Genomic DNA, 114627 nt, shown 5'->3' on the forward strand with positions numbered 1-114627 from the left:
AGCGGCTCGTGGAACTGGCCCTGGGCGAGCCCGCCGGACGCGTCCCCGACCTGGCCGGGCCCACGGTCTACCCGATCGGCGTGCTCGTGCGCGGCTACCTGCGGGCGAGCGGCAAGCGCCGCGCGACGATGCCCGTCCGCATCCCCGGAAAGGCCGGGCGCGCCTACCGCGCGGGCGACAACCTCTCCATCGAAGGGGCCGACCGGGGCGAGCGCACTTGGGAGGACTTCCTGGACGAGCGACTCGGGCGCCCCGCCCCCGTCGAGGCGACGGTCGGCTGACCCGGGGTCACGGCCCCTCGCCGGAGGCCAGGCGCCGCATGCGGGCGTCGTTCTCGGCCATCGGCGGCAGCCCGACCTCGGCGCGCCGTTCGTCGACGCGGTCCGGGTCCTCGATCGGCCGGGGCCCGAAGCCGGTCTCGGTCGTGTAGTACTGCGTCCCGTACAGCTGGGGGCGCCCGGCGTTGACCCGGACGCGGTCCTCCAGGTAGGCGAGGTCCTTGCGGTCGGCGTCCCCGGCCTCGACCGCCTCGCGCATCGCCTTCAGGAACCGGCGCTGGTGCCTCGGCCGCCAGTCGGCGTGCTGGGCGAGCAGCCAGGCCGCGTGCGCCCCCTCCGTGCCGACAGCCGCGACGCCGGGCCACCCGTGCCGGCGGACGGTCCGGGCCAGCCATCCGGTGTTCCGCAGGTCGGTCCAGAGGAAGCGCAGCCCCTGCACGATCGTCAACTGTCCCCCGCGCGCGGTCGCCGCCTCCCGGACCCGCTGGTCGCGCTCGGCGCGCCGTAACAACTCGTCCCGCAGCATGCCCCCACTATCGCCCAACTCGGTGTAAGGAACCAGAAAGCGGCCTTCGTCATCTAAAGAAGGGACGACGCGGGGGCGATCGAACGGGGCGGTAAATGGTTCGGGGGACGAAGTTAGGAAATGACAGGGGCACCAGCGCGCTGGAATACGGCGCGCTTCTGGCGGTCGCCTCGGTGATCATCGGAGTGCTGGTCACCGCCGTGCCCGATGTGGCCGAGCCGAAGATCCGCGACGCTGTCTGCCGGATCTTCGGCGGTGAGTGCGACTCCGGGAAGCCGGGGAAACCCGGTGAGCCCGGACATGGGCAGGACGGCGACGACCCCAAGCCCGCGGCCGCGCAGCAGCCCTGCGTGACGTCGACCGTGGAGCGCAACACCGTGCGCCAGACCCTCCTCGGGCTCGACACCGAGATCGACGGGGAGACGCGCAGTGTGCAGATCTTCTCCAACGGCGCGGCGGTCCTCAAGGAGGGCACGGTCCACGGCGAGGGCACGTCGATCGGCTTCGGTTTCGACCTGCCGAAAGGGGTGAGCGGCTCGGTCCAGTTGACCTCGAACGACATCGTCGAGCAGGGCGAGATCCTTTACTTCGCCACCCAGGAGGACCGCGAGCTGTACTTGGCGTATTTCAAGGCGAACGGCGAGCTCAACATGGGCATCCTCACCGGGGATGTGAAGTCGCCCGACGAACTGCTGGCGAAGAAGGCGATGCTGAGCAAGCTCCGGCAGAGCATGGTGCAGTCGCAGTACACCAAGGTCGGCAAGGAGGGCACGGCGAAGATCGCGGCCTCGTTGTTCGGCGCGAGCGCCGGCGCCGAGATGGGGCTCGGCACGTCGTCGGTCGTCCAGCGCGACAACCGGACCGGCGACGTCACGACGACGTTCCAGGTGGACGCGAAGGCCCTCGGCCAGCTCGGCATCCTCGTGGCCGGGGAAGGGCACGCCCAGGTCGACGGGCAGGTCAGCCTGGCGGTCACCACCGACCGGAACGGGACCCCGAAGAACGTGCAGATCAGTGGCCAGATGGGCTTCCAGGGCCAGATCAACGGCCTGAACGGCGACCTCGGGGGCGCGATGGACTACGCGCCCACCGACAGGATGGGACGGCTCGGCGGCCTCATCGACTCGGCGGCGACGAGCGTCGGCGTCACCCACACCACCGACCCGCGCGGGATGCTGCAGGTCAACCTCGGCCTCGACCTCACCGACCCGCAGAACCGGCAGGCGTTCGAGGCCTTCCTCGGGAACCCGGCCCAGCCGGGCGCGCTCCTGGACCGGCTTAACGCCAAGGGAACCCTCGACATCCAGACCTACGAGGGCCAGTCGCACAAGGAGGGCGCCGAGCTGGGCATCCAGGCGATCTTCGGGATCGGCGCCAAGGGCGAGGAGACCACGACCACGATGGACCTCACCGACGCCTACACGATCGACGCGCAGGGCCTGCACCACCGCACCGACTGCCTGAAGTGACCGGGCCGCACTCATCGCGCACGCCCGCCGCCCGCCGCCCGCCGCCGGGGAAGGACGGCCGGCCGCGTCAGGGGCGGGTCGCGCGGAGGGCGAAGTCGACCAAGGCGTCGACCTCCTCCCGGGCTGCGGGCCGGTGGCGGGTGAGGGGGGTGAGGATGAGCGGGCTCGCCAGGATGTTCAGCACCCTTTCCGGGGTGCAGCCCGGGTGGACCTCGCCGCGGGCGATGCCGCGGGCGACGACGGCGCGCCAGGACTCCTGGATCGGCTCGAAGTGCTCGAAGATGAGCGCGCTCAGCTCGGGCGTGCCGCGCGCCGCGATGATCGCGTTGGTGCTGACCTCGACCGGGCTCGCGAAGAACAGCGCCAGGCGGTGCGCCAGTTCGCGGAGGTCCCGCTCCCACGAGCCCGTGTCGGGCACCTCGACGGTGCTCGAATGGGCGTCGAGCCCCTCGCGGACCAGGTCGGCGAACGTGGGCCACCAGCGGTAGATGGTCTTGCGGTTGAGGCCCGCGCGGGCGGCGACCTCGCTGGGGCCGAAGTCGACGACGCGCTCGGCGAGCAGGTCGAGGACGGCCTGCGCGACGGCCTGGCGGACCCGTTCGCTGCGGCCGCCGGTGCGCACGCGCCCGCGCGGCGGGTCGGCGGGGCCGGCCGGCGCGGCGGCGTCGGCGGTCGGCGCCGTGCGCTCTGGGCGGGAGGGCCGGGGGTCCGGCCGGGTGGTGCCGTCGCTCATCCTCATCCCCTAAAAGGGTCACGCTGTTGACTTTACTGTGGTCGCGGACCCATCATGGACCATGCCCCGCGGGTCGGGCTCAAGGAGCCTGAACCCGTGGACCGTTCCAGCGGTTCCCGCCGCTCCGGTGCGCCGCGGACGCCGTCCGCCGGCACCGGTCCTCGTCCCCCAGCGGTCCTGCCACCGGCGACTCGCCGGCTCCCCGCGCATGCCCTTTCCACGGAGGTGCACATGAAGGTCGCCGCCCTACGACGAGCGGGCGAATGCCGCGGGCGTCACCGTCGTCACCGGGTGCGGTTCCGCGCCCGGCATCACCAACCTCATGGCGCGCTGGGCGTGCGACGGGCTCGACCGCGCGTGCGTTGACCCGCAGCCGTTCCTCCGCGAGGTGCTGGCGCAACTCGGCGTCGACCTGCACCACACCGCCTCCCAGACCCGCCGCGTGTTCTGAGCCCGGAAGAAGGCATCCCCATGCGATCCACCGAATTCGACGTCGCCGTGGTCGGCGCCGGTCCCATCGGCGCCGCCACCGCCCGGCACCTCGCCGACCGGGGCGCGCGCGTCCTCATCGTCGGCCCCGACGAACCCGCCGACCACAAGGGCCATGACGGGGTGTGGTCCGGCCACTACGACCAGGGCCGGCTCGGGCACGTCCTCGAGGTCCCGCTCGTCGCCTCGCTGCTCGCCGCCCGCTCGATACGGCGGTTCGGCGAGCTGGCGGAGCGCACCGGTGTGGAGTTCACCCGGCCGGTCCATTCGCTGGCCGTCATGCCCGCCGCTCCCGAAGGCCACGAGCCGTCCGAATGGTTCGACCTCGGCAGGCTGATGCGGAACGCCCAGGACGTCGGGTACTCCGCCGAACACCTCTCGGAGAGCCGGCTCCGGGAGCGGTACCCGCACCTGGCGTTCGAGCCGGGCCACGAATGCGTGGTGCAGCGGGACGCTCTGATCGTCAACCCGCGCGACCTGGCCGCCGCCGAGCTGGCCGCAGCCACGGCCGCCGGCGCCGTGCTCGTCCGCGACGAGATCACCGAGATCGGGCCCCCGGGCCGCCGCCGCGGGCTGACCGCCGGTTCGGGCGCGTCGTGGACCGCGGACGCGGTGGTCCTCGCCACGGGAGCGTCGACCAACGCGGGCGGCCTGCTGCCCCGCAGGCTCGCCATGGACGTCTTCGGCGCCACCGTCGTCCTGGTCGAGGTCCCCGGCCCCGAGGCGGTCGACCTGCCCGGGATCATGTACTACAAGCAGCGCGGCGGGGAGCTCCTGTTCGGCGGGATCGTCATGTCGCCGCTGCGCTACCCCGACGGTCGCTGGTACGTCAAGTGCTCCGGCGCCGGGCTGCTCGACAACCCCCTCGGCACGCGCGAGGAGATCGCCGCGTGGGTCCGCACCGGCGGCTCCGCGGCCGACATCGAACCGGCGCTCGCCGTCCTGCGGGAACTGCTCCCCGCGGAGGCGGCCGCGTCGCTCGGCCCCGCCCGGGTGCGGCCGTGCCTGGTCTCCCGCAACCGCAACGGGCACCCGTACGTCGACCACGCGGACGAGAACCTAGTGGTCGTGGTGGAAGGCGAACGCGGCGTCATGGCCGCCGACGAGCTCGGCCGCCTCACCGCGTCCCTCGCCGCGACCGGCCGCTGGACCGACGGCATCCCGCACCGGCTCTTCCAGGCGGAATGGACGTAGGGACCGAGCACGAGCGCGGCGGCCGGACGCGCGGGACGCGCGTCCGGCCGCCGCGCCGGAGCCTGCCGTCGATGCCCGTCCGCATGCCGCGGTCGGGCACGCGGGTCAGGACACCGTGTCCTCCACCTGCCTGCGCAGCACCTTCCCGGTCGCGTTCCGGGGGAGCGGGTCGGACGTGACGTGCCAGCGGGTCGGGACCTTGAAGTAGGCGAGCCGCTCCTTCGCGAAGGCCGTCAGCTCCTCGGCCGAGGGCGCGTCCCCGGCGAAGACGACGACCGCCGCGACCTCCTGGCCGAGGTCGGGGTGCGGGACGCCGATGACGATGCACTCCGACATCCCCGGGTACTCGGCGAGGACGTTCTCGATCTCGATCGGATAGACGTTCTCGCCGCCGCGGATGATCAGGTCGGAGCGGCGGGTGGTGAGCCGCAGCCGGCCGTTCTCGAGCACGCCGATGTCGCCGGTGTGCAGCCAGCGGTCCGCGCCGACGGCGGCGGCGGTGGCCTCCGGGTCCCGCCAGTAGCCGATCATGTTGTAGGCGCTGCGGGCGCACACCTCGCCCTCGGTGCCGTCCGGGACCGGCTTGCCCTCGGCGTCGCGGATCTCCAACTGGACGCCGAGGTTCGGAGCGCCAAGCGTGCCCGGCGCCTCGGCGATGTCCATGGGCGTGGCGACGGAGATGGCGGTGCAGGACTCGGTCAGGCCGTAGCTGTCGACCAGGGCGCCGCGCGCGGGCGGGAACACGGACTGGAGCCGCTCCTTGAACGCGGGCGACGACGGCGCCGAGGCCAGCGCGAAGGCGGTGAGCGACGACAGGTCGTACTTGGACAGGTCGCCGTGCTCCATCATGCGGTGCGCCATCGTGGGGACGGCGCCCCAGTTCGTGACCTTCTCCCTCTCGACCAGGCTCAGCACCTCGTCGACGTCGAAGGCGCCCAGGTGCATGACCACGGTGGTGCCGGTGGCGAGCCGCGGGACGGCCAGGTTGTGCAGGGACGCGATGTGGAACAGCGGCAGCGCGAGCAGGTAGCGGCGGGACGAGGGGTCGATGCCGAACGCGCCCATCACGGCGTCGTTGAACCGGTGGTACTCGATCACCGAGGCGAGGTTGCGGTGCGAGTGGACGGCGCCCTTCGGGCGGCCCGACGTGCCGCTCGTGTAGAGGATGACCGCGGGGTCGTCCTCGGCGACGTCCGGCACGTCCAGCTCGGCGGCGGGGTAGCGCCCCATCAGCGACGGGACGTCCTTCTCGATCGTCAGCACGTCCTCGGAGATCAGCGCGGCCCGCTTCTCGTCGGCGATGACGACCTTCGGGTCGGTGTGGCCGAGCGCGTACTCGATCTCGCGCGGCGCCCACCAGGCGTTGTAGCCGACCGGGACGGCGCCGGCGGCGATCGCCGCCCAGAACGAGACGATCCATTCGGGGCTGTTCGCGGCGTTGATCGCGATCCGGTCGCCGGGCCGCACCCCGAGGTCGTCCCGCAGGGCCTTCGCCATGGAGGCGACGGCGGCGGCGTGCTCGGCGAACGTCAGCCGGCGGGACGCGGTCACGAGGTAGTCCCGATCGCCGTAGGACGCCGACCGGGTGAGCACCTCGCCGAGACTGCGGGCGCGGTGGGCGAACACGGGCAGCCGCGTTCCCAGCACCTCTTCCTCGCGGAGCTCGAACTCGCCGCCGGGACCCGTCAGCTTCGCGATGCTCTCCATCGCACCCCCTCCTGCTCGCCGGAATCGCCATTGTGAGCCGCCGCACATGGGCTTCACCAGGGCATTCCGCTCACCGGGACGGCCGCGGACGGCCCTTCTTCGAGAGGGTTCCCTGTGCGCGGCGAGGTCGCGGTCCGAGCCCCTCCCCGACCACCGTCCGGTCGCCGTCCGGTGATCAGGGAGAGCGGAGGCCTAGTAGGTGATGCACGCCTTGGGCGGGCGGTACTTGTCCGTGGTCGGGTGGAAGATCGTGGCGATCACCGGCATCGGGGTGACGGCGCACCACTTCTGCTTGCCCTTGCGGTTGGACTTGTAGAGGACGACGTCGCACCAGCTCTTACCGCCGCACATCCGCTGCTTGCCGCCGAGCGCCCCGCCGTTCTTCGTGCCGCTGACGTAGACGGTCATCGTGGTCCGCCGGGTGCACTCGACGTAGCCGCGGAGCTTGATCTTCGACCCCGAACTGACGCTGGCGTAGGTCCGGCACTTCGTCTTCGGGATCATGGTGTTGTTGAGCCGGAACCACGCGCTCCACGCCTGGCTGCCGGCCTTGACGGTCACCCGGCCGTCCTGGGGTGACGCGTTGACCGGGGCGGGTTTCGCCGACACGCCGGCCGGTGCGTCGGCCGACGCGGCGGGTGCGATCGCGACTGAAGCGGCCACGGCGAGTGAGGCCATGGCCAGTTTCCGGACGGTAGATGGCAACGGACTGCTCCTTTCAGCGAGCGATGAAAGGGAGCCAAACAGCGGTGCGTCTCCGCTGAGTCTCCGCGCCGTCTCCGCGGTACCTCCGAGCCGTCTCCGTCCCGGTTCACGTCGCCTCGGTCTCCGCGCGGCCCGCGGTGGGCGGCGAACCGAACGCCGGGCCGCCCGTCGCGGCCGCCCCACCTCGGGCTCCACCAGGGCATTCCGCTCACCGGGACGGCCGCGGGCGCCCCCTGACACGGTCGTTCCCGCTGAGCGGGACCGGGCCCTTAACGTGCGCCGCGTCACATCACCATGACCGCACCAGGACTGATCGGACCGGGCTGACCAGGCAGAAGCCGGCGGACCGGACCGGGCGCGCACGCAGGACTGAGCGGGAGAGCCAATGGGAAGTCTCAGCGACAAGATCGCGATTGTGACCGGAGCGGGGCAGGGCGTGGGGCAGGGCATCGCGCTCGCCCTGGCGTCCGAGGGCGCGGCGATCGCCGTGCTCGGCCGTACGGCGGCCAAACTCGAAGCGACCTGCGAACTGATCCGCGAGCGGGGCGCCGCGGCGGAGCCGTTCGTGTGCGACATCGCGGAGACCGAGGCGATCCCCGGCGTGGTGGAGCGGGTCGCCGAGACGTTCGGCGGCATCGACGTCCTCGTCAACAACGCCTACTCCGGCGCCTACGGGCCGCTCCTGGAGATGAGCGACGCGAAGTTCCGCAAGGGCTTCACCACCGGCCCGTTCGCGGCCTTCGCGTTCATGAAGGCGTGCCATCCGCACATGAAGGCGCGCGGCGGCGGCAGCATCGTCAACCTCGTCACCTCCGCGATGGTCCGCTGGGATCCGGCCACGTACGGCGCCTACGCGGCGGCCAAGCAGGCGCTCCGCTCGCTGACCAGGACGGCCGCGGCCGAGTGGGGGCCGGACGGCATCCGCGCGAACAACATCGCCCCGCACGCCCTGTCGCCGGGCCTGAAGTGGTGGGCGGAGAACAACCCGGAGAAGGCCGAGGAGTTCCGCAGGACGATCCCGCTCGGCTACATCGGCGACTGCGAGGACGACATCGGCCGGGCCGTGGTGGCGCTCGTCCAGCCGGCGATGCGCTACCTCACCGGCGCGACGATCCCGCTGGACGGCGGCCAGGCCAACTTCGGCTGAGCCTCTCCGTCCCGGCCGGGACCGTCCCGGCTCCCGTCACCGGGCCTGCCCGGCCCGTTCGGCCTACCTGACCCGTTCGGCCTGCCTGGCCCGTTCGGCCTGCCCGGCCTGTCATCGAGCGCACCAGAGGGGCGCGCGAACCATTCGCATCCAGAGTCCCGTCCCCCGCCTGCCCGAAAACACCACTTGCCGCCCCGGCGGCCGGTGAAAGGAGTACGACCGATGAAGGTCGACAAGATCGGACGCCTCGCAGCGGGCGCCCTCGCGGTCGCGCTCGTGACCGCGTCCTGTTCGAGCGAGCGGTCGGGCACGGACGGCGTGTCCGAGGGCAAGGGCTCGGGCGGCGCCGCCGCGTCGAGCAAGACGTTCGGCACGCTGCCGTCGCCGTGCGGCCCCGGCGACGCCAAGGGCAGGACCGACCAGGGGATCACCGATGACACGATCACCATCGGCTTCGGCGACGACCGCGGCTTCACCGCCGCGCCCGGGCTGTCCAAGGAGATGGGCGACGCCGTCAGCGCAATGATCGACTGGTGCAACCAGCAGGGCGGCATCAACGGACGCAAGATCAAGGGCAACCAGTACGACGCCGCCTACATGCAGTCCGCGAAGGTGGTGCAGGAGTCCTGCAAGCAGGACTTCATGCTCGTGGGCCAGGGCTTCGCGATGGACGAGGCCGCCGAGCAGTACCGGGTCGGCTGCAAGCTGCCGACGGTCGCCGGCTTCACCGTCGGCCCGAACGCGTCGATGGGCCCGATGAAGTACGAGGCCGTCCCGTACCCGGTGGACATGCTGAACATCGGCGGGCTCCGCCTCGCGGAGAAGCTGTTCCCCGACTTCAAGGACAAGACGGACCTGCTGCTGTCGACGTCCCCGGCCGTCAGCACCGGCAACAACAAGATCGCCAGCGCGATGAAGGGCATCGGCATCAAGCCGCTGGAGTGCGGCGTCCGGCTGAACGACAAGGGCGAGAGCAGCTACATGCCGTTCGCCGAGAAGATCAAGAAGTGCGGGGCCGGCTACCTGTGGTCGTCGGACTCGCCCGACCCCGGCCAGTTCAGCCTGCTGGAGTCGATCGAGCGGGTCGGCGCCGAGCCGACCTACGTGTTCGAGTCGACCTGGTACAGCACGCTCGTCGCCAAGTGGAACACCTCGGGCGCGGGCGACCGGCTGCACGTCGGCATGATCTTCCAGCCCCTGGAGAACGCGGACAAGGTCCCGGCGGTCAAGCAGTACGTCGACCTCGTCGAGGCGAAGAAGGGGAAGGTCGCGATGCTCGGCCTCCAGGCCACCTCGTCCTTCCTGCTGTGGGCGCAGTCCGCGCAGAAGTGCGGCTCCGACCTGACCCGGCAGTGCGTGATCAACGAGTTGTCGAAGGTGCACGACTGGACGGGCGGCGGCCTGCACGCCCCGACCGACCCGGGCGACAACAAGCCCGCGTCCTGCTCGCTGATGGTGAAGCTCGACAAGACCAGGTACGAGCAGGTCCTGCCGAAGAACGCCGGTGAGTTCGAGTGCGGCCCCGAGTTCGTCGTCAAGACCGACCCCAGGACCTGGGGCGCGAAGCTCAACGACGACCGGATCTCGACGAAGTTCCTGACCGGCGACGTCATCAAGCCCCAGTCCTCCTGACCTGACCCGCCGGAGGCGGCGACCACATGGCTGTGAATCAATGACGACGTTCCTGACCTACACGATCCTGGGCCTCGTCCTGGGGTCGGTGTACTCCATCGCGGCCTCGGGGCTCGTACTGACGTACAACACCTCGGGAATCTTCAACTTCGCGCACGGCGCTCAGGCGATGTTCGGCACGTTCCTGTACTGGCACCTCACCGAGCGGTGGGGCTGGCCGGTGTGGCTCGCGCTGATCATCGTGATCGGGCTCGCCGGCCCTGCGATGGGCGCCGGGCTGCACGCGGTGATCATGAAGGGCCTGCGCGGCACCGCCGACGTCACGAAGATCATCGTGACGGTGGCGGTGCTGCTCGGCACCGTGTACCTGGCGCAGTGGGTCTGGAATCCGGACGAGGCCCACACCGTGGACATGTTCTTCGGTGCGGGCGCGAAGATCACGCTGGCCGGCGTGGTCATCCGGTACCACGAGATCGTCTGCCTGGTCGCCGCCGTGGCGATCGCCGCCGGGCTGCGGGTGCTGTTCACCCGCAGCCGGACGGGCGTCGTGATGCGCGGCTCGGTCGACGACCCCGACCTGCTGCGCCTCAACGGCCACGACCCCGAGCGCGCCGCGATGCTGTCGTGGGCGCTCGGCTCCACGCTCGCCGTCCTCGCCGGGGTGCTGATCGTGCCCATCAGCGGCGGCGGGCTGGACGCGACCGCGCTGACGCTCCTGGTGATCGACGCCTTCGCGGCGGCGATGTTCGGCCGGCTGCGCAGCATCCCCCGCACCTTCGCCGGGGCGATGGTGCTCGGCCTCGCCGCGAACTACGTGCTCGCCTACCTGCCGTCGGCGGGCACGTTCGCGGGCAACCTGCGCGTCTCGCTGCCGATGATCATCCTGTTCGTCGTGCTGGTGGTGCTGCCCCAGGACCGGCTTCGCGGGGCCGCGATCCGGACCCGCGAGCGGTACCGGCCGCCCACCGTCCGGTCGGCGGCCGTGTGGGGCCTCGTGCTCGTCGCGGTCGTGTACCTCTACAGCCTGCTGCTGTCGGACGGCGCGATCACCACGTTCGCGCTCGGCATGACGTTCGCGATAGTCGCGCTCTCGCTGACCGTCCTGACCGGCTACGCGGGCGAGTTGAACCTCGCGCCGCTGGCGTTCGGCGCGGTCGCGACGGTCGTGGCGTTCCATTTCGGGGTGGAGGGCACCGGCCTCGCGGCCCGGACGAACGTCCAGGGGGTGCTGCTGGCCGTGGCCGCGGCCGCGCTGGTCGGCGGGCTCGTCGCGCTGCCGGCACTGCGCCTGCGGGGCCTCTACCTCGCCCTCGCCACGATGGCGTTCGGCGAGTTCCTGTCGAACATGGTGCTGCGCGACACCACCGAGCACGAGCTGTTCGGGATGCGGTTCACGCTCTTCCCGGACGGGTCGCTGGTCGTCCCGCCGCTCAAGGCCGGCCCGTTCGACCTCCGGGACGGGACGACGTCGCTGATGACCGCGACCGTGCTGTTCGCGCTGATCGCGGTCGGGCTCGCCGCGCTGCGCGGCAGCGGGTACGGGCGCAGGCTCGCGGCGATGAAGGACAGTCCGGCGGCGTCGGCGATGCTCGGGCAGAACCTGGTCCGGCTGAAGCTGAGCGTCTTCATGATCTCCGCGGCGATCGCGGGGCTCGGCGGCGTGCTGATGTCCGCCGCGACGGGCACGGTCGCGCAGGAGAACTTCTCCTTCCTCGGCAGCCTCGGCCTGCTGATGCTCGTCGTGGTCGCGGGCATCGGCTACCTCAGCGGCGCCCTGCTCGGCGGGCTGATGGCGGGCGTCGGCTCGGCCGTCATCGTCTCGACCCTCGGCGACCTGGCATTGGAGAACGAGGGCATGGCGACGGTCTACGGCGTCCTCGGCCACCTCGTCCTCGTCGGGACGGCGCTCGTCGGGATGACCGTCGGCAGGCATCCGAGCGGCTTCGTCCACGACATCGTCGAGGGCTACCGGGCGACGCGGAACGCCAAGCCCGTCCTGTACGGGGCGGCGGCGCTGGGCGTCGTCCTCTACCTGCTCGCGCTGACCGGCGTGATCGGGACGTGGACGTTCGCGCTCGTCGCCATGTGCGCGGTCATGCTGCTGCCCGTCTTCGGCCGCATGTACCTGGACGAGGGGCGGCGCGACCGCCCGGCACCGCTGGAACTCGTCGGCGTGGACGAGCCCTACACCGACGAACTGCGCGCGCGCCTCGACCGCGAACTCGGCCTGCCCGCCGTCCTGAAGAAGGGAGGTTCTCGTGTCACTGCCTGAGACTCCGCTGCTGGAGACGCGGGGCATCACCGTCCGTTTCGGCGGCAACACCGCCGTCGACGATGTCGGCCTCACCATGGCCGAAGGCCAGATCACCGGGCTCATCGGCCCGAACGGCGCCGGCAAGACGACGATGTTCAACACCATCACCGGCTTGCAGAAGCCCGCGTCCGGCCAGGTGCTTCTGGACGGCGACGACATCACCAAGCTGTCCCCGGCCAAGCGCGCGCGGCGCGGCATGGCGCGCACGTTTCAGCGGCTGGAGTTGTTCCTGTCGCTGTCGGTGCGCGACAACGTCCGCGTCGCCGGCGACATCCTGCGAGGCAACTCCCGCAGGCGCTTCGACCTGGACGAGCGGACCGACAAGGTCCTCGAACGGACCGGGCTGACCGACATCGCCGACCGCGACGTGTCCGACATCCCGATCGGGCGCGCCCGTGTCGTGGAGGTGGCGCGCGCGCTGATGACCTCACCGCGCGTCCTGCTCCTGGACGAGCCCGCGTCCGGCCAGACCGAACCCGAGACGGAGGCGTTCGCGGAGATGCTGACCGGCCTGGCCGGCGAGGGCCTCGCGATCTGCCTCGTCGAACACGACCTGCCGCTCGTCATGAAGCTGTGCTCCACCGTCCACGTCCTCGACTACGGCGCCCTGATCGCGTCCGGCGCGCCGGCGGAGATCAAGGAGTCGCCCGAGGTCATCGCCGCCTACATCGGCACGGAGGAGGCGTCGCATGCCTGAACCGAAGGCCGTCCCGGAGCCGCGCGCGGCGGCCGACGGGCCCTCGCCGGAGACCGAGCCGCTGCTCGAACTCGTGGACGTCCGCGCGGGCTACGGCGCGATCGAGGTCCTGCACGGCGTGGACCTGGCACTGAAGCCGGGGTCGCTGCTGGCGCTGCTCGGCCCGAACGGCGGCGGGAAGTCGACCACGATGCGCGTGTGCGCGGGCCTGCACCCCCCGACCGGCGGGGAGCTGCGGTTCGCCGGACGCAAGGTGAACGGCGTCTCGGCGCAGGACGCGGCCCGGCTCGGCGTGTGCTCGATCCCCGAGGGCCGCGGGATCTTCCCGAACCTGACGGTGCGGGAGAACCTGTGGGCCGCCACCGGAACCGGCGCGAAGCTGGAGGAACTGGAGGAGAAGGCCTATGCCCGCTTCCCGCGCCTCGGCGAGCGCCGCCACCAGCTCGCCGGATCCATGTCCGGCGGCGAGCAGCAGATGCTCGCGCTGTCCCGGGCGCTCGGCACCGATCCGGCGGTGTTGCTGCTCGACGAGCTGTCCATGGGCCTCGCGCCCATGATCGTCACCCGGATGTACGAGACGGTCGCCGAGCTGGTCGAGGGCGGCCTGTCGGTGCTGGTCGCGGAGCAGTTCGCCCGCGCCGTCCTGCCGATCGCCGACACCGCCGCGCTGATGCTGCACGGGCGCGTGGTGGCGGTCGGCCCGCCCGCCGAGATCGAAGACCGGCTGTCCAGCGACTACCTGGGAGGTTGACCCACCATGCTCACCGAGGAACGACGCCAGCGGTTCAAGGACGACGTCGCGCGGCAGCGCCTCAGGACCGACACGTCCCGCTTCGACGGGGCGGCCCGGATCGCCGGGCTCCTGGCCATGGTCGCCGGCATCGCCGGGACGTTCGTCGCCTACAACGTCTCGCTCGCCAAGGACGACATGCGGGACGTGGGCTCGCTGCAGACGCTCGCCGTCGGGTTCCTGGCGGTGACCGTCCTCGGCGCGGCCCTCTACCTGGCCGCCGCCGTCACCCGCGTCCTGCGCCTGTGGCTGCTGCGCCAGCTCGTCGAGCAGCAGTCGCAGGCCGACCAGATCGCCGCCGCGCTGCGCGAGAACCCCTAGCGGCGGCGGGCGGCCCGATTGCTCCCGGTCAGCGGGATGTCCGGAGTGCCCGGACATCCCGCTGATTAACGTCTAGTCCGGATGGAGGACTTCCAATGAACGACCCGACCCGCCTGCTGGGGGGCGACCCCCCGCACCCCCCGGCAACCGCCGCGAAGCCCGACGTGTTCGCTCCAGCAAAGCTGGGGCCGATCACGCTGCGGAACCGCACGATCAAGGCGGCGACGTACGAGGGGCTGACCAAGGACGGCCAGGTCACCGACGCGCTGATCGACTTCCACGTCCGGCACGCGCGCGGCGGCGTCGGAATGACGACCGTCGCGTACTGCGCGGTCGCGCCGGAGGGCCGCACCGACCGACGGCAGATCCACTGGCGGGACGAGGCGATGCCCGGCCTGCGCAGGCTGACCGACGCCGTGCACGCGGAGGGAGCGGCCGTCCAGGCGCAGATCGGGCACGCCGGCCCGGTCGCCAACCCGAAGAGCAACCGGCTCCCCGCGCTCGCGCCCAGCCGCCACTTCCACATGACCACGCAGACCGTGGCGAGGGCCGCCACGCGCGCGGACCTGGAGCGCGTCGTCGAGGCGCACGGCCGCGCGGGCCGGATGGCGATCGGGGCGGGGTTCGACTCCATCGAGATCCACATGGGGCACAACTACCTGACCAGCTCGTTCCTCAGCCCCAAGGTCAACCACCGCAAGGACGAGTACGGCGGGTCGCTGGAGAACCGCGCCCGGCTGGCGCGCGACATCGGCCGCGCCGTCCGCGACGCCGTCGGCGACCGCATCGCGATCACCGCGAAGCTCAACATGGACGACGGCGTGCCCGGCGGGTTCTGGATCGACGAGGCCATCCAGGTGGCGCGGTGGCTGGAGGCCGACGGCACGGTCGACGCCCTCCAGATGACCGCCGGCAGCTCCCTGCTCAACCCCATGTACCTGTTCAGGGGCGAGGCGCCGCTGCACGAGTTCGCCTCCGTCATGAAGCAGCCGACCAAGCTCGGGATCAAGCTGATCGGCAAGCACTTCCTGAAGTCCTACCCGTACGAGGACCTCTACCTGCTCAGGGACGCCCGGCAGATCCGCGCCGCGGTGAAGCTGCCGATGATCCTGCTGGGCGGCGTCACCGACAAGGCGGGCATGGACACCGCGATGGCGGAGGGCTTCCAGTTCGTCGCGATGGCCCGCGCCCTGCTGCGCGAACTCGACCTGATCAACAGGATCAAGGACGAGCCCGAGACCGGGTCGCTGTGCATCCACTGCAACAAGTGCATGACCGCGATCTACGGCGGCACCCACTGCGTCCTGTCCACCGAGCCGGCCTGGGGTGCCGCGAGTGCGTGACGAGACGATCGCGGCGATGCTGCTGGCCCGGCTGGGCGACGCCCGGCCCGGCCTGCGCAGCCGCGAGCGGACGTGGACCTGGGACGAGGTGGTCCGCGAGAGCGCGGCCCGCGCGTCCCTGGCCCGCGACCTGCGCTCGGACGGGCCTGTCTCTTGTGGGGGGGCGACCCCCCACTCCCCCCGGAACGGCCCTTTCCACATCGGCGTACTCCTGGAGAACGTCCCCGAGTACGTCCTGTGGCTGGGCGCGGCGGCGCTGGGCGGCGCGACGATCGTCGGCATCAACTCCACCCGGACCGGCGCCTACCTGGAGCAGGAGGTCCGGCACACCGACCTCCAGCTCGTCGTCACCGACCAGGCCGGGCTGAAGCTGCTGGACGGACTCGACATCGGCGTCCCGCGCGACCGCTTCCTGCTGATCGACGACGACGGCTACCCGGAGCTGGTCGCCGCCCACGCCTGCGAGCCGGAAGCGGACGAGTCGGTCACCCCCGAGACGCAGCTCCTGCTGCTGTTCACCTCCGGGACGACCGGCGCCTCCAAGGCGGCGCGCTGCTCGCAGGGGCGGCTCGCCGAGCTCGGCCGCAACAACAGCGCGAAGTACGACGTCAAGCGCGAGGACGTCAGCTACTGCTCGATGCCGCTGTTCCACGGCAACGCGCTGATAGCGCTCTGGGCGCCGTCGCTGGCAGTCGGGGCGACCGTCGTCCTGGCGAGGAAGTTCTCCGCGTCCGGGTTCCTGCCGGACGTCCGCCACTACGGCGCGACGTTCTTCACCTACGTCGGCAAGGCGATCGGCTACGTCCTCGCCACCCCCGAGCGACCGGACGACGCCGACAACACGCTCACCCACGGGTTCGGGACGGAGGCGTCCCCGGAGGACAAGGCCGAGTTCCTGCGCCGCTTCGGCGCGCGGCTGGTCGAGGGCTACGGGTCCAGCGAGAGCGCGGGCATGATCAAGCGGGATCCGCAGGCGCCGCCGACCGCGCTCGGCCGCCCCGCCCACGACGGCGTCCGCGTCGTCAATCCCGAGACGCGCGAGACCTGCGCTCCCGCCGTCCTGGACGGGCACGGCCGCGTCACCAACGCCGAGGCCGCGGTCGGCGAGATCGTCGACGTGCACGGCGCGGCCAGGTTCGAGGGCTACTACAGGAACCTGGAGGCCGACGCCGAGCGGGTCAGGCACGGCTGGTACTGGACGGGCGACCTCGGCTACGTCGACGGCGACGGGTTCCTGTACTTCGGCGGCCGGTCCGGCGACTGGATCCGGGTGGACTCGGAGAACATCTCCGCGCTGCTCACCCAGAACGTCGTCCGCCGCCACCCGAGGATCGTCGACGCGGTCGCGTTCGGCGTGCCCGACCCGCGCTCCGGCGACCAGGTGATGGCGGCGATCGAGATCCCCGAGGGCGTCGAGTTCGAGGACCTGGACCTGCCCGCGTTCCTGGCCCACCAGGACGACCTCGGCACCAAGGGCGCGCCGCGCTTCGTGCGCGTCTCGCACGCGCTGCCGACGACCGGGTCGGGAAAGCTCAAGAAGAAGGAGCTGCAGCTCGACGGCTGGCGCACGGCCGACCCCGTGTACCGGTGGGCGGGCCGGGGCTCTCCGGAGTACGTCCTGATGACCGAGGCGGACAAGGCCGCGCTCCGCGCGGAGTTCACCGCCGCGGGCCGCGGGCGCTTCCTCCCCTGACCGACCGCCCCCCTGACCGAGAAAGGGCCTGTATGGATCTGCGTGAGTCCGAGGCGCATCGCGAGTTGCGCGCGGAACTGAGGGCGTACTTCGCGGGCCTGCTGCCCGCGGACGTGCGCCGCCGCGCCGGCGAGCAGGGCGTGGGCGGCGAGCGGTTCCGCGAGATCGTCAAGATGCTCGGCAACGACGGCTGGCTCGGCTACGGCTGGCCGGAGGAGTACGGCGGGCAGGGCAGGTCGATCGCCGAGCAGTACGTGTTCTTCGACGAGGTGCAGCGCGCCGGGCTGCCGTTCCCGTTCGTCACCGTGAACACGGTCGGGCCGACGCTGATGCGCTTCGGCACCGAGGAGCAGAAGCGGACGTACCTGCCCGGGATCCTGTCGGGCGACCTCGTGTTCGCGATCGGCTACACCGAGCCCGAGGCCGGGACCGACCTCGCGTCGCTGCGCACCCGGGCCGTCCGGGACGGCGACCGGTTCGTCGTCGACGGCAGCAAGGTCTTCACCAGCGGCGCCAACACCGCCGACCACATCTGGCTCGCGGCGCGGACGAACCCGGACGCGCCGAAGCACAAGGGCATCTCGATCCTGATCGTCCCGACCGACGCCGACGGGTTCTCCTGGAGCCCGATCCAGACGGTCGGCGGGATGGTCGTGACGGCGACGTACTACAACGGCGTCACGGTGCCCGCGTCGTCGGTCGTCGGCGACGTCGACGGCGGCTGGAACCTGATCACCACGCAGCTCAACCACGAGCGCATCGGGCTCGCCGCGCTCGGCGGCCGGATGATCCGGCTGTGGGAGGACGTCCGCGACTGGGCGCGCGAGAACGGCGTGATCGACCTGCCCTGGGTGCGGGCCGACCTCGCGCGCACGCACGCCAGGCTGGAGGCGATGCGGCTGATGAACTGGAAGATGACGATGGCGGTGGAGGCCGGGACGCTGACCGGCGCGCAGGCCGGCGCCGCCAAGTCCTACGGGACCGAGACGCACATCGACGTCCAGCGGACGCTGACCGGGATCCTCGGCGCCGCCGGGCGGATCCGCCCCGAGTCGCCGGGCGCCGTGCTGCACGGCCAGATCGAGCAGCTGTCGCGGCAGGGCATCGTCAACACCTTCGGCGGCGGCGTCAACGAGGTGCTGCGCGACATGGTCGCCGTCCAGGGGCTGGGTCTGCCGAGGTCGAGGCGGTCATGAGCGGCGGTGAGGAGTACGAGGCGCGGCTCCAGGCGTGGGCCGGACGGCCCTACGGCGAGCGGCGGACCGGGCAGGACCCGGTGAACGTCCCCATGATCCGGCACTGGGTCGAGGCGATGGAGGACGGCAACCCCGTCTACCTGGACGAGGACGCCGCGAAGGCGACCGGCCGCGACGGCGTCGTGGCGCCCGCGTCGATGATGCAGGCGTGGACGATGCGCGGGTACGCGGCGTCCGTCCGCGACGACCCCGCCGGGCCGGACGAGCTGACCGAGCTGCTGGCCGAGGGCGGCTACACCTCCGTCGTCGCCACCGACTCGGAGTTCGAGTTCCACCGGGAGCTGGTGCCGGGCGACCGCGTCAGCGTCGAGGAGACCGTCGAGTCGATCTCACCGGAGAAGAGGACCGCGCTCGGCGCGGGGCGCTTCGTCAGCACGGTCAAGACGTACCGGGACGCGGCCGGCGAGGTCGTCGCCACGCAGCGGTGGCGCCTCCTGCGGTTCCGCCCGCCCGAGAAGCCCGCCGAGAAGCCCGCCGAGAAGCCCGCCGAGAAGCCCGCCGAGAAGCCGGCGGAGGGGGCGGCCGAGCCGAAGGCGCTGCGGCCGCGACCGCCGAACAACCTGGACAACGCGTTCTGGTTCGAGGCGGCGAAGGAGCACCGGCTCGTCATCCAGCGCTGCGCCGACTGCAAGTCGCTGCGGCACCCGCCGGGCCCGTGCTGCCCGCAGTGCGGCTCGTTCGAGTGGGACACCGTCCAGGCGTCGGGCGAGGGCCACGTCCACAGCTACGTCGTCAACCACCACCCGCGCCACCCCGCGTTCGAGTACCCGCTGGTCGTCGCCGTGATCGAGCTGGCCGAGGGGACGCGGCTGATCGCGAACATGACCGGGGTCGCGCCGGCGGACGTGGAGGTCGGCATGCCCGTCGTCCTCGACTGGATCGACCCGGACCCCGACCTCTCCCTGCCGGCGTTCCGCCCGGCCGGACCGCCTCGCAACCCCGAGGAGCGCTGATGGACTTCACGCTTGGCGAAGAGCTGGAGGCGGTCAGGGACCTGGCCCGGCAGATCTTCACCGACCGCGCCACGCAGGCGCGGATCAGGGACGCCGAAGGGACCGAGCACGGCTACGACGAGGGCCTGTGGGGCGAGCTGGGCGAGACGGGCCTGCTCGGCGTCGCGCTGCCCGAGTCGGCGGGCGGTGCGGGCCTCGGCGCCGGCGGCCTGGCCGTCCTGCTGGAGGAGCAGGGGCGCGCCGTCGCCCCCGTCCCGGTCTGGCCGGCCGTCGTCGCCGCCCTCACGCTCGCCGCGCACGGCGAGGACGTCCCCGCCGGCTTCGTGGACGGGACGTCGCGGCCGACCCTCGCGCTGGAGGAGTTCGCCCCCGCCGACCCCGCGGCGCCGCGGTGCGCCGCCGCCCAGGACGGCGCGAACTGGCTGCTGACCGGCACGAAGGCCGCCGTCCCGACGCCGTTCGGCGCGAGCCACGTCCTCGTCTCGGCCGCGTCGCCGGAGGGACCGGGCCTGTTCCTGCTGGAGGCCTCCGCCCCAGGGGTCTCCTGGGAGCGCGCCGAGACCACCAGCCGCGACGTCGCCGGGCACCTGACCCTCGACGGCGCCCCCGCGCGGGCTCTGCCGGACGGCGCGCTGGCCACGGCGCTGCGGCTGGCCCGCGTCTCCCTCGCCGCCGTCCAGGTCGGCGTCGCGGAGGGCGCGCTGCGGATGGCCGCCGACTACCTCGCGGGCCGCGAGCAGTTCGGCCGCCCGCTCGCCACCTTCCAGGCCGCGCAGCACCAGCTCGCCGACTGCTTCATCGAGATCGACGCGCTCCGCGTCTGCCTCTGGCACGCCGTCTCGCTGATCGCCGCCGGGGAGGACGCCGAGACGGCCGTGCTCGTCGCCAAGTGGTGGTCGGACGAGGGCGGGCTGAACGTCGTCCACCGCGTCCAGCACCTGCACGGCGGCATCGGCGTGGACGTCGACTACCCGGTGCACCGCCACTTCCTGTGGGGCAAGCAGATCTCCGGGACGCTCGGCGGCGCCTCCTTCGACCTGGAGCTGCTGGGGGCGGCCCTGTGACCGGAGGAGCCGTGACCGGAGGAGCCGTGACCAGGAACTACGAGGACGTGGCGGTGGGGGAGGAGCTTCCCGAGCTGCGTATCCCGCTGACCCGCACGATGATCGTCGCGACCGCGCTGGCGAGCCGCGACTACCAGGACGTCCACCACGACCCGTCGCTCGCCGTCGAGCGCGGCTCCAAGGACGTCTTCATGAACATCCTGACGACCAACGGGCTCGTCGACCGGTACGTGACGGGCTGGGCTGGGCCGGCCGCCGTCGTGAAGGCCATCAGGATCAGGCTGGGCGCGCCGAACTACCCGGGCGACACGATGGTCCTCACCGGCACCGTCCAGGCCAAGGACGGCGCCGGCCGCCGGGTGGAGATCGCCGTGCGCGGCGTCAACGCGATCGGCCCGCACGTCACCGGCACCGTCGTGGTCGAGCTGCCCGCCGCCGGAGCACAGGGCGTCCGGGCACGGACCGTCGAAGCACAGGGGAGCGGCGCATGAGCGTCCTGCCAGGGGCGGCCGCGGTCGCCGGGATCGGCGCCACCGAGTTCTCCAAGGAGTCCGGCCGCAGCGAGCTGCGGCTCGCCTGCGAGGCGGTGCTCGCCGCCATCGTGGACGCGGGGCTCCAGCCGTCCGACGTGGACGGCATGGTGACCTTCACCGCCGACACCAGCTCCGAGATCCACATCGCGCGCAACCTCGGCATCGGCGAGCTGAAGTTCTTCTCCCGCATCGGGCACGGCGGCGGCGCGGCCTGCGGCACCGTCCAGCAGGCCGCGATGGCCGTCGCGACCGGCGTCGCCGACGTGGTCGTCTGCTACCGCGCGTTCAACGAGCGGTCCGGCACCCGCTACGGCCTCGGGCAGGCCGACCGCCCGATGGACGTCAGCGCCGACAGCGCCGCGTACGCGTGGATGAACCCGTTCGGGCTCTCGACCCCCGCCCAGTGGGTGGCGATGTTCGCCCGCCGCTACATGCACGAGTACGGCGCGACCAGCGAGGACTTCGGCCGCATCGCCGTGGTCGACCGGCGGCACGCCGCCGCGAACCCGGCCGCCTGGTTCTACGGGCGGCCGATCACGCTGGAGGACCACCAGGCGTCCCGCTGGATCGCCGAGCCGCTCCGCCTCCTGGACTGCTGCCAGGAGAGCGACGGCGGCCAGGCCCTCGTCGTCGTCTCCGCCGAGCGCGCCCGCGACCTCCCGCACCGGCCCGCCGTGATCTGGGGCGCCGCGCAGGGCTCCGGCAACGACCAGCACATGATGACCAGCTACTACCGCTCCGAGATCACCGGCATCCCCGAGATGGGCCTCGTCGGGCGGCAGCTCTACGCCCAGTCGCGCCTCACCCCGGCCGACGTCCAGGCCGCGATCCTGTACGACCACTTCACGCCGCTCGTCCTCCCGCAGCTGGAGGAGCTGGGCTTCTGCGCGAAGGGTGAGGGCAAGGACTTCGTGGCCGACGGCAACCTGGAGCTCGGCGGACGGCTCCCGGTCAACACCCACGGCGGCCAGCTCGGCGAGGCCTACATCCACGGGATGAACGGTATCGCCGAGGGCGTCCGCCTCGTCCGCGGCACCTCGGTGAACCAGCCGGGCGACGTCCACAACGTCCTCGTCACCGCGGGGACCGGCGTGCCCACGAGCGGTCTGATCCTGGGGGCGGACGAATGAGCCATGAATGGCACGGGCGGGCGCTCGGTACGCGCACGGTCACCTATGACGAGACGCGGCCCATCCTCTACGCCCTGGCGGTGGGCGCGGGCGCCTCGGACCTCGACCTGGTCTTCGAGGAGAGGCTCCGGGTCCTGCCCACGTTCGGGCTGACCCTCGCCCAGTGGGCGCCGGACGTCCTGGGCTCGGCGGGCGCGTTCGACGTGCGGACGGCCGTGCACGGGACACAGCGCCTCCGCGTCCGGAAGCCGCTGCCGCGTTCCGGCTCGGTGGAGATGAGCGCCTCCGTCACCGCCGTGTGGGACAAGGGTTCCGCGGCCGTCTTCGACGTGGCGGTCGAGAGCGAGTACTTCGAGGCGACCTGGTCGCTGTTCGCGCCGGGGTGCGGCGGTTTCGGCGGCGAGCGCGGCCCGTCCTCCCGCCGCCGACCCGAGGCCGACCCGGACGGAGTGCTGACCGCCTCCACGGCGTCCGACCAGGCGGCGCTCTACCGGCTGCTCGGCGACCGCCACCACCTGCACATCGACCCCGAGGCCGCGAAGGCGGCCGGGATGCCGCGCCCCATCATGCACGGCCTGTGCACGCTCGCGGCGGTCACCCTCCCGCTCGCCGAGTCCCTCGGCGCCCACCCGGCCGACCTGGCCGAACTCGAAGGCCGCTTCGCCGCGCCCGTCTTCCCCGGCGACGCCCTCCAGGTGAGCACCTGGAGGGACGACGCCGGTCCTGACGGCGGCGCGGTGCTCTTCGAAGCGGCCGTGGACGGGACGACGGTCATCTCGGGCGGCCGGGCCCGCTTCGGCGCGGCGGGATAGGCGGAGGCGCCATGGCCGAGCCGTCGAGCGTCGTCGTGACCGGCGGCAACCGGGGCGTGGGACGCGCGGTCGCCGCCGAGGCCGTCCGGCGGGGCCACCGGGTGACGATCGTGGCGCGGCGCCCCGACGCGGGCGCCGCCGCCGCGCGGGAGGTCGGCGCCGACCTGGTCGTGGGCGACCTGTCGTCCGTCCGGACGGTCCGGGAACTGGCCGGGGCGCTCGCCGAGGCCGTCCCCGGGCCGAGCGTGCTCGTCCACAACGCGGCGCTCTGGCCGAACCGGCGCGAACTCAACGAGGACGGCTTCGAGCAGGCGTTCTTCACCAACCACCTCGCGCCGTTCCTGCTGAACCGCCTGCTGGAGGAGCGGTTGCGCCGGGTCGTTCAGGTCAGCGCGGCCCTCTACGCCGCAGGCCGGGTCGACCCCGACCGGACGCCCGAGGGCCGCGACTTCCATCCCGTGCGGACCTACGCCGGCACCAAGCTGGCGAACCTGCTGATGGTCCCGCTGTTCGCCGAGCGCTGGCAGGGCACCGGGGTGACGATCGACGCGGTGCACCCGGGCGTGCTGCGGACGGACCTCACCACCCGGGGCGGTGCCTTCGGCCTGCTCATGAGGGCGGTCAAACCGGCGCTGAAACCGGTCGGCAGGGCCGCGCGGCCCGTCGTGGACCTCGTGGACTCCGGCGGCACCGGACGGTACTTCCACGTCGCCAAGGAGAGTCCGCTGAAGCCCAGGGCCCGCGACGGCGCCCTCGCCCGCCGCCTCTGGGACGACGCCGAAAGCGTCCTCGCGACCGTGTAGTGCCGAGCGCCTGCGCCGGATCCGCGTCGACCGGAGGAACGGTCGCCGCCGGAAGTGGCGCCTGGTGGCCGAGTGATAATTGTGGGTACCGGGTCGTGGTGGGCGCCCCGAGGTATTGGCCGAACCTTTCTTCGGAGCTGCACGGCACGGAAAGAGCGTGCGAGCATCGCGTGATGTGCCGGCATAAAGCCCGATACTCTCGGAATTGATAGCCGCCCGGCGCGGCTTCGTGTTTCACCGGTAGTGGTACCGAACCGTTCGGTGCTGATACCTCGGGAACGGCGAAGTCGACGATCTGAGGCCGAAAGTGGCCAGCGGCGTTCGCGGATCTCTCCTGGTGGGGAAGGCCGCGGTGCCGACTTCCCCGGAACCGCCGCCGGCGGAACGGCCGCGGTACCCGTTTTACCGCCCGCTCGACATGATCTCGCCGGTGACAATCATGATGCGGGCAATTGCGGTGGGTGATCACGCAGGGTGCGGATGGTGCCAGGATATTGAACGACCGTTTCCATGTCTTGACTTGCCAGTACTCTCCGGGTTAGACAAGGTATCAAGGCGACCAATGGCATACGGGGTTGCAGTTCTTGCCATTGGCTGGGGCCAGCGGGGTGTGCGTTCCGTGGCGCGACCTGATCTCTCGGTCGCGGCCCCTGCTTCTCGCCGTGCCAGGCAGCAGATACGAGGAGACGGGGGAACACTCCATGCTGCATGTCCATTTCACCGGTAACGATCTCGCCAGAACGAGGATCTCCGGAGCGCACCCGCTCTGGGAGACCGTCCTGAGCGTGCGGGCGCTTCCGACCCGGTCGGGCCGCAGGGCGCTCGACGGGTGGCGTTCGCGTACCCGGGTCCGCCTGCCGCGATCGAGCCGGATCCTGCTGGCGCTGTGCCCGCACGAGGGGCCGTTCGCGGAATTCCTCATGCGCGGGGAGGAGGGGCAGAACTGGGACGAGAGCATCGAGGCGGTCGTCTCGGTGCCGAAGGAGCGGCTGGTCCGGGAGCTCGCCGCGCTCTCCCAGCTTCCGGCGTACGCCGAGCCCCTCGCGGCCGGAGATCCGCGGGCGCTCCGTGAACTCGGCGGAGCGCTGCGGGACTACCGGCGTGCCGCCATCGCCCCTTACTGGGACCGGATCCAGAGCAGGATCGACGTGGAGCGCAGCTTCCGTCTCCGGACGGTCGCCGAAGGCGGCGTCGAGCTGCTGCTGTCGACCCTGTCGACCGACGCCCGGTGGGACGCCGGCGTGCTGGAGGTGCGATCTCCGGAGACGCGGACGGTCAGGCTGGAGGGGCGCGGCCTGGTGCTGGCACCGTCGGTGTTCTGCGGCCGCAGGCCCTTCTTCCTGGAGGACCGGGAGGGCCGGGGCCCGGCGGTGCTGTTCTTTCCCACGTCCACCGAGTTCGGGGCGGAACTGCACGACCACGGCCCGGGCGGCGGGCGGTCCGAGGCGCTGTCGGCGCTGCTGGGCGCGACCCGCGCGGCGGTGCTCCGCGGTGCGGTGGGCGGGACGACCACCACGGAACTGGCCAGGCTGCTGGGCGTCACCCCCTCGACGGCCAGCGAGCACGCGAAGGTCCTGCGCGAGGCCGGCCTGATCGTCACCGGGCGGACGGGCCGCAAGGCGGTGCACGCCATCACGCCGCTGGGCGTCGCCCTGTCCCGCCTTCCCTCGCTCGGTCCGCCGGAGCCGGTGCGGCCAGGTCTCTGAGGAGGTCGAGGGAGCGGACCGGCTCCGCCCGGCGGACCCGGCCCGACTCGACGAGCACGGCGAACGGCGTCCCCGGGACCCGGTAGGCGGACATGAGCTCCCGCTCCCCGGAGTGCACGGGGATGAGCCCGTCGCTCACGGGGAGCGGGTCGCCGGAGAAGACGGCCCGCATCGGGAGGCTCGCCGGGTCGGCCGCCAGTGCCTCGGCCTCCTCCAGGACGGCGGGGCAGCCGCCGCAGCCGGAGCTGAGGAACAGCAGCAGCGTCGGCCCGGTCGGCGCGACCCCGAGCCGGTCGAGTCCGGGCGCCTTCGCTCCCGCGGGCAGGCCCGGCTCGGGGACGCGCGCCTCGACGGCGCGCAGCCGCCGGTTCATCCGCACGAGTGCGAGGGCGAGCAGGACCATGGCCGTCCAGCAGGCCAGCCCGGCGGTCGTCTCGAACGTCATGTCCCCGTGCTCCTTTCCTGGGTGCGTTCAGGTCCTCACCGGGTCGGCCCGGCGACGGGGGACCGCAGCGCGGGAAGCTCCCACAGCAGGATCGCGAACACGGCGCCGGCCAGGGCCGCGACGCCCGCCCGGGCGCCGGCCGCGGCGACGGCCGGACCGGGGACGGCCGCCGCGCAGCCCGCCGCGCCGGCCAGCGCGGCGGCCCGGGCGACCACCCACCCGTTCATCGGCGTTCCCGCGGCCGAGCAGCCGCACGGGACGTCCGGCCGGGTGCGCGCGACCACGAGACCGTAGGCGGCGTAACCGCAGGCCAGGACGGCGCCGAGGATCATCCCGACGCGCAGCTGGCCGGACCGGCCGGCGAGCAGGGCGTGCGCGGCCAGCAGGGCGGGCACCGCCTCCGCCGCCGGCACGGCCGCCGCCAGCGGCCCGATCAGCCGCGGCGGGACGGTTCCGTGCGCCCGGAGCGCCCCGGTCAGGACGGCGGGCCGCAGCACGTGCCCCGCGGCCCCGTTGATCAGGACGAGCACCGTCAGCGACGCCGCCGTGGCGCCGATCATCATGGCCATCGAATCACCTCGTCGCGTGGCGTCCGGCCGGAAAGTCCACCGGCGCCCCGGCCCTTCGGACTATAACCACGCGGGCGCCCGGCTGGAAATATCGAAGAACGCGGATCAGTGCCCGCCGGAGTCGCGTGCAGATGCCGCCCCCGCCGTTGACCGGCACGTTTGGTCCAGCGCCGAAGAGTGGTCCACGGACGTTTCGGAGATTGCCGAAGTGAGTGGCCGACCGATCGGCACGCGGCTCAGTATGGCGTCGACGCCGGGGAAGCCCGGGTGCTGATTGGAGTCATGCATGGATCTTCGGTATCACACCTACGGAATGGTGGATCCGGTCTTCTACGACGCGCCTTCCACGGAGGTCCCCGGCGAAGAGGACGACTACTCCGCAGGTCAGCACCTCTCGGACGGCTGGACGCGCCAGCCGAGGGGCGTGTGGACGATGCAGGGGCGGACCGACGGGTCGATCCCCGACCAGGGCTGGAAGATCCATGTCTCGGCCGGGCTGAACAATGCCGAAGAGATCCTCGACATCGTCGCGAAATACTGCGTCGAGCACGAAGTGTTCTTCAAACACCTGCGCAGCCGCCGGGTGCTGCTCGCGCGCAACAGCAAGTACGCCGAGCGCGGCGGCAGCGGAAAATTCATCACGATTTATCCCGCCGACGAGCGGGTTCTCGAACGGACGCTGCGCGAACTCGGCGGAATGCTGGAAGGGCAGCGCGGCCCGTACATTCTGAGCGATCTCCGCTGGGGCGCCGGGCCGCTGTTCGTCCGCTACGGCGGATTCCGCGAAAGGCTGTGCCGGTCGGAGTACGGCGAGATGGTGCCGGGCATCGAGACGCCGGACGGGCGGCTCGTCCCGGACCACCGCGACCCGGTCTTCCGCGTGCCGGATTGGGTCACCGTTCCCGAGTGCCTCAAGGCGGCGATGGCCGAGCGCGACGCGGGCGCGCTGGACGACTTCCCGTACGAGATCCACAAGGCCCTGCACTTCTCCAACGGCGGGGGGCTCTACCGCGCCACCGACACCCGCACCGGCGGGGAGGTCCTGGTGAAGGAGGCCCGGCCGCTGGCCGGGCTGGACCGGAACGAGGACGACGCGGTCGTGCGCCTCGACCGGGAGCGCCGGTTCCTCGAACGCATGGCCGACCTCGACGTCATACCGAACATCGTGGACCACCGCGTCTGCTGGGAGCACCACTTCCTGGTCCGCGAGTTCGTGGCCGGTGAGACGCTCTCGCACCACATGGTGCGGCGCAATCCGATGCTGCACTTCGGCGCCACGGCCGAGGAGATCGCCGGCTACACCGCCTGGGCGCTGGACATCCTGGACCAGGTCGAGCGGGCGCTGGGGGAGCTGCACCGCCGCGGCGTCGTCTTCGGCGACCTGCACCCCGGCAACATCATCGTGCGCGACGACGACACGATCGCGTTCGTCGACTTCGAACTGGTCGCCGACGCCGCCGAGGCGGCGCGCCCCGCGCTGGGCGCGCCCGGCTACCAGGCTCCGCACGGCTACACCGGCCTCCCGATCGACCGGTACGCGCTCGGATGCATCCGGCTCGCCGTCTTCATGTCGCTGACCGCCGTGCTGCGCTGGGACGACGGCAAGATCGAGCAGTTCATCGAGTTCATCACCGGGCGGTTTCCGGTGCCCGCCGACTACGCCGACAGGGTCCGCGCCGACCTCTACGCCGGCGCACCGTCCGGCCCGGCCGATCCGTCCCGCGCGCCGGCGTTGTGGCCGGAGCCGGAGCCGGCGACCTGGGAAGGGCTCCGCGACTCGATCGCGGACGCGATCCTGTCGACGGCCACCCCGCACCGGTCCGACCGCCTGTTCCCCGGCGACATCGAGCAGTTCGCCGCGCCCACCGGCGGCATCGGGTTCGGGCACGGCGCCGCGGGCGTGCTGTGGGCGCTGGCGGAGACCGGTGTCGGGCGGTTCCCCGAGCACGAGTCCTGGCTGGTGAAGGCCGTCGGCTCCGTGCCGCAGCCGCCGCCCGGGTTCTTCGACGGCGTCGCGGGGGTCGCGTACGCGCTGGACCGGCTCGGCAGGCGCGCCGAGGCGCTGGAGATCATGGAGTACGCGCCCGGGCCGGCCGCGTCGACCGACCTCAGCCTGTTCCGCGGGCTCGCCGGGATCGGGCTCAACCAGCTCCACTTCGCGCGGAGCACCGGCGACGCGTCCTACGCGGAGGCGGCGCGGAGGACCGCCGAGCGGCTCGTCCACGAGCTGGACCGTCCGCAGGACGAGCGGTACCGGGCCGGGCTGATGCACGGCTCGTCCGGTCCGGCCCTGTTCCTGATCAGGCTGTACGAGACGACCGGCGACCGGAGCCTGCTCGACCACGCCGATCGGGCGCTGCGCCGGGAACTCGACGCCTGCAAGTGGACGCAGAAGGACCGCACCCTGCAGGTGGACGAGGGGTGGCGGGTCCTTCCCTACGTCGCCACGGGCAGCGCGGGCATCGGCATCGTCCTGCACGAGTACCTGCGCCACCGCGCGGAGCCGGAGTTCCAGGAGGCGCAGGAGGGCATCCGCCGCGCCGCGGAACCGCACTACTTCGTGCAGAGCGGCCTGTTCAACGGCCGCGCCGGGATCCTGGCCTACCTCCTGCACACCGGCGCGGGGCCCGACGACCCGGCGGTGCGGCGCCATCTGCGCAACATCGGCTGGCACGCCGTCCCGTTCCACGGCCGGGAGAGCGATCGGGCCGCGGCTCCCGACCGCCCCGACGGCGCGTGGCGGGGGCCGGAGAGGACCGCCTTCATCGGAGACCAGCTCCTGCGGCTGTCCATGGACCTGGCCACCGGGTCGGCCGGGGTCCTGCTCACCCTGGGCGCCGCGCTGAGCGGCCGCCCCCTCGAACTCCCCTTCCTCAGTCCCTGGGGAGAGGGGACCGATGACGACCCTCGACCTCGAGGAGGGAGGTGAACACCGACATGGCCTCGATCCTCGAACTGCAGAACCTGGACGTCGAGCGCGCCGACTCCGCGAACGCCGCCGACAGCAACGGCAGCGTGTGGGAGTGCTGCAGCACCGGAAGCTGGGTGCCCTTCACGTGCGGCTGCTGATCGCGCACCCGCGTCCCACCGACCCGGACCCCCCAGGGTCCCGACGTGACCGGAAAGAGGTGAACGAGATGACGAAGATCCTCGAACTGCAGAACCTCCAGGTCGAGCACGCCCGCGACGCGCGGAGCGACTGGAGCCTGTGGGAGTGCTGCAGCCACGGCAGCCTGTTCAACTGCTGCTGAGCGGCTGAGCCGGGCTGACGGCGGTCCGTCCGGGACGGCGCGGTGCGCCGTCCCGGACGGACCCGGACATGAGAGCCGGATGTATGGATGAGCGTCGGGTGCGCGGCCGCGGCGGCCGGTTGGCGCTGCTGGTGGCGGCCAGCCTCGCCAACGTGGGCTGCGTCGTGGCCCTGCCGACCGTCCTGGGCGCGGCCACGGAGGCGGCACTGGATGGCGGGGACGCCGTGGCGCCGCTTTCGGCGCTGGCCGCGCTGGCGGCCATGGCGGTGGCGGCGGCGTATGCGGTCAAGGTGGCGGAGGTGGCGTGCACGTCCGCCGAGACCGTCCGGCTCCGGTCGCGGATGATGGAGCACGTGCTCGCCCTGGGGGTGCCCGGCGAGCGCATGTTCGCGTCGGGCGACCTGACCGGCCGCGTGGTCACCGGAGCGTCCATGGCCGCGGGCGCCGGGCCCGTGCTGGTCCAGCTCACCGCGGGGACGGCGACCGCGCTCGGCGGCGCCGCCGCGCTGTGGCTCATCGACTGGCGGCTGGTGGCGACCGTCGCCTGCGCCGTCCCGGCCGGGCTGGCGATGATGCGGTTCTTCGTGCGCCATGCGTCCGGCCTGGTGACGCGCTACCAGGAGCTGCAGGGCGAGATCTCCAACCGGATGCTCGACGCCCTGGCGGGGATCCGCACCGTCCGCGGCGCGGGCACCTGGCGGCGGGAGGCCGACCGGATCCTCGCGCCGCTGCCCGAACTGGCCGGTTCGGGACGGGACCTCTGGCGCGCCTACGGCCGGATCCAGGGGCAGGGGACGCTGCTGATCCCGCTGGCGGGGCTGGCCGCGCTGGCCGTGGCCGGGCAGGGCGTGATGGCGGGGCGGATCTCGCCGGGGCAGATGCTCGCGGTCGCCGGCTACGCGCCGATGGCGCTCGGGATCCTCGGGCAGGTGTCGCTGCTGCTGGCGCTGGCGAGGCTGCGCGCGGGCGAGCGGCGGATCGGTGAGGTGCTGTCCGTACCGGTGCGGGAGCGCGGCCGGCGCGCGCTGCCGGACGGTCCGGGCGAGCTGCGCCTGTGCGGGGTGACGGTGCGCGGTGCGGACGGCCCGCTGCTGGAGGCCGTCGACCTGGTCGTCCCGGCCGGGCGGTCCGTCGCGATCGTGGGCCGGTCGGGTGCCGGGAAGAGCACGCTCGCGCTGGCCGCGGGCGGGCTGGTCGAACCGGACGAGGGGCGGGTGCTGCTCGACGGCGTCCCCCTGGCGGAGGTCGCCCCGGCCTCGCTGCGGCGCGAGGTGGCGTACGCCTTCGAGCGCCCGCGGCTGCGGGGCGCCTCGGTCGCCGACGCGATCGGCTACGGGTGCGGGGAGCCGTCCCCCGAACGGGTCGAGCGGGCGGCCGCGCTGGCGGGCGCGGACCGGTTCGTCCGGCTGCTTCCCGACGGGTACGCGACGGCGCTGCGGGAGGCTCCGATGTCGGGCGGCGAAGAGCAGCGGCTCGGCCTGGCGCGGGCGTTCGTCCGGCCCGCCCGGCTGCTCGTCCTGGACGACGCCACCTCCAGCCTCGACTCGGTGACCGAGGCGCAGGTGGGCGCCGCGCTCGCGCGGGCCGCGGCGGGACGCACCCGGCTGCTCGTCGCGCACCGGGCGGGCACGGCCGCGCGCGCCGACCTCGTGGTGTGGCTGGACGGCGGCCGGGTCCGGGCCGTCGGGCCGCACCGCGCCCTGTGGCGGCACCGCGCCTACCGCGAACTCTTCGAGCCCCCCGCCCCGGTGGCCAGTGCCGGCGGCGCCGTGTCCGAGCGGAACGGGGAGGCCCCGTGACCGCGCCGGACGACCCGGCGGACGCGGCTGCCGGGCTCGGACGCCGGGTGTGGCGGCGGCCGCTCGCGGAGCTGCTGCGCGAGCGCCGCGGGGTGGCCGCCACCCTGCTGTGGTCGCTCGCCGCGACCCTGCCCGCGCTCCTGTCGGGCCATCTGGTCGCGCGGGCGCTGGACCGCGGCTTCCTGCGGGACGACCTCGCCGCCGGCCTCGGCTGGCTGGCCGTGCTCGGCGCGGCCATGGTCGCGGCCGCCGTGAGCGCGCGCCGCGTCCCGCCCGCGCTGGGACGGGTCGTCGAGCCGCTCCGGGACCGGCTGGTGCGCCGGGTCGTGACGGGGACGCTGCGGCGCGCGGTCGGCGCGGCCCCCGGACGCCCCGACCTGTCGGTCATCACCCGCATGTCCGAGCACACCGAGACGGTCCGCGACACGACCGCGGGCCTCCTGCTGGGATTGCAGCAGGTCGGGCTCACGGTGACGGCGGCCGCGGTCGGCCTGGCGCTGCTGGCGCCCGTCGTCGCCCTGCTGGTGGTCCCGCCGGTGGCGGTGACGCTGCTGCTGCTCGTCCTGCTGCTGCCTTCGCTGGCGGCCCGCGAGCGCGCGTCGCTGCTGGCCGAGGAGCGGGTGGCCGACACGGTCGGCGGCATCGTGTCGGACGTGCGCGACGTGGTCGCGTGCGGCGCCGAACCCGAGGCGGCCGGTGAGGCCGGCGACGCCTTCCGCGTCCAGGCCGCCGCGGAGCGGGCGGCCGCCCGGGCGGGCGCCCTGCGGACCGCGCTCGGGACCGCCGGCGGGCAGCTCGCCCTCGTCGCGGTGCTGGCCGCCGGGCCGTGGCTGCTGCACAGCGGCCGGCTCAGCACGGGAGAGCTGCTCGGAGCGCTCACCTACATCACCGCGAACCTGCAGCCCGCACTGCGGGCGGCGGTGCAGACGACCGGAGGATCCGCCGTCCGACTCGGGGTCGCCCTGCACCGGCTGGAGTCGTGCGCCGGTCCGGAACCGGAGCCCGCCCCGAGCCCGGCGCCCCGCGCCAAGGTTCCGAGCGATTTCGAGCTGCGCGTGGACGGGCTCACGTTCTCTTACGGCGCCGGAGCGGAGCCGGTACTGCGCGACGTGACGTTCACGGTGCCGTACGGATCGCATCTGGCCGTCGTCGGCCCCAGCGGGATCGGCAAGTCGACGCTGGCGGATTTGCTGACCGGTGTCGCGGAGCCGCAGCAAGGCACGGTGTCGATCGGCGGGCTGCCGCTCGCGTCCCTGGACCCGCACTGGTTGCGGCGGACCGTCGCGATCATCCCCCAGGAGGCGTACGTCTTCGCCGGATCCCTGCGCGAGAACCTCACCTACCTGGACCCCGCCGCGTCCGCCGCCGACATCGAGGACGCCGTCACGACCCTCGGCCTTGGGCCGCTGCGTGACCGGCTCGGCGGGAACGACGCGGCCGTCGGATCGCGTTCGGGGCTCACGCCGGGGGAGCGGCAGATGATCGCCCTCGCGCGGGTCTGGCTCTCGCCCGCGCGGATCGTGCTGCTCGACGAGGCGACCTGCCACCTCGACCCGGTCGCGGAGGCGCGGATGGAGGAGGCGTTCCGGGCCCGTCCCGGCACCCTCGTCGTCATCGCGCACCGGCTGAGCTCGGCCCGGCGCGCCGACCGCATCCTCGTCATGGACGGGGAGCGCACGCTGCTCGGCGGCCACGACGAGCTGCTGCGGCGCTCCGGCCTCTACGCCGACCTCGTCGGAGCCTGGCAGACCGGACGCCAGGAGGAGGGCCGCCCGGACCGCCGCTACGCGGCCTCCTGAGGCGCCCTTCACTGCGGACCGGAGAAGCACCGGGCGCCCTGCCGCGCTCCGGGAAGGGCTGCGCAATGCCCTGAGCCGGGGGTTCAAGAGTTCTTCATCCGCCGTTACGGGAGTGGCATCGGCGGTGTCGTCGCAGCTCAGCGGGCTCTGCATGGCGATATACGTCACCTTCCGACCAAGGACGGAGTCGCGCGTGGGCAAAGCGTGACATTTATTCGAATTTGCCGAAAATGTCACCGTCGCAGTGCCGTCGTTCCCGCTCCCCCTCGGGGCCCCCGCCCTGGCCGGGAACGGCGCGGAAAGGCTCCCGATGCGACGACTTCTCCTGTTCGCACTCCCCGCCGCCCTGAGTGCGGCGCTGGTCGGCGCCATGGGCGCGCCCGCGTCCGCGACACCGCCGAACATCCCGTCCGCCTCCACGGCCGCGAGCCGTCTCGCCGCCCTCACCGTGGGCGCCGAATCGCACCAGAGCACCTACGACCGCAGCCTGTTCCCGCACTGGATCACCATCTCGGGGACGTGCAACACCCGGGAGACCGTCCTGAAGCGGGACGGCACGAACGTCACCACCGACTCCTCGTGCGCCGCGACGTCCGGCACGTGGTACTCGCCCTACGACGGCGCGACCTGGACGCAGGCCTCGGACCTGGACATCGACCACATGGTGCCGCTCGCCGAGGCGTGGGCGTCCGGTGCCTGGTCCTGGACGACCTCCCGCCGCCAGGCCTACGCCAATGACCTCGGCGGCCCGGAGTTGTGGGCCGTCACCGACAACGTCAACCAGGCGAAGGGCGACAAGGACCCGGCCGAGTGGCAGCCCTCGGTCGGCTCCTTCCGCTGCACCTACGCCCGCGCCTGGATCCAGGTGAAGTGGTACTACGGCCTGAGCGTGGACAGCGCGGAGAAGAGCGCCCTCAACACGATGCTCGGCACCTGCTGAGCCTCGTCCCGCCGCCGCGCCGGCGCCCGCGGACCCCGCGGGCGCCGGCGCGGCGCTGTTCAGCCCGCCCTGTGGTCGATCAAGGTGGTGGCTATGGCGACCTGGGCGGGGTCGAGGGCGGTCTCGCCGTCCTCGACGTCCCACAGCGCGTTCTGCAGGACGCGGCCGAGCGTCCAGCCGGTCGCCCGCCGCCGGTCGAGGCCGAGGGCCTCGGTCAGGTGGTCGAAGCGCCGCAGCACCTGACGGGCCACGTCACCGGTCGCCACGACCTCGTCCCACCGGTTGTCCAGCGCCGGCAGCAGGTCGAAGCCGGGGTCGCCGGCGAGGGGCTTGGGATCGATGGCCAGCCACGGCTCCCGCCGTCCGCCGAGGACGTTGTCGTAGTGCAGGTCCCAGTGCAGCAGGCGGTCGCCGGGCTCGCCGACCAGTTCGGCCACGGCGGACGCGCACGTCCGCACCAGCCGCCGGTCGGCCGGGTCGCGCAGCGCGGGCACGGCGCGGGGGACCTCGTCGAGCATGGCCGCGGCGATGCCGGCCAGGTGCCGCAGGCCCTCCGGCGCGGGCACCGCGACCAGGCGCGCGAGCAGCCCGGCCAGGACCTCCACGGCGGTGTCGTCGTCGGGCACCGAGGACAGCGGCCGGGCCGCGTCCAGGCGCTCCAGCAGCATCGTGCCGGTGCCCGGGTCGTGGTCGAGCAGGCGTACCGTCCCGTCGCCGTCCCACACGCGCAGCCCGACCGGCTCGGTGGCGTGCTCGTCGGTGACCGGCTGGAGCTTGAGCGCGGCGGGCGCGCCGTCCGCGCGGGTCACCGGGAGCACGAGCGAGGCCATGCCGTGCAGTCCCGGGCCGTCCAGGCGCAGGGACCAGCGGTCCAGGAAGGCCGCGGCCAGGCCGGGCAGCGCGGCGATCCAGGCGCGCCCGGACGCGCCGCCGTACTTGCCGTGCGAGGCGGCCAGCGCCTCGGGAACGTCGATGCGGATCGACGTGCTCATGGTCAACGTCTCCTTCGTCGTGGGCTCCTGATCAGGTCGCGTGTCACGAAGAGACGTCGGCGGTGCCCGGCTCCCGGGCAGGGGTCAACGCATGCCGCGAAGGCTACCGGCCGAGGCGAGCGGGCCGCCGCGAGTGACCCGGCGACCCGGCACGCCGCCGGTATCGCGCCCCTACGGTCTAGAGTCTTTTTCTAGAATAGGACTCGTCACGGAGGTGCCTGATGGCGGTGGACCCGACCGGTGCTGGGCTGAAGCGGTTCCTCGCGGAGGATCCCGGCGGCCCGGTGGTGATGCTCAACCTGCTGCGCTTCCGCGAGGGCGGCGAGAAGAGCTACGCCCGCTACTCGAAGGCGCTCGGCGGGGACATCCTCGCCCGTTACGGCGCCGAGGTCCTCTACTACGGAAAGGGGTCGACCGCGCTGGTCGCCGAGGACGGGCAGTCCTGGGACGCCGTGCTCCTCGTCCGCTACCCGTCCCGCGAGGTGTTCTCCCGCATGGTCGCCGACCCCGACTTCCAGGCCGTCGCCCACTTCCGGAGCGAAGCGCTGAGCGAGGCCGTCCTGCAGGCCACCATCCAGGTAGGCGCCTGACCCGGGGTTCGCGGGCCGGGCTGCGGCCGGTGCGGAGCGGCCCCACGGTTTCGCCGCGGCGAGGACGGCCCGCATGTCGTGGCGGGCCGCCACTCGCCTTCACCGCCCACCGGCGGCGGGGTTCACCAGGTCTCGGCGGCGCGCCACATGCGCAGGTAGGTCTCCGCGCCGTTCGCCATGTCGTCGATGAGCTCCTGGCCGCCGACGGCGCGCATGTCGGCGATCCAGTCGGGGACGAGGCCGTAGTTCGCGACGCCGTCGGTGTTGAGGTCCCAGGTGCGCTGCCCCTCGGTGAGCCGGTCGAGCTTCACCGACGGGTCGATCGGCGAGGTGAAGGGGTAGCTCAGCGGGCCCGCGCCGCCGCCCGTGCGGGGCTCGGGCAGCGCGCCCATGCCGTTCGCGTCGAGCCCGTAGCCGTAGCCGAACGGGCGGGCGGGGTCGCGCTGGGCCTTGTTGCGCCGCCACTCGGAGGTGAACCGGTCGGCCGCGTTGCCGTAGCCGGTGACCATGCCGCCGAGCCGGTAGAGGCGGGGCAGGTAGGTCGCGTCCATCCAGCTGTGGGACGAGATGACGCCCGGGTACCGCGCCTCCTCCAGGATGCCGAGGGTCTGGTCGGCGGCCTTCGCGCTCATGTGGTCGACTTCGACGATCATGTGCCGCTTCATCATCCCGCGCACCGCGTACGCGCCGAGGTCGCTGAGGCCCCGGACGTTGCAGTGCGGGGCGCTCGGATAGATCGGCAGCGTGATCCCCGCCAGCCCGAGCAGCTTCAGGATCGGTTCGAGGGCGTCGCCGACCTCGCCCGCCGGGGCGATCGTGTTGTCGTGGGCGGGGCCGGTGCACGTCTCGGCCTGCCAGAACCGTCCGGTGCCGATGAAGTTGGCGAGGTTGACGAACGCGCCGGCCGTGCCGCCGTCGAACCGCACGCCGCAGAGCGCGTTGTCGTACTTGTGGCACACGAACATCGAGGCCACGCCGAGGCCGCGCGCCTCGTCCAGCCCCCGGTCGATGTCGGCGCGGGTGCAGGCCGGGGCGCCGTTGACGAGCCGGCAGCCGAACGGCTCGGAGGTCTCGATGCCGAGGACGACGGCGAGCTTGCCGTCCTCGATGACGCGGCGGGCGTCCGCCGAGTCGCGCACGATGCGGAACCAGCCCTTGCCCGGGCCGCCGCTCCGCTCGTCGATGTAGCTCTCCATCTCGTGCATCCGCTGCGCCTGGAGCCGGATCGTCGCCGTCTCGTCGCACGGGTTGCCCTTGAGCGGGTAGATGTCGCAGAGCTGGCGGTTCGCCACCAGGTGGTTGACGAGGATCCGCTGCCCGGCCCGCCACGACCGCTCCAGCCAGGTGTAGTAGACCTGCTGGTGGGTGCGGGAGTCGTAGGCGGGCCAGTCCTTGAACGTCGGCCAGCCCGTGGGGTCGTGGGTGCCGAACGGCGTGCCGTACCGGGTGAAGTTCTCCCACCAGGCGAGCACGCCGTTGCCGGCGTGGTCGGGGCAGTCGCGCAGCGCCTCCTGGATGCCGTCGGGGTCGAACGGCTTGCCGCACATCAGCTTGCCGCCGAACGCTTCGTACGACATCAGGTGGCTGTGGGCGTCGATGTAGCCGCGCACCTCGCGCGGCTCGCCCTCCGCGTGCGCGCGGGGGACGGTGAGGAGGGCGAGCAGGAGGGTGAGGAGGATCGGAACGCAGGCGGCACGTCGGACGGGCATGGGGCACCTCGGCCGGGGGGAGACGTCCAGTGGCTCTCAGCCGAGTGAAACACCGATCCGGGCAAATGTGAATAGTCCTCATATCGCCGCCGGTCAGCCCGGGTGCGCGGTCCCGGGGCCCGTGCGGTCAGGGGGACTGGGCGGTCCCGGGGTCCGTGCGGTCAGGGGGACTGGGCGGTCCCGGGGTCCGTGCGGTCAGGGGGACTGGACGGCGAGGCGGTTGCTGAACCGGGCGAGCATGCCGCTCTGGGACGTCTCCGGGATCAGCCGGCCGATCAGCGGCGGGATGCGCCAGTTCGCCGGGTTGCGCCGGGCCATGCGGGAGACGAGGGAGATCTGCGGGTAGCGGGCCCGCTCGTAGGCGCGCAGCCGGGCCGCCGGGTCGCCGTCCTTCCCGTCCAGTTCGCGGCCGAGCACCCAGGCGTCCTCGAGGGTCTGGTTGGCGCCCTGCCCGAGGGTGGGCGGCATGGTGTGGGCGGCGTCGCCGACAAGGGTGACGCGCCCCTCGCCCCAGACCTTGCGCACCTTGTTCCAGTGGTGGCCGAAGAACTCGATGTCGTCGTCGGTGGCGGCGGCGAGCACCTCGGGGACGGGGGACGCCCAGTGCCCGAAGCGCCGCCTCAGCTCGTCCAGCGGTGACGCGGGCCGCGGCTCGCCGGGCGTCCAGCGCATGTCGAACCACCACTGGAGCAGGCCGCCGCCCGCGGGCATGAGGCCGCAGGCGCCCTCCTTCCCAGTGATCATGAGGTGCCGGTGGGTGCCGGTGATCTCGATGCCGATCGGGCTGAGCCCCTGCCAGGTGCCGAACGTCGCGGCCCGGATGCCGCTCTCGCCCCACAGGTGCCGCCGCACCGCCGAGTGGTGCCCGTCCGCCCCGATGAGCAGGTCCCCGGTGTCCGCCGTCCCGTCGTCGAAGGTCGCCGTGACCCGGTCGCCGTGCTGGGTCAGGCCCGTGCAGGTCATGCCGTAGCGGACGAGGTCGCCGGGCAGGCCGCCGGCGAGCCGTCCGAGCAGGTCCCGGCGGGCGATCGCCTTGGTCTCGAAGCCGTAGCGGGCCGCGGCGTGCGCGATGTCCTGGCCGGTGCGCAGCCGCCCCGACGAGGTCAGGGCGTCGATCCGGTCGATGCGGTTGCCGACGCCCTCCAGAGTGATGCCGAGGTCGTCCAGGACGGCGTTGCCGTTGCTCCAGATGAGCACCGCCTTGCCGCCCGTCCGCGGCCCCGGCGCCTGCTCGTGGACCCGTACCTCGTGGCCCGCCGCGAGCAGCACGCGCGCTACGGCCAGCCCGCCCACCCCGGCGCCGATGACGAGGATCTCCATTTCCCCTCCAAAGTGAAGTATCTCCGATATGAAGATACATCGCTTCGGAGTATCCTCTGCGGGTGGGTGCCGAACAAGAGGGAGAGGACGTCTTCCGCGGATTCCTGATCGCCGTCCTCCTGCACATCGAGGCGGCCGCCGACCGGCTCGGCCTGCGGCCCATCGACGTCGCCGCGGTGATCCTGCTGGAGATGCGCGGGCCGCTCCCGGTCGGCGCGATCTCCGAGGAGCTCCGCCTGCCGTCCGCCTCGGCGACCCGGGTGGTCGACCGGCTGGAGAAGGCCGGGTACGTGCGGCGCGTCCGCGGCGAGCACGACCGGCGCACGGTCACCGTGGAACTGGTGGAGGACGGCCTGGCCGACTACTACGCCGTCAGCGCGGGAGCACGGCGCCACCTGGACGAGGTCGGCGCTCGCTACGGCCCGGAGCAGGCGCCCTTGCTGATTGGCCTCTTGGACGGCATCGCCGACGCCTACCGCACCGCCACCAACGAACTCCGCGCCGACACGTCCCCCGGCTGACGCCCCCGATCCGGACCGCGCCTACACCTTCTCGCCGTGCGGACGAAACGGATATACCGGTGACCGGGACGCCGAAGGCCGGGCGAGGGCCGGGCCGGGATGATGAGGGTTCATGAACGAGCTGACGATTCCGCAATTGGTGGCGCGGGCGGCGAACGAGTACCCCGAGACCGAGGCGGTCGTGGACGGCGACGTCCGGGTCACCTACGCCGAGCTCCGGGAGCGGGTCCGCGAGGCGACGGGTGCGTTCGTCGGGGCGGGGATCGAGCCGGGCGACCGCATCGCCATCTGGGCGCCGAACGGCCTGCGCTGGATCGTCACCGTGCTCGGAGCGCTCGGCGCCGGCGCGACGCTCGTCCCGCTGAACACCCGCTACAAGGGCGACGAGGCCCGGTGGCCGCTCTCCAAGGCCGAGGCGAAGGTCCTGTTCGTGGAGGACGGGTTCCTCGGCATCGACTATCCCGCCATGCTCGGCGTGGACGGATCCGGCGCCCCCGGGCTGCCCGCACTGCGGACGGTCGTCACGTTCAACGGCCCCGCGCGCCCGGGGGTGACCGCCTGGGACGACTTCGTCGCCAAGGCCGCCTCCCCGGACGAGGCCGACGCGCGGACGGCGGCCGTCCGTCCGGAGACCGTCGCCGACATCCTGTTCACGTCCGGGACGACCGGCAGGCCCAAGGGCGCCGTGGTCACGCACGAGCAGAACGTCCTCACCTACCGGGCGTGGACGGACCGCACCGGCGTGCGGGCCGGCGACCGCTACCTCATCGTCAACCCGATGTTCCACTCGTTCGGCTACAAGGCGGGCGTGCTGGCCTGCGTGATGCGGGGCGCCACGATGGTGCTCCAGCGCACGTTCGACGTCCCGGAGACGCTGCGGCTGATCGAGCAGGAGAAGATCACCGTGCTGCCGGGGCCGCCGACCATCTACACCGCGCTCCTGCACGCCCCCGGCCGGGAGGAGCACGACCTGTCGACCCTCCGGCTGGCCGTGACGGGCGCGGGAGACGTGCCCGTCGCGCTGGTGCGGCGCATCAAGGACGAGCTGTTCCCGCAGGTCGTGACCGCCTACGGGCTGACCGAGTCGTCCGGGACGGTCACCGCCTGCTCGGTGGACGACGATGACGAGACCATCGCCACCACGTCCGGCCGGGCCATCCCCGACGTCGAGGTCGCGATCGTCGACGCGAACGGCAAGCGCCTCCCGGCCGGGACCGACGGCAGGATCCTCGTGCGCGGCTACAACGTCATGCAGGGCTACCTGGACGACCCGGAGGCGACCGCGGAGGCGGTCCGCGACGGCTGGCTCGACACCGGCGACTGCGGGCGCCTCGACGAGCGCGGCAACCTCACCATCACGGGGCGCACCAAGGAGATGTTCGTCGTCGGCGGGTTCAACGTGTACCCGGCGGAGGTCGAGAACGTCCTGGCCCGGCACGACGCCGTCGCCGAGTCGGGCGTCATCGGCGTCCCGGACGAGCGGATGGGCGAGGTGGGACGCGCCTACGTCAAGCTCCGCCCCGGCGCCACGGCCACGGAGGACGAGCTGGTCGAGCACTGCCGGGAGCGGCTCGCGAACTTCAAGGTCCCCCGGGAGGTCGTCTTCGTGGACGACCTCCCGAAGACCGCGTCCGGCAAGATCTGGCGCGTGAAGCTCAAGGAGCGGGCCTGACCCGCGCCGGGGGCGCGTCGCTCAGAGAGCGGCGATGACCCGCGCCCTGTGCTCGGCCACGGTGCCCCACGCCGAGTACAGGGCCCGCGCCTTGCGGATCCACAGCGACGGGTCGTACTCGTCGGTGTAGCCGATCGCGCCGTGCACCTGGAGTGCGGTCTTGGCCATCCCGTAGGACGCCTCCGACGCGGCGACCTTCGCGGCGGAGACGTCCCGCGCGAAGTCCGGCGTCCCGTACGACAGCGCCGCCCCGTACACGAGCGGGCGGGCGAACTCCAGCTCGACCATCGCGCTCGCGAGATGGTGCTTGATCGCCTGGTACTCGCCGATCGGGCGCCCGAACTGCTGCCGCGTCTTGGCGTACTCGACGGACACCTCCAGCAGCGCCTGCCCGAGCCCCACCTGCTGCGCCGCGCACAGCAGCACGCCGAGGTCGGTGAACCCCCCGCCCTCGGGGACGCGGAACAGCCGCCGCGTCGGGTCGAGCGACGCGACGGCCTCCCCGGCCGCCTTCCGCTCGACGCCGTCGACGGTGAGCACCAGGTCGGCGACGTCGGCGTCCAGCGCGTGCGGGACGGCGAGCGTCACGACCGCCTCGCCCTCGGCGATGCGCTGCGGCCACGGCGACCCGTCCAGCAGCTCGGCGGCGGCGAGCGTCTCCACGTAGGGGCCGGGCGCGGCGGCCCGGCCGAGCTCCTCCGCGGCGACGGCCAGCTCGACCGGCAGCAGCCCGGCGCCGCCGGCCTCCTCCGGGACGGCCACCGCGAACGCCCCGGCCTCGGCGACCGCCGACCACAGCGCGCGCCCCGGCCCGGCGTCCCCGGCCGCCCAGGCGCGGGCCGCCTCGGCGGTGCCGGGGCCGCCCAGCAGCTTGCGCAGCGTCTCGCCGAACATCCGCTGCTCGGCGGAGAGAACGAACTTCACCGGGACCCCCTCGGCAGGCCGAGCAGCCGCTCGGCGATCACGTTGCGCTGGATCTCGTTCGTGCCCGCGTAGATGGGGCCGGCCAGCGAGAACACGTAGTTCTCCAGCCACTCCGACTCCAGCTCGCCGTCCGGGCCGAGCAGGTCGAGCGCGGTCTCGTGCAGCGCCACGTCCAGCTCCGACCAGAACACCTTGTTCAGGCTCGACTCCGCGCCGATGTCGTCGTCCCGCGAGACCGTCTCGAACCCCTTGAGCCGGTAGGCCCGCGCCCTGATCCAGGAGTCCGCGACCCGGTCGCGCAGCGCGTCCCCGGAGGCGTCCGCGCGCTCCTTCCACAGCTCGACGAGCCGCTCGGCCGCCGCGGTGAACCGCCCGGGGCTGCGCAGCGTGAGGCCGCGCTCGTTGCCGGCCGTGGCCATCGCGACCCGCCAGCCGTCCCCGGCCGCGCCGATGACGTCCTCGTCGGGGACGAAGACCTGGTCGAGGAACAGCTCGGCGAACGCGGGCTTGCCGTCCAGCCGCCCGATCGGCCGGACCGTCACGCCCTCGGCGTCCAGCGGGAACATCAGGTAGGTGAGCCCCTTGTGGCGGGACGACTCCGGATCGGACCGGAAAAGCCCGAACCCCCGGTCGGCGAACGCGGCGCGCGAGCTCCACGTCTTCTGCCCGTTCAGCAGCCAGCCGCCGTCGGTGCGGGTCGCCGTCGACCGCAGTGCGGCGAGGTCGCTGCCCGCGCCCGGCTCCGACCACGCCTGCGCCCAGATGACCTCGCCGGCCGCCATGGGGGGCAGGATCCGCGCGAGCTGCTCGGGCGTGCCGTGCTTGAGCAGCGTCGGCGCCAGCAGGTTGATGCCGTTCTGGCTGACCCGCCCCGGCGCGCCCGCCGCGTAGTACTCCTCCTCGAAGACCAGCCACTGCAGGACCGAGACGCCGCGCCCGCCGTACTCCTCCGGCCACGAGACCACGCCCAGCCGCGCCGCGCCGAGCGTCCGCTCCCACTCCCGGTGCGCCGCGAAGCCCTCCCCGGTCTCCAGCGACGGGAGCGGCCGCGCCGGGACGTGCTCGCGCAGCCATGCCCGCACCTCGCCGCGGAACTCCTCGTCCGCCGCCCCGAACTCAAGATCCATGCGACCCTCTTTCTAACAACTGTTTGGTAGAGTAACCGCCCCCTCGCACCCCCGTCGCCCCCTCCCGCCCAGTGAGATCCCCCGGGTGGCGAAAAATCCCCTGAGAACCGCGATTCCCGTTCCTAAGCTCGTCGCATGGGGCATCCGGCGCAGATCGTCATCATCGAGGACGGCGCCCAGCGGGTCGTCTACGACAGGTGGGGCGGCGCGCCCGGGATGGAGTTCCAGATCCTGCTGGACCGCGAGCGGTTCACCATGGACCGCCTCGGGGACTGGCATGACGACCGCTGGAACCCGGGCTCGGACGCCGTCTATCTCGTCGACCACGACCGGCGGGTGCTGCTGCTGTCGTTCATCTACCTCTATGACTTCCCGGACGAGCAGGCGTACCGCACGCTGTTCCTGAGGCTGGTCCGCCACGTGTGGAAGGGCTGGCAGGTCGACTGGGCGTACAACGGCGTCGAGGACGTCGTCGCCTATCTGGCCCTCGACATGTCCGTCCTCGGCGCGCCACGCCTGAGCGATCCGGACTTCGAGGGCAGGCTGCGGTTCACGCCTCGTACGAGGCCCAACCTGAGGATGCCGGAGATCTCGCCCCGGCGCGCCGGGGATCGGAACTACTGCCTGGTGACCGTGGAGGACGGAACCCGCGTCCGCGCCTACGGTGTGACGCCAAGCTACGACAACCTCCTCAAGGGCGGCCCCCGTGTCCTGGACCGCCTGCCCGAGGCGGCGCGCATGACCCAGTGCGGGAGCCTTCCTGGTTCAGGCGTCCACTTCGACCTGACCACGGAGACCGGCGGGTACTGGACGCACGGCTTCATCCACGGCCCGCTCCATGAGGTGCACTGGTCGTGGCCCGGCTGGCGGTGGCGGTTCTGGGAGGACGACCACACCGTGCAGCGCGCGCTGGCGGGCGTCGAGGTCGCGATCCCCGACCCCGGCGTGGACACGGCGATGGCCGAACTCGTCAGGGTGTGGACGGAACGGCTCAACTGGGATCCCGACCTCGCCCGGGAGATGCTCCGCGAGGTCTTCGCGCGTCCACGGCACGAGAGGGTCGCAGCGCTCGCCGACGCGATCTTCCTGCTGAGCGACTGACCCGGGCGGCTGCGGACGCGGGTGACGCCGGGGTCTGTCGGAGACGGCGGCGCGCGGTTAAGATCGCGCTCTAGAATCGCGTTCGGAAGCTCCGGAGGGCCCATGGCGAGGATCATCGAGCACGGCACCTGGAGCCTGGAGCCCGCGGACGAGGGACTGCACGACCCCGGCCCCGAGCCGCTGTGGAACGAGTCCTACTACTTCGACTTCGCCGCCCCCGACGGCTCCGTCGCCGGCTACGTGCGGCTCGGGCTGTACCCCAACTGGGACCGCGCCTGGTACTGGGCCGCGCTGGTGCGCCCCGGCCGTCCGCTCCTCCTCATCGCCGACAACGACGCCCCGCTGCCCGAGCGGGGAACGACGGACGTCCGCACCGAGACCTACACGGCGACCCAGCAGATCACCGACCCCTTCGGCCCGGCCAGGGTCGCCCTGACCGGAACCGCCTCCGTCCTCCCCGACGCGACCGCGGCCTACGGCGACGTCAGCGGCGCCGAGACCACCGGGCTCTCGTTCGACCTGCGCTGGGACACCGCCGGCGGCGTCTACCCCTACAAGGACATCCCGCGCTACGAGATCCCGTGCACCGTCTCCGGCCTGGTCAGCGTGGGCGGCGAGAAGATCGCCGTCACCGCCCACGGGGAGCGCGACCACAGCTGGGGCGAGCGCGACTGGTGGAAGGTCTCCTGGCTCTGGACGTCCGGCCGCCTCGGCGACGGCACGTTCGTCCACGGCATGCAGGCCAACATCGGCTTCCCGCTCCCGTGGCCGTGCTTCGCCGTCCCGCCGGAGGGCGGCATCGAGCACCGCGACGGCTTCTCCGCCGCGACGACCTTCACCGGCGGCCTGCCCGCCCGCTCGGACCTCCGCTTCCCGGGCTCGCCCATGACGGTGACCCCGGTGGCCTTCGCGCCCGTCGCCGTGACCTCGCCCGACGGCCGCGAAGCCCGCTTCCCCCGCGCCCTGTGCCGCTACGAGACCGAGGACGGACGGACCGGCCACGGCTGGACGGAGTGGCACCAGCCCCCCGGCTGGGAGGACCACGGCTGGACCCACCTCGCCGGGGAGACCGCATGACCGGGGCGGTGTCCGGCGCCGGCGGACTGACCGCGTCCTGGCTGAGCGGCGCACTCGGCGCGGAGGTGACCGCCGTCCGCGCCGAACCGGTCGGCACCGGCCAGGTCTCCGACAGCCTGCGCCTCCACCTCACCTACGCGGGCGACACCCACCTCCCGTCCACCATGGTGGCCAAGGTCCCGGCGGCCGACCCGTCCAGCCGTGCCGCCGCCCGCACCATTCGCACCTACGAGGTCGAGGCGAGCTTCTACGCCGAGATCGCGCCCACCCTCGACGCCGGTGTCCCCGCCTGCTACGCCTCCGCCTACGACCCCGAACGGGACGAGTACGCCGTCCTGCTGGCCGACCTCGCCCCGGCGCGGCCCGGCGACCAGCTCGCCGGAATCACCCCCGAGGACGCCGCCGCGGCGATCACCGAGATGGCCGCGCTGCACGCCGCCGGCTGGGACGATCCCGACCTGGCCACCCTGACCTGGCTCAACCGCCACGACGCCGACTCGGCGGCCTTCACCGCCGCGATGGTCACCGACCTCTACACCGGCTTCAAGGACCGCTACGCCGCCGACCTGGGCCCCGAGGTCATCGGCCTCATCGAGGACTTCCTGCCGTCCATCGGCGCCTATCTGACCGCCCGCGAAGGCCCGCTGACCCTCGCCCACGGCGACTTCCGCGCCGACAACCTCCTCTTCGGCGGCCCGCGCGCCGCCGTCCTGGACTGGCAGACCGTCACCTACGGCCCCGGCGTGGCCGACCTGTCCTACTTCCTCGGCTCCAGCCTCCCCATCGAGGCCCGCCGCGCCCACGAGAAGGACCTCGTCCAGCGCTACCACGCGGCGCTGACCGCCCACGGCGTCGCCTTCACCTGGGACGAGTGCTGGGCCGCCTACCGCCTCCACGTCTTCCACGGCATCGTCATGGCGATCGGCGCGTCCATGCTCGTCGAACGCACCCGGCGCGGCGACGAGATGTTCCGCACCATGACGACCCGCCACGCCCACCACGCCCTGGACCTGGGCTCCCTCGACCTGACCCGCTGAGGACGCAGGCCATGGCGGCCTAAGCCGGCTTGCGGGCCATTCCGCCCCACAGGGCGGCGGGTGCGGACGCTTCGAGCTCGGAACGAGGGCGCCACCGCGGAACCTGGACGACGCCGGGCTCGATGAGGTCCAGCCCGTTGAAGAACCCGGAGACCTGCTCGCGGTCGCGCAGCGTGACCTTCTCCGCCGAGTCCTTGTTCATGGCCCGCGCGAACGCGGCCATCTCCTCGGGGAAGATGTCCTTCGCGGTGTGGGAGACCACCAGGTGACTGCCCGGGGGCACGGCGGCCATCAGCGTCTCCGCGATCCCGTAAGGGTCCGCCTCATCCGGAACGAAATGGAGTACGGCGATGAGCATGACCGCCACCGGCCGGCTGAAATCCAGCGTGCGGGATGCCTCCTGCAGAATCTTGCCGGGCTCGCGCAGGTCGGCGTCGATGTAGTCGGTCGCGCCCGAGTCGGTGCTCCTTAGGAGCGCCTCGGCGTGGGCCAGCACGATCGGGTCGTTGTCGACGTAGGCGATCCGGCTCTCGGGCGCGATCGCCTGAGCCACCTCATGGGTGTTGTTGGCCGACGGCAGCCCGGTACCGATGTCCAGGAACTGGCGGATCCCGGCCTCTTCGACCAGGTACTCCACCGTCCGCGCCAGGAACGCGCGGTTGGCCCGCACGGACTTGACCGTGCTCGGGAATGCCTTCAGACCGGCCTCGGCCGCCGCCCGGTCGGCGGCGAAGTTGTCCTTGCCGCCCAGCCAGACGTCGTACACCCTGGCGGGATGCGGAATGCTCGTATTGAACCGGGAGAGCTTCTCCTCACCCGATGATTCTCCAGGCCGATCCGACGCCACGAACGTCTCCTCGATCACCGCCATGTGAAATTGCTCGAACCACCATATATCCGCCAATGCCGACGATGGTGTTGCAGAGCAAGCGCGGCGCATACGACCTCTGATGTACTGGCCGCGGCCCGGTCGGGTTGGCGGCTTCCAGGGGGGACGCATGGTGAATGAGAACACCGCCAGGTTGGCGGTGCTCATCGACGCCGACAACGCCCAGCCCGCGAACGTCGAGGCGCTGCTGGCCGAGGTCGCGAAGTACGGCACCGCGCACGTCAAGCGCGCTTACGGCGACTGGACCGGCTCCAGCCTGCGGGGCTGGAAGGAGCATCTGCTCGACCAGTCGATCCAGCCGATCCAGCAGTTCGCCTACACCAGGGGCAAGAACGCCACCGACGCGGCGATGGTCATCGACGCGATGGACCTGCTGTACTCGGACCGCTTCGACGGGTTCTGCCTCGTCTCCAGCGACAGCGACTTCACCCGCCTGGCCGCGCGCATCCGCGAGTCCGGCCTGACCGTGTACGGGTTCGGCGAGCGCAAGACGCCCAAGCCCTTCATGGCGGCGTGCGACAAGTTCGTCTACATCGAGAACCTGCTGTACGACCAGAGCCCGACCACCCCGACCGCCGAGACGCTCAAACCGGCGCCCCCGACCTCGGCCGCCAAGCTGAAGCAGGACACCGCGCTCGTCAACCTCCTCCGCAACGCCGTCGAGGCGGCGTCCGACGAGGACGGGTGGGCCGCCCTGGGGTCCGTGGGCCAGATCATCACCAAGCAGCGCCCCGAGTTCGACTCCCGCAACTACGGCTACACCAAGCTCAGCGAGCTGATCGCCGCGACGACCCTGTTCGTCCTGGACCGCCGAGGCCCCGGCGACGGCAAGGGAAACACCATCTACGTCCGCGACAAACGCCACCAAGACGGCAAACCGTCCTAAGAGGGGCGGAGCGGGGGGCATGGCGCAGGCTCTCTTGCATGAGCTTTCGACCTGCGCGGGAGCTGAATCAGAACACGATCTGATAACCTGACGGTATGAGCGGCACGATCCATCCAGATTCGGTCACGTTCTCTGACCTGTCCCGCAATCCACGGGCCGTCGCGGAGCGGGCTTCCAGGCTGGGACGGGTGCGCGTCACCCATCGTGATGCGCACGACTTCTACCTGACGGCCGCTGATCGCGAAGACCGACGTGATGAGACGCTGGCCACCGCTTCCAGAATCTTCATCGCTCTCATGAAGCACGACCCGGGCGCACGCGAGTTGCTGCTCGCCATGCCCGACGTGTTCCCCTGGGTGCGCCACCTCAGCACCGACGAGGTCCGCGCGTTCACTCTGGAGTTGGTCGAGGCGCTCTCGGACGCCGCGGAACTCAATCTTGATGCGCCCATCACCGAGGTGATCGCCGGTTGGCGTGCGACCGCCCGCATCAAGGCAGATCCCCAGCAGAGTGAAGAGGCGGTGCGGCCCACGAGCGGTGACTTCGGTCCGGTGGAAGTCCGCCCATGAGTCCCAAACGGGGGGACAGGGTCACGGTTCCGCCTCCGGACGGCCAGTGGGATGTGCGGTTCGGAACGAGTGAGGCGGTGCGCGGCTGGGACGAGTTGTGTCGGCTCGCCTTGGCCAACACCCAGCGATGCTTCGAGATGCTCCGCTCCGAGCCGCGCTCCCGCGTCAACCACGAACGCCAGCATCGGCTTCGTGGAGAGCTTGCGACTCACAGGCACAATGGTCGTGACCTGGAGCAGTGGGAGTACGAGGTCACCAGCGGCGGTCGCGTGCGCTATGTGATCGACGACGAGAAGCGCACAGTGTGGCTTGTCTATGCGTCGCCCCGTCATCCGAAGGACACCGAGAGTTGAGCCGGTGACCTTCGCTGGCGGCGCAGCGGCCACGATCGGGGGGTGCTGCGCCGTGGCAGGGGTTGTCGCCTGTGGTCGCCCGCTGTCACCAGCACGTTGATGTCATAGCCCACCTGGCCGGCATGGTCAGGTGCCGTCTGCGCCCTTGAGGAACTCCCGGATCCGTTCGGGAATGTCGGCGGGCTCGATCCCCAGTTCGGCCGTGCGCTGCCGCCCGTACGCACGAAGGTCGCGCAACTGCTCGGCGAGCCTTACCGAGTCGAGGTGGCGGACGAGGAGTTCGGTGGTCTCCTGGAGATCGATGAGGGGGCGACGGACGTAGCGGTGCGGGGTGGCCCACCAGCAGAAGGTCCGGCGGTGCACCCACACGTTGAGGTCGGGGAGCACCAGGACGGACATGCCGTCATCGGCGGTGTTGCGCGTCCCCTCGAAGCCGCGGCGAGTGAGGTTGAGGAGCAGGTGTTGCGCGGCCGTCCCCGGGTGGACCCTGTAGTGCAGTCCGGGCCACTCGCGGGGCAGCGGAAGCGCGAACCAGACCGCCTTGCCGTAGACGGGGACGGTGCTGACGCGTGAGCGCGTCGGCGCGCTGCCCCAGTCGGAGGTGACCTCGCGGACGAGTTGGAGGCCCTTGCCGTGCTCGTCCAGTAACCCGGCCCCGGCCGCACGCGGTGTGGACGCCCGCTCGCCGTCGAAGACGGAGACGATGAGCTGAGGTGACGGGACGGTCCGCGCCCAGATCCAGAGTTCCGGCGGGGTCGGGGGCCGGTCGCTTCGCGCGGTCCCGGCGTGCCGCAGCGCGTTGGTCGCGGTCTCGGACACGGCGAGCTTCCCGTCCTCGATCACGTCCCGGTCGAGCCGCAGCTCCGACATCGCCTGGTGAAGGAGACGACGCGCCGCCGCCGGCCCGCTCTCGTCCCCCGGCAGCCGCCACGCGCACAGCCCGCCCGTCACCAGTCCCCAAGCCCCCTTGACCTCCATCGAGCCTGCCTCCCAATGATCACAGTTCGTGTGCGTCTCATTACGTGTCGTGTGGATGGCTCGATAGTGACTGACGCAACGTTAAGATGCAATCCCGTTTCAAAAACTCATATGCAGTGACCGAAAAGACTGTGTGTGTGGGATCTACCACGCAATGCGAGCTTGCGAGTGCAGAATGACCACTGACCACCCAGGAGGTGCCCTCATGCCACGCCCCGAGAGTCCGACCGTCCGCCGGATCATGCTGGGCATCCGCCTTCGCGCGCTGCGGACCCGAGCCGGCGTCGCGGCGGACGACGCGGCACGTCACATCGCCCGGACGGACTCGACCATCAGCCGGATGGAGACGGGGCAGAGTTCGGTGTCCGCCCGCGTCCTCGAACGGCTCGTGGAGCTGTACGGTGCGACGCCGGACGAGACGGCGCAACTCACCAAACTGGCCAAGGCGGCGCGGCAACGCGGCTGGTGGCAGCGCTACGACGAGGTTCTGCACCCCGGCTTCGGGCTCTATCTCGGCCTGGAGGCCGAGGCCACGGAGATGCACGCCTACGCCAGTGAGTGGGTACCTGGCCTCCTTCAGACCGCGGAGTATGCCCACGCGGTGCTATCTGTCGAGCCTCGACCGCCATCGAACGAGGAGATCCGGGCGCGTGTTGAGGCCCGGCTCGCCCGCCAGGCGATTCTCAGCGGAGATGCCCCTCTTCAGTACTGGGTCGTGCTCGATGAGGCGGTTCTACGTCGCGCTGTTGGAGAGGCCGGGGTCATGGCCGAACAGTTGCGCGTTCTTGCGTCCCTGGCTCGGCGCCGCAACATCAAGTTGCAGGTCCTGCCGTTCTCGGTCGGAGCTCACCCGGGGACGTGCGGTTCGTTCACAGTGCTCACACTCGACCTGGGAGACGCTGCCGTGTCTGAGTACGCGTATGTCGAGAATCGGGCAGGAACGCTGCTGATGGACAAGATGCCCGAGGTTGAAACCCACCGGTTGGCGTTCGACTCCCTGCGAGCCCAGGCGTTGAGTCCGAGAGACTCAATCGCCATGATTGAGAATATTGCCGCAGAGTGGGACGAAGCAGGGAGGTTGGGTGCGTGAACGTCGGTGCGTTGTCCGGCATAGCTTGGCGCAAGAGTTCGCACAGCGGTAGTACTGGGGGCGACTGTGTTGAAGTCGCCCGACTGGGTGCCAGGCAGCTCGTGAGGGACTCCAAGGACACCGGAGGCGGCGTCCTGGCCTTGAAGCGCGACGTGTGGGCAGCGTTGGTGGTGCAGATCAAGCGGGGCGCATACGACCTCTGACTTCGCTCCAGTGACACGCCGCACCCCAGGCTGGGGTGCGGCGTGTTGCGCTGCGGGCGGAGGACGCCGCTCGTGCCGTGGTCAGCGGTTGGTGGGGGAGCCGCAGCATTTCTTGTACTTGCGGCCTGAGTCGCACCAGCAGGGGGCGTTGCGTTCCGGGGGCCAGTCGAGGGTGGGGGCGCCTTCGCGGATGCGGTCCATGAGGTGGTCGGCGCGGGTCTGCTGGTCCTTCGGGTCGCGGTCGTGGTCGTTCGCGTACTTGAGGAGGTCGTCCACCGTCGTCGGGAGGATGCGGAGCTTGGAGGCGCCGATCTCGTCGCTGGAGGCGCGCCAGCCGCGTTCGACGTCGCGGAAGTAGGTGGACGCGTCGGTGGGGGCGGTGCCGTGGACGAGGCCCTCGGCGAAGGCGCGTTCGACGTCCGCGCGCACGTAGAACGATCCCGCGGTCGGTTGGGACGGGGCCGCGGCCCTTTCAAGGAGTTCGGCCATCTCGGCCTGCTGGTCCTCGGTATGCAGGTCGAGGGCGTCGGGCGGGAGGCCGAGCGCCTGGCGGACGCGCTGGCGTCCATGCAGCTCGGGCCGGACGAGCAGCTTGGCTTCGGCGAGTTCCCCGTCGTCCGTCATGAGGTCGCGGCAGGCGGTGTTGAACCAGGTGAGAGCCTCTTCGAGTCGTCCCTGCTCTTCGAGGAACTCCGCGACCATCTGGGCCGGCCCGGGGCGGACGTGGGCCCGGCCCAGCCGGGTGATCTCCGCTTCCGCCTCGTCGGTACGGCCGAGGCCGGCCAGCAGGGAGATCTTCTCCGCGGTGGCGTACTGCGAGTCCTCACCCGCGTCCATGGCCTCGACGTCCTCGTAGATCCGCAGTGCCCGGTCGGGCTCGCCCGCCAAGGACCATTGGCCGCCCGCCTCCAGCAGGATCTCCGCGCACTCGTCCGGGTACTTCACGGCTTCGCGTTCGAGTTCCTGGGCGTGAAGCCGCGCCCGTTCCTTGGAGTCCTTCACAGGGCCACCGTATAAGCGTCAGTACCGTCAGGGGGCCAGGTCGGTGAGGAGGTCGGCGAGAACCTGCTCTTCCTCCACGCGGACGGCGCGGTCCCTCATCGCGGTGGCCAGGGACGGGTCCCAGGGGGTCGGGACGGGACGGCCCGCCAGGGGCGTGTCCGAGGCTGCCTTGAGGTAGGCGGACGCGTCGTAGCGCCAGGGGCGCCAGCCGATGCGGGTGTGGACGGCGGCGGCGATGGCGATGCCGCCCCAGTCGAAGTCGCCGTGGTAGGCGAACTCGGCGCCGCCTTCAGCGAGGAGTTCGAGCAGGCGCCAGACCGCTGTTGACGGACGGCCGTTGCAGCAGACGAGCGGCGGGCAGGCGGAACCCAGCGCGTCGGCCGCGGCGGCCACCACGACCGGGTTCTCGCAGATGCGGACGAGGTCTGCCCGTATGGGAGCCATGTGGCGGCGTAGTTGGCGGAGGGTGAGCGACACGGGTTCGCCGCGCATGGCGGCGAGCATGCGGCCCAAGGGGGTGTGCGCGTCGCCGGGCAGGCCCAGGCACAGGACGGTCGAGGAGAGCTCGTCCAGGTGCACGCCCACGGCCGCCCAGGTTTCCCGGCGGGACTCGGCGCCGCCGTCCGCGCGGAACGGCCGGCCGGCGAGGGCGCGGGCGGACGAGAGGGCCAGTGTGGCGAGCGGGCCGTCGTCCAGTGCATGGGCTTGCCCGCAGGTCTCGGCGGCGAACTGGCCGAGGGGAATGTCCGGGGACGGCAGGCGGCGCACCACGGCGGCGAGGCGGTGGAGCACGTCCGCGGCTTCGGCGGGGCCGGACGTCAGGCGCCGGACGAGGCCGGTCGCGTCCAACCAGGCGCGCCATTCGGCCAGTTCGGGGCGGGAGGCGAGGGCCTCGTCCAGCGGGGCGAAGGCGTCCCGCCACGCGGCGGCGAGCGCGGCGTTCTCGCGGGCCAGATCGCGGACGGGGCCGTCCAGGAGTTCGACGGCGGTGGCCAGGCCGTCCGGGGACGCTCCGCTGGCGCGCAGGACGCGGTCGACCTCGGAGAGCGATACCGACAGCGACGTTCCGGTGCCCGCGCGGCGGCCGAGCAGCAGTTCGGCCGCGCGGCGTTCGGCCGACGTGGCCTCCGCCAGGGTCACTTTCCCCGTGAGCGGCGCGCCGCGTTCCAGACGGGAGCGGACGCGCTGCACCAGCCATGCGGTGTCCGGCCCGCCGAGCAGGCGGCGTAGGCGGTCGGCGTCCGTCATTCGAAGATGCCCGCCTGCCCGGTCGCCGGTTCCGGGGCGGGCAGGTCGGCGCGGGTGCGTTCGCGGCCGTCCCAGCGCCACGGTGTCACGAGGACCGCGTCGATGCCGTCGCGGCGGGACAGCTGGCAGATCGACAGGCCCGGCACCTGCGGATAGCAGCCCCATTCGCGTTCGCTCGTCATGACCACGTCCATGTCGAAGGTGGCGAGCAGGCCGAGGCATTTGGCGCGGGAGTCGTCGTCCACGCCCGCGAACGCCTCGTCCAGGGCGACGAGGCGGGGCGCGTGGGGGTTGCCGGCCGACTTGTAGTGCGCGGACGCGGCCGCGAAGAGGGGGACCGAAGCGGCCAGCACCCGTTCGCCGCCCGACGCGGGGCCGGTCGCGGGGCGCCACTGGCCGTCCTGGAGGCGCTGGATCGTGAACGCGTGCCACGACCGGTAGTCCAGCGCACGGGTGAGCTGCTCGGTCCAGCCGGACGCCGGGTTGTCGGCGTGCTCGCGCGCGATCTGGTCCTGCAAGAACCGGCCGACTGCGGCGCGGTCGTCGATCGACCAGGCGTCGATGGTCTGCCGCAGCTTCTCCCGGACGCGGTCGAGGCCCTCGGGGGCGTCCTTCGCGGGCCTCCAGACGAGCCGCAGCCGCATCCCGGTGGACGTCGGGCGAGAGGTCAGCTCGGCGTTCATCTCCCGCACCTCGTCCTCGGCGGCGGCGATGAGCTCCTGGAGGGTGCCCGCGACCTCGTTCAGCAGGTGGTTCTCCAGGATCTCCCGCTCGCGGGCCGACAGGAGGCGGGCGCGCTGCTCCGTCTCGGCTTCGAGCGCCTCCGCGAGCTTGGGGACGTCGCGGGTGCGGCCCTGGAAGAGCACGTCCACGACCATGATCCCGTCGTGCACGGTGAGGCCGACCGAGTGCCCGTGCCGGGACATCGCGTCCGACAGCAGCTTGTGCTCCTCGGAGACCCGCTTCTGGACGCGGTCCCACGGGCCGTCGCCGTCGTCCACCGCGTCGAGTTCGGTGTTGACGGCGCGGGCCAGGAGGACGGCGGGGTTGGGCGCCCACTCCTCGGACGGGTCCGGGACGTCCAGGGCGGGCACGGCCACGGCCAGCAGGCCGGTCGCGGCGAACGCGCGGAACTCCGCCACCGCCCTGTCGCGGACCTCGGCCGCCTCGGTGATCTGCTCGCGCAGCCTGTCGCGGGCCTCCTCGGCCTTGCCGCGTTCCGCGACCGCCGACCGCTCCCGGTCGCGGACCCGCGACTCGGCGCCCGCCCGGTCGGTGAGGGCCCGCTTGACCTCCTCCAACCGCCGGAACAGCTCGTCGACGGCGGCGCCCGCCGTCTCGACCAGCGCCCGGTGCGCCTCGGCGGCGGCATCGGCCTGCCCGCGCGCCTCCGCGGCCTCCTCCGCCGCCTCCGCCAGCCGTTCCCGGACGCGCGCGAGTTCGCCCGCCGCCTCCTGCGCCGACTCCCTCGCGGCCAGCAGGGTCCGCGCGGCGGGCCACAGCTCCGCCAGCGCCATCCGGTAGCCGCCCACCGCCTCGCGCACCCGCGCCAGCTCCGGTCCGCCATCGGGCAGGCCGACGTCGGAGGCGAACTCGGCGGCCCGTTCCGCCGCCGCCGAGACCTCCTCGCGGCGCCGTGCCACGGCCTCTTCCGCGCGCGCGTGCTCGTCGTCGAGTTCCCGCCGCCTGCGGTGCTCGCCGGCGAGCCGGACGTGGGCCTCGCGCAGTGCGGTGTCGCGGGGAACGGCCCGGTGCTCGGCGGCCAGCGTCTCCCGCCGCGCCGCCAACCTGTCCAGCTCCACGCCCAGCGCCGCGATCCGGGACCGGGTTTCGGTGAGGTCGGCGCGGAGCCGTGCGATCCGGGCGCGGCGGGCGGCCTCGCGGGCGCCTTCGCCGATGAAGTCGGCGCTGTCCTTGCGCCAGGAGCCGCCGAGGACGCCGTTCGCCCACCGGCCGTCCACCGCGACCCACGTCCGCGTGCCCGGACCGAGCCCCAGCCCGGTGAGGACGGCGTGCACCGCGTCGGCGGTGAGCGCGGCGGCCCGCGGGTCGGCGCGGTCGATCGCGGGACGCAGGACCAGGGCGCATGACGGCCCCTGGACGGCCTCCCCGGTCAGCACGAACGTGTCGTCCGTGCCGAGCAGTGCGCCGTCGGGGGTCACCCAAGCGTCGAGGATGCCGGAGGCCTCCAGCGCGGCCTCCAGCCCGGCGCGGTGGTCGGCGGGCACCGTCTCGGCGAAGTCGACGACCTTCCACAGCGGCGCGCCCGGCCGGCCCTCCCGTTCGGCGGTGCGCGTGTACGGGACGGGCGGCGCGTCGTGCCCGCCCGCCTCCAGCCGCCCGATCTCCTCCAGCAGCGAAGTCTCGCTTGCGCGTTCGGCCCGCAGCCGGGACTCCGCGTCCGCGACCCGGCCGCCCAGCGCAGCCGTGGCCTCGCGGGCGGCGTCGTCCACGGCGGTCACCGCGGGATTGCGCCCGTCGGCGGTCTCGGCCCACTCCTCCAGCGTCGCGAGGACCGTGTCGGGGTCGTCCACCCGGATCTCGGTCAGCCCCGCAAGGTAGGTGACGTAGGCGTCCAGCAGGTCCGCCGCACCCGCCCGCGTCTCCGCGTCCGCCGCGGAGATCCGCTCGGCCGCGGCCTGCAGTTCGCCGACCAGCCGTTCCGCCTCGGCGGTCGCGGTCTCCAGCAGGGTCCGCGCGGCGGTGACCGCCGCCATCAGCCGGTCGAGTTCGGTGAGGGCGCGGGAGCGGTCGTCGGCCAGCGCGCCGGTCGCGCGGCGCGCCTCCGTGAGGCCGGCCTCCCAGCCGTCCATGGCAGACGCGTGCGCCGGGCCGCATCCAGCGGCCGCAGCCAGAGCCGCCGAATCGTCCCGGACGGTGCCGAAGGACGACTCGGCCTCGTCCGCCCGCGACCGCGTCGTCTCGGCTCTGGCCTGCTTGCGCGCGGCCTCGCCGGACAATTCGTCGCGGTCGCGTTCCCGCGCCTTCGCGTGCGCGTCTCGGCGGCGGGCCTCCTCGCCCATCTGCTCGATGCGCTCGGCTTCGCGCATCTCAGGACTGGCCTCCAGCGCCTGCCGGTGCGCCTCCAGCCGGGTCTTGTCCGCGGCCAGCCCGTCCAGGAGCCCCGCCACCTCGGTCAACTCGGTCTCGGCGGCCGCGAACCGCGTCTCGGCCTCGGCGAGTTCACGGTTGAGGTGCTCGTACCTGCTCTGCGTGAGGCGGGGACCGGCGGCCTTCCGCTTCGCGGCGATCCGGCCATACCGGGTGTAGTGCCCGAGGAAGTCCGTCGCCGCCTTGTGCGCCTCCTCCAGGGCGCGCAGCGCGTCCCGCTCCTCGTCCAGGCCCCGGAACGCCTCCGCGACCGTCGTGATCAGCGCCGGGCTGAGCGGCGGCAGCGCCTCCGTCAGCGCCCGCGACAGCAGCCGCTCGTCCGGCTTCTTCGACAGCTGCGGCTGCCTGAGCTGGATCAGCAGGTTGACCAGCGCCTCGTAGCGGTGCTCGCCCAGCCCGAACAGCGCGTCGTCCACGGCCCGCCGGTAGTCCGACGCCCGGTCGTAGACGATGCCGTGGCCGTCCACTGCTTCACGGAGCTTCTCCCGGGTCAGCGACACACCGGTCTCCGAGACGAGGGAGAGGCCGGCGCCGACCCGCTGCGCGGTGACGAAGAACCAGTGCCGGACGATGCCGCGGTCCTTCACCGCCTTCAGCCCGCAGCCGAGCGTCCGGTATTCCGGCGTCCCGTCCGGGTGGAGCCGGCCGAACTCCAGCCACGTGTAGCCGAGCCGCTCCGGATGCGGGTGCTTCCCGCCGAGCAGCAGGTTCCACTCCATCCGCTTCTGCCGGTCGCCGTCCGGCTCGACGCGGTGCGGGGACAGCTCACCGTCCAGCAGGAAGGGCAGCGTCAGCGCCAGCACCTTCGACTTGCCGGTGCCGTTGTTGCCGCGCAGCAGCAGCCGCCCGTCATGGAACCGGAACTCCTCGACGTCGTAGTAGAACATGTCGACCAGCCCGGCGCGCAGCGGCTTCCAGCGCTCCGACGTCGGCAGGGGCGCCTGTGTCACCTTTCCGCCTTTCCTCTGTCGCGGATGGTCGGCTCATCGACGGCGTACCGCGCTATCGCGGGACGCGCCAGGACCCGTCCGTCCGGCCGCGCCTCCACCAGCCGCAGCGCCACCAGCTTTCCGAGCGCGATGTCCAGGAGTTCGGACTCGGCGCCCGGCTCGGTCACGCCCTTGCGCCAGAACGATCTGTGCCGCGCCGCCGCGTCCCGGACGAAGGACTCCAGCTCGTCGCGCCCGGCCTCGGAGCGTTCGGCGAGGTACTCGGCGACCAGCAGTGTCACGTGGCCGTCGGTGCGCTGCTCGGGCATCCGCACGTCGGTCAGTTCGTCGTCCGGATCGACCATGGCGATTCCCTCCGCCCGCAGCTCGGGCACGAGACCCGTCGCCTCCTCGATCCGGCGGGTGATCGCGACGCGCTGGGAGACGAGGTAGCCGCGCTCGGCGTCGTCCAGGTCGCCGTAGTACACCACCGGGTCCTCCAGCAGCCGGCGCGTCAGGCGGTGCCGCAGTGCCCGGTTGCGCAGCTCGTCGGTGTCGGGGACGGGCTCGTCGGTCAGCTCGGCGAGCCGCTCCTCGAACCCCGCCGCGGCGACCGTGGACGGCCCGCGCGCCCCGGTCAGCAGCGACGCGAGGACGATCCGGCGCACGTCGTACAGGACGTCCCCGGACGCCGACAGGTACGACTCCTCGTCGCCGGAAACCCGCCGCAGCACGCCCCAGCCGAGCAGCAGCCGCACCACGGCGACCAGGTCGGCGCGCTCCGCCCGGCTGTCCAGGGTGAACGGGAACGCCAGGTCCGGCTCGGCGGCGGCGTTCAGCACCTCCTCGGCGAGCCGGCCGAGCGTCGTCTGCGCGTCGGCGCGCTCCAGCACCGCCAGCGCCAGGCACAGCACGACGTAGCGGCGCCGCCCGAACGGCTCGCCGGCCTTGCCGCGCACCGGATGCGTCCCGTCGTCGAGCGTCGGCGCCGTCTTGAACAGCCGGGCCGTCTCGGCGTCCACCTGTAGGCGCCAGCCCGTCTCCCGGTTCAGCCAGTCCCGCAGCTCCGACTGGTGCCGGCGGACGAGGACGAGGTCCTCCGGATCGGACTCGACCGTCAGCAGCGGGCGCTTCAGCAGCGCCCGAAGCGCCGACCGTCGCCGCGCGAGGTCGTCGTCGCTCACGCGCCCGCCCCGCTCAGGTCGGTGATCTCGATGATGTGCTCGGGGCCGGTGAGCACGCCGTCCTTGGTCACGATCCGGATCTCGCCGCCGTCCGGGACGAGCGACAGCCGCACCTCCATCGACCCGTCCCCGGTGAGGGCCTTCACCTCCGTCTCGCCCGGCAGCCGCGCCGCCAGCGCGTCCCCCAGCAGCGCCAGGAACAGGCGGAACGCCCGCGGGTCCAGGACGCCCAGCTCCGACAGCCGCACCGGGCCGCCGGTCCGCAGCCGTGCCCGTGCCGCCGCGGTCTCCGCCGCCTCGCGGTCGGCGCGCTCGCGGAGCAGCCGGCGCAGTTCCGACCGGTCCTGGACGCGGTTGGGCTTTCCGCGCCGCTCGTAGGAGCCGGTCCGGCGCAGCTGCGGCGAGATCCGCACCGGCGGCGCCTCCGCCCACGGCAGCCCCTGCGGGGCCTCCTCTTCCCACGCCGCCACGGTCGCCGCGGTGACGGTCAGGTGCCGCGCGGAGGTCAGCCCGAACGCCGTCCGCCACAACCGGTGCATCGCCTCCTCGTCCGGCGCCTCGGCGAACCAGCGGGCCAGTGCCCGGAAGTCGGCGGACCGGTCCGACCGGCCCGAGCGCCGCTCGTTCAGCAGCCCCACCGTGTCCACCAACTGCTTGATCGCGGTCACCGCCGACTGCCGGAGCAGCCGCGCCTGCGACGGCCGTGCCGTCCCGCCGGACACGAACCAGTCGCGCAGGCCCCGCCACCGGTTGCGCCACGACTCCAGCGCCGCGCCCTCGGCGCGGCCGTACGCCTCGGCGGCGTCCGCGCCCTCCGGGACGGCGTCGGACGCCTCGCGCCGCGCCGCCACCGCCAGCAGCCGTTCGTGGCCGCGCGACTCCACCTCGGCCAGCAGCGCCGCGATCCGGGCGCCCGAGTTGGCGAGGTCGGCGATGAACCGGTTGATGTAGTCGATGAGCCGCTCCTTGTAGGCGATGAACCCCTCCACGTCGCCGTCGGAGAAGTCGATCGCCCGGCGCAGCGAGGCCATGAACGCCTGCGCGTTGTCGGCCAGCGAGGAGAACCGCTCGGCCAGCGCCAGCAGCAGCAGATGGGCCTTGGCCGGATCCGGGTCGGGCTCGCCGGCCAGTGCCGCCAGGGCGGCGAGCTGGTCGGCGATGTCGGCCAGCGCCACCGACTGCAGGACGCCGCGCTGCCCGATCGCCTCCTCGTAGAACGCGATGGCCTGCTCGGCGGCGTGCCCGGCCGGGGTCAGCTGGAACAGGAACCGTTTGCGGTGGAAGTCCTCGACGGTCGTGACGCGGCCGGTGTCGGCGTCGGCGCGCAGGTTGCCCCATTCGACGAGCTTGTCCAGCGCCTGGGCGAGCTGTTCGTCGGTGTCGCGGCGCAGCTCCGCGGCCACGTCCTCGGGACGCAGGTGGACGATGAAGCGCTCCTTGGCCCGCGCGAACGAGCGCAGCACGTCCCGGTAGAGGGGGGCGTTGGGCGCGCTGAGATGCGCGAAGGGCAGTGGTCCGTCCGGCCCCGAGTCCAGATCCGTCACCGCACCATTGTGGGGTCTCGGGGTTAGGGGAGCCGTCCGTTCGGTCCGTCGGGGCCGGACCCGGACGGACGGCCCGCGAAGGAGGGGAAGGCGCCTATGCCGTTGGCGACCGCGCGTTCCGTTCCGTCCGACGGGTTGTTGCGGACGGTCACGGAGCCCTCGCCGGGGGAGCGCGCGACGAAGGTCGACGAGCCGCCGCCGTCGAGGTTCACGCCGTCGTCGGCGCCCGCCTTGTCCAGGAGGGACGCCAGTTCGGGGATGGTCGCGCCGCCGCTCAGCACGGACCTGCCGTCCACCACGACGAGGTAGACGTGCCGGCCGTCGCGGCTCACCCCGGCGGCCGTGCGCGGCGCCGGGCCGGCGGTGCCCAGGCCGTCCAGCGGCCTGCCGTCCCGCAGGATCGGGAACCCGCCCACGGCGAACCGGAAGCGGACCGGCCCGGTGAAGCGGTAGGAGACCCGCACCCGGTCGCCCGGCTTGAGCCGGCGCAGCGCGTCGGCGCCCTTCTCCCGCCCGACGAGCACGGTCGTGCCGGCCGGGATCGCGCCGCCGCCCACCGTGCCTGACACCCCCGTCACCACGCCCCGCCGCACGGTCGCCTCGGCGGTGTTCGTGCTGCACGGGTCGCTTCGCACCTGGTCGGTCCCGCACACCGCACGCTGCCGCGACACCTCGCCCCACTCGGGGCCGAACGCCCCGACGCCGCCGACCGGAAGCGCGTACTGATTGAGGCCGCGCAGGGCGATGGACGTCCCGCCGGAACGGACGGTCCCGGTCAGGTGCAGGCGGGCCATGTGTCCGCGCCTGTCGTCGCCGACCCCGATGACGTCCTCGGTGGACGTCCCGGGCGGCAGCGCGGGCCCGAACCGCTGCCCGTCCGGCACGGCCCCCTTGAGCGGACGGCCGCCATCGACCTCCGGCCCGGACGACGACCCCGTGGGCACCACCCCGGGATGGGTCTCGCTGATGTTGAAGAAGTCGCCGTTCACCCCGGCCACGGCGTGCTGCGCGTCCGCCATGGCCGACACCGTCCGCCGCGCGGCGACCACGGGCGGCCGCAGAAGCCCGACCTCGGCCTTCCGCAGATCGACGTCCAGCAGATCCCCGGCAACAGCCCCGCCAACTCCGGACGTCTCAAACGTCCGGAACGTCACGCCAGAGGCAAGTTGCTCCGAGGAGGTGAAGCGCACCTCCCCGATCCCGGCCGAAGACGGCAGCCCCCGCACCCGCCCGTCCGGCCGCTCCCCCGACCCGGCCCCGTCAACCCCAGGCGCCGGCCCCACCTCACCCCGCGCGGGCACTCCTCCGACCCCCGCCACCAGGACCGCCGCCACCCAACCGGCCACCCACCTACGCACCATCTGCCCGCCCTTCTCCCGACCACAGTCCATTGATCATGACGCGGGGACGGTGAAAGGCGGGCCGCCAGCGCGCTAACATTCGATGCAGCTTTGTTCGACGCGTTCGATGGACGTGGCAGCGAGCCACCCGACACGACAATCGGGCGAGGCCGCCTCTTGCGACCCCACCCGATGCGCTACTGGGTGACTCAGGTCATGTGCACGGAGGAAGCGGCGTGGGCCACCTCCGTGAGGAGGACCCAAAGGGTAGCGGTCAGCGGAAATATCAGAAGGCGTTTCATCTTTGAAAGCCCTATCTTCTCGAGCGAATCCAACGGATCCGCGGGTCTTTCCGTAAGTATAAGGGCCGACGGGGGTCGTCGCTGACTAATCAGCAAGCCGAGTGGTCAATCCATATATGTTAGTTATGTCGGATTCGTGTGCGACGCATGTCACATTGCTAAGCGAGTGCGTGGATCGAGCTTTATGTCCCAATTGCCTCGTCGAGGCGGCGTAGGCGGGATCGGAGGTCCTCGGCCTCGGGCAGGTCCAGGGACTCGAAAATTCGAGCGGCCTCCTGCCAGTGCTCCCGGGTCTTGTCCCGGCCCTCGACGTGCAGGTAGGCCGTGCCGAGGCTCTCCAGCGCCTTGCCGATCTCGTACGGCACGCCGATGCGGGCGGCGAGGTCGCCGGCCCGCTGGAGGTGTTCGATGGCGGCCGGATACCGGCCCGAGGCCATCAGCGTCTCGCCCAGGTGTCGGAGGGCGAGCGTCTCCTCGTATCGCTCGTTGATCGACTGCGATATGGCCAGTGCCCGCTCGTGATGGACGAGAGCCTCGCCGTACCGACCGGTAATATGGAATGTGGCGCCAATGCCGATCAGAGTCTCGACCTGGGTTCGCCGGTCGCCCAGTTCCATCGTCAGGGCGAGTGCCTTTCGATAGTGCTCCAGAGCTCTCTCGTGGTCGCTGGTATGTCTGCTGACATTGCCCAGGTTGATGAGCATGATGGCCTGGTTCTGGCGTCCGAGTTCCGCTGCCGCGGCGGCCGTCCGCCCGTAGTAGTCCACCGCCTTGTCGACCGCGCCCATACGCAGCATGAGATCGCCCATGTTGTTGAGCGCCATCGTCCGGTCGCGCGGATCCTCGATCTCGGTGAATAGGGCCAATGCCTGAAGGCGCAGTTGTTCGGCCTCCCGGTATCGCCCCATGTATTCGAGGTATATCGCGCTGTAGTCGAGATTCTTCGCCTCGCCGCGGCGGTCGCCTAACGATCGGTGGATGGCGAGCGCTTCCTCACCGTGGGCGAGCGCCTCGGGGAAGCGGGAGAGGTGCCAGTAAATGAGGCCCATGCGATCGAGGATGTCCGCCTCACCGTGTCGCTCACCTGCCGACCGGAAGACCGCCAAGGCCCGCTCGGCGTCCTCCAGTGCGCTGTCGTACTCGCCGCTGCGGAACCGGACGAGACTGCGGTCCGACAGCGCGCGGGCGAGCCCTGGCCCGTCGTCGCTGTCGCGGACGGCGATGATCGCGCGTGAGTGGAGCCGTTCCGCCACCTCCCAGAGCCCCTCCGACTCCAGGTATCCCGCGAGCACCCGCGCGAACCCGGCGACGTGGCCGGGCAGCCCCGCGCGCTCGGCTTCGGCGGCGGCGTTGAGCAGGCAGTGGTACTCGGCGACGAACCATGCGGTGGCCTCCGCCTCGTCTCGTGGCGAAGGAAGTTCTGGGGGCGTGTGGACCAGCCGCAGGTCGTGCACGGCCTGATGCGGGGAGATCAGCCGGTCCGCTTGCTCGGCCGCGGCGAGGTAGAAGTCCAGGATGCGACGGACGATCCGGCGGCGCTCCTCCTCCGGGTCGGTCTCGCGGGTGAGGCGGCGGACGTAGTCGTGCACGAGGTCGTGGAAGCGGTATCGGCCGCTGACCGGCTCAGTGATCAGATGGCGGTCGAAGAGTTCCTCCAGGATCCGCTCGGCCTCCCGGACCGGGCGTCCGAGCGCCGCCGCAGCCGCATGCGCCGTCACGTCGGGTCCGGGATGCAGCCCGAACGCCCGGAAGGCGTTCCGCAGCGGCTCGGGAAGCCCGAGGTAGGAGACCTCGAACACGGTCGTGATCTCGCGTCCCTCGTCCCGCACCTCGTCCAGTCGGCGGTCGTCGGGGGACAACCGGGCGAGGAGGTCGCGGGTGGTCCAGGCGCGGCGGTGCCGTAGCCGGCTCGCCACCATGCCCACCGCGAGCGGCAGCCGCCCGCAGAGTTCGACCACCTCCCTGACCTCGTCCCCGGCCTCCGCGCGTCCGGCTCCCGCGATGCCGGTGAACAGGGCCGCCGCGTCCCGAACCGGCGGCATCTCCAAAGACAGCGGCCAGGAGTCGTGCAGCCCGGTCAGTCGCCGGCGGCTGGTCACGATCACGAGGCATCCGGCGGACGCGGGCAGCAGCGGCCTGACCTGCTCGTGGCTCGCGGCGTCGTCCAGGACGAGGATCGCGCGGCTCGCCGCCAGCTGGGACCGCCACAGCGCGGCGCGCTCGTCCAGCGCCCGGGGAACGCGGGTCGCCGGAAGCCCGATCATGCGGAGCAGCGTGTCGAGAGCGTCCGCGGGGTCGAGCGGCTTCTGCCCGGGGTCGTGCGCGTGCAGGGACAGGAACATCTGTCCGTCGGGGAAGTATTCGGCCAGGCGGTGTGCGAGGCGGACGGCCAGCACCGTCTTGCCGACGCCCGGCATTCCGTCGATGGTGATGACGGTCACCGTGGAGGCGCCCGCGGACCCGCCCTCCCCGACGGCCGGCACCATGTCCATGAGCTGCCGGAGCTCTTCGTCGCGTCCGACGAACACACGCGGGTCGTGGGGCAGCGTGTGCGGAGACCAGTCGACGCTCAGCTGGGTGCCCGGGACCCGCAGAAGTGCGGGGTCGGACCGCAGGATCCGCTGCTGGAGCTGTCGCAGCCCCGGGCCCGGCTCCGTCCCGGACTCCTCCACGAGACGGCTGTGAGTACGCCGGTACACCTCCAGTGCCTCGGCCTGGCGACCGCACCTGTAGAGGGCCATCATCAGCTGTGCGACCGGCCGCTGGTCCTGCGGGTGCCGGTCGGTGAGGTCCGACAGCTCTCGAACGACATCGGTGTGGTTGCCGCGCTGGAGTTCGAGATCGATGCGGTCGAGGGCGGCGGCGAGCAGCTCCTCCTCCAGATTGCGGCGGGCGCGCTCGGCCCAGTCGCCGGTGAGGTCGGCGAGCGGCTCGGCGCGGCAAAGCGCGGCGGCCTGGCGGTGGTGGTCCAGGGCGTACTCGTCGTCGCCGCTCTCGGCGATGGCACGTGCCTGGTCGCGCAGCAGCCGGAACCGGTACAGGTCGATCGACTCGTCCGCCACATCGATTTGGTAGGAGCCCTGTCGCGACACCAGGGCCACGCCCTCCGCGCCTTCGAGCCGATTCCGCAAACGCGCCATATAGGAGTGGAGACCTTGCCGGGCTTTCGCGGGAGGGGTATCGCCCCATACCCGGCGTATGAGATTCTCAGTGGGAACGGGTTGCCGCGGAGTCAGCAGGAGCGCGGCCAGCACGCATCGCTCCTTGGTCGTTCCGAGGTCGCGCCGCTGGCCGTCGATCCACAGCTCAACGGGGCCTAAGACGCGGAACTCCACCCGGCGCCCCTTTGTGGAAATGTCCTCCTGAGTCGATTTTTGCACCAAGCGCCCGGCATGGCCAGGGTTCTGGTCATAGTTCACATGGCCACCAGGGGACGTCCCCACTTTACAAGTCAGGCCGACTGCAAGTTTTCGTCAAGTTCCCCGATCGACACTCGATTCCGGAAGGCGGGTCATTTCGATCCGCGACGGAGGAACGGATGACGACATCCGAGGTCGAAGGGGGTTCCTTGACGGGGCCGATGGGTTTCGAATGGCGCCGGGCGCTCAACCGGTTCGATCCTGGCTGGTGGGGCGGACTGGGGGATCGGCGCACGGTGCTGGTGGCGGTGGGCTCGCCCGAAATGGGGCAGCCCGTCCTGGACGCGGCCCGGCTCGCGGACGCCGATCCGCGGCTGCGGGTGCTCTTCACGGCGCCGCCCGGGCCGTCCGAGGCGGCGATCGACGCGCTGCTCCGAGGCGCGGGGACCGTGCCGCTGCCCTGGCGCGAGGCGCAGTCCGGCGATTTCGCCCTGGTCGTCGCGGCATCCCCGGCGCTCGGGCACGGGCCCTCGGCGCCGACGCTCGTGCTTCCGGGGACGGGCGCGGATCGCGCACCGCGCCCAGCGGGCCGGAGAGAGCATGGGGCGCCAATGGTCCTCGCGTGCGCCCACGAGATGGATCGCCCCAAGCCGGCCGAGGTCGGGGTGGAGACGCAAGTGGTGGTCGTCGGCGACTCCGTCCACGACCGGATCGTCGCGAGCCTCCCGTTCCGGGACTTCTACCGGCGCGCCCTGGGGGTGGGCCGGCATCGCAAACTCGTCGTCGTTGCGCTCCCTGCCATCGGCGCCTCGGGCCGTTGCCGGGTTGTCCGCTGCGGTTCGGGGACTCTCGTGCAGCGCCTGCTCACGGAACTACCCCCCGAGGGCTTCCAGGTCCTCGGTCTCTACGGGCCTGGGCCCCAGCCGTGTACCGGCGGACCCAGCGCAACCGACCTGCGGAACGGTCTGGGACTCCTGCCACCGGACGCGGACTGGCGCGCCGCTCTCGTCGCCGCCGACTGGATCATCGGCGCGCCCGGCCCGGTGACCCGGTACGGCACGATCACCGGCGTCCCGGTGGTGATCAGCGGCGGCCCGCCTCGCGCGGGGGCGCCTCCCTCGGCCGCGCCGATCCCGGGCGGCGTCCGGCTGGTGGCGCACCGTCCGGTCCTGGAGCAGCTGACCGAGGCGGCGGCGCGATGGAGGCCGGAGCGCGTCCGGGCGGTGGTCCGGCGGATCACCTCGGAGCCGGGGCGGTTCGACCGCGCCGTGCGCCGCACGATGTACAGGCTCCTGCGCCTCCCGCAGCCTGCCACGATCCCCGTCGCGGAGCCGGTCTCGCCGCCGTTCCGCATCGAATGCCCGGCCGACCGTCCGATCGACGTGTGACAGGGAGGCTGGCCATGGAGTGCACGACGCACGCGTGGGTGCCGGGCCCGTTCGGACTGGATGCCCGGCGGGGCTCGACGATGCCGGATCAGCGCACCGTGCTCGCGGTGGCGCACCATCTGACGGCGGCGACGCGGCTGGCGGACGTCATGCCGCTGCTGGAGACCGACCGGCGAGTCGCCGTCGCCTACACCGCGGCACCGGCGTCGGCGTTCACCGGCGGGCTGGAGGAGCATCTGCGGGATCTTGGCGGCCTGGTGCTGCCGTGGTGGCAGGCGGTCACCACACGGTTCGACCTCGTCGTGGCGGCGAGCCACGGGATGCTGGAGAACCTGCACGGCCCTGTCATGACGGTCCTTCATGGGGCCGGGCCAGGCAAGCTGCTCGGCCGCCTGCGGGGCGCGGGGCCTCCGGCCGCACGGCCGGTCACCGGGCTGATCAGGGAGCGGATCGTCGTCGCGGGACGGGTCGTGCCCTCGTCCCTCGCCCTGGCGCATGAGCGGCATCTGGGCATGCTCGACCACGAGTGCCCGGAGGCGCGGCCGGTCGCGTTCGTCTGCGGCGACCCGTGCCTGGACAGGCTGACGGCGAGCCTGCCCTACCGCGAGGCGTACCGGCGGGCGCTGGGCGTCGGCGGCAGGCGGCTGGTCTTCGTCAGCTCCACCTGGGACCGCGACTCGCTGCTCGGGACGCATCCCGACGTGCTCCTGCGGTTGGCGACAGAGCTACCGCGCGACGAGTACCAGATCGTGGCGGCACTGCACCCGCACGTCTGGTCCTGGTACCGCAGGAGGCAGGTGCTCTCTTGGCACGCGGACTGCCTGCGACTCGGCGTCCGGCTGCTGCCGCCGGAGGAGGGCTGGCGCGCCGCGCTGGTCGCCGCCGACCGTGTGATCGGCGACCACGGCTCGGTGACCTACTACGGCGCGGCCCTGGGCGTGCCGGTGCTTCTGGGGACGTTCCCGGAGGACAGCGTGGCGCCCGGGACCCACACCGCCAGGCTCGGCGCGGTCGCGCCGCGGGTCGAGTGGGACCGCCCGCTCGTCCCCCAGCTCGCCGAGGCCGCTCACGCGTTCACCGACCGGGTCCACGACGAGATGCGCCGGGACCTGAGCTCCCGGCCGGGAGAGGCGGCCCGCCTGATCAGGGCCGAGATGTACCGGTTGATGCGGCTGGAGGACCGGGCCTGCCCGCCGGACGTCCTCCCCGTGCCGGCGCCGGCGCCGGTGGCGGTGCCGGAGGCGTGTCCGCCCGCCGCCCGCCTGCGAGCGGCGTGATGGCCACGCTGGTGCTGGTCTGGGACGAACCGGCCGAGTACCGGGACACGGGAGCGGAACGGGTCCTGATCGGAGGCCGGGTGCTCAGGCTGGAGCGCTCGCCGGGTGGCGGCACCCCCTCAAGGCAGCCACTCGACGAGCACCTGGTGGCCGGGCCCGGCGAGACGTCCTGGGCGTCGCTCTCGTGCGCAGACGTGATCGTGCGCGACGGCGGCGTACCGGCCCTCCACCGGGCGGCCTTCCCGGGGTGCCTGGTCCTCGCCGTGAACACGCGGGACGGGTGTCTCCTGGTCGCGGGCGGCTGGTCGGCGCGGCTCGTCCCGGTTCTCGGGGAGAGGTGCGCGGAGGACGACGCGGTGGCGTACGCGTCGGCGGTGCACGCTTGGATGGTGGCGGGCCGTCCGCTCGACGTGCTGACCCGCCTCACCTCTGTGCGGGGGAAAGCCGTCGCGCAGGTCAGGGTTCGGGATCCGGCGATTCAGGTGGCTCCTGGGGCGCCGGCGGTTCGGTCCGCATTCCGCCGAGCCGTTCCATGACCGGTCCGGCCTGCGGCGCGCCGAGTTCGGTGTAGATGGCGAGCGCCTGCTCCAGAAAGCGGCGCTCGTCGGCCGAAGCGCCCCGGCGCGCCGCCACTCTGGCGAGCTCCCGCAGGGCACCGGCCTCAACGTGGCGCGCGCCAGTCTCCTGGGCGACGCCGAGGGACGCCTGGAACGCCTCCGCGGCTTCGTCCGGGTGCCCTGCCAGAAGACGGGCCTGGCCGAGACAGGTCAGGGTCCGGGCTCGGTGGTACGGCTCGTCGAGCTGCGTGAACGTCTCCAGCGCACGGGTCAGGACGGCGTCGGCCTCGTCGTGTCGGCCCTCCGCGCTGAGCGCCTCGCCGATGTGGCGTTCCATCAAGGCGATGCCGCGCGGGCGGTCGAGGTCCGTGTGCACGTCCCTCGCCTTCGTGAACCGGTCGACGGCGGTGGCCAGGTCGCCGGTGGCGAGCGCGGCGATGCCGAGCCCCTCTAGGGCCGCCGCCTCGCCGAGCCGATGGCCGGCCTGCCGCTCCAGAGCGAGCGCGGCCTCGTACCGCCCGCGGGCGGCCTCGATCTCCTGGAGGTTGAGGTGGGCCACGCCGAGACCCTCCAGCATCCGCGCCTGGGCGCGCGGATCGTCGCAGCTCCGGGCGGCAGCGAGCCCGAGCTCGTACATCCGGATCCACGCCCGGTAGTGCTTGCGGTGGAGGAAAAGCGGCCATGCCGCCTCGCAGAGCCGCCACGCGACGGAGTGCAGGCCCGCCTCATGTGCTTCCTGGGCCACCGCGGCAAGGTTGTCCCGCTCCCGTTGGAGCCAGACCAGGGCCGCGTGGCGGTCCGTGAGCGTCTCGTTGCGCCGCCCGGACTGGTAGTGGTCGCCCAGATGCCATCGTCCGGGCATCAGGAGGAGGTCGGCGGTGACCGCGGACGTGAGATACCAGTCCGCTAACCGGGCCAGTGCCTCTTTGCGGTCCGGTGCCGCTGCCGGTTCGCGGGCCTTGTCACGGGCGTGCAGCCGGACGAGGTCGTGGAAGAAGTAGCGTTCGTCTCCGCCTTCGAGTAGGAGGCTGGCGTCCACCAGACCGTGGAGCAGGTCGGTGGCGTGGTCCTCGTCCATTTCGAGCAGGGCCGCGGCGGCGGACACATCGAAGTCGGGGCCGGGGTGGACGCCCAGCAGCCGGTAGGCGCGTGCCTGCGTGTCATCGAGCGCCTGGTAGGAGGTGTTGAACACCGCGTCCACCGATATGTCTCCCTCTCCCGTGCGCAATGCCGACAGACGGCGCGCCTCGTCGCCGAGTTCGGCGACGGCGCGGGCGATCGGCCAGCGCCGCCGGGCGGCGAGGCGGGCGCCCGACGCGCAGACCGCGAGCGGCAGCGTCCCGCACAGGTCGACCAGCGACCGGGCGTCGTCGCGCTCGGCCCCGATCCGGTCCGCGCCGATCAGGCGCTCCAGCAGTTCCAGCGCGCCTTGCACACCGAGCGGGGCGACGTCCACGAAGCGTGCGCCGTCCACCACGAGCCCGGACAACCGCCGCCGGGAGGTCACCACGACCAGCGACCCGCCTGTGCCGGGCAGCAGCGGCCTGACCTGGGCCGCCGAGACCGCGTTGTCGAGCAGGACGATCATGGGGCGCCCGGTCGTCATGGAGCGGAACAGCGCGGCCTGCTCGTCGACGCCGACCGGGATGCTGTCCGGGAGCGCTCCGAGCGCCCGCAGGAAACGCTCCAGCGGCTCGTCCGGGGGGAGCGGGTCTGCTCCGGAGAATCCGCGTAAATCGACGAACAGTTGGCCCTCGTAATCGCTTTTCACTCCATGCAGCCAGTGCAGCGCCAGAGTGGTCTTCCCTACGCCGCCGGGCCCGGTGATGGCCACGAGGCCCGGCTGTTCCGCGAGCGCTCGCAGCTCTGCCATTTCATCGCGCCGGTCGGCGAACAGTCCGGGCGCCGGCAGTTGTGCGGGAGCGGGAAGGGGTGCGCCCTGTGCCATGTTGATGTGGACGCCGCCGGCGATCGAGCCCGCCTGGACGCTGGAACCCGCTATCGTTCCGGTCAGCTCGTTGGCCCACCGGTCCCGTCCGTCGGGAGCTTGCACGATCCATCCATTCCATGGCATGGCGGACGAGGGGGTTCACGTCCGCCCGCTCTTCAACTTACCTGCGTATTCTCGAGTGGCCATTGCAGTCGGCTCGAAATTCTTTTTTCGGGTCTGAACTAATTGGATGGTCATGTCGAACTTCTGAGATTGGATTGTCAGGGCCGTCGTGATGAACTGTAGGGGTGACAGATCCGATGACCGTGGCAGTCGCCACCGCGATGGCGGGCAAGGCCGTCGAGGTCGCCGGAGAGCCGGTCCGGGCCGCCGTCGCCGAACTCTCCCGGCGGGTCCGTGAACGGTTCCGCGGCCGCCCGGCCGACGAGGAGGCCCTGGAACGGGCGGCCGGCGATCCGGCTCCCGACCGGATCGACGCCCTCGCGGAGGCCGTCGAGCGCCTCATGGCCGAGGACCCGCGGTTCGGCGCGGAGCTGCGGAACCTCTGGAACCAGGCCCAGACCAACGCCGCCGCCACCCACGACGGCGTGGTCAACGTCCTCAACGGCCGGGCCGACAAGGTGATCCAGCTCAGGGACGTCCACGGCGATCTGAACATCGGCTGACGACGCGCATCGGAAGGGTGGGTCAGCCGAAGGTGGGGAGGTCGTAGCGGTCCTGGTCGGAGGGGCGGGGGGCCTCGGGGCCGTCGCGGCCCAGGCGGAGCATGCGGCAGACGCGGACGGTGCGGAACTCGCGGCCGCGGACGTTGAGCTCGTGGCCCGGCGTCGCCCGGATGCCGTCGGCGATCGCGGTCCACTCGGCGAGTTCGGCGGGGGTCGGGGGGTCGCCCTGGAACTCGCGGAGCCTCGGCATGAGGTCGGTGAAGTGGCGGGCCAGCCGGTCGCGGGCCTCCTCCGGGTCGTCGCCGCCGGTGAGCGGGGCCCAGGCGTCGCCGTCGACCTCGACCGCTATGAAGGTGGGCGGGAGCAGCACCACCCCGGGATGCGTCCGGATCGCGTGGCGCGCCTCCGTGCGGACCATGTCGGGGACGGTGCCGGGCACCGGCAGCCGCCCGACCAGGTTCAGCCGGAGCTGCGCCTCCCACTGGCCGCACGGCGCCGCCGGGTCGATGAGGTGGTCGCGCAGCAGGCCGTTCGCGGAGAGGTCGGCGTCGGTGGACCGGGGCGGCTCCATCACCCGGTGGCCGAGCAGGATGAACTTCTCCACCCGGATGACGCGGTAGCGGCGGTCGCCGATCTCCCACTCGTCCTTGGCGAGCTGCTCGCCCTCCTCGGGGTCGAGCCGCCCGGCCGCCGCCAGCATCGCCTGGACGGTCGGGGCGTCGGTCTCCCGCGCGGCGGCCGTGCGGAGGTCCATCGCGAGGCTGTAGCGGGCGGTGGCCGGTCCGTCCGCGCCCAGCGACGCAATCCGCCATTCCTTCGCGAATTGCACCGCATAACCGAATTCGGGGGATCCAGCGGGGAAGAGCTTCGGGTACCGCAGCATCCGCTCGCCGAGTTCCCGGTCGCGGACGTCCGCGACCGGATCGAGCAGGGCCGCCACGTTGATGTGGTCGTACCCGTGCATCAGCGGGAACGTCATGCCCGCATCCTGGCCGGATGCGGCCCCGCGCGCACGGCTTTTCCCGTATTCGAACGCCGGAAAGATTAAGGATTGATGGTATTTGAGGTATTTATTCGACGGGCTATTCGGCGAGGGTGACGACCACTTTCACATCGTCCGGATGGGGGGTGAAGGCCTCGGCGAAGCGCTCCAGCGGGACGCGGCGGGAGATCAGCCGGCCGAGCCAGTCCAGGTCGGCCCGCGCGAGGGCGTCCGCGGCGGCGGCGTAGTGCCGGAGGTTGGCGTTGACCGACCCGATCACCGCGTCGTTCTCCAGCACGATCTGCCGGTTGAGGTCGCCCGCGTCCACCTCGAGGGGCCGTCCCGATGAGGACACCCCGGTCAGGCACACGATCCCGTACGAGGCGTTGTGCGCCATCGCGCCGAACACCAGGCGGGACGCGCCGGTCGCCTCGATCACCACGTCCGGCTCCGCGCCCGCGAAGGCCTCCTCGATGCCGCCGCGGTGGTAGGTCGCGCCGAGGTCGGCGACGAGCCGCGGCTTCGGCCCGTCCGCCACCCGGTCGAGGACGTGGACGTCCAGCCCCCGCTGCACGCCGAGCATCGCCGCGAGCAGCCCGATCGGGCCCGCGCCGGTGACCAGGACCCGGCGCGGCTCGAACCACGCCCGGTTGCCGACCTTCTCGACCTGCTCCCACGCCTTCGCGACGACCGTGGCCGGCTCCATCAGCACGCCGACCTCGGCCAGCCGCGGGTCCAGCCGGACCGCGTAGTCGGCCTCGACCCGCCACGCCCGGCTCGCGTACCCGTCGATCTCCTTGATGCCGCGCTCGGTGTACCGGCCGTTGCGGCACATGTCGAACTCGCCGTGCGCGCAGGCCCCGCAGGGTTCCGGGTCGGGCCGCCGCACGACGCCCACGACGAGGTCGCCGGGGGAGAAGCCGCTGCCGGACGGGGCGTGCCGCACCCGGCCGAGCGACTCGTGCCCGATGACGAGGCGGTCGCGGCCCGGCGGGGCCCATCCGTAGTCCCCGGCGGCGATCTCCTTGTCGGTGCCGCACACCCCCACGGCGAGCCCGTCGACCAGCAGGTCCCCCTCCCCGGGCTCCGGGTCGGGGACGTCGGTCACGGCCAGCGAGCCGGGCTTCTCCGGCAGGACGGTCAAGGCGCGCATGGCGCTTCTCCTTCCACGACTTCCACGTCTCCAGCGGCTTGGGCGGCTAGGCGCGGCGATGGGCGGGACGGGAGCCGCTCAGATGCCGCGCGGTGTTGACGAGCCCGACGTGCGAGTACGCCTGCGGGGTGTTCCCGATCTGCCGCCCGGCGGCGGTGTCGTACTCCTCGCTGAGCAGCCCGAGGTCGTTGCGCAGGCCGAGCAGCCGCTCGAACAGGTCGGTGGCCTGCTCGGTGCGGCCGATGCCGTGCAGGGCGTCGGCGAGCCAGAACGTGCAGGCCAGGAAGGCCCCTTCGCCGCCCGGCATGCCGTCCACGCCGCCGTCGGCTCCGGTGTCGTAGCGCAGCACGAACCCGTCCCGGTACAGCTCCCGCTGCACCTGGTCGACGGTGCCGATCACGCGCGGGTCGTCCCAGGGCAGGAACCCCACCCGCGGGATGAGCAGCAGCGCCGCGTCGAGCCCGCGCGACCCGTAGAACTGGGTGAACGTTCCGCGGTCCGCGTCGTAGCCGTGCTCGCACACGTCCGCGTGGATCCGCTCCCGCAGCTCCTTCCACCTGCCGACGGGGCCGTCCAGCCCGTACCCCTCGACGGCCTTGACGGCGCGGTCGACGCCCGTCCAGGCGAGCACCTTGGAGTGGACGAAGTCGCGCCGCTCCCCGCGGACCTCCCACAGGCTGTTGTCGGGGTCGCTCCAGTGCCCTTCGAGGAAGTCCATCAGGGCGACCTGGAGGTCCCAGGCGTTCCCGTCGGTGCCGATGTCGGCCTCGCGGGCGATGTGCAGGCCGTCCAGGACCTCGCCCCAGGTGTCCAGCTGGAACTGCTCGGACGCGGCGTTGCCCACCCGCACCGGCGCCGACCCCTCGTAGCCGGCGAGCCAGTCCACGGTGTACTCGGTGAGCCGCCGGGTGCCGTCGATCGCGTACATGATCTGCAGGTCGGCGGGGTCGCCGGCGACGGCGCGCAGCAGCCACTCCCGCCACGCCTTCGCCTCCGCGACGAACCCGGTGCCGAGCAGGGCCTGGAGCGTGAACGTCGCGTCCCGCAGCCAGCAGAACCGGTAGTCCCAGTTGCGCGGGCCGCCGAGCCGCTCGGGCAGCGAGGTGGTCGCGGCGGCGACGATGCCGCCGGTGGGGGCGTAGGTGAGCGCCTTCAGCGTGATCAGCGAACGGCGGACCGCCTCGTCCCACCGCCCGTCGTAGTCGTAGCGGCCCATCCAGTCCCACCAGAACAGCTCCGTGTCGGAGAGCGCCTGCTCCGCCTCCACCGCCTTCGGACGCGGCAGGTGGGACGGCTGGTATGTCAGGACGAACGGGACGCGCTCCCCGGCCGACACCGTGAAGTCGGCGCAGGTCGTCAGGTCGCGCCCTTCGAGGGCGATGGGCGTCTTCAGCCAGGTGGCGTCCGGGCCTGCGACGGCGTTGAATTCTCCTTCCCGGTGCCGCACCCATGGCACGATCCGCCCGTAGTCGAACCGCAGCCGCAGCGCCATGCGCATCGGGACGCTCCCGCTGAGCCCCTCCACGATCCGGACGACGTCGGCGGCCTCACCCCGCGGCGGCATGAAGTCGATCAGCCGGACGGACCCGTCCGGGGTGTCCCACTCGGTCTCCAGGATCAGCGTGTCGTCCCGGTACCGGCGCCGCGCGCACATCCCGCCGGCCGCGGGCGCCACGCGCCAGAACCCGGCGTGCTCGTCGCCCAGGAGGGAGGCGAAGCAGGCGGGGGAGTCGAACCGGGGCAGGCAGAGCCAGTCGATCGAGCCGTCCTTGCCGACCAGCGCCGCCGTCTGGGTGTCGCCCAGCAGCCCGTAGTCCTCGATCCGCAGTGCCAAGACGCGCCACCTCCCGTCCTCGGTTCCTCTGGCTTCCTCCACTAACCCGTGATCAGGGATGTATGTACGGGGAGCAGGTGTTTGTGGCGAGCCGGTGAGGCCCCGTCCGGCGCGGCGGCATGGGAGCCGCCGCCGTGCCGGACGGAGGTCTTGCGGGAGGACGCGAGCGGGTCAGGGGGTGCCGCAGCTGATGACCGGGTCGGCCGTGTTCCCGGTCGGGGCGTTGACGGTGAACCCGTACGACGCCGACGCGCCCGGCGCGAGGCTGCCGTTCCAGCCGACCGGCTTGACCGTGACGACGTTGCCGCTCGTGCTCGCGGTGCCGTTCCACAGGGCGACGATCTGCTGGCCCGAGCCCATCGTCATGACGACCGTCCACGAGGCGACCGCGGTGGCGCCGGCCTTGATGGTCACCTGGCCGTTGAAGCCCCCGTTCCACTGCGCGGTGCGGGCGTAGGTGCAGGTGACGGCCCCGGGGTCGCCCGGGTCGCCGGGGTCGCCCGGGTCCTCGCCGCCGAGGGCCTGGAGCGCCGCGTCGTATGCGGGCTTCTTGGCGTAGTTGCCGTCGAACAGCAGCGCGGCGCCTTCACCAGGGAACACGTCGGGAATCCACGAGTACTTGTCGGTGACGCCCCAGACGGTGATGACGGTGCAGCGCGACACGGCGAGGCAGGCGGAGACGACCTTCTTGTAGTCGTTCGCCTGGGTGGCGAGCTTGGAACTGTCCGGCGGGGTGGACATGCGGATGTCCAGTTCGGTGATGTGGACGTCCACGCCGAGGTCGGCGAAGCGCTGCATGTTGGTCTGCATGTCGGACGGGACGGCCCCCAGCGTCAGATGCGCCTGGAGGCCCACGCAGTCGATCGGGACGCCGCGTGCCTTGAAGTCCTTGACCATGTTGTAGACGGCATTGCTCTTCGCGTTCTGCCCGTCGATGTTGTAGTCGTTGTAGCAGAGCTTGGCGCTGGGGTCGGCCGCGCGTGCCGCGCGGAACGCCTCCTCCATGTAGGAGTCGCCGATGACCCGCTGGAACACCGAGTCGCGCCGGGCGCCCGAACCGTCCTGGAACGCCTCGTTCACCACGTCCCAGTAGGCGACCTTGCCCGCGTAGTGGCCGGCCTCCTTCGCGATGTGGTTCCGCATGGCGCTCAGCAGGTCGTCCCGCGAGGAGATGCCGCTCACCCAGTCCGGCAGCTGGTTGTGCCACACGAGCGTGTGCCCGCGGATCTTCATGCTCTGGGCCTGCGCGTGGCTCACGAGCTGGTCGGCCGGGCCGAAGTCGAACGAGTTCCTGGACGGCTCGGTGGTCGCCCACTTCATCTCGTTCTCGGGCGTGAGCTGGTTGAACTCGCGGTCGAGCGTGGCGGCGTACGCCGACTCGCCCATGTGGGCGGTGGCCGCGGCGGCGCCGAAGACCCGGCCCTTGGCCGCGGCGGACTCCTTGAGCGTGCCCGGGGCGGCCGACGCGGGGAGCGCGACGGCCACCAGCATCGCCAGGAGCAGCGCGCCCGTGCCGAGCACCGCGGTGAGTGCTCTTCTCATGGTCTCTTTCCTCCTTGCCCAGGTCCGCGGGGATCTGCCATTCGGCTGCCTCGGCGGGAGCGGATCCGAAAAGTTTCGATATCCTTTCGGCAGCCGACAGGAAACTAACCCCGCGAGACACCAGCGTCAACCACCCGTTCCTGCTTTCACGGGTCAGAGCCGTTAATCGGCGACCCGAATCGACAGATCATCCGTCGAAACGTTTCGGCCCATGCGATCCGCCGAAGTGCCCCGTCCTCGGGGCTTCTGCCGCCGATCGATACCGCCTTTGGTCGCCCCGCACTTTCTCGATCACTAAAGCCGTGCGGAAAAAATCGTGCGGAGACCATTGAAAGAAAGATCGATAGGGCATCTCTCAATAGAAAGGCGAAACGGATTCCATTCGCCTGTCAGTCGTTTTCGCGTTCCGGTTCGGAAAGCGGCCCGCGGCGCCGCCCGGCGCCGCGGGGGAAGGGAGATCGATGGACTCTTCGGCACCACCGCGCGCCGACCTCGTCCTGGAGGGCGGCGGCGTGAAGGGCATCGCGCTGGTGGGCGCGATCGCCGAGACGCAGGCGCGGGGATACCGGCTCGGCGCGCCGGCCCGCGTCGCCGGGACCTCCGCCGGCGCGATCGTGGGCTCGCTGCTGGCGGCCGGGATGCCCGTCCCGGACATGGTCGAGCTCATGCGCGGACTCGACTACCGGACGTTCCAGGACGGCTCGCGCTTCGCGGCCGTCCGCGGCTTGTCCCTGCTCACCACGCTCGGCCTCCACAAGGGCGACGCCCTGCACCGGTGGATCGCGGCGCGCCTGAAGGAGTGCGGAGTCGAGACGTTCGGGCAGCTGAAGCTGCACGACCCCGACTCGGCGCTGCCGCCCCAGCACGCCTACAAGCTCGTCGTCGTGGTCTCCGACATCAGCAGCGGGCGTATGGTCCGGCTCCCGTGGGACTACGAGAGGTACGGCCTGCCCGCCGACGAGCAGCCCGTCGCGGACGCGGTGCGCGCCTCGGCGTCCATTCCGGTCTTCTTCCGGCCGCGCCGCCTGTGCCGGAACGACGGGCGCCAGTGCCTCCACGTGGACGGCGGAATGCTCTCCAACTACCCGATCACCATCTTCGACCGGGAGGACCGCGAACCCCGCTGGCCGACGTTCGGCGTGAAGCTGTCGGCCCGTCCCCCCTCCGAGGGCGTGTACCGGGAATGGCGCGCCGTCCGCGGCCCCGTCGGGTACGGCCGCGCGCTCGTCTCGACGATGGCGGAGGCGCACGACCGGGTGCAGATGGACGAGCCGGCCATCGTGGCCCGCACGATGTTCGCCCGCACCGACGGCGTGCTCGCGACCGACTTCGACCTCGACGCGGCGACCCGCGAGCGCCTCTTCCAGGCCGGTCGCGCCGCGGCGGCGCAGTTCCTGGACGACTGGGACCACCGCACCTACCTGGCGCACTACCGCCCCCTCGTCACCCCGGCCTCCGACTGAGCCCGACCTCGACCGAGGGGCGGGATTTGTCGAATCTACGTACTTACGTAATAGTGGAGGAGTGACCGAGGAGACGCTGGCGGAGCGCGTCGCGCGGCTGGAGGAGCGCATGGCCGCGCTGGAAGGGGTCGCCCCCGCGGCCGGGCGCCCGGAGCCGGGCGACACCTTCTGGGCGCTGGACGCGCTGAAGGAGCGGGCGCCCGATCCCGGCGCGGTGCTGTTCACCGGCTCGGTGGCGCTGCCGTCCGGCGAGCACTATGAATGGCAGCAGGGCCACCCGACCGGAGATCTGCTGTCGGACGACTGGTCCCAGTCCGCCGACGCGCTCTCGGCGCTCGCGCACCCCGTCCGGCTGCTGCTGCTCCGGGAGATCCTGCACGGCTCCCGCACCGTCTCCGAGCTGGCCGCCCACGAGAGCCTCGGCACGACCGGCCAGCTCTACCACCATCTGCGCCAGCTCGTCGCGGCCGGCTGGCTGCGCACCACCGGGCGCGGGCGCTACACCGTCCCCGGCGAACGGGTGGTGCCGATCCTCACCGTGATCGCCGCGACCCGCCGCTGACCGACCCGTGGAGGAACGATGATCAGGACGCTCGCACGGTTCCGGACGCTGTTCATCCTGCTGGGCCTCGCGCTGGCCCTCACCACGTCCCTGCACGGCATCGGCGTGCTCTGGGGCGCCGGAATGGTCCTCATCGCGGCGGGGCTCGTGCTGTTCTTCGTGTCCGGCAGCGCACCGGACCGCGAGCCGGTCGTCCTGCGCAGCCCGGTCGAGGGGCGCTGGGTGCCCGTCAACAGTCCCGCCGACAAGGTGCCCAGTCACGGGACGCACGAGCTCGGCCAGACCTACGCGATCGACCTGGTCCACGTCCCGGACGGCGAATGGCGCGCGACTCGGCGCTGGCCGCTCGCCGCGCGCCCGGAGACGTTCCCGTCCTTCGGGCGCCCCGTCGTCGCACCGGCCGACGGCGTGGTCGTCCAGGCGAGCGGGTGGCAGCGCGACCACTGGAGCCGCAACTCCTGGCCCGGCATCGCCTACCTCCTGGTCGAGGGGATGGTGTTCCGCCAGCTGCTGTCCGTCCTGACGCTGTCGGCGGGCAGGTTCGTCGTCGGCAACTCCGTCACGCTCGACCTCGGCGGCGGCGTGTACGCGGTCTTCGCCCACCTGCGCCGCGGGTCGGTGCGAGTCGCCAAGGGCGACCGGGTAAGGGCGGGGGACGTCCTCGGCGAGGTGGGCAACTCGGGCAACACCTCCGAGCCGCACCTGCACTTCCACCTCATGGACCGCCCGCGCCCGCTGGCCGCCGCCGGCCTGCCGTTCGCCCTCCCCTACGAGAGCGGCGGCGAGGCCCTCACCGGCGTCCCCGGCGGCCTCCGCCCCTGCGTCCTGACGGCCGGTCCGCCCGCCCGGTGAGCGCGCGCGGCGCAACCGGCGATTGCTGTCTGCGTTCGCGGCCGATTTTGTGATCACGTGCCAGTGCGCGGCGATGATCTTGGCCCATAAGTTGATCTTGACCGCTGCTCGCCGCTCGCTCCTGGAGGGTCGGTTACGTGGGTCCGGAAACGCGAAGGCACAGTGGGAGACGCATCCGCGAGTTCGGGCACATCGACACCGTCGCGGCGCAGGGCGGCCGGGTGGTGACGCTCTTCAGCGGCGGCCTCGACAGCTTCTACCTCCTGTGGCGGCTCAGCCGCCACCGCGGCCTGCGCGTCCACGCCCTGTCCGTGGAGCTCGGCGGCGACGCCGAGTACGACCGGACGGGCGCCGACCTCGGCTCGCTCGGCGCCGAGCACGTGCGGGCCGACCTGTCGGAGGAGTTCGCCGAGGAGTTCGTGGCGCCCGCCATCGCGGCCCAGGCCGTCTACCTCGGCATCCACCCGGTCAGCTCGTCGCTCAGCCGCCCGCTGCTGGCCCGGGCCGCGGTCGACCTCGCCCGGGAGGTGGGCGCGCACGCGATCGTGCACACCGCCAACCGGTCGCAGAACAGCCTGCGCCGGATCGACTCCTCGATCGCCGCGCTCGGGTTCGACGGCCATTTCGGCAGCCCCTACGAGCGGGACGCGATCGGCCGCGACGACAAGCGCGCGGCGCTCAAGGACGCCGGGTTCGCGGAGTTCGCCGACCGCGCCTACAGCGGCGACTCCAACCTGTGGTGCCGGGAGTTCGAGTCGGGCATCCTGGACGATCCGGAGTGGTTCCCCGTCCCGGAGGACCTCTACTTCTGGACGGCGGGCCCGCGCCCGGACCGCCCCGCGGAGATCACGCTCGACTTCGAGGCGGGCCGGCCCGTGGCCGTCGACGGCGCGGCCGCCGGCCTGCGCGAGATGATCGCGTCGCTGAACGTCCGCGCCGGCCGGTTCGGCCTCGGCCGCTACTCCGGCCTGGAGCACCTGGAGGGCGGCGAGAAGGTCCTCGAAGTGCGGGAGATGCCGGCGGCGTGCCTGCTGCTGCACGCCTACCGCCAGCTGGAGAGCGCCACCGTCCCGGCCGAGACGACGCGGGAGAAGATGGCGCTGGAGCAGCTGTGGACGCGGGAGGCCGTGGAGGGGCGCTGGTACGGCCCGCTGCGGGAGGCCGCGCAGGCGTTCGTGGAGAGCGTCGCCCGCCACGTCACCGGCCGCATCACCTACCGCCTCGACCGCGACGGGATGACGGTGCTGTCCATCCGCGCCCCCGGCGGCCTCTACCTCCGCGACCGCGACGCCTGGGAACGCGCCACCGCCCGCGACGCGACCCCCGCCGGCGCCCCCTGACTCCGCGCGGCGACGGTCAGAGGACGGCGGCCAGTTCGTCGAGCGCGGTGGTGAGCACGTCGACGCCCTTCAGGAACTCGGCGATCTCGATGTGCTCCTCGTCGGAGTGGTCCAGCGAGCTGTCGCCCGGCCCGTACGTCGCCATGGGGGCGTCCCAGTGCGGCGCCACGGTGTTCATGTCGGACGTGCCCGTCTTGAGGGTGGGCCGGGGCGTCCCGCCGTGCCGCCGGATGGCGGCCGTCACCGCCCGCACCACCGGGTCGGACCGCCCGCTGCGCACCGCCGGGACGTGCCGGACGATCGTGACCTCGCCGCCGTCCGCGCGGGCGCGCAGCCGCGCCGCGAAGGCCTCGGCGTCGTACCCGGGCGGCACGCGGCAGTCGACGTCGAGCCGCGCCTCGGTGAGGTCCCCGTGGACGCCGCGCAGCGTCGCGGCGGGCAGGCCGAACGCGGCGTGGTCGCGCTCGGGCCCGAGCGCCTCCAGCAGGTCGTGCCAGAACGCCACCGCCACCTCGGTCGCCTTGGCGGCCGGGTTGGTGGAGTGCGTCGAGGGCCGGGCGACCCGGTACTCGACGTCGATCTTGCCCTTGTAGCCGAGCACCACCCGCGACCAGCCGCTCGGCTCCCCGACGAGCAGCGCGTCCGGCGCGGGGCAGGTGCGCGCCAGGTGCTCGCCGCCCCGCGACAGCCGCTCCTCCTCGACCGCGCCCACGACCCGCAGCGTGCCGGGGAACGAGGGCCGGGCCGCCGCCGCGCTGATCATCGCGGCGAGCGGGCCCTTGGCGTCCGCGGCGCCCCGGCCCACGAGGCGGCCGCCCACACGCCGCGCCGGCAGCGGCCGGTCGACGGTGTCGAGATGGCTGAGCAGCATCACCACCGGCCCCGCGCCGGTGCCGATGTCGCCGATCACGTTGCCGGCCTCGTCGCGGCGCGCGGCCATGCCGAGGTCGTTCATGACCTTCTCCAGGTAGCGCGCCAGCTCGTCCTCCCGCCCGGACGGCGAGGGGATCGACAGCATGGCGTGCAGCAGCTCGACGGGGTCGCTCACATGATCTCCAAGGTCGTGCCGGCGCCGCCCAGGGCCGCGGTGACGGGGCGGGGGAGCCGCCCGTCGCCGATCGACACGTGGGGGACGCCCGCGAGCAGGGCCTCGCGGGAGGCGATGAGCTTGCGGTGCATGCCGCCGCTCGCCGCGTGCGGGACGGGGCCCTCGCGGGGGAGCGGGCAGCGGTCCAGCAGCGAGCCCTCGTCGGACGCGTCGCGCAGCACGCCCGGCGCCGTGGTCAGCAGGACCAGCCGCTCGGCGCGCAGCGCGCCCGCGACCGCCGCCGCGACCCGGTCGGCGTCCACGTTCACCGGCGCGCCGTCCTCGCCCAGCGCCGGCGGCGACACCACCGGGACGAACCCGGCGCCGACCAGCACGTTCAGCACCTTGGGCCGGACGCCGGTGAGCCGCCCGCTGTGGTCGTCGCGGACGATGACGGTGCGGCCGTCGCGCACGGTGCGCTGCGCCGTCTTGCGCCGCGCCCGCAGCAGGCCGCCGTCCAGCCCCGTCAGACCCACGGCCGGGACGCCGTTCGCGGCCAGGGCGCGCAGCAGCCGCGGCTTGACCCGCCCGGCGAGCGCCAGCGTGAGGACCTCCAGCATGGCCGGATCGGTGTGCCGGCTGGTCACGCCGCTCGGCGAGACGAGGGTGCGGGCGGGCACGCCGAGGTCCCCGGCGAGCCGGTCGACGTCGGCGGCGCCGCCGTGCACGAGGACCGCCCGCCCGACGAGCCCGGCGAGGTCCGCGCACACCGTCTCGGCGGGTACCGCGCCGCCGCACTTCACCACGACGATCCCCGAACCAGGGCCCATCCGACCGGAGCCCATCAGACCGGGTGCAGGCCGGGGAACCCCAGGCCCAGGGTCTCGGGCTGGCCGGTGCGGATGTTGAGGCACTGCACCGCGGCGCCCGCACCGCCCTTCACCAGGTTGTCCAGCGCGGCGATCGCGGTGATCCGGTCGCCGTCCACCGCGAAGCCGACGTCGCAGTAGTTGGACCCGGACAGCAGCTTCGGATCGGGGAGCCGGTGCGTCCCCGTCCGGTGCGCGACGATCCGGACGAACGGTTCGTCCGCGTACGCCTTGCGGTAGGCGCGGCGGACGGCCTTCTCGTCGGCGGAGCCAGTGGCGTGGCAGACGACCTGCACGCCGCGCACGGCCTCGACCCCGGTGGCGGTCATCCTGGCGTTCAGGCCGGTCAGCCGCGCGACCTCCGCCTCATGGCGGTGCCGCACCGGGGCGAAGACCCGCAGCGCGCCGCTGCGTTCGGCGTGCAGGTTGGCGTCCCCCGCGAGCGCGCCCGACCCGCTCGACCCGGTGCGCGCGTCGATCTGGACGTCCGGGCCGATCAGCCCGGTCAGAGGGTGCAGCGCGAGGATCGCCGCGCTGGCCATGCACCCTGGCACGCTGATGAGGTCGGCCTCGGCCAGCTCCGCGCGGAACAGCTCGGGGACGCCGGGCACGAACGCGCCGAGCAGCTCGGGCGCGGTGTGCGGGACGCCGTAGTACCGCTCGTAGACGGCGGGGTCGGGGTTGCGGAAGTCCCCCGACAGGTCGATGACGGTCTTGGCCCGTCCCCGCATCTCGGGCAGCAGCTTCATGGTCGCCTTGTGCGGGGTCGCCATCAGGAGCATGTCGCAGGCGTCCAGGTCGTCCGGGGCGCTGAACACCAGGTCGGTCTGGGCTCGCAGGTTGGGGTGGACGGAGTCCACGCGGCGGCCGGGGAACCGGGTCGAGACCGCGTGGGCGACCTCCGTCCCCGGATGGCCGATGAGCAGCCGCAGCAGCTCGCCGCCGAGGTACCCGGCGGCGCCCATGACGCCGACCCGGATCATGCCGCCTCCAGCACGTGGGAGACGATCGCGTCCGCGACGTCCGCGTCCTCGCCGTGCGCGTCCTGGAAGCCGCGGAACTCGACGTTGTGGTTGACCTCCAGCACGAGCGGCCCCTCGGGTCCCTCGATCAGGTCGACGCCCAGCACCCCGCCGCCCACGGCCCGCGCGGCGAGCATCGCCGGCTCGACCAGCTCGGGCGTGAGCGGGCACGGCTCGGAGCGCGCGCCCCGCGCGGCGTTGGTGCGCCAGCCGTCCGAGTAGCGGTACGTCGCGCCCACCACCTTGTCCCCGGCCACGATCACGCGGATGTCGCGGCCCGGCTTGTCGACGAGTTCTTGCAGGTAGACGATGTGCTGGAGCGGCGAGGGCAGGGCGGCCCGGTGCTCCAGGACGGTCTGCGCCGCGTCCCGGTCGCGCACCGCCGCCGCGAGCCGTCCCCACGACCCCGTCAGCGGCTTGACGACCACGGGGAAGCCCAGGCGCTCGGCGGCCTCGACCCCTTCCTCCGGGGTGAGCGCGACCGCCGTGCGCGGAGTGGGGACGCCGGCGCGCTCCAGCTCCAGCGAGGTGCGCAGCTTGTCGCCGCAGACGGCGATCACCCCCGACCGGTTGACCACCGGCACGCCGCGCGCCTCCAGGAGCATCGAGGCGTAGAGGCCGCGGCTGTGGGAGATCTCCCGGTTCAGCGCCACCGCGTACGGGGGCCCGGCGCTCGCCGCTTCACGTCCCAGTTCGGCGCTGAACCGGCGGGTGTCGACATGCGCGTACGGAACCCCGCGGCGCTCCAGCGCGGCGAAGATCCGCTTCTCCTCGTACCGCACCCGGGAGGCCAGCACGGCCACCGGCCTCACTCGCCCCAGTCCTCCTCGATCTCGGGGGCGAGCGCGAGGGTCACCGGCTCCAGGCCGACCACCTCCAGCTCGCTGGAGCAGTCGGCGCACTGCGCGATCTCGCTCAGCCGGACCGGCTCGGCGAGCTGGACCGGGCCCTCACACTCGGGACAGGTCTGGGTCATGCGTGCCACCTCCATGGGTTCCGCTGGTCAGGTTCAGCGCGGCGGCGACGACCGCGCCCGCCGTGATGCCGTACCGGTCGAGCAGGTCCTCCTGGCCGCCCGCCCGCTCGGCGAACGTGTCGGGCATGCCGACGCGCGCCACCCGGGCCGGGGCGTGCTCGGCGAGGGTCTCGGCGACGGCGCCGCCGAGGCCGCCGGAGCGCCAGTGCTCCTCGACGGTGACGACGCCCGCCGCGCCCTCGGCCGCCGCCACCACGGCCGCGACGTCCAGCGGGCGCAGCGTGTGCAGGTTGAGGACGGTCGCCCGGACGCCCCGCTCCGCGAGCCGGTCGGCGGCCCGCACCGCCGCCAGCACCGGGTACGGCCCGCACGCGATGATCGCCACGTCCCGGCCGCGCCGCAGCCACTGCGCCCGCCCGATCTCGAACGGGCCGCCTCCGGGCGCGGCGCCGTCCAGGTCCGGGGTGGCCGAGCGGCCGAGCCGCACGTAGGCGGGACCGGGCAGCGCCGCGCACTGCCGGACGGCCTCGCCCGCCTGCGCCGCGTCGCCCGGGACGACCACGGTGAAACCGGGCAGCGCCCGCATGACGGCCAGGTCCTCCAGCGCGTGGTGGGTCGGGCCGAGATGCCCCGCGGCCAGCCCGCCGTGGGTGGCCACGATCCGGACCGGCAGCGCGTTGTAGGCGATGTCGATCTTGATGGCCTCCAGTGCCCGGGTCGCGGCGAAGGTCGCCATCGTGGTGACGAACGGGACATTCCCGCTGGCGGCCAGGCCCGCGGCCGTCCCCATCAGGTTGTGCTCGGCGATGCCGAGGTTGAGGTAGCGGCCGGGGACGTCGGCGAAGGCGTCCGCGTCGAACAGCCCGGTGTCGCTGTCCAGGCAGTACAGCCGCCCGTCGGCCCGCATCAGTTCGGGCAGCAGGTCCCGGTACACCTCACGAGCGGAGCGCGGCCGTGCCGTTTCGCCGGGGATGTCGGCTGTCATGAGAGCGCTCGCTTGCGTCGGGCGCGCAGTACGGCGAGGGAGCGCTCCGCCTGGCGGCTGCTCAGTTTCGCGTAGTGGCTGTGCGTCTTCGCCTCCAGCGACGGCAGGCCGCGTCCCTTGACGGTGCCGGCGATGACCGCCACGGGAGGCCCGCTCCCGGTCTCCTCTGGGGTGAGCGCCTCGCGCAGCGCGTCGAAGTCGTGGCCGTCGACCTCGCGCACCGTCCAGCCGAAGCTGCGCCAGCGGTCCGCGAGCGGCTCCAGCCCGATCGCGTCCTCGGTCGGGCCGGTGATCTGGAGGCGGTTGCGGTCGATGACGGCCGTCAGGTTCCCGAGGCCGAGCGCGGCGGAGGCCATGGCCGCCTCCCAGACCGAACCCTCCTGCAACTCGCCGTCCCCGAGGACGGCGAAGCACCGGCGCCCCCGGTCGGCGACGGCGAACCCGTTGGCGAGCGCGAGCCCGTGCCCGAGCGATCCGGTGGGCATCTCCACCCCGGGCACCGCGCGGACCGGATGGCCCATCAGCCTGCTCCCCGGCCGGGAGTACTCCGCCAGTTCCGCGGCGGGGAAGAAGCCCCGCTCGGCCAGCACCGCGTAGAGGCACATGGCGCCGTGCCCCTTGCTGAGGATGAAGATGTCACGGTCCACAGCCGCGGGGCGGCGCGGATCGACCCGCATCACCTCGAAGTACAACAGGGTGAGGATCTCCACGAGCGACATCGACCCGCCGAGGTGGCCGCCCTCCGGCCCGGCGCACATCCGCACGATGTGCTCGCGCACCCGGTGCGCGACGGCCGGCAGGTCCGCCGCCGGCGGCCGGGTCGGTGCGGGGCCGCCCATCAGCGCCCGCCGGGAAGCGAGGTGAGCACGAAATGGCCGGGCAGGTGCACGGCCAGGCCCTCGATGATCTCGGCCACCAGCGCGTCCCCGTCGAGCCGGATCGTGGAGGAGCGGCGGTCCAGCAAAGTCGCGGCGGCCGTGAAGTCGCCGACGAGGGCCGTGCCCGCGGGCACCATGCGGGTCCGGCTGACCTTGACGCCCTGCACGGCGAGCCGTTCCAGGAACGCGCCGTCCGCGACGAGCGGCCACCAGTCGTCGGGATGCATGACGATCCCGTCCGCAGAGCCGCCGTACCACTCGCACAGCGCGGCCGTCGCCAGCAGCGTCCGGGCGGCCGACCCGCCGTCCGACGGCTCGGCGGGGCGGCGCCGCAGCCCCGGGTGGCGCAGCAGGCCCCGGATCGGTCCCATCCCGTTGAGCAGGACGTCGTTCTCCGCCGTGCCGAGCCGCACCAGCAGGCGGTAGTCCACGAACGCGGCGAGCGCGGCGGGGTCGGCGAGGATCTCCTTGGGCACCGGCACCGAAGCCCGCACGACCTGCGTCTGGACGGTCTCCACGCCCACCTCGAACTCCCACTCGGGGGCGGCGTCGTCCGGCGAGGTGTTCTCGGCCCGCTCGGTGAAGACGGTCGTCTCGTCGGCGTCCACGACGGCCTTGCGGAGCAGGTGCCGGACGGTGAAGCGGGGACGGCGCTTGGCCGGCGGGAACAGGTCGCTGATGGAGGCGCGCAGGTGGACCGCCGCGTCCGGCCCGTACCGGGCGTGGGCGAGCGCGAACTCCTCGCCGGGGCTGCGCCGGGTCAACTCGGGGTCGTCCAGCATCATGCGGACGTCGGACACGGGCATATTCGACATGGTCAGACCCCCAGGGAGCGGCCGCCGTCGACGACCTGGACGGTGCCGGTGACGAAGCTCGCGCGCTCGCTCAGCAGGAACACCCCGGCCGCCGCGACCTCCTCGGGGCGGGCGACCCGGCCGAGCGGGATGCCCGCCTCCCGCGCGACGCGTGCGGTCTCCGCCTCGGGCTCGCCGGTGATGCCGGACAGCAGCGCGTCCGTCGCGGTGTATCCCGGGGCGAGGACGTTCACGGTGATGCCTCCCGGGCCCAGCTCGTGGACCAGGGTCTTTGCGTAGCCGACGAGGCCGGTCCGCACGATCCCCGACAGCGCGAACGCGGGGATGAGGTCGCGGACGGTCTCGCTGGTGACCATGAGGACCCGGCCCCATCCGGCTTGCCGCATGTGGGGGAGCGCGGCCTGCACGAGCCCGATGTGGGCGATCATGCCGAGGTCGAGCGCGGCGCGGTAGTCGTCCGGGCCGAACGCCCCGGTCGGCCCGGCGGGCGGCCCTCCCGCGTTGGTGACCATGATGTGCACGGCGCCGTGCTCGGCCGCGGCGTCGTCCACCCAGGCCCGCGCCGCCTCCGTGTCGCGCACGTCCAGCGGCCGGGTCCCGACCTCCGCGCCGAGGTCCGCGCGGATCTCGTCGCGGGCCTTGGACAGCCGGGCGGCGTCGCGGCCCGCGATCGACACCGTCGCGCCCTCGCGCACCAGGTCGCGGGCGATTGCGAGGCCGATGCCCGCCGATCCGCCCGCGACGAGGGCCACCCTTCCGTTCAGTCCCAGGTCCACGTCACACCCTCTTCTCGTAGCCGTAGCGGTGCAGCAGGGGGAGCGCCATGAGCGTGGTCGCGGACCGCTGGGGGCGCGGGAGCGCGGCGTGCCACCTGCGGTCCTCCTCGATGCGGGTCCGGCCGCGGCCGAACCGGTTCGGGTTGCCGGTGACCGTGTGGTTGCCGCCGAGCTCGACCGTCCCGTCGGCGGCGACGGGGTTCGGGCCCTCGTGCCCGAGGAGGTCCAGGACGGCGTCGACGGCGGCGCGCGGGTTGCGCACCAGCGCCTCGTAGCGCATGTGGAGCGCGTGGTCGCGGTGCGCGCGGCCGACCGCCTCGGCCGCCAGGTTGAAGCCGGTCCAGTGCCAGGTGCTGTTCAGCGCGGAGCGGCGGCCCGTGTAGTCCTTCGGCCGCAGCCACGACCAGGCGACCGCGCGGGGATCGCGGATCAGGTGGACGTAGCGCCCCTCGACGTCCGGGAGGGACGCCAGGAGCGCGGCGTCCGAGGCGAACTTGGAGCTGTCGACGATGACCCGCGCACCGGAGACACGGGCGATGGCGCGGTAGGTCGCGGCCAGCACGTCCGGCCATCCGTTGCGCGACGGGTCGCGCAGCACCCGCCAGGTGTGCCGGGTCCGGTACGCGTCCTGCCAGGCGACGACCTCGGCGGCGTGCCGTTCGAGGGACGTCCCGGACGGCCGGACCTCCTCCAGCACCTCCGACCAGAACGGGCATTCGCGGTGTCCGGAACCGCAGCCGCAGCGCCCGTTGCTGCCCGTTCCGAGAACCCCGTTCAACCAGAGAAAACGCAGTTCACCGACATGGACGACGCCCGGTGCCTCGGCGAGGACGTTGCCCAGCATGGTGCTGCCGCTGCGACACCAACCGGTGATGTAAAGCACCTTCACTGGCAAACTCGGCTCCTCCGGGTGTACCGGTGCAACCTGGTCGGGAACATAAAAACATGATCTTGCGGAAAGCGGAACCACCAAGATAAGAACAGGATTGATTCGTCGTTTTGTGACGTCGTGACATAACAGACGGAGGTCGTGATGGCGGGGCTGACCAACGCACTGCAATATCGCCGGGCGGGCTGGTGGCGGGACGGGACCTTCCTCGACGACCTGCGCCGGCACACCCGCGCGCACCCCGGCAAGACCGCCCTCGTGGCCCGCCGGGTCGGCGGCGAGACCCGCGCGCTGACCTACGCCGAGCTGACCCGGCTCGCCGACCGGTGCGCCGGCGCGCTGGCCGAGCTCGGCGTCAGGCCGGGCGACACGGTCGCCGTCCAGCTCACCAACGGCTGGGAGATCACAGTCCTCGCGCTCGGCTGCCTGCGCGCGGGCGCCCGCATCTGCCCGCTGCTGCCCATCTACCGGCGGCGGGAGCTGGAGGTCATGCTCGACCTCACCGACGCGCGGGTGCTGATCACCGAGGCCGTGCACGGCGGCGAGGAGCTCGGCGAGCTCGGCGTGCGGCTGGCGGGCGAGCTGCCGTCGCTGGAGCACGTCGCGGTGTCCGGCGGCCCGAAGCCCGCCGGAGCCCTCGACCTGCACGCGCACTTCTTCGACACGCCCTGGGAGAAGACCCGCGCGGACGACCTCGACGGCCGGGAGCGCGAGCCGGACGAGCCGTTCCTCGTGCTGTTCACGTCCGGCACGACCGGCGAGCCCAAGGGCGTCCTGCACAGCCAGAACACCTTGTACGCGGCGATCCGCGGCGAGGCCGAGGTGTTCGCGCTGGACGGCTCGGACGTCATCACCATGGTCGCCTGGAACACCCACTACACGGGGTTCGTCCGCGGCATGCTCATGCCGCTGTCGCTCGGCGCGACCTCCGTCTTCCAGGACTCCCAGGACGGCCCGCCGACCCTCGAAATGCTCGCCTCATACGGCGTCACCTACGCGTACGCCCCGCCGCACTACCTGCGGTCCTTGGTGGACGCGCAGCGCGCGGCGCCGCGCGATCTCGGCATGCTGCGCGCGGTCATCAGCGGCTCCGCGCCGATCCCGCCGAAGCTCGTCGAGGAGGTCAAGGAGGTGCTCGGGCTGCGGCTGCACTCCCTGTGGGGCATGTCGGAGAACGGCGCGGTCACCGTCAGCCGCCCCGACGACCCCGAGGACTGGGCCGTCCACAGCGACGGCAGCCCGATGGCCGACATGGAGCTGCGCATCGACCCGATCGAGGGCCAGCGCGACGGCTCGGGCGTGCTGTGGGTGCGCGGCCCCACCCAGTGCCTCGGCTACGTCCGGCGCCCGGAGCTGTACCAGGCGCTGCTGGACGATGAGGGCTGGTTCAACACCGACGACCTCGCCCGCGACGACGGCCGCGGCGGCATCCGCATCACCGGACGCGCCAAGGACACCGTGATGCGCAACGGCCTGTTCGTCCCGGACACCGAACTGGAGGCGGCCCTCTGCCGCCATCCGGGCGTCGGCGAGGCCAGCGTGATCGGCATCCCGGTTCGGCAGGGCGCTGACCAGGTCATCTGTGCGGTCGTCGTGCCGGCTGCCGGGGAGCCTCCGGTCACCCTGGAGGAGCTTCGGGCGACGCTGAAGGAGGCGGAGATGACCCCGATCTACTGGCCGGAACGGCTGGAACTGGTTGACGAACTGCCCAAGACCGTCACCGGCAAGGTCCAGAAGACGACCCTCCGGGAACGCCTGGCCTGAACGCGGCGGCCGTCCGTGTCAGACGTCCCAGACGGGGCGGGCGGTGATCTCGACGGCGGCGCACGTCCAGGCGAACCCGGCTCCGATCCCGACCAGCAGCACCCGGTCGCCCGGCCCCACCTGGGCGGTCTCGACCAGGTGGGTCAGGCCGGTGAGCTGGTCGGCCGCACCGACATGCCCGGTGCGGCGGCCCCAGTCCCACGTGGTGCGCTCCACGTCCAGGCCGAGCGGTTCGGCGTACCGGGTGCGCAGCACATGCAGGCCGACGTTGGGGAAGGCGAACCGGGAGACGTCGGCGAGCTTCAGCCCGGCCTCGTCAAGCGTCCGGTCGACGGCCTCCGTCAGGCCGGAGGTGGTCCGCTCCGCCATGCTCCCCACCAGGTGCCGGGAGCTCGCGGCGAACGCGGCGCGGCGGGCGCGCACGTCCACCCTGCGGCCGGGGGCGGCGGCGAACGGCTCGTCGCCCCGGTACATGCCCTCCAGCCCGGTGTCGACGACCGTCGAGACGGCCAGGAGCCGCGCGAAGCCGTCCCGGGCGAGGACCGCGGCGGCCGCGCCGTCCCCGTAGACGATGCCGCGCACGTCCCCGCGCCACCGGTCGAAGCCGGGGTCGGCGAACCGGTCCGCGGTCGTGACCAGGGCGGATCCGCGGGACGCGTCGGCGGCCAGGTAGGAGGCGGCCAGTTCCAGCGCGCCGAGGGCGCCCGCGCACATCTGCTGGACGTCCAGCGCCGGCGCGCGCCGGCCCTCCTCGCCGAGGACCTCGCGGTGCACGTACGAGGCGGCGGGCCAGTAGTCGACGCCCTGGAACCAGGCCGACGCGTGCAGCAGGATCGCGACGCTCGACGCCGGGAGCCCGGCCCGGGCCAGCGCGAGGCGCGCCGCGGCTACGGCCATCTCCGGCGGGGCCTCCCCGGTGGACACGGCCACGGAGGCGTAGTCGTCGGCCTTCCGGTCGTCCGGGTCGTAGCGGCCGTCCTCCACCGCATCGTCCACGTCCACGGCCTCGGGGATCCGATGGGCGAGCCCGGCGAGGAACAGACCGTCGCAGCGCATGTGCGGACCTCCGGATGGTGACGGCGAACAAATCAACACATTATGGTGATCAACGTCCCGGGGCGAGAGCCGTTCTCAACGGCGGAGGGAGTTCGCGGTGGGCGACGCAGGGCACTCCGTGCCGCTACCCGGAACGCGATGGTCGGTTTGGCGAGATGTGCTGATCCGCTCCACCGGATTTCCCACCGGCGGCCTCGTCCTTTTCGCGGCCCCGGAATGCGCCCGAATCGCCGACGCGTTTCTCGACGGGAACACGGCCGAGACCGAATTCACGCAGGCCATGGACGGCGCATTGGCGGACGCGGGCCGCGCCGCCGCGGAGATCGCCGCCGATCCGCTCTTCCGCGAGGCGGTGACATGGCAGAACCCCGGCGCCGCGCGGCATTTGGCACGTCTCGCCGACGCCCCGGCCGTCCGGCCGGGCAAGAACCCGAGGCGCGAGCGCCAGAAGCGACGCGCGCGCGAGAACACCCTCGTCCGCTACTGGCAGCGGTACTGCGGCAAGAACGACACCGCGGGCTTCTTCGGCCCCGTTGGCTGGGGAACGCTCGACCCCGAAGTTCCGGTGGCGGTCGAGGCGAAGCCCGGCGGGGGACTGGTGCGGTCCCGCGAGGTCGACTACGAGTTCTGGGCGCTGGAGGCGTACGTCGCCGCACTCCTGGACGATCCGGACGTGGCGCCGTGGCTGCCCGCCGGCGTCCACCCGCATCTGCTCGTCGACGGAAACCGCGTCTTACACCCTGGGGACGACCCGCGCTCTCTTACCCCCGCCGAGACCGAAGTGCTCTCCCGATGCGACGGCACCCGCCCCGCAGCGGAGATCGCCCCCGAACCGCACCTGGCCGCGGCCCTGGACCGTCTGACTGAGGACGGGATCGTCTGGCGAGGCGTGAACATGCCATACAACCCGCAGGCGGAGCGCGTCCTGCGCGACACACTCGAAGCGATCCCTGAGCCTCAGGCCAGGGAGCGGGCATTGGCCGGGCTCGCGCGGCTCGACCGGGCCCGCGCCTCCGTGGCCGCCGCGGCCGGTGACGCCGACGCCCTGGCCATCGCGCTGGCAGACCTGGACGCCGAGTTCACCGCCGTCACCGGGGCAGAGCCGGTGCGGCGGAGCGGGCAGATGTACGCGGGGCGGCGGCTCTGCTACGAGGAGACGGTTCGCGACCTGGACCTCACGTTGGGCCGCCCGTTCCTTGAGACGCTGTCGGGCCCGTTCGGGGCCGTCCTCCTGCCCGCCGCGCGCTGGCTGTCGGCGGTCCTGGCGGAGGCGTACGACGCCGCCTTCCGCGACCTGCTCGGCCCCGGCGCGACCGCCGTCCCGATGCCGGAGTTCTGGGACGCCGCCCAGCCCCTGCTGACCGGCAAGGACCGTCCGGTGGACGCGGTCGCCGCCGAGTTCGCCCGCCGCTGGGACACGCTGTTCGGCCTGGACTCCGCGCCGCGCGAGCGCCGCCTGGACTTCACCTCCGCGGATCTCCGGGCGGAGGCCGCCCGGCTGTTCGCCGCCGAGCGTCCAGGATGGGCGGGCGCCCGCATCCACAGCCCCGACCTCTGCGTCCGCGCGCCGAGCGTCGAGGCGATGGCGGCGGGGGAGTTCACCCTCGTTCTCGGCGAGATGCACACCGCGTGGCCGACCCTCGACTGCGCCCTCTTCACCGAACGCCACCCCGACCCCGAGCGGCTGCGCGACGCGGCGGCCGAGGACATCGGCCCCCAGTTCCGTCCGCTGTACCCGACCTGGTGGCCCCGGTACACCGCGCGCATCGCGCCGGTCCTCGGCGTCACCGATCACCAGCTGGCGTTCACGGCGGCGCCCGGTGCGGACCCGGCCCGCGTCCTGCCCCTGGTCGCGCTGACCGTGTCCGAGCGCGAAGGAGCCCTGGAGGTCACCGGGCCGGACGGGCTCCGGCGCCCGCTCCGCGAGGTGTTCGCCCTGCTCTTCGGCTGGCTGGGCACCGAGGCGTTCAAGCTCGCTGGCACGGGCCCCCACAACCCGCGGCTCACGCTGGACCGTCTCGTCGTCGCCCGCGAGACCTGGCGCACCACCGTCGGCGGGACGGGCATCGTCCCGGCGCACGGCCCCCGCGAGTACCTCGCCGCCCGCCGCCTGCGCCGCTCCCTCGGCATGCCCGAGCGCGTCTTCGCGAAGGTGGGCACCGAGGTCAAGCCCGTGTACGTCGACTTCACCGGCCCCCGGTACGTCTCCTCCTTCGCCACGCTGCTCCGCACGGCCCGCGAGTCGTCCGGCGACGACGTCCCCGTCGTCTTCACCGAGCTGCTTCCGGACTTGGACGAATCGTGGCTCCCCGACGCGGCGGGACGGCGCTACAGCTGCGAATTGCGCCTCCAGCTCTGCGACCCGGAACGTCCGTGAGAGCGTCACACCGAACCCTTCGAATTCGCAGCAGTAGACTTCGGCCATGTCCGAACCGCCGCCGTCGCTCGACCCCGCGCAACTCGGCGCGTACTTCGCCCTCATCGAGGTGACCAGCCTGCTCCGGCACGCGGTCGAGCAGCAGCTGCGCGAGGCCGGCGACCTCAGCTACGTGCAGTTCCAGCTGCTGGCCCGCCTCGGAGACTCCCCGACGGGCAGCCACCGCATGACCGACCTGGCGGACGGCGTCGTCTACAGCCGCAGCGGCCTGACCTACCAGGCGGGCCTGCTGGAGAAGGCGGGCCTCGTCGTACGCGCCCCCGCCGCGGATGACGAGCGGGGCATCACCGTCACCATCACCGATGCCGGACGCGCGCTGCTCGCCAAGGTGCTGCCCGGTCACATCGAGGTCGTGAGCGGCCTGCTGTTCGAGCCGCTGTCGTCCGACGACGTCAAGGCCCTCGCCGACCTGCTCGTCCCGGTGCGGGACCACATGCGCTCGGCACCGCCCCGCTCGGCGGCCCCCCGCCGCCGCAAGCGCGGGACGTGACGACTCCGGGCCGCAGTCCCGCGGCTCGACGCGGCAGCGGCCGGCGCGGGTAGCCGCCCGCCTGTCCTACTTCCGCGACAACACCGGTCGCGTGTCCGCCGTGCCCTTCGGCGTCTTAGCCGAGCCCGCGCGGCCGCGACGTTCTCCCGACCTCATCCCGGCCAGGGGCCGGGGGTGCCGGACGTCACTTGCTTCGAATTTGAATCAGCAGTAGCGTGTTGGCAAGCGCTTCGAATTTGAAGCAACTGCTACCAGTGAAGGCGAGAGCTCCGATGAAGGCAGTGCGTTTTAACGAGTACGGCGACCCCGACGTCCTGCGCTACGAGGACGCGGAGCAGCCCGTCCCCGGTGCCGGCGAGGTCCGGATCCGCGTCGCCGCGACATCGTTCAACCCGGTCGATGCCAGCATTCGCGGGGGCGGCATGCGCGGTCCGATCCCCGTCACCCTGCCGCACACCCCCGGCCTCGACGTCGCCGGAACGATCGACGCGCTGGGCGAGGACGTCGACGGCTTCGAGGTGGGCGACGAGGTCATCGGCTTCCTGCCCATGACGGGGGACGGCGCCGCCGCGGAGTACGTCCTCGCGCCGGCCGAGGTGCTCACGCCCGCGCCCAAGAACGTCCCGCTGGCCGACGCCGCCGCGTTGCCGCTGGTGGGCCTCACCGCGTGGCAGGCGCTTTACGACCAGGCCAAGCTGGCGGACGGGCAGCGCGTGCTGGTCAACGGCGCGGGCGGAGCGGTCGGCGGCTACGCCGTCCAGCTGGCCAAGAGGGCCGGCGCCCACGTGATCGCCACGGCCGGCCCCCGCAGCGCCGAACGCGTCCGGGCGGCGGGCGCCGACGAGGTCGTCGACCACACCGCCACAGCGCTGTCCTCGGCGGTGACCGAGCCGGTCGACGTCGTGCTCAACCTCGCGCCGGTCGATCCGGATCAGCTGGCCGCGATGCCCGCCCTGGTCCGGCCGGGCGGCGTCATCGTGAACACGACGGTGTGGATGCCCGCGCCCACCGACGAGGAGCGCGGCGTGCGCGGCGTGAACCTCTTCGTCCGCAGTGACGCCGGACAGCTTTCGCGGCTGGTGGACCTGGTCGACAGCGGCGAGCTGCGCGTCGACGTCGCCGAGCGGGTGCCGCTGGCCGAGCTGCCGGCGCTGCACGCCAGGGCCGCCGCGGGCGAGGTGTCCGGCAAGGTCGTCGTCCTCTCGCCCGGCGCCTGACGGCACCGCCCACCGGCACCTTGACCGCGTGGCCGCCCCTCCCGGTGAAGCCGCCGAGCGCGTCCGCCCGCCTCCCCTGAGGCGGGCGGACTGCCGTCCGACGGTATGGCGCTATGGCTGCGAGCTGCGCCTTCGTCCCTCCGCCCCGGAACGCCCCTGGACGCGGAAGGCGACCAGCGCCAGGAGCATGCAGGCGGTGAACCCCACCCCGGCGGTGAACGCGTCCCGCATGCCGTCCACCACCGACGATCCAGCGTGGTCCACGGTGACCAGGACGGCCACGCCCAGAGACCCGCCGATCTGCTGCATGCTCTGCAGCAGCGCCGAGGCGGCCCCCGACTCCCCGGCCGGCACCGACGCCATCGCCACGAACGTCGCCGCCACCGCCACCAGCCCCGTCCCGGCGCCGAACAGCAGCACCGGCCCGAGGATCATCCCGACATAGGAACTGTCCCGCGACACCTGCGTCAGCCACACCATCCCGACCGCGCACAGCACGGCCCCCGCCGCCATGATCGGCCGCGGCCCGTACCGGGGGAGCAGCCAGGGGACCGCCCGGCTGGCCGCGATCAGCGCGACCGTCGTCGGCAGGAACCCGAACCCGGTCTCCAACGGCCCGTACCCCAGGACCCCTTGCACGTAGAGCGTCAGGAAGAACAGCATCCCGCTCATGGCCGCCGTCAGCAGGAACCGCATGAGGAAGGCGCCCACCCGGTCCCGGTCGGCGAACAGCCACAACGGCACGATCGGCTGCCGCGCCCGCGCCTCGACCACCGGGAACAGCGCCAGAAGCACGCCCGCCCCGCAGAAGGCGGCGACCGTGAGTCCCCCGGACCACCCTCGCTCGGCCGCCCGGATGAACCCGTACACCAGCAGCGTCGACCCCACCGTGCACATGAGCGCCCCGCCCGCGTCGAACCGTCCCTCCTGCCTCGCCGACTCCCGGACGGCCCGCGGCACGAGCAGCACGATCGCCAAGCCCACCGGCACGTTGACGAACAGGACCCCCCGCCAGGACGCCCACGCCGTCAGGACACCGCCGAGCACCAGCCCGGCCACCATCCCCGCGCTCGCGACGACGGAGAACACGGCCAGCGCCCGGCTCCTGCGCTCCGCGTCCTGGAACGTGGTCGCGAGCAGTGCCAGCGCCCCCGGTCCGGCCAGCGCGGCCCCGACCCCTTGCATGGCCCTGGCCGCGAGCAGCCATCCCGGCGTGACCGCGAGCCCCCCGACCAGCGACGCGACGGTGAAGACCCCGACCCCCGCCGAGAACACCCGCCGATGGCCCAACAGGTCACCGGCCCGGCCCCCGAGCAGCAGCAGCCCGCCGAAGGCGAGCGTGTAGGCGTTGACCACCCACGAAAGCCCAGCGTCGCTGAACCCGAGCCCGCGCTGGATGCTGGGCAGCGCGATGTTCACGATCGAGGCATCGACCACCAACGTGAGCTGGGCGCCGCACAGCAGGGCCAGCGCCAGCCCCCCGCCGGCCCCGGACGCGAGAGGCCGGCGGGACGCCTTCTGAGGGAGCATCGGGGGTCCTAACACCGAGGCGAAGGTAGCCCGAAAGCTAACCAACCCCCCTTACCCCGACAAGGTCATCTCCGGTCGTAGTGAGCGATGATCACGCCCTTGCTAGTGGTGACGCTCCCGGTGAGCTCGAACTCGACCAAGGGCGCGGGCCCCTCGAAGAGCCGCTTGCCGCTGCCCAGGGTCAGCGGATGGATGAGCAGCGTGTACTGGTCGATCAACCCGGCAGCGTGCAGGCTCTGGACGAGCGACGCGCTCCCGTTGATCGCCAGATCGGGTCCGGGCTGCTCCTTCAACTCCCTCACCGTCTCAACGGCCTCGCCCCGCAGCAGAACCGAGTTCTCCCAGGCATCGGCATCGTCCAGCGTCCTGGACACGACATACTTCCGGGCCGCGTTCATGTGAGTGGTGAACGGGTTGCCGTCGGTGGCCCGCCCCCACGCTTTGTAGAAGTCCTCCCACGTCCGGCGCCCGAACAGCATGTCCCCGGCGTTGGCCATCCCCTTGGCCATCTCGCGCCCCATGACCTCGTCGTTGTACTGAGGCCCCCACCCGCCATGGACGAACCCGCCCCGGGTGTCCTCATCCGACCGCCCCAGCCCCTGCACGACCCCATCAAGCGTGACGAACATCGTGACCCTGACCACCCGCATGAGCCGACCCCTTCCACACCGAGGGCCACCCTCGCGGCGACCCCGTCACCCCCTACACGAACCCCAACCCCGCAAATCGACACCCCACCCAGAATCTCGGTCCCGACCTTGCGGGGGAGCGGCTGATCTATGGGAACCTCGTTCGCCGAGCTCAAGCCGAAGAACTTGTTCACATCGCTGTGGGGTGGTGCGTCGGCCGACCAGACACGGCTGGTTCAGCGGCCTTGCAGTGCGGCCAGCGTGCGGGCCGCGGGCATGATCGCGGCGGCCAGGCGTCGGCGGTCGGGTTCGGGTAGGCCGCCCAGGTCGTCATCGAGGTCGGCGAGCAGGTCGGCCGCCACCTCGGCGGCCAACTCGGCGGCGTCGGCGGCCGGGCCGAGTTTGCTGCGGGCCGCGTCCGCTCGCGGTGGGGTGAGCCGCTCGACCGCAGCGGCCAGCAGCCAGGCCGGTACTCCCGTCACCCCGCCGGGCGGCGGGACGAACGGCCGGGCGCCGTTGTAGCGGGCGTCCTCGGCGAAGTCGGGGTGCTTGACCTTCAGTACCGGCCGTGGTCCCTGTTCGCTCGTATCCCAGGATCCCGCGGGCTTGAGGACGTAGCCTTCGGCGCGGTTACCGGGCAGGCCGGGAAGACCCAGCGCGCCGGGCACCAGCGTCGGAAAGTCGACCGTCAGCTCCCTCAGCTTTTGCCGCCGGCCTTGACCCACCAGCGGCACGCACTCCAAGCCGACACCGGCCACCAGTTCCGCCAACTCTGCGCGGCTCATCCAGCGCGGTCCCGACGATGTGCCGACGGCGCCGTCGAACGCCAGCCACACCAGGTCAGGGCTGTACCACACGCCGGTCTGGACTGGGCCGATGCCCTCGACCGGCGGTACATCGGGGTGCGGATAGCCTCCGCTGGCCAGCTCCCCGTACAAGACCACGTCCTGTCCGGCCGCCCGGGCCGCTGCCGCCGCCGCTGTCGCCAAAACCGGCCACAGACGCGTCACCCCGAAGAACGCCTCAAGCCGATCCTCGTCCAGCAGCCCGCGCCGCCCGGCGGCCCGGGCCGTCCGGCCATCGCTGACCAGCGCGAGATGGGCGCCGTGCACCTTCTCCTCAGCCACCCAACTCCCGCCGGGCAAGGGCCCGTCGCCGAACCGCTGCGGGATCTTCGGATACCACACGGCCCGACCTCCGTTCCAAGCCCAGACGCCCTGCTACCCGGCCGGGACACTCCGGCGGGCAGCCTCTCCGACGCCCCACCAGAGATCAACTTGTTTTCGAACGTCCAGCCCAGACCGCCGCTCGGTCTCCACCCGAGCCGGGTGAGCCCCAGGACCTGCCCGTCACGCTGACCGCCGTGATGACGCTCTTCCCGGCCTGGCGGGTCGCCCAGCTCCCCGGTGTTCGGTTGCGGCGGAGAGTAAAGGGAAGCTCAATTCTCTGACTACGGACAGTGAAGTGAGCTTTGCTGGAGGCAACGACGAGCTCCCTCTTGTGACATATGGTCGCGACACAATCACATAGGGCGTTCTTGGGGGGAGATTCGGCGAATGTTACGTTCGTCGCTACCCTCCGGAGGTGATCAAGTGGACTACCGGCGCAAGCTGAGGGTCGGCGCCGTGAGCGTCGCCCTGCCGGTCGTCATGGTCGGCGGTGTCTTCGCATTTCCCGGCACATCGGACGTCCCCCTCTCGCCGGTCTCCGCTGCCGCGGCGGCGGCCCCCGGGAAGGCCGACTTCGTGATCAAGAGGGGTGCCGGCAAGGCGAAGGTCGTCAGGGCGCTCGACAAGAAGCTGAAGAAGAGCGGCGTCCAGGCGCTGCTCAACGCCAAGGGCAACCGCAAGCTCCGCGCGGAGGGCTCGAAGGGCTGTCCCCCGAAGAAGGCCCAAGTTCCGGGCAAGGCGCTCACGTACTGCTGGGCGAGCGGCGAGGACTCCGTCAAGGAGAAATGGATCCCGCAGGGCGTCTCGAGCGTCTCCGACGCCAAGGACAACGAGAAGTGGGGCAGCGCCGGGTACACCATGGTGGTCACCTGGTACGCGCCGAAGGCGAAGAACATCCGCGTCACGTTCGTCAACCTCAAGAAGCGCACGTACCGGCACGTGCTGCTGGTCATGCCCGGCATGACGAAGGGGAAGAAGCCCAGCTACAGGGACATCGAGAGTCACGCGGGAGGGGTCGCCTGGTATGGCAACCACCTCTACGTCGCCGAGACACAGCTCGGTCTGCGGGTGTTCGACATGCGCCGGATCTTCGACCTCGGCAAGAGCGAGAACGGCACCACCAAGAAGAAGGGCCGGGTCGGCCTGCACGGCAAGACGTACTACGGCCACGGCTACCGGTACGTGATGCCGCAGGTGGGCAGCTGGGTGAACGCCAAGGGCAAGGGGCCGCTGAAGAGCTGCAAGGCCGGCGGCCCGCCCAAGTGGTCCTGGGTGTCGGTCGACCGCAGCGGGGTGGACTCCCTGGTCACCGGCGAGTACTGCCCGAAGGGCTCGGGCAGGAACGCGCCGAACGGCCGCATGGCCACCTGGCGGCTGAGGAACGGGGAGCCGTCCACCGGCGCCGACGGACGGGCCCGCGCGCTCGCGGTCTCCACCTTGCCGGTCAAACGGGTCCAGGGCGGCGTGACCGCGTATCTCAACGGCGGCGAAGAACACGCCTGGTTCGGCCACAACGCCACAGGCAAGGGCGCCCGCCCGGGAGTCCTCCTGCACGCCGTGTGGAACCGAAGTAAGGGCCGCTGGGAGAAGAAGAGCACGCAGAGCCTCGCCAGAGGCCCCGAGGACCTGAGCTGCTACCGCGGCCAGGACCGCATCTGGACGGTCGCCGAACACGCAAAGCAACGCGCCCTCTACGGCGTCCCCGTCACCAAGTGCGGCTGATCCCTCAGGCCGACCCCGGCATGCAGGCGGGGAAAGGGCTTAGAGGGCGATGCCGTCGGTGTAGACGAGGCGTTCGGTCGTGGTGCCGTCGGCGGTGTCGGATGGCAGGCGTTCGTATTCCATGACGGTGACGCGGAGGCGTTCGCCTGGTGGGCGCGGGGTCCCGACGACCGGGATCTCACCTATGGACGCCAGTTGCCGGCCTTCCTCGTCGAACTGCGGGCGGAGCTCGGTGACGGTTCCGGGGACGACCCGCCAGCCGATCACGTCGTCGGGAACCGCCGTGTCGCGGTACTCGAGGCGGGCGGTCATGCGTGCGCCCTCGGGTGCCTGGTAGGACGGGCCGCTGACGGACACGCCCAGCTGCGGCTTCGAGACGGTGAGGGTCCGGTCGGGCAGGGTGCGCACGATGTCGGTCTGGACGATCTCGGACAGGTGCAGGCCGGGAAGCGAGTCCGGCTGGTATCGGGCCAGGGCAAGACGCACGAAGGGGGAGTACGTGTTCCCGGTGTCGATGTCGATGTCGCAGAACCATCGTCCGGTGTCGGGATCGTAGGCGGGGCGGTGTCCGAGGACGGTGACGTTCAGGCGCTCCAGGACGGGCGGCAGCCCGAGTCCGCTGGCGGTCGTGACGCTCGCCGGGAACGAGCCCGCGGTCAGGAAACCCAGCGATTCCGACACGTGGACGGGATCGCGGCCCACGAGGCTCACCAGCGAGGAGGCGGGTTCGTCCGGCAGCGGGGTCTCACCGGCGACGAGGACGCCGAGCAGTTCGCCGTCCCCGGAGGAGAACCAGGGGCGTTCCAGGTAGACGCGGATACCGCCGCCGCGCCGGCGGCGAGTGATCGTCTCCTCGCCGGTGGCGGTCTCCCATGCCTGGGTCGGGACGCAGTACAGGACGCGCGGCGCGGCCGGAGGCGCGCTGCTGGGCACTTCGACCGTGACCGGCCGGCCGTCCCTCGACAACCGCCCGTCGGCGAACTCGGGCGGGAAGTACTCGCGGAACGCCGACGCGGCCGTGGCCCGGTAGGTGATCCTGCGGTGCTTGGTGTCGCCCAGTTCCTGCCTGGTGGGCATGGGCGGGGTCAGCATGCTGCCCGCCCGGGTGTTGAAGGTCAGGGCGCCGCCGGTCAGCTTGCAGGGCACCTCCTCGGGAACGGAGTCGCCGGCGTACTTCGCGGCGAGCGCGAGCGGGAGCCGGAAGACCTGCGCCGAGCCGTCGCGTTCGAAGGGGTGGCCGAGGGCCGGGTCGTCGACCTGCTCCCGCCATTCGGCGAGCAGGTCGATCCGTTCGGTGGTGTGCGGGCTGACCGTCACCTGGCCGAACAGGTGGACGAACGTGTCGCCCCGGTCCCGCGCGAACCCCGGCCACAGCTCCAGGTCCGGCGCCGCCAGGGGGCGCTGGACGGCGTGCACGAGCTCCACCTCCCGCCACGGCGTGACCATCCAGTGCCGGTTGTTCCGGGCGGCGAGCATGACGGGATCCAGTTGCCCGGTGTCGAGCTCCTCCCGGCACCAGGCGAGGACGCCCATGAGGTCGGAGACCTCGTCCGGCGCGGCCCGCGAGGCCACCCGGACGGTGGCGGTGCGGCCCTGCGGCAGCGGGACGGTCAGGACGCGGGAGCCCGCGTCCCATTGCGGTGCGGCGTCCCCGTCGGCGATCCGCAGCCGGAAGGAGCGCGGCCGGTGCCACTGCGCTCCGTCCCAGCCGACCTCGACGGCGTCGGCCCCCGGCAGGCCGTGCACGACCGCGCCGGCGGACATCGGGTCCGGCAGGTAGGGCACGGCGAGGTCGTCCCCGGTGTGGACGACGTAGCGGTCGATCTCCGTCCCGTCCGGCCGGGTGACCGTCACGACCTCGACGCCAGGCAGGGACGGGTCGTCCAGCGCTCCGCTCTCCCTGCGGGCCAGGTCGTACACCTCGCGCCGGGCCGCCGGGTCGGGCGAGCCGATTGCGGCGTCGAGCATGCCGTGCCACTCCACCAGCTGCAGCGCGGCCTTGGGGGCGACGACGTGCCGTTCGTCCTCGGCCGCGTACGCCGGATGCCCCTGCTCCCGGACGAGCGGGTCCTCGTTGAACGCCCGGGTGTAGTCGGGGGCGGACTGCCCGGGAGTGCTGCGGATCACCAGCCGGTCGACGGTCTGCCCCTCGGTGAACCGGCTCCGCGGCATCAGCGGTGGCGCGGGCACGGGTTCGAAGCGGCGGAAGACGGCAGGTTCCCCGCCCGGCAGCCGGTAGTCCCGACCGAGGTCGGGGGCCTCGGCGAGGGCGGGGCCGTTGCCGGCCAGGTCGACCGTCCGCACCCGGAACCGGTAGCGGCGCCCGAACCGGAGCCGGGGCAGCGAGCCGGGCAGCACCGCGGCCTCGATCTCCAGCGGTAGGGCGGTCGACGCCGTGTTGGGGATCCGCTTGGGCATGGTGGCGGGGTCGGCGGGGTCGGGTGAGCGGGGGTCCTCGCTGAGCACCTTTCCGGGACGGGGGCCGGAGAGGCTCCACCCGTCCCAGCTGACGACGCGCTCGTGCACGTAGAGCCGCGCGGCGTTGGCCCCGGCCGGACGGGCCAGGCTCACCTGGAAGAACCCCTCGGCGCGGACGGCCTGGGCGGAGTTGGCGGGGTCGCCTGGCACCGTGTAGTCGACGGACCGTTCGTGCAGGGAGAACCAGCGCCCGGCGTCCTCGTCCCACACGTCCAGCCGGTGCCCGCGCACCAGATCGTCGGCGAACAGGACGATGGTGCTGTGCCGTGCGAGGTCCTCCTCCAGGCGGGCGGCCAGGTCCAGGTCGTCCATCAGGAAGGCGGCGCGGCCGTCGCGGACGAGGGAGAAGCCGCTGGTGCGGAGGGCCGGGAACCCGGAGGCGTCGGTCGGCTCCATGGCCAGTGCCTTCTGGACGGCGCCGTCGATGTCGACCTGCTCCACCGAGAACTGCTCCTCGGGCAGCATGATCAGCCCTCGGGTCAGGGAGCCGAGCTTGGTCGCCCCCCGCCCTCGCGCGGCGAACAGGTCGGGCTCGCGGACGTACCACGTGTACGGCATGACGTCGGTGGAGGCGCCCGCGGGAAGCAGCGACTGCCAGGAGGGGATGAGCCGGACGGCCTGGTCCATGTCGCCGCGCGGTGCCCGGTCGGCGGGCACGGACAGGTCGAACACCAGGCCGAGCCGCCGCAGCAGGTGCGGGTGGTCGCCCAGCGCCGACAGCATCTGGTGGAAGTCGATCTCCGGCTGGTCGGGCCGGACGCCCTCGCCGGCCTGCCGGTGGAAGTCCTCGAACCGCGCCCGTGCCTCCTGGTCGTAGCTCACCGTCTCGGACCTGGGCAGTTCGGTGGGGGTGGCCGTCGCCGTGGCCGCGTACCCGGTGCGGGTCGCCGACGACATCCGCCGGGCCGGGTAGGTCATGACCTGCCTCGGCCGGTGGTGGTCGGGCACATGGGAGCGGACGGGTGTGCGCGGGCCGAACAGCGCCCGCCACAACGCCGGGTCGGGCGGCGGGCCCACCGGCCGCGCGGGGCCCGGCGAGTCGTGTGGATCATCGGTTCGCACCGTGAACGCGGCCGTGGCCAGGCGGGACGGCCAGTCCAGGAAGTCCGGGAAGCGCTCCAGCCTCAGGTCCCACCCTTCGTCCGCGTCCTGGGGTTCGTCGGAGAGCAGGCGGGGTGCGACGAACACCGACAGGCGCAGCGTGCCGTCCGGGTGGAAACCGGCCGGGAGGGCGATCCACTTGATCAGCTGGCTGATGCTCATCGTCGTCGGCTCCTCAGGCGAAGGCCAGGCAGTAGGCGTCCCAGTCGGCCGGTTCCACGCACTCCTCGAAGGTGGGGTCGCCGGGAGAACCCTCGAAGCTCTTCTCCAGCGAGAGCGTCACGGTCTTGCTGAAGAACAGCACCCGGACGCTCAGCGTCACGCTGCCCACCCCGCGCACCACGCTGATCCTGCGGCCCTCGATCGTCCTCTTCTCGTACTCGAGGGCCAGGTAGAACTCGACGGAGACGCTGACGATGCCCAGCACCGACAGGTAGCCGCCGCAGCGCACGTAGCCGGTGACCTTCGCGGCGCCGTCCGTCCAGCGGAAGTAGACCCCGCCCATCAGGTAGACGCCGCCGCTGGCCACCCCGAGGTCCAGCGCGACGGAGCCGCCGAACTCCAGGGCGCCCTCGACCGAGACGACGCCCTCGGTGCCGACCTCCAGGGCGAAGAACCCGCCGCCGCCGAACGCCATGATGGTCAGCACGAACGGGCTGTGCCGCTCGGAGAGCGCGAACCTCAGCCGGGTCGGCTCGTCGCCGAACGGGATGGTCAGGACCGCCGAGACCACCAGGTTCTGCAGGTTGAACACCCCGACCTGGGCAGAGGGCACGGCCAGCGCGTACCCGGCCCTGACGCCCTCCGGCGTCACGTCCACGAGCGAGCCCGCGCCGAAGCAGTCCTTGGGCAGGAGGTTCTGGAGCTCGTTGACGAAGTCGAGTTCGCCCTGGAAGGTCAGCTCGACGCCGCGGGCGGAGACGTCCGGCTTGACCCCGGGCCGCGAGGCGAACGTGAGCTCGTCGAACTCCGCCCTGGCGACCCCGGCGAACTCGATCGCGAACGCGCGGAGCGTCCCGGTGACGGTCGTGGTCACCGTTCCGCCCGTGCCGCGCAGCATCCGCGCGTCCAGGAGGAGCCAGGCCCGGTCCAGGTCGAGGCGGCCCAGGCCGGCCAGGTCGATGCTGCGCAGCGCCGGTTTCCACAGGTACTGCAGCTCGGTCCCGTCCGGGACGCGCGTCGTCCGCAGGATCGGGACGGGCAGCGATGGCTCCTTCGCCGCCGCCAGCCTGGTCCGCATCTCCTCGGTGAGCTGCTGCTGCGACGGGAAAGCCGTGGCGTCCAGCGGGGTGGTGACCGCGGCCAGCACCTTCGCCAGGGGCACCGACCCGAGCAGCTTGGCCCCCGCGAACACCGCCGCCAGCTGGTCTTCGGTGAAGGTGTCGGCGGTGGCGAGGGCGTCCGGCAGGACTCCGCCGCGACTGGAGATCGTGTTCAGCGTTGCGGCGGGGCTGGCCAGGCCGCCCACCTGGTCGGCGCCCAGGTTGAGAGGGACCCCATCGGCCAGTGCGAGGAACGCCCCGGACGCCGCGTGGTCCAAGCCGTCGTCCACGTAGGCCTGGAGGTAGGTCACGGTCCGCTCCGCCGCCTCGCCGGTGAGCTCCTCGATCGCCGGGACCAGGATGGCCGCCCTCTCCATCGTCAGGGCGGCCGCGTCCGGCAGGTCGAATGTCATGTTCCGCACGGGAAAGGACGTGCTGGCGCCCCCGTCGTCGGCCAGCGCGACCACCTGGTTGCCCAGCGGACGGGTCCGCCGCTCTTCCGGCCCGTCGCGGTAGACCGGGTCCGGCAGCGGCGCCGACGCCGGGACGAAGACCGCCGGAAGGGTGAAGGTGACCTGGCCGCCCCGCGAGTCGGTCCCGATGACCGTGAAGAAGTGGTCCTTCCCGGAGTCGAGCCGGATCCAGAACGGCTCGCGCTCGTCGGTGTCGGAGGCGAGCGGCGGGGTCACCGTGTCGGTGATGCGCAGCGAGGCGAACGGGAGGTCCCGCCCCCCGTACCGGACCTCCGGTTCCTGGACGGTGATGAACCTGCGCCGGACCAGCACCGCGACCGGCCAGCCCTTCTCGTCGGTGTCGAACACCCGCTCGCGGATCTCGGTGATCGCCGCGCGGTGCCCGGTGTGCAGCCGCCCGCGCTCCACCACCCGCACGTACTGGTCGCGGCCCAGCCCGGTGACGTGGTGGTAGTGCTCGACGGCGGGGTTGGGGACGCCCAACTCCTGGAGGAGCCGCACGAAGGCGTCGACGTCGTGGCGGACGTCGGGGTAGTCCCACTGGCCCCGCATCCGCACGGACGCGCCGAGCGGGGTCAGCATGAACCGCTCGGTGTAGAGGGGCTGGGGCCGGTAGGAGCCGGCCTGCCACGCCTCCACGATCAGCTGCCAGGCCAGATTCTGATCGATGCCCAGGCGGGCGGCGGCCTCCAGCACCGGGCCCTGCACCGGAGGCGGGATCTCATCGGTGTTGACCAGGAAGAGCACGTCTTCGAGCTGCGCCTCCGTCGGCAGCGACCACGGCCTGGCCGGACGTCCCCGCCTGAGCCCGAAGGCGCGCAACCGCAGCTCGGCCGGGGGCCCTTCGACGGGGACGAGCTGGGTGTGCCACACCTCGGTGCGCCCGTCCGCCGTGAACGGCCTGGTCCGGTGCCACCACCGGGCGTCGTTCTCATGGCAGATCAGCAGCCGGGCCGGGAACTCGATGGCCGTGACCGGAAGGCCGCCGATGGTCGTCGGGTCGCCGGGGTCGTCGGGCGTGAAGGAGCGCGGCACCGTCTGGCTGTTGAGGCGGCCGGGCGGCCACCAGGTCAGGATGCCCTCGACCGAGAACTCGATCTCCTCCACGCCTTCGGCCAGGGTGAGGACAAGCCTGCTGGGGCCGGCGACGAACGCCGGGAGCGGCCTCGGCGGGACCTCGCCCACGCCGATCGACGCCTCCAGGACGTGCTGCGGCGGCAGGTGGACGAGGAGATGCGCGGGCCGCGACCGGTCGGCCCTCGCCAGCCGGCCCCCGTCGACCACCAGGTTCACCAGTTCGACGTCCAGCACCAGGAGGTCGTCGGGCCGGACCACAGTGAAGCGCTCACCCGCCATGGGTCCGATAATGCGCCCGATTCCCTCCTGATATATGAGGATCTTCCGGCCGCAGCTGGCCAGAATTGTCATCGTTGGTCGCCGTCATGGTCGACGCGGAGATCGTCGCGGTCTTGGGAAACGACAATTGGGAGAAACTTCGGGTTTCATGCCGAAATGGCGAGCCCTTCAGGGCTCGCCGGGGACGCTCCGGTCATCCCCAGGCGCGGACGCTCGGCGTTCGTCAACCGGGCTGCTGACCGGTCTGGGTCGGGTCCTGGGGCAGGACGCTGGCGGCGTTGTGCAGGAAGGAGACGACCGCCGTGATGAGCGCCGCCAGGCAGGCGTAACCGAAGGTCTGCCAATATCCGGTGGAGAGGACGACGGTTCCCGCGCCGGCGCTCGGGAATGCGCTCGCGAGCCCCTGCAGCAGGGTGCGCAGCGCTCGCAACGAGGCGACCCGGAGCTTCGCGGCGAACGTCTGTCCCGGTGAGCTGCCGATGAGTGCGGTCGTCACGGCCATGATCATTCCTCCTGACGCGAGCGTGCCTCGTGGATCGACCGCCGCGTTCCGGGCGGTGCGCTATTCGTTGTCGGCGAACGGGAGGGCCCGTCCGAACGCGCAGTCCAGGGCGAACTGGGAATAGGACCATGCGTTGAGGAGGGCGAGTCCGGCATCCATCTTCTGGTAGTTTTCAAAGCCAGGTTGGGCATTGTCCTGAATGAGCTGATTGTTCTGCCAGTGGGCGCATTCATGCACCGTGATCTCGGCCCGCTTGAGCGGTCCGAGATCCGCGAACCCCGCGGCGAAATAGATCGAGTCGGGCCACAAGGGCCCGGGCGGCGGCTCCCCTGCGACGCGAGGCCCCCGTAGAACGAAGGCCTTCGTCCGCGGCCCGAACACGGACTCCGAGGGGTCGCGGAAGATCGCGTTGGCGTTCGCGTCCGCGAGCGTGTCGGCGATGCCCTGGTAAACGGAGTCGATCGAGGTCAGGAGTTCCTGGAGGGTGGTGACGCGCGGAAACAGGCCGAAGGTGTCGATGGGCATGACCGGTTGCTTGAAGTGCGCCCAGACCTTGTCGAAGTTGCGGAGCACGCCGACGGGGACCGGCAGGCTGCGGACCCGGAAGTCGATCAGCTCGCGGAGTACGTCGCGGGTCCGCGCGACGGCGGACCTGGCGAGCGGTAACCCGCTGATGGCCGCATCACGTGACGACACCGGGACCTCCATGGAGTGAGGGGCCGCTCATGCGACGGCCGTGTTCTCGTTCCCGCAGTAGTCCTGCGGGATCCCGTCCAAACCCGACTGCTTCGGCACCAGTTCGCCGTCGAGCGCCGCCACGGTCCGCTTCCCCACGATGTCGTCGGGGGTGGTCTGGCCAGGCCCGAGGATCATGCGGGTCGTCTTGAAGGCGAGCACCGCGGCGGCGGTCGCGGCCCCGTAGCCCTCGGCGTCGATCTCGGCGGGGTCGATCGCGAGCCCGTCGATCATCAGCAACGCGAGCTGGATCTTGGCGACATGAGAACCGGACGACCCGCGGGTCACATGGGCGCTGTCCTGGACGAGGCACGCTTCGAGGCGCGCGTCTCCCGCGAAGAGCGGTGACTGCAGGGGCATGGCACCTCCCTGGACGTCGCCGGAGGACCGGCGGCGTGGTCCCGCCGGACGATGGCGTCATGGCGGCCTGGTGAGGGGTGTGCGGGCACCCGACTCCTGTGGCGAGGATCCTCAACTCTCGCGCTAGGTGTCAAGACGCTCACATAGTGCACCCATGGCCATGTCCGGCCTCGCCCGTCGTGCCCGCCGGAATCACCAGCCGCAGTCCATGCAAGTCACCTCATCGGCGTTGGCATGTAGACCGGGGCTTCGTGACGCCCGGCTCCGCCGGCACCCGCAGGGCGGGCGAGACGACCGCCTCTGCTCGGTGGGAGCGCCCGAGCTTCTCGCGACCCAGTGTTGAACGCGTTCAATTATTCGCGTTAGGGTCGTTTCGGCAGAAGGAGAGGGTCCGATGAGGATTGTGATTCCCGGGGGAACCGGCCAGGTCGGCGCGATCTTGCATCGCGCGCTGACCGCCACCGGCCATGACGTCGTGGTCCTGACGAGGCGCCCGGCACGCGAGCACGAGATCGGCTGGGACGGCGAGACGCTGGGGACGTGGGCCGAGGCGATCGACGGCAGCGATGTCGTGATCAACCTGGCCGGGCGCAGCGTGAGCTGCCGGTACACGCCGGCCAACCTGCAGGACATGATGGATTCGCGGGTGCGCTCCACCGAGGTCGTCGGCGCGGCGATCGCCGGCGCCGCGAAGCCTCCTCGGGTCTGGCTCCAGATGAGCACCGCCACCATCTACGCCCACCGCTTCGACGCGCCCAACGACGAGGCGTCCGGCATCATCGGAGGCACCGAGCCCGGAGTTCCCGGCTACTGGGCCTACAGCGTGAAGATCGCCGAGAACTGGGAGCGGGCGCAGCAGCGGGCCGGGACACCGTCCACCCGCCAGGTCGCTCTGCGTTCGGCCATGGTGATGAGCCCCGATCGCGGCGGTGTCTTCGACTACCTGCTCTGGCTGGCCCGGCTCGGCCTCGGCGGCCCAGTCGCGGGCGGCGGGCAGTACGTGTCCTGGATCCATGACCAGGACTTCGTCCGCGCGGTGGAGTTCCTGATCGACCGGGACGACATCACCGGACCGGTGAACCTGGCCGCCCCCAACCCCGTCCCGCAACGCTCCCTGATGCGGGAACTGCGCAGGGCGTGGGGAGTCCCGGTGGGCCTGCCCGCGACGAAATGGATGGCCGAACTCGGTGCGCTCGCGCTGCGCTCAGATACCGAACTCCTGTTGAAGAGCCGACGCGTCGTCCCCGGCCGCCTGCTCGAAGCAGGCTTCACCTTCCAGCGTCCTCGGTGGCAGGAGGCCGCCGAAGACCTCGTCCAGCGCGTCCGCCACTCGCGATGATCACCCGTCCGCGGTGGAGTCCCGGCGGTGGACGCTGACGGCGTAGCCGCCGTCGTGGTAGTCGTCGCCGTCCCAGGTGGCGAAGCGCTGGTGGAGGCTCAGCCCGGCGGCTGCGCACCAGGTGTCGTAGCTGGGCAGATCCACGCTCGGCGGCACCGGAAGGTGAGCGGCGTCCAAGCCGAACCCCGCGATGAGAAGCCCGCCTGGACGCAGGACCTCGGCCAGTGCCCGGATGGCCGCAGGCTCGGTGCCATGAGTCAGCAGGGGGATGACGTTGCCCGCGGCCACGACGAGATCGAAGGGATCGGCGTCCGGCAGTTCGAGGGTGGCCAGGTCAGCCTTGATCCAGGTCATCTCGGGGGCCGTGCGGCGGGCCTCGGCCAGCATGGAGGCGTCAAGGTCCACCCCGACGCAGGCGTAGCCGAGTTCGGCGAGTCGGATCGCGACCCGTCCGGTACCGGTGCCGGCGTCCAGCACTCGCGAACCCGGCGGAACCAGCGAGGCGCACAGCCGGGCCTCGCCGTGCACGTCCGCCCCGGAGGCCGCGAGGTCGGCGAACCGGGCGGCGTAGGACGCCCCGGAACTCCCACCAGTCAGATCGGACCAGCGGCTCATCGACGCCCCCTTCGCGGTAGCCGGTACGCCAGGGTAACCGAGCTCATCCGACGCTTTGATCCGCCGCAACGCCACCGATCACACCGATCCCCGCGGCAGGGCCGCAGGGAGGACCATAACGCCGCCGGGGGACCCGTTGGCAGGTGGTCGGCGGGCGTTTCCGCAGCCCAAGGCCACCGAAGGTTTCCGAGGAGGCTTCTGAGGGAGAGACCCGCGTGTTTCGTCGCTTCCGTCGAGGGGGGACGGTCGGTCTCGCACCGCATACGATCCTCGAACTCGCCGGCACGACACGGCGCGAGGAGGACTTGGATGGGCAGGCGGATCGGCTGGGGCCGGATGGGCAGGCGTCGCCGCCTGCGCCGGGTTGCCAGGGATGTGTTCGGCTGGCCGGACCTGCGCCCTGGCCAGGGCGAGGCGATGGAGCACCTGCTGCGGGGCCGGGACGTGCTGTTGGTCATGCCGACCGGCGGCGGCAAGTCCGCCGTCTACCAGGTCCCCGCCCAACTGCTTCCCGGGCCGACCGTGGTGATCTCGCCCTTGATCGCCTTGCAGCGGGACCAGATGGTCGCGCTCGCCGGTCGCGACGCCGGCGGCGCCGTGATGGTCAACTCCGCCCAGTCCGACGGCGCGAGCGAGGACGCCATGGACCAGATCCGGGCGGGGCGAGCGGAGTACATCTTTCTCTCACCCGAGCAGTTGGCCAAGCAGTCAGTAGTGGAGCGGCTCGCCGCCGTGCGCCCCTCCTTGATCGCCGTGGACGAGGCGCACTGCGTCTCCTCGTGGGGCCACGACTTCCGACCGGACTACCAGCGGCTCGGCCGGGTGGTCGAGCGTCTCGGGCATCCCCCGGTGATCGCCCTGACCGCGACCGCCTCGCCACCGGTACGCGATGACATCATCGCGGCGCTCGGGATCGGCGATGCACGGCAGATCGTCCGCGGTTTCGACCGCCCCAACCTGTCGCTGAAGGTACGCCGGTTCCACGAGGAGACGGACAAGAGGCGGGCACTGGTCGAGGACGCCGCCGGCCGAAAGGGGCTGGGCCTCGTCTACGTCGCCACCCGGCGCGATGCCGAGGCATACGGCGAGGAGCTGACCGAGGCGGGCCTCCGCGCAGCTGTGTACCACGCCGGGATAAAGGCAGCGGACCGCCACCGAGTGCACGAGGCGTTCCAGAACGACGAGCTCGACGTCGTCGTGGCCACCTCGGCGTTCGGCATGGGGATCGACAAGCCCGACGTCCGCTACGTGTTGCACGCCGCTCCGCCTGAGTCCCCGGAGTCGTACTACCAGGAGATCGGCCGTGCCGGACGGGACGGGGAGCCCGCCGCGGCCGTCCTGTACTACCGCTCGCAGGACCTCGGCCTGCGCCGCTTCTTCGCCGCAGGCAAGCCAGACGAGGAGAAGCTGCTCCAGACCGCGACGCTCCTCCAGGCCCATGGAGGCACCGTCCCGGCGAGCGAGATGCGCACCACCCTGGGCGTCGGCGCATCGAAGCTCACCAACCTGGTGAACCTGCTGGAACAGACCGGAGCCGTGGAGACGACCGGCCGCGGAGACCTGCGATACGTCCAGGAAGGCCCGCAACCCGAGGAAGCCGTGGCACGCGCCACGGAACTAGACGAGAACCGTCGCCGCGTAGACGACTCACGCATCGACATGATGCGCGCCTACGCGGAGACAACAGACTGCCGCCGCCGCTTCCTACTGGAATACCTGGGCGAGCCCTACCAGGGCCCATGCGGAAACTGCGACATATGCCGAGCCGGAGCGCGAACCGAGCCGTCCCGTCCCGACAAATCAGCCGCACCCCCAGACCAGGCCGACGACGCCCCGTTCCCCCTGCACGCCGAGGTGCAGCACGCCACCTGGGGAACCGGAACGGTCATGCGAGTAGAACCCGACCGCATCACCGTCCTCTTCGAAGACGCCGGCTACCGCACCCTCTCCCTAGAGGCGATCCAACGCGACGAAGACCTCCTAACCCTCCACCCCGACGCCCCCTCCGCCAACTCCAGACCAGCCCGACGCGGACGCCCACGCGGTCGGACCCCCGGAGGACGCCGAGCCAAGGCCACCGCAAACCACAAGAAGTCCCCCACCGGCACGTCCTGATCCCAAGCGCGGATGCCGTGATGGTTGCGGTGCGGTGTCAGGCGGCGTTGGTGGGTCGGTCGGTGACGGGAAGCCTCATGGTGTGGTCGCCGAAGTCGGCCACCAGGTCGAGGTGTCCTCCGAGTGCCTCGACGTATCGGGCGATGACCTCGATGGAGGTGACCTCACCGTGTTCGATCTGGGAGATGCGGGCGACGCTCACGCCCATGCCGGCGGCGAGGTCCTTCTGGCCGAGGCCAGCGTGCTTGCGGGCTTCGGCGAGCTGGTGTCCGCGCGTCTCGGCGAGGAGCCTGCGTGCTCCGGTCTCGATCTCGGAGGGGGAGACGCCGGCGGCGTGCAGTTCTTGTTCCAGGATTTCCCAGTCCTGCGGAGTGCGCTTGGGCACGGTCACTCCTCCTCTTAGGTTGATCCGCCCAGGCCAGCGATGTTCCAGCTTCAAACTTGAACTACGCCTCAACCTAATCTCCTGGCCCCTCCCATGGGTGCGAGACAAGCCGAACTGGGTCGAGACGGCCTCTGGCGGGTCTCAGGATGAGCAGAGAGGCCCATCGGTGCGAGGTCCGTGCCGATCCCGCCGAGCGAGCGCCGAACAAACGCGACATTGTGGGCTACGTGCGATGGTCGTACCCATGCGGATCAATGCTCAGGTGGAGGGGCAATCAGTGTGCAGTTGCACCGGCCAAAGTCCAAGCATCCTGACCGACCTCATGAGGAGAGCGGCGTCACGTCCTGAGGCGTCGGCGGACCGGTGCTGGTGTCACGCCATAACGGTGATCGGCGGCGTTGCATGAAGCGGAGAAGGCCGGTGGCCGCGGCCGCGTTCGGCGCGTTGCTGGACCGTTCGGTGATGCAGATCGAGGCGGCGGCCGCCGACGGCCGGACATTCGACCGTGAGACGGTTCGCAGCGTCTCAGACGCTTGGGACAACAACACCTTCCCGCTGTTTTGCACAGCGCTGGCCCGTACTCGGTGGGGCCGTGAGCGGCGGGCGCGCACCGCGCTTGCGTGGACGGCCGCGCTCGGGGTGAATCGGCGCGCATGGATGACGGAGCAACTGCGGACAGCCGGCCACCGGCCGGAGACGGTGCTGCCGACGTCCGTGGAAGACGCTGTTCCTGCCCGCGACTACCGGGGTGTGGTGATGCCGAGGCTCGTTCCGGTGACCGAAGAGATCGCGGGGGGCCTTGCTGCCGACTATGACCTGACCGGCGCCGACGTCCGCACGCTGCAAATGGAGCGCGTCGGCGTCGACGGGCTGATCGGATTCCTCAAAGTGGCGGCCGGACGCCGCTATCCCACTGACACCGCCACCGACGAGC

Annotated in this window: 99 protein-coding genes and 1 pseudogene (2 of these 100 only partly in view); 53 read left to right on the forward strand and 47 right to left on the reverse strand. The window is 72.3% G+C overall.

Annotated features, from left to right (window positions below):
* Window positions 1–281 carry the 3' end of an SDR family oxidoreductase gene (locus tag K4S16_RS30630; RefSeq protein WP_149262545.1) on the forward strand. The gene continues 511 nt to the left of window position 1, outside the view, so only the last 281 of its 792 coding nucleotides appear in the window; its start codon lies off the left edge, out of view; its stop codon occupies window positions 279–281.
* 7 nt (window positions 282–288) lie between these two features.
* Here the strand turns inward: K4S16_RS30630 and K4S16_RS30635 are convergent, their stop codons facing one another.
* Window positions 289–804: a DUF6624 domain-containing protein gene (locus K4S16_RS30635; protein WP_149262546.1), complete on the reverse strand. Its 516-nt coding sequence runs from the start codon at window positions 802–804 to the stop codon at window positions 289–291.
* A 173-nt stretch (window positions 805–977) separates the two neighbouring features.
* Here K4S16_RS30635 and K4S16_RS30640 point away from each other — a divergent pair, with 173 nt between their 5' ends.
* On the forward strand, window positions 978–2273 hold the full coding sequence (locus K4S16_RS30640; protein ID WP_149262547.1) for a hypothetical protein: 1296 nt from the start codon (window positions 978–980) through the stop codon (window positions 2271–2273).
* Window positions 2274–2340: 67 nt separating this feature from the next.
* On the opposite strand, the gene K4S16_RS30645 is transcribed toward K4S16_RS30640, so the two are convergent.
* The gene (locus tag K4S16_RS30645; RefSeq protein ID WP_149262548.1) at window positions 2341–3006 is read right to left on the reverse strand and encodes a TetR-like C-terminal domain-containing protein; all 666 of its coding nucleotides are present in this window, start codon (window positions 3004–3006) and stop codon (window positions 2341–2343) included.
* 322 nt (window positions 3007–3328) lie between these two features.
* Between K4S16_RS30645 and K4S16_RS46585 the strand changes: the two genes are divergently transcribed.
* The gene (locus K4S16_RS46585; RefSeq protein WP_268843287.1) at window positions 3329–3457 is read left to right on the forward strand and encodes a hypothetical protein; all 129 of its coding nucleotides are present in this window, start codon (window positions 3329–3331) and stop codon (window positions 3455–3457) included.
* Between the two features lie 20 nt (window positions 3458–3477).
* Complete coding sequence (locus K4S16_RS30650; protein WP_149262549.1) at window positions 3478–4689, forward strand: FAD-binding oxidoreductase; 1212 nt, start codon at window positions 3478–3480, stop codon at window positions 4687–4689.
* 105 nt (window positions 4690–4794) lie between these two features.
* Here K4S16_RS30650 and K4S16_RS30655 read toward each other — a convergent pair whose 3' ends face one another.
* Together K4S16_RS30655 and K4S16_RS30660 are read right to left on the reverse strand one after the other, a co-directional pair.
* On the reverse strand, window positions 4795–6396 hold the full coding sequence (locus tag K4S16_RS30655) for a class I adenylate-forming enzyme family protein (RefSeq protein ID WP_149262550.1): 1602 nt from the start codon (window positions 6394–6396) through the stop codon (window positions 4795–4797).
* Between the two features lie 192 nt (window positions 6397–6588).
* Window positions 6589–7059: a hypothetical protein gene (locus tag K4S16_RS30660; protein ID WP_160161081.1), complete on the reverse strand. Its 471-nt coding sequence runs from the start codon at window positions 7057–7059 to the stop codon at window positions 6589–6591.
* A 427-nt stretch (window positions 7060–7486) separates the two neighbouring features.
* Between K4S16_RS30660 and K4S16_RS30665 the strand changes: the two genes are divergently transcribed.
* From K4S16_RS30665 to K4S16_RS30740, 16 genes are all read left to right on the forward strand, one after another.
* The gene (locus K4S16_RS30665; protein ID WP_149262552.1) at window positions 7487–8248 is read left to right on the forward strand and encodes an SDR family NAD(P)-dependent oxidoreductase; all 762 of its coding nucleotides are present in this window, start codon (window positions 7487–7489) and stop codon (window positions 8246–8248) included.
* Between the two features lie 222 nt (window positions 8249–8470).
* On the forward strand, window positions 8471–9880 hold the full coding sequence (locus K4S16_RS30670; protein WP_149262553.1) for an ABC transporter substrate-binding protein: 1410 nt from the start codon (window positions 8471–8473) through the stop codon (window positions 9878–9880).
* Window positions 9881–9920: 40 nt separating this feature from the next.
* Window positions 9921–12152 carry an ABC transporter permease gene (locus tag K4S16_RS30675; RefSeq protein WP_149262554.1) on the forward strand — a complete coding sequence of 744 codons (2232 nt, stop codon included), beginning with the start codon at window positions 9921–9923 and terminating at the stop codon, window positions 12150–12152.
* Entirely contained in the window at window positions 12139–12891 is a 753-nt protein-coding gene (locus K4S16_RS30680) for an ABC transporter ATP-binding protein (protein WP_235037179.1), read from the forward strand. Before K4S16_RS30675 ends, K4S16_RS30680 begins: the two co-directional genes overlap by 14 nt.
* Window positions 12884–13642, forward strand: a complete 759-nt coding sequence (locus K4S16_RS30685; RefSeq protein WP_149262555.1) for an ABC transporter ATP-binding protein — start codon at window positions 12884–12886, stop codon at window positions 13640–13642. The genes K4S16_RS30680 and K4S16_RS30685 overlap by 8 nt, the downstream gene beginning before the upstream one ends.
* A 6-nt stretch (window positions 13643–13648) precedes the next feature.
* Complete coding sequence (locus K4S16_RS30690) at window positions 13649–14002, forward strand: hypothetical protein (RefSeq protein ID WP_149262556.1); 354 nt, start codon at window positions 13649–13651, stop codon at window positions 14000–14002.
* Window positions 14003–14097: 95 nt separating this feature from the next.
* Complete coding sequence (locus tag K4S16_RS30695; RefSeq protein ID WP_149262557.1) at window positions 14098–15345, forward strand: NADH:flavin oxidoreductase; 1248 nt, start codon at window positions 14098–14100, stop codon at window positions 15343–15345.
* On the forward strand, window positions 15338–17038 hold the full coding sequence (locus K4S16_RS30700) for an AMP-binding protein (protein ID WP_149262558.1): 1701 nt from the start codon (window positions 15338–15340) through the stop codon (window positions 17036–17038). The genes K4S16_RS30695 and K4S16_RS30700 overlap by 8 nt, the downstream gene beginning before the upstream one ends.
* A gap of 32 nt (window positions 17039–17070) precedes the next feature.
* Window positions 17071–18234, forward strand: a complete 1164-nt coding sequence (locus K4S16_RS30705; protein ID WP_149262559.1) for an acyl-CoA dehydrogenase family protein — start codon at window positions 17071–17073, stop codon at window positions 18232–18234.
* The gene (locus K4S16_RS30710; protein WP_149262560.1) at window positions 18231–19247 is read left to right on the forward strand and encodes a bifunctional MaoC family dehydratase N-terminal/OB-fold nucleic acid binding domain-containing protein; all 1017 of its coding nucleotides are present in this window, start codon (window positions 18231–18233) and stop codon (window positions 19245–19247) included. Before K4S16_RS30705 ends, K4S16_RS30710 begins: the two co-directional genes overlap by 4 nt.
* Window positions 19247–20311 carry an acyl-CoA dehydrogenase family protein gene (locus K4S16_RS30715; protein WP_149262561.1) on the forward strand — a complete coding sequence of 355 codons (1065 nt, stop codon included), beginning with the start codon at window positions 19247–19249 and terminating at the stop codon, window positions 20309–20311. The genes K4S16_RS30710 and K4S16_RS30715 overlap by 1 nt, the downstream gene beginning before the upstream one ends.
* A 26-nt stretch (window positions 20312–20337) precedes the next feature.
* Window positions 20338–20802: a MaoC family dehydratase gene (locus K4S16_RS30720; protein ID WP_200842213.1), complete on the forward strand. Its 465-nt coding sequence runs from the start codon at window positions 20338–20340 to the stop codon at window positions 20800–20802.
* A complete protein-coding gene (locus tag K4S16_RS30725) occupies window positions 20799–21974 on the forward strand; it encodes a lipid-transfer protein (RefSeq protein WP_149262563.1) in 1176 nt (391 codons plus the stop codon). Before K4S16_RS30720 ends, K4S16_RS30725 begins: the two co-directional genes overlap by 4 nt.
* Window positions 21971–22786: a MaoC/PaaZ C-terminal domain-containing protein gene (locus K4S16_RS30730; RefSeq protein WP_149262564.1), complete on the forward strand. Its 816-nt coding sequence runs from the start codon at window positions 21971–21973 to the stop codon at window positions 22784–22786. The genes K4S16_RS30725 and K4S16_RS30730 overlap by 4 nt, the downstream gene beginning before the upstream one ends.
* A gap of 11 nt (window positions 22787–22797) precedes the next feature.
* Window positions 22798–23589 (forward strand): SDR family NAD(P)-dependent oxidoreductase, encoded by a 792-nt coding sequence (locus tag K4S16_RS30735; protein WP_149262565.1) that lies wholly within the window; start codon window positions 22798–22800, stop codon window positions 23587–23589.
* A 701-nt stretch (window positions 23590–24290) separates the two neighbouring features.
* A complete protein-coding gene (locus K4S16_RS30740) occupies window positions 24291–25295 on the forward strand; it encodes a helix-turn-helix transcriptional regulator (RefSeq protein WP_149262566.1) in 1005 nt (334 codons plus the stop codon).
* Here K4S16_RS30740 and K4S16_RS30745 read toward each other — a convergent pair.
* Together K4S16_RS30745 and K4S16_RS30750 are read right to left on the reverse strand one after the other, a co-directional pair.
* Complete coding sequence (locus tag K4S16_RS30745; RefSeq protein WP_149262567.1) at window positions 25222–25740, reverse strand: hypothetical protein; 519 nt, start codon at window positions 25738–25740, stop codon at window positions 25222–25224. The two genes, K4S16_RS30740 and K4S16_RS30745, sit on opposite strands and share 74 nt — an antisense overlap.
* 35 nt (window positions 25741–25775) lie before the next feature.
* Window positions 25776–26309: a MauE/DoxX family redox-associated membrane protein gene (locus K4S16_RS30750; RefSeq protein ID WP_149262568.1), complete on the reverse strand. Its 534-nt coding sequence runs from the start codon at window positions 26307–26309 to the stop codon at window positions 25776–25778.
* 286 nt (window positions 26310–26595) lie between these two features.
* Here K4S16_RS30750 and lanKC point away from each other — a divergent pair, with 286 nt between their 5' ends.
* The 6 genes from lanKC to K4S16_RS30780 all read left to right on the forward strand — a co-directional run bounded on the left by lanKC (window position 26596) and on the right by K4S16_RS30780 (window position 34098).
* Window positions 26596–29238: a class III lanthionine synthetase LanKC gene (gene lanKC, locus K4S16_RS30755; RefSeq protein WP_149262569.1), complete on the forward strand. Its 2643-nt coding sequence runs from the start codon at window positions 26596–26598 to the stop codon at window positions 29236–29238.
* Window positions 29235–29378 carry a SapB/AmfS family lanthipeptide gene (locus tag K4S16_RS30760; protein ID WP_149262570.1) on the forward strand — a complete coding sequence of 48 codons (144 nt, stop codon included), beginning with the start codon at window positions 29235–29237 and terminating at the stop codon, window positions 29376–29378. Before lanKC ends, K4S16_RS30760 begins: the two co-directional genes overlap by 4 nt.
* A gap of 68 nt (window positions 29379–29446) precedes the next feature.
* Window positions 29447–29560 carry a SapB/AmfS family lanthipeptide gene (locus K4S16_RS30765; protein WP_149262571.1) on the forward strand — a complete coding sequence of 38 codons (114 nt, stop codon included), beginning with the start codon at window positions 29447–29449 and terminating at the stop codon, window positions 29558–29560.
* Window positions 29561–29643: 83 nt separating this feature from the next.
* Complete coding sequence (locus K4S16_RS30770; protein WP_149262572.1) at window positions 29644–31359, forward strand: ABC transporter ATP-binding protein; 1716 nt, start codon at window positions 29644–29646, stop codon at window positions 31357–31359.
* A complete protein-coding gene (locus tag K4S16_RS30775) occupies window positions 31356–33158 on the forward strand; it encodes an ATP-binding cassette domain-containing protein (protein WP_149262573.1) in 1803 nt (600 codons plus the stop codon). Before K4S16_RS30770 ends, K4S16_RS30775 begins: the two co-directional genes overlap by 4 nt.
* Before the next feature lie 310 nt (window positions 33159–33468).
* A complete protein-coding gene (locus K4S16_RS30780; protein ID WP_149262574.1) occupies window positions 33469–34098 on the forward strand; it encodes an HNH endonuclease family protein in 630 nt (209 codons plus the stop codon).
* A gap of 59 nt (window positions 34099–34157) precedes the next feature.
* Here the strand turns inward: K4S16_RS30780 and K4S16_RS30785 are convergent, their stop codons facing one another.
* A complete protein-coding gene (locus tag K4S16_RS30785) occupies window positions 34158–35090 on the reverse strand; it encodes an aminoglycoside phosphotransferase family protein (protein WP_149262575.1) in 933 nt (310 codons plus the stop codon).
* Window positions 35091–35311: 221 nt separating this feature from the next.
* Here K4S16_RS30785 and K4S16_RS30790 point away from each other — a divergent pair, with 221 nt between their 5' ends.
* Window positions 35312–35680 (forward strand): DUF1330 domain-containing protein, encoded by a 369-nt coding sequence (locus tag K4S16_RS30790; protein ID WP_149262576.1) that lies wholly within the window; start codon window positions 35312–35314, stop codon window positions 35678–35680.
* A 122-nt stretch (window positions 35681–35802) separates the two neighbouring features.
* On the opposite strand, the gene K4S16_RS30795 is transcribed toward K4S16_RS30790, so the two are convergent.
* Window positions 35803–37389 carry a Coagulation factor 5/8 type domain-containing protein gene (locus K4S16_RS30795; protein WP_149262577.1) on the reverse strand — a complete coding sequence of 529 codons (1587 nt, stop codon included), beginning with the start codon at window positions 37387–37389 and terminating at the stop codon, window positions 35803–35805.
* 195 nt (window positions 37390–37584) lie between these two features.
* On the reverse strand, window positions 37585–38709 hold the full coding sequence (locus K4S16_RS30800; protein WP_149262578.1) for an NAD(P)/FAD-dependent oxidoreductase: 1125 nt from the start codon (window positions 38707–38709) through the stop codon (window positions 37585–37587).
* Window positions 38710–38771: 62 nt separating this feature from the next.
* On the opposite strand from K4S16_RS30800, the gene K4S16_RS30805 reads away from it, so the two are divergent.
* Together K4S16_RS30805 and K4S16_RS30810 are read left to right on the forward strand one after the other, a co-directional pair.
* Window positions 38772–39230, forward strand: coding sequence for a MarR family winged helix-turn-helix transcriptional regulator (locus K4S16_RS30805; RefSeq protein ID WP_149262579.1), 459 nt, complete (start codon window positions 38772–38774; stop codon window positions 39228–39230).
* Between the two features lie 112 nt (window positions 39231–39342).
* Window positions 39343–40902 carry a FadD3 family acyl-CoA ligase gene (locus tag K4S16_RS30810; protein ID WP_149262580.1) on the forward strand — a complete coding sequence of 520 codons (1560 nt, stop codon included), beginning with the start codon at window positions 39343–39345 and terminating at the stop codon, window positions 40900–40902.
* A 21-nt stretch (window positions 40903–40923) separates the two neighbouring features.
* Here the strand turns inward: K4S16_RS30810 and K4S16_RS30815 are convergent, their stop codons facing one another.
* Window positions 40924–41826, reverse strand: a complete 903-nt coding sequence (locus K4S16_RS30815; protein ID WP_149262581.1) for an acyl-CoA dehydrogenase family protein — start codon at window positions 41824–41826, stop codon at window positions 40924–40926.
* Window positions 41823–42953, reverse strand: a complete 1131-nt coding sequence (locus K4S16_RS30820; RefSeq protein WP_149262582.1) for an acyl-CoA dehydrogenase family protein — start codon at window positions 42951–42953, stop codon at window positions 41823–41825. The genes K4S16_RS30815 and K4S16_RS30820 overlap by 4 nt, the downstream gene beginning before the upstream one ends.
* A 135-nt stretch (window positions 42954–43088) precedes the next feature.
* Between K4S16_RS30820 and K4S16_RS30825 the strand changes: the two genes are divergently transcribed.
* The 3 genes from K4S16_RS30825 (at window position 43089) to K4S16_RS30835 (ending at window position 46168) form a co-directional block, all read left to right on the forward strand.
* Complete coding sequence (locus K4S16_RS30825; RefSeq protein WP_149262583.1) at window positions 43089–44054, forward strand: hypothetical protein; 966 nt, start codon at window positions 43089–43091, stop codon at window positions 44052–44054.
* A gap of 102 nt (window positions 44055–44156) precedes the next feature.
* A complete protein-coding gene (locus K4S16_RS30830) occupies window positions 44157–45131 on the forward strand; it encodes a hypothetical protein (RefSeq protein WP_149262584.1) in 975 nt (324 codons plus the stop codon).
* Entirely contained in the window at window positions 45128–46168 is a 1041-nt protein-coding gene (locus K4S16_RS30835) for a phosphotransferase (protein WP_149262585.1), read from the forward strand. Before K4S16_RS30830 ends, K4S16_RS30835 begins: the two co-directional genes overlap by 4 nt.
* A 19-nt stretch (window positions 46169–46187) precedes the next feature.
* Here K4S16_RS30835 and K4S16_RS30840 read toward each other — a convergent pair whose 3' ends face one another.
* Window positions 46188–47039: an SAM-dependent methyltransferase gene (locus tag K4S16_RS30840; RefSeq protein ID WP_149262586.1), complete on the reverse strand. Its 852-nt coding sequence runs from the start codon at window positions 47037–47039 to the stop codon at window positions 46188–46190.
* A 127-nt stretch (window positions 47040–47166) separates the two neighbouring features.
* On the opposite strand from K4S16_RS30840, the gene K4S16_RS30845 reads away from it, so the two are divergent.
* The 3 genes from K4S16_RS30845 to K4S16_RS30855 all read left to right on the forward strand — a co-directional run bounded on the left by K4S16_RS30845 (window position 47167) and on the right by K4S16_RS30855 (window position 48865).
* Window positions 47167–47943 (forward strand): NYN domain-containing protein, encoded by a 777-nt coding sequence (locus K4S16_RS30845; protein ID WP_149262587.1) that lies wholly within the window; start codon window positions 47167–47169, stop codon window positions 47941–47943.
* Between the two features lie 95 nt (window positions 47944–48038).
* A complete protein-coding gene (locus tag K4S16_RS30850; RefSeq protein ID WP_149262588.1) occupies window positions 48039–48512 on the forward strand; it encodes a hypothetical protein in 474 nt (157 codons plus the stop codon).
* 77 nt (window positions 48513–48589) lie between these two features.
* Window positions 48590–48865, forward strand: coding sequence for a hypothetical protein (locus K4S16_RS30855; RefSeq protein WP_235037180.1), 276 nt, complete (start codon window positions 48590–48592; stop codon window positions 48863–48865).
* Window positions 48866–48991: 126 nt separating this feature from the next.
* On the opposite strand, the gene K4S16_RS30860 is transcribed toward K4S16_RS30855, so the two are convergent.
* The gene (locus K4S16_RS30860; protein WP_149262590.1) at window positions 48992–49843 is read right to left on the reverse strand and encodes an anti-sigma regulatory factor; all 852 of its coding nucleotides are present in this window, start codon (window positions 49841–49843) and stop codon (window positions 48992–48994) included.
* Window positions 49844–50048: 205 nt separating this feature from the next.
* Here K4S16_RS30860 and K4S16_RS30865 point away from each other — a divergent pair, with 205 nt between their 5' ends.
* Both K4S16_RS30865 and K4S16_RS30870 read left to right on the forward strand, forming a co-directional pair.
* Window positions 50049–50933: a helix-turn-helix transcriptional regulator gene (locus K4S16_RS30865; protein ID WP_160161082.1), complete on the forward strand. Its 885-nt coding sequence runs from the start codon at window positions 50049–50051 to the stop codon at window positions 50931–50933.
* Window positions 50930–51136 (forward strand): DUF397 domain-containing protein, encoded by a 207-nt coding sequence (locus K4S16_RS30870; RefSeq protein ID WP_308800879.1) that lies wholly within the window; start codon window positions 50930–50932, stop codon window positions 51134–51136. Before K4S16_RS30865 ends, K4S16_RS30870 begins: the two co-directional genes overlap by 4 nt.
* 81 nt (window positions 51137–51217) lie before the next feature.
* Here the strand turns inward: K4S16_RS30870 and K4S16_RS30875 are convergent, their stop codons facing one another.
* The 8 genes and pseudogenes from K4S16_RS30875 to K4S16_RS46995 form a co-directional block, all read right to left on the reverse strand.
* A complete protein-coding gene (locus K4S16_RS30875; RefSeq protein ID WP_149262592.1) occupies window positions 51218–52138 on the reverse strand; it encodes an SEC-C domain-containing protein in 921 nt (306 codons plus the stop codon).
* Between the two features lie 27 nt (window positions 52139–52165).
* Window positions 52166–53386: a TIGR02679 family protein gene (locus K4S16_RS30880; RefSeq protein WP_149262593.1), complete on the reverse strand. Its 1221-nt coding sequence runs from the start codon at window positions 53384–53386 to the stop codon at window positions 52166–52168.
* On the reverse strand, window positions 53383–57447 hold the full coding sequence (locus K4S16_RS30885) for a TIGR02680 family protein (RefSeq protein ID WP_235037181.1): 4065 nt from the start codon (window positions 57445–57447) through the stop codon (window positions 53383–53385). The genes K4S16_RS30880 and K4S16_RS30885 overlap by 4 nt, the downstream gene beginning before the upstream one ends.
* Window positions 57444–58610 carry a TIGR02678 family protein gene (locus K4S16_RS30890; protein WP_149262594.1) on the reverse strand — a complete coding sequence of 389 codons (1167 nt, stop codon included), beginning with the start codon at window positions 58608–58610 and terminating at the stop codon, window positions 57444–57446. The genes K4S16_RS30885 and K4S16_RS30890 overlap by 4 nt, the downstream gene beginning before the upstream one ends.
* Entirely contained in the window at window positions 58607–60154 is a 1548-nt protein-coding gene (locus tag K4S16_RS30895; RefSeq protein WP_235037182.1) for a TIGR02677 family protein, read from the reverse strand. Before K4S16_RS30895 ends, K4S16_RS30890 begins: the two co-directional genes overlap by 4 nt.
* Window positions 60155–60177: 23 nt before the next feature.
* Window positions 60178–61308, reverse strand: a complete 1131-nt coding sequence (locus tag K4S16_RS30900; protein WP_200842214.1) for a phosphodiester glycosidase family protein — start codon at window positions 61306–61308, stop codon at window positions 60178–60180.
* A gap of 670 nt (window positions 61309–61978) precedes the next feature.
* Window positions 61979–64858, reverse strand: a complete 2880-nt coding sequence (locus K4S16_RS30905; protein ID WP_235037183.1) for a tetratricopeptide repeat protein — start codon at window positions 64856–64858, stop codon at window positions 61979–61981.
* Between the two features lie 57 nt (window positions 64859–64915).
* A pseudogene (locus K4S16_RS46995) lies at window positions 64916–65239 on the reverse strand (winged helix-turn-helix domain-containing protein); the annotation flags it as partial.
* A gap of 95 nt (window positions 65240–65334) precedes the next feature.
* Here K4S16_RS46995 and K4S16_RS30910 point away from each other — a divergent pair.
* From K4S16_RS30910 to K4S16_RS30920, 3 genes are read left to right on the forward strand one after another with little or no spacing between them, the layout of a single operon-like run.
* Window positions 65335–66543, forward strand: a complete 1209-nt coding sequence (locus K4S16_RS30910; RefSeq protein WP_149262597.1) for a hypothetical protein — start codon at window positions 65335–65337, stop codon at window positions 66541–66543.
* A gap of 14 nt (window positions 66544–66557) precedes the next feature.
* Window positions 66558–67820 (forward strand): hypothetical protein, encoded by a 1263-nt coding sequence (locus tag K4S16_RS30915; RefSeq protein ID WP_149262598.1) that lies wholly within the window; start codon window positions 66558–66560, stop codon window positions 67818–67820.
* On the forward strand, window positions 67820–68356 hold the full coding sequence (locus K4S16_RS30920; protein ID WP_149262599.1) for a hypothetical protein: 537 nt from the start codon (window positions 67820–67822) through the stop codon (window positions 68354–68356). Before K4S16_RS30915 ends, K4S16_RS30920 begins: the two co-directional genes overlap by 1 nt.
* On the opposite strand, the gene K4S16_RS30925 is transcribed toward K4S16_RS30920, so the two are convergent.
* Complete coding sequence (locus K4S16_RS30925; protein WP_160161084.1) at window positions 68277–70430, reverse strand: tetratricopeptide repeat protein; 2154 nt, start codon at window positions 70428–70430, stop codon at window positions 68277–68279. The genes K4S16_RS30920 and K4S16_RS30925 overlap by 80 nt on opposite strands.
* Window positions 70431–70627: 197 nt before the next feature.
* Between K4S16_RS30925 and K4S16_RS30930 the strand changes: the two genes are divergently transcribed.
* Window positions 70628–70993: a hypothetical protein gene (locus K4S16_RS30930; RefSeq protein ID WP_149262601.1), complete on the forward strand. Its 366-nt coding sequence runs from the start codon at window positions 70628–70630 to the stop codon at window positions 70991–70993.
* Between the two features lie 22 nt (window positions 70994–71015).
* Here the strand turns inward: K4S16_RS30930 and K4S16_RS30935 are convergent, their stop codons facing one another.
* The 4 genes from K4S16_RS30935 to K4S16_RS30950 form a co-directional block, all read right to left on the reverse strand.
* Window positions 71016–71972 (reverse strand): DUF5954 family protein, encoded by a 957-nt coding sequence (locus tag K4S16_RS30935; RefSeq protein ID WP_149262602.1) that lies wholly within the window; start codon window positions 71970–71972, stop codon window positions 71016–71018.
* A gap of 103 nt (window positions 71973–72075) precedes the next feature.
* A complete protein-coding gene (locus K4S16_RS30940) occupies window positions 72076–73128 on the reverse strand; it encodes a glucose 1-dehydrogenase (RefSeq protein WP_149262603.1) in 1053 nt (350 codons plus the stop codon).
* A 46-nt stretch (window positions 73129–73174) separates the two neighbouring features.
* On the reverse strand, window positions 73175–74956 hold the full coding sequence (locus tag K4S16_RS30945; protein WP_375708354.1) for a glycoside hydrolase family 15 protein: 1782 nt from the start codon (window positions 74954–74956) through the stop codon (window positions 73175–73177).
* Between the two features lie 177 nt (window positions 74957–75133).
* A complete protein-coding gene (locus tag K4S16_RS30950) occupies window positions 75134–76504 on the reverse strand; it encodes an endo-1,4-beta-xylanase (RefSeq protein ID WP_149262605.1) in 1371 nt (456 codons plus the stop codon).
* 461 nt (window positions 76505–76965) lie between these two features.
* Here K4S16_RS30950 and K4S16_RS30955 point away from each other — a divergent pair, with 461 nt between their 5' ends.
* The 4 genes from K4S16_RS30955 (at window position 76966) to K4S16_RS30970 (ending at window position 80721) form a co-directional block, all read left to right on the forward strand.
* Window positions 76966–77967 carry a patatin-like phospholipase family protein gene (locus K4S16_RS30955; protein WP_149262606.1) on the forward strand — a complete coding sequence of 334 codons (1002 nt, stop codon included), beginning with the start codon at window positions 76966–76968 and terminating at the stop codon, window positions 77965–77967.
* Window positions 77968–78028: 61 nt separating this feature from the next.
* Window positions 78029–78529 carry a helix-turn-helix transcriptional regulator gene (locus tag K4S16_RS30960; RefSeq protein WP_268843288.1) on the forward strand — a complete coding sequence of 167 codons (501 nt, stop codon included), beginning with the start codon at window positions 78029–78031 and terminating at the stop codon, window positions 78527–78529.
* An 18-nt stretch (window positions 78530–78547) separates the two neighbouring features.
* Entirely contained in the window at window positions 78548–79381 is an 834-nt protein-coding gene (locus K4S16_RS30965; protein WP_149262607.1) for a M23 family metallopeptidase, read from the forward strand.
* 137 nt (window positions 79382–79518) lie between these two features.
* Window positions 79519–80721: an argininosuccinate synthase-related protein gene (locus K4S16_RS30970; protein WP_200842215.1), complete on the forward strand. Its 1203-nt coding sequence runs from the start codon at window positions 79519–79521 to the stop codon at window positions 80719–80721.
* A 16-nt stretch (window positions 80722–80737) separates the two neighbouring features.
* On the opposite strand, the gene K4S16_RS30975 is transcribed toward K4S16_RS30970, so the two are convergent.
* Genes K4S16_RS30975 through K4S16_RS31020 form a run of 10 tightly spaced genes read right to left on the reverse strand, consistent with a single transcriptional unit; the run spans window position 80738 to window position 88958 of the window.
* The gene (locus K4S16_RS30975) at window positions 80738–81769 is read right to left on the reverse strand and encodes a M20/M25/M40 family metallo-hydrolase (protein ID WP_200842216.1); all 1032 of its coding nucleotides are present in this window, start codon (window positions 81767–81769) and stop codon (window positions 80738–80740) included.
* Window positions 81766–82578 (reverse strand): [LysW]-aminoadipate kinase, encoded by an 813-nt coding sequence (locus tag K4S16_RS30980; protein ID WP_149262608.1) that lies wholly within the window; start codon window positions 82576–82578, stop codon window positions 81766–81768. The genes K4S16_RS30975 and K4S16_RS30980 overlap by 4 nt, the downstream gene beginning before the upstream one ends.
* Window positions 82579–82592: 14 nt before the next feature.
* Complete coding sequence (gene argC / locus K4S16_RS30985; protein ID WP_149262609.1) at window positions 82593–83600, reverse strand: N-acetyl-gamma-glutamyl-phosphate reductase; 1008 nt, start codon at window positions 83598–83600, stop codon at window positions 82593–82595.
* Window positions 83597–84451: a lysine biosynthesis protein LysX gene (gene lysX, locus K4S16_RS30990; RefSeq protein WP_235037184.1), complete on the reverse strand. Its 855-nt coding sequence runs from the start codon at window positions 84449–84451 to the stop codon at window positions 83597–83599. The genes argC and lysX overlap by 4 nt, the downstream gene beginning before the upstream one ends.
* The gene (gene lysW, locus K4S16_RS30995) at window positions 84448–84615 is read right to left on the reverse strand and encodes a lysine biosynthesis protein LysW (RefSeq protein WP_141582295.1); all 168 of its coding nucleotides are present in this window, start codon (window positions 84613–84615) and stop codon (window positions 84448–84450) included. Before lysW ends, lysX begins: the two co-directional genes overlap by 4 nt.
* Entirely contained in the window at window positions 84590–85600 is a 1011-nt protein-coding gene (locus K4S16_RS31000; protein ID WP_149262610.1) for a transketolase family protein, read from the reverse strand. Before K4S16_RS31000 ends, lysW begins: the two co-directional genes overlap by 26 nt.
* Window positions 85597–86439, reverse strand: a complete 843-nt coding sequence (locus K4S16_RS31005; RefSeq protein ID WP_149262611.1) for a transketolase — start codon at window positions 86437–86439, stop codon at window positions 85597–85599. Before K4S16_RS31005 ends, K4S16_RS31000 begins: the two co-directional genes overlap by 4 nt.
* The gene (locus tag K4S16_RS31010) at window positions 86439–87284 is read right to left on the reverse strand and encodes a family 3 encapsulin nanocompartment shell protein (RefSeq protein ID WP_149262612.1); all 846 of its coding nucleotides are present in this window, start codon (window positions 87282–87284) and stop codon (window positions 86439–86441) included. Before K4S16_RS31010 ends, K4S16_RS31005 begins: the two co-directional genes overlap by 1 nt.
* 11 nt (window positions 87285–87295) lie before the next feature.
* Window positions 87296–88069, reverse strand: coding sequence for an SDR family NAD(P)-dependent oxidoreductase (locus tag K4S16_RS31015; protein WP_149262613.1), 774 nt, complete (start codon window positions 88067–88069; stop codon window positions 87296–87298).
* Window position 88070: 1 nt separating this feature from the next.
* The gene (locus tag K4S16_RS31020; RefSeq protein ID WP_200842218.1) at window positions 88071–88958 is read right to left on the reverse strand and encodes a sulfotransferase; all 888 of its coding nucleotides are present in this window, start codon (window positions 88956–88958) and stop codon (window positions 88071–88073) included.
* A 144-nt stretch (window positions 88959–89102) separates the two neighbouring features.
* Between K4S16_RS31020 and K4S16_RS31025 the strand changes: the two genes are divergently transcribed.
* On the forward strand, window positions 89103–90722 hold the full coding sequence (locus K4S16_RS31025) for an AMP-binding protein (RefSeq protein WP_149262614.1): 1620 nt from the start codon (window positions 89103–89105) through the stop codon (window positions 90720–90722).
* A gap of 18 nt (window positions 90723–90740) precedes the next feature.
* On the opposite strand, the gene K4S16_RS31030 is transcribed toward K4S16_RS31025, so the two are convergent.
* Window positions 90741–91778 carry a ketoacyl-ACP synthase III family protein gene (locus tag K4S16_RS31030; protein WP_149262615.1) on the reverse strand — a complete coding sequence of 346 codons (1038 nt, stop codon included), beginning with the start codon at window positions 91776–91778 and terminating at the stop codon, window positions 90741–90743.
* Between the two features lie 280 nt (window positions 91779–92058).
* On the opposite strand from K4S16_RS31030, the gene K4S16_RS31035 reads away from it, so the two are divergent.
* From K4S16_RS31035 to K4S16_RS31045, 3 genes are all read left to right on the forward strand, one after another.
* A complete protein-coding gene (locus K4S16_RS31035) occupies window positions 92059–94155 on the forward strand; it encodes a lantibiotic dehydratase (RefSeq protein WP_235037185.1) in 2097 nt (698 codons plus the stop codon).
* Between the two features lie 46 nt (window positions 94156–94201).
* Window positions 94202–94705 carry a MarR family winged helix-turn-helix transcriptional regulator gene (locus tag K4S16_RS31040; RefSeq protein WP_149262617.1) on the forward strand — a complete coding sequence of 168 codons (504 nt, stop codon included), beginning with the start codon at window positions 94202–94204 and terminating at the stop codon, window positions 94703–94705.
* Between the two features lie 272 nt (window positions 94706–94977).
* Complete coding sequence (locus K4S16_RS31045; protein WP_149262618.1) at window positions 94978–95922, forward strand: NADP-dependent oxidoreductase; 945 nt, start codon at window positions 94978–94980, stop codon at window positions 95920–95922.
* 111 nt (window positions 95923–96033) lie between these two features.
* Here the strand turns inward: K4S16_RS31045 and K4S16_RS31050 are convergent, their stop codons facing one another.
* The 3 genes from K4S16_RS31050 to K4S16_RS31060 form a co-directional block, all read right to left on the reverse strand.
* Window positions 96034–97452, reverse strand: coding sequence for an MFS transporter (locus K4S16_RS31050; RefSeq protein WP_149262619.1), 1419 nt, complete (start codon window positions 97450–97452; stop codon window positions 96034–96036).
* Window positions 97453–97517: 65 nt separating this feature from the next.
* Complete coding sequence (locus K4S16_RS31055; protein WP_149262620.1) at window positions 97518–98102, reverse strand: dihydrofolate reductase family protein; 585 nt, start codon at window positions 98100–98102, stop codon at window positions 97518–97520.
* A 215-nt stretch (window positions 98103–98317) separates the two neighbouring features.
* Window positions 98318–99268 carry an RNA ligase family protein gene (locus tag K4S16_RS31060; protein WP_149262621.1) on the reverse strand — a complete coding sequence of 317 codons (951 nt, stop codon included), beginning with the start codon at window positions 99266–99268 and terminating at the stop codon, window positions 98318–98320.
* 405 nt (window positions 99269–99673) lie between these two features.
* Between K4S16_RS31060 and K4S16_RS31065 the strand changes: the two genes are divergently transcribed.
* Complete coding sequence (locus tag K4S16_RS31065; protein ID WP_149262622.1) at window positions 99674–100972, forward strand: hypothetical protein; 1299 nt, start codon at window positions 99674–99676, stop codon at window positions 100970–100972.
* 39 nt (window positions 100973–101011) lie between these two features.
* Here K4S16_RS31065 and K4S16_RS31070 read toward each other — a convergent pair whose 3' ends face one another.
* From K4S16_RS31070 to K4S16_RS31090, 5 genes are all read right to left on the reverse strand, one after another.
* Window positions 101012–104713 (reverse strand): hypothetical protein, encoded by a 3702-nt coding sequence (locus tag K4S16_RS31070; protein ID WP_149262623.1) that lies wholly within the window; start codon window positions 104711–104713, stop codon window positions 101012–101014.
* 13 nt (window positions 104714–104726) lie between these two features.
* On the reverse strand, window positions 104727–107642 hold the full coding sequence (locus tag K4S16_RS31075) for a hypothetical protein (protein WP_149262624.1): 2916 nt from the start codon (window positions 107640–107642) through the stop codon (window positions 104727–104729).
* 223 nt (window positions 107643–107865) lie between these two features.
* Complete coding sequence (locus K4S16_RS31080) at window positions 107866–108144, reverse strand: hypothetical protein (RefSeq protein ID WP_149262625.1); 279 nt, start codon at window positions 108142–108144, stop codon at window positions 107866–107868.
* Window positions 108145–108204: 60 nt separating this feature from the next.
* Window positions 108205–108840 (reverse strand): hypothetical protein, encoded by a 636-nt coding sequence (locus tag K4S16_RS31085; protein ID WP_149262626.1) that lies wholly within the window; start codon window positions 108838–108840, stop codon window positions 108205–108207.
* A 27-nt stretch (window positions 108841–108867) separates the two neighbouring features.
* A complete protein-coding gene (locus K4S16_RS31090; RefSeq protein ID WP_149262627.1) occupies window positions 108868–109239 on the reverse strand; it encodes a hypothetical protein in 372 nt (123 codons plus the stop codon).
* A gap of 394 nt (window positions 109240–109633) precedes the next feature.
* Between K4S16_RS31090 and K4S16_RS31095 the strand changes: the two genes are divergently transcribed.
* Entirely contained in the window at window positions 109634–110578 is a 945-nt protein-coding gene (locus K4S16_RS31095; protein ID WP_149262628.1) for a TIGR01777 family oxidoreductase, read from the forward strand.
* On the opposite strand, the gene K4S16_RS31100 is transcribed toward K4S16_RS31095, so the two are convergent.
* Window positions 110579–111193 (reverse strand): bifunctional 2-polyprenyl-6-hydroxyphenol methylase/3-demethylubiquinol 3-O-methyltransferase UbiG, encoded by a 615-nt coding sequence (locus tag K4S16_RS31100; protein ID WP_149262629.1) that lies wholly within the window; start codon window positions 111191–111193, stop codon window positions 110579–110581.
* Between the two features lie 309 nt (window positions 111194–111502).
* Here K4S16_RS31100 and K4S16_RS31105 point away from each other — a divergent pair, with 309 nt between their 5' ends.
* The gene (locus K4S16_RS31105; protein WP_149262630.1) at window positions 111503–113308 is read left to right on the forward strand and encodes an ATP-dependent DNA helicase RecQ; all 1806 of its coding nucleotides are present in this window, start codon (window positions 111503–111505) and stop codon (window positions 113306–113308) included.
* 37 nt (window positions 113309–113345) lie between these two features.
* On the opposite strand, the gene K4S16_RS31110 is transcribed toward K4S16_RS31105, so the two are convergent.
* Window positions 113346–113693: a helix-turn-helix transcriptional regulator gene (locus tag K4S16_RS31110; RefSeq protein WP_149262631.1), complete on the reverse strand. Its 348-nt coding sequence runs from the start codon at window positions 113691–113693 to the stop codon at window positions 113346–113348.
* Window positions 113694–114113: 420 nt separating this feature from the next.
* On the opposite strand from K4S16_RS31110, the gene K4S16_RS31115 reads away from it, so the two are divergent.
* Window positions 114114–114627, forward strand: partial view of a hypothetical protein gene (locus K4S16_RS31115; protein WP_149262632.1) — the 5' portion only. It continues 926 nt past the right edge of the window; the window shows 514 of its 1440 coding nt (coding positions 1–514); it begins with the start codon at window positions 114114–114116; its stop codon lies off the right edge, out of view.

It is taken from the genome of Actinomadura sp. K4S16 (genome assembly GCF_008327685.1).
In the GTDB taxonomy this organism is placed as follows: Bacteria; Actinomycetota; Actinomycetes; order Streptosporangiales; family Streptosporangiaceae; genus Spirillospora.

Coding starts and splice junctions, on each gene's coding strand:
- K4S16_RS30635 (WP_149262546.1), bottom strand. CDS start 804: ATGCTGCGGGACGAGTTGTTACGGCGCGCCGAGCGCGACCAGCGGGTC.
- K4S16_RS30645 (WP_149262548.1), bottom strand. CDS start 3,006: ATGAGCGACGGCACCACCCGGCCGGACCCCCGGCCCTCCCGCCCAGAG.
- K4S16_RS46585 (WP_268843287.1), top strand. CDS start 3,329: ATGGCGCGCTGGGCGTGCGACGGGCTCGACCGCGCGTGCGTTGACCCG.
- K4S16_RS30650 (WP_149262549.1), top strand. CDS start 3,478: ATGCGATCCACCGAATTCGACGTCGCCGTGGTCGGCGCCGGTCCCATC.
- K4S16_RS30655 (WP_149262550.1), bottom strand. CDS start 6,396: ATGGAGAGCATCGCGAAGCTGACGGGTCCCGGCGGCGAGTTCGAGCTC.
- K4S16_RS30665 (WP_149262552.1), top strand. CDS start 7,487: ATGGGAAGTCTCAGCGACAAGATCGCGATTGTGACCGGAGCGGGGCAG.
- K4S16_RS30670 (WP_149262553.1), top strand. CDS start 8,471: ATGAAGGTCGACAAGATCGGACGCCTCGCAGCGGGCGCCCTCGCGGTC.
- K4S16_RS30675 (WP_149262554.1), top strand. CDS start 9,921: ATGACGACGTTCCTGACCTACACGATCCTGGGCCTCGTCCTGGGGTCG.
- K4S16_RS30685 (WP_149262555.1), top strand. CDS start 12,884: ATGCCTGAACCGAAGGCCGTCCCGGAGCCGCGCGCGGCGGCCGACGGG.
- K4S16_RS30690 (WP_149262556.1), top strand. CDS start 13,649: ATGCTCACCGAGGAACGACGCCAGCGGTTCAAGGACGACGTCGCGCGG.
- K4S16_RS30695 (WP_149262557.1), top strand. CDS start 14,098: ATGAACGACCCGACCCGCCTGCTGGGGGGCGACCCCCCGCACCCCCCG.
- K4S16_RS30705 (WP_149262559.1), top strand. CDS start 17,071: ATGGATCTGCGTGAGTCCGAGGCGCATCGCGAGTTGCGCGCGGAACTG.
- K4S16_RS30710 (WP_149262560.1), top strand. CDS start 18,231: ATGAGCGGCGGTGAGGAGTACGAGGCGCGGCTCCAGGCGTGGGCCGGA.
- K4S16_RS30715 (WP_149262561.1), top strand. CDS start 19,247: ATGGACTTCACGCTTGGCGAAGAGCTGGAGGCGGTCAGGGACCTGGCC.
- K4S16_RS30725 (WP_149262563.1), top strand. CDS start 20,799: ATGAGCGTCCTGCCAGGGGCGGCCGCGGTCGCCGGGATCGGCGCCACC.
- K4S16_RS30730 (WP_149262564.1), top strand. CDS start 21,971: ATGAGCCATGAATGGCACGGGCGGGCGCTCGGTACGCGCACGGTCACC.
- K4S16_RS30735 (WP_149262565.1), top strand. CDS start 22,798: ATGGCCGAGCCGTCGAGCGTCGTCGTGACCGGCGGCAACCGGGGCGTG.
- K4S16_RS30740 (WP_149262566.1), top strand. CDS start 24,291: ATGCTGCATGTCCATTTCACCGGTAACGATCTCGCCAGAACGAGGATC.
- K4S16_RS30745 (WP_149262567.1), bottom strand. CDS start 25,740: ATGACGTTCGAGACGACCGCCGGGCTGGCCTGCTGGACGGCCATGGTC.
- K4S16_RS30750 (WP_149262568.1), bottom strand. CDS start 26,309: ATGGCCATGATGATCGGCGCCACGGCGGCGTCGCTGACGGTGCTCGTC.
- lanKC (WP_149262569.1), top strand. CDS start 26,596: ATGGATCTTCGGTATCACACCTACGGAATGGTGGATCCGGTCTTCTAC.
- K4S16_RS30765 (WP_149262571.1), top strand. CDS start 29,447: ATGACGAAGATCCTCGAACTGCAGAACCTCCAGGTCGAGCACGCCCGC.
- K4S16_RS30770 (WP_149262572.1), top strand. CDS start 29,644: ATGGATGAGCGTCGGGTGCGCGGCCGCGGCGGCCGGTTGGCGCTGCTG.
- K4S16_RS30780 (WP_149262574.1), top strand. CDS start 33,469: ATGCGACGACTTCTCCTGTTCGCACTCCCCGCCGCCCTGAGTGCGGCG.
- K4S16_RS30785 (WP_149262575.1), bottom strand. CDS start 35,090: ATGAGCACGTCGATCCGCATCGACGTTCCCGAGGCGCTGGCCGCCTCG.
- K4S16_RS30790 (WP_149262576.1), top strand. CDS start 35,312: ATGGCGGTGGACCCGACCGGTGCTGGGCTGAAGCGGTTCCTCGCGGAG.
- K4S16_RS30795 (WP_149262577.1), bottom strand. CDS start 37,389: ATGCCCGTCCGACGTGCCGCCTGCGTTCCGATCCTCCTCACCCTCCTG.
- K4S16_RS30800 (WP_149262578.1), bottom strand. CDS start 38,709: ATGGAGATCCTCGTCATCGGCGCCGGGGTGGGCGGGCTGGCCGTAGCG.
- K4S16_RS30810 (WP_149262580.1), top strand. CDS start 39,343: ATGAACGAGCTGACGATTCCGCAATTGGTGGCGCGGGCGGCGAACGAG.
- K4S16_RS30820 (WP_149262582.1), bottom strand. CDS start 42,953: ATGGATCTTGAGTTCGGGGCGGCGGACGAGGAGTTCCGCGGCGAGGTG.
- K4S16_RS30825 (WP_149262583.1), top strand. CDS start 43,089: ATGGGGCATCCGGCGCAGATCGTCATCATCGAGGACGGCGCCCAGCGG.
- K4S16_RS30830 (WP_149262584.1), top strand. CDS start 44,157: ATGGCGAGGATCATCGAGCACGGCACCTGGAGCCTGGAGCCCGCGGAC.
- K4S16_RS30835 (WP_149262585.1), top strand. CDS start 45,128: ATGACCGGGGCGGTGTCCGGCGCCGGCGGACTGACCGCGTCCTGGCTG.
- K4S16_RS30840 (WP_149262586.1), bottom strand. CDS start 47,039: ATGGCGGTGATCGAGGAGACGTTCGTGGCGTCGGATCGGCCTGGAGAA.
- K4S16_RS30845 (WP_149262587.1), top strand. CDS start 47,167: ATGGTGAATGAGAACACCGCCAGGTTGGCGGTGCTCATCGACGCCGAC.
- K4S16_RS30850 (WP_149262588.1), top strand. CDS start 48,039: ATGAGCGGCACGATCCATCCAGATTCGGTCACGTTCTCTGACCTGTCC.
- K4S16_RS30860 (WP_149262590.1), bottom strand. CDS start 49,843: ATGGAGGTCAAGGGGGCTTGGGGACTGGTGACGGGCGGGCTGTGCGCG.
- K4S16_RS30865 (WP_160161082.1), top strand. CDS start 50,049: ATGCCACGCCCCGAGAGTCCGACCGTCCGCCGGATCATGCTGGGCATC.
- K4S16_RS30880 (WP_149262593.1), bottom strand. CDS start 53,386: ATGACGGACGCCGACCGCCTACGCCGCCTGCTCGGCGGGCCGGACACC.
- K4S16_RS30910 (WP_149262597.1), top strand. CDS start 65,335: ATGACGACATCCGAGGTCGAAGGGGGTTCCTTGACGGGGCCGATGGGT.
- K4S16_RS30915 (WP_149262598.1), top strand. CDS start 66,558: ATGGAGTGCACGACGCACGCGTGGGTGCCGGGCCCGTTCGGACTGGAT.
- K4S16_RS30920 (WP_149262599.1), top strand. CDS start 67,820: ATGGCCACGCTGGTGCTGGTCTGGGACGAACCGGCCGAGTACCGGGAC.
- K4S16_RS30930 (WP_149262601.1), top strand. CDS start 70,628: ATGACCGTGGCAGTCGCCACCGCGATGGCGGGCAAGGCCGTCGAGGTC.
- K4S16_RS30935 (WP_149262602.1), bottom strand. CDS start 71,972: ATGACGTTCCCGCTGATGCACGGGTACGACCACATCAACGTGGCGGCC.
- K4S16_RS30940 (WP_149262603.1), bottom strand. CDS start 73,128: ATGCGCGCCTTGACCGTCCTGCCGGAGAAGCCCGGCTCGCTGGCCGTG.
- K4S16_RS30950 (WP_149262605.1), bottom strand. CDS start 76,504: ATGAGAAGAGCACTCACCGCGGTGCTCGGCACGGGCGCGCTGCTCCTG.
- K4S16_RS30955 (WP_149262606.1), top strand. CDS start 76,966: ATGGACTCTTCGGCACCACCGCGCGCCGACCTCGTCCTGGAGGGCGGC.
- K4S16_RS30965 (WP_149262607.1), top strand. CDS start 78,548: ATGATCAGGACGCTCGCACGGTTCCGGACGCTGTTCATCCTGCTGGGC.
- K4S16_RS30980 (WP_149262608.1), bottom strand. CDS start 82,578: ATGGGCCCTGGTTCGGGGATCGTCGTGGTGAAGTGCGGCGGCGCGGTA.
- argC (WP_149262609.1), bottom strand. CDS start 83,600: ATGATCCGGGTCGGCGTCATGGGCGCCGCCGGGTACCTCGGCGGCGAG.
- lysW (WP_141582295.1), bottom strand. CDS start 84,615: ATGACCCAGACCTGTCCCGAGTGTGAGGGCCCGGTCCAGCTCGCCGAG.
- K4S16_RS31000 (WP_149262610.1), bottom strand. CDS start 85,600: ATGACAGCCGACATCCCCGGCGAAACGGCACGGCCGCGCTCCGCTCGT.
- K4S16_RS31005 (WP_149262611.1), bottom strand. CDS start 86,439: ATGGGCGGCCCCGCACCGACCCGGCCGCCGGCGGCGGACCTGCCGGCC.
- K4S16_RS31010 (WP_149262612.1), bottom strand. CDS start 87,284: ATGCCCGTGTCCGACGTCCGCATGATGCTGGACGACCCCGAGTTGACC.
- K4S16_RS31025 (WP_149262614.1), top strand. CDS start 89,103: ATGGCGGGGCTGACCAACGCACTGCAATATCGCCGGGCGGGCTGGTGG.
- K4S16_RS31030 (WP_149262615.1), bottom strand. CDS start 91,778: ATGCGCTGCGACGGTCTGTTCCTCGCCGGGCTCGCCCATCGGATCCCC.
- K4S16_RS31035 (WP_235037185.1), top strand. CDS start 92,059: ATGGACGGCGCATTGGCGGACGCGGGCCGCGCCGCCGCGGAGATCGCC.
- K4S16_RS31040 (WP_149262617.1), top strand. CDS start 94,202: ATGTCCGAACCGCCGCCGTCGCTCGACCCCGCGCAACTCGGCGCGTAC.
- K4S16_RS31045 (WP_149262618.1), top strand. CDS start 94,978: ATGAAGGCAGTGCGTTTTAACGAGTACGGCGACCCCGACGTCCTGCGC.
- K4S16_RS31050 (WP_149262619.1), bottom strand. CDS start 97,452: ATGCTCCCTCAGAAGGCGTCCCGCCGGCCTCTCGCGTCCGGGGCCGGC.
- K4S16_RS31055 (WP_149262620.1), bottom strand. CDS start 98,102: ATGCGGGTGGTCAGGGTCACGATGTTCGTCACGCTTGATGGGGTCGTG.
- K4S16_RS31070 (WP_149262623.1), bottom strand. CDS start 104,713: ATGAGCATCAGCCAGCTGATCAAGTGGATCGCCCTCCCGGCCGGTTTC.
- K4S16_RS31075 (WP_149262624.1), bottom strand. CDS start 107,642: ATGGCGGGTGAGCGCTTCACTGTGGTCCGGCCCGACGACCTCCTGGTG.
- K4S16_RS31080 (WP_149262625.1), bottom strand. CDS start 108,144: ATGGCCGTGACGACCGCACTCATCGGCAGCTCACCGGGACAGACGTTC.
- K4S16_RS31090 (WP_149262627.1), bottom strand. CDS start 109,239: ATGCCCCTGCAGTCACCGCTCTTCGCGGGAGACGCGCGCCTCGAAGCG.
- K4S16_RS31095 (WP_149262628.1), top strand. CDS start 109,634: ATGAGGATTGTGATTCCCGGGGGAACCGGCCAGGTCGGCGCGATCTTG.
- K4S16_RS31100 (WP_149262629.1), bottom strand. CDS start 111,193: ATGAGCCGCTGGTCCGATCTGACTGGTGGGAGTTCCGGGGCGTCCTAC.
- K4S16_RS31105 (WP_149262630.1), top strand. CDS start 111,503: ATGGGCAGGCGGATCGGCTGGGGCCGGATGGGCAGGCGTCGCCGCCTG.